The following is a 114444-nucleotide window of genomic DNA, read 5'->3' on the forward strand; positions in this document are numbered from 1 at the left end:
AGCGTTGCCTCGATCGATGCTCCTGCCATCCATGACCTCCAAATCATGGAAACCTATGGATTCAGAAATCGTAAAAATACGCAACTGTAATGCTAGGCGGTAGCAGCAGCACCGCTCACTGCTGCAAGGACGAGATGTCGGCGCCGCGCGTGACCAGGCGCACCAGATCGGCCTGTCCGGTGGCGCCCGTCTTGCCATAGACATTCTTGAGCTGGGTGCGGATCGTTTCGCGCGAGACGCCGGCTGCAGCGGCGATCTCATCGATCGAGCGCCCGAGCACGATGCCGGTCATGGCGCGCATTTCGGCTGCCGTCAGGTTGAATGCGTGCGCCAGATGCTCGAAATCGACCGCCCGGCTGCCGGCATGGGGCGGTTCCATCAATACGATCACGGTCGGCCCCTCGAAATAGGCCGATATGCGGTCCTTGCGGACGCGCACGAAGGTCAGCTTGAAGGAGTCGAGGAACAGGCTCTGTACCCTCACGCCCTTGAAGCCGCGCTCCAGCATGGATTGCAGCAATGCGGTGGCTGCGGGCAATGCCAGTGTGAGCTTGCCGAGCGGAGACGTGCGCACCACGCCTCCTTCCGACAGCAGGCGCTGGCCCGTGGTCGATGCGACCTTTATCGTCATGTCCTCGCCGATGATGAGCAGGCCGACATCTATCGCGTCGAACAGCGAGCCGCCGAGTTCCGCGACCGGCTTGAGGTACGGGCTCGCGCGATAGTGCCGGAAGGCGCGCTGCAGATGCGGCGCGAGCTTCGTGAGGCAGTCGGCGGCCTCGCGGTTGCGCTCCGGGTCGGCCCGGTTCGTCAAGGTGCTGAGGAGGAAGGAACATCCTTTCTCGCGATGGATGGTTATGCCCACGGCGCTTTCCAGTCCGAGAGGATGCAGGAAGTCGTTGTAGAATTCGGTTTGCAGCAGACTTTCGCGGGTCAGCATCTGCTCGGCCACCACCCCGACGCCGACCGGCCGTATGGCGGCTTTCTTCATCCATGGGTTGCGAGCGGCGAAATGGTCCGCATAAGCGTCCGTGATGTTCTCCTTCAGGCCCGACGCGAGCGACCAGCTGCCTGTGTTGCTGATCGCATCATGGAAGAACAGGGTGGATGCACCGCCCGGCAGCATCAGGCTCAAACGATCGAGAAACTGCTGCCAGGTGGCTTCACCCAGCAGGGCAGCGTAGATCAGATCGACCAGTTCGTCCTGGCTGTTACCGGTCAGGCCCATGGGGTGCACCGGATTGGAAATCCGATTCGCTCAGGCAGGATGCATGTTGACCAGCATCGCACGGGGCAGTCTCCCTCAACCCACTGAATGATACCCGATACAATGTCAGGTTGACAACGGTGGAGAACGCGCCACGCACGTTTGAATTGCAGAAATTCGTGATATGCATCACCCGGGCGGGTGATTTTCTGGATGGCGTCTGGGGCATATTGGACCAGATGATTTTCCAGTGCGAGCGGGATGGGTCCTGCTCGTGAAAGGGTTTGGGGGCAGGTCATGCCACAGTCGGCTTCGAGTCTTCGAAGCTCCTTCAGCGATATTCCCGACGCAGGCGCGGCCTCGGGGCAGGGAAGCGTGGTTTCCAGTGCCGGAAGGGCACTGTGCCTGCTCGGTGCCGCGGGGGAATTGTTGGCGGCGACGCCCGAATTCGAGGCGCTGTTCAACAACACCATTTTCGTCTTCAACGGCCGCATGCGTGCCGCCCGGCCTGAGGAAAACGCAGCCCTGCAGGCATTGATTTCGTCCCTCCTTGCGCCTTCTGCGCAGCAGTCCAGCCGGAACAAGGTTGTCCGGCTGACCCGTCCCGACGACACCGTTGTCAGTGCGCACGGCATCTGCGTGAGCGGCGGGCTGTTGCCGGAGGGCGCGCCGGTAGCGATCCTCATGGTGGACATGCCGTCTCCCGCCGCGGCGGCCGAGACTTTGCTGTGCGAGGCTTATGGCCTGACGGTTGCTGAGGCGCGTCTGGCCAGCAGGCTTGCCGCCGGCGCGCCGCTGAAGGAAGCGGCGGCGGCCGAGAACATCACCTACGAGACCGCGAGAAGCCGGCTGAAGACCATCTTCCGCAAGACCGATACGAGGCGTCAGGCAGAACTGGTGCTTCTGCTTTCAAGGTCTCGCTGACGCATGATCCCGAGGCTTTCGGGGCAGGATCATGTTTCAGGAACAAAAGCTTGAGCGAGACGCCGTTTCGCCCCGAAGAATGCGGCCGAAACGACAAGCTTCAGGTCCGTTCCGGCTTGAAGAAAGCCGAAGCGAAGACCAGCAGCCAGCCGATGATCAGCAGGCTTCCGCCAATCGGGGCGGCGTAGGCAAACAGCCGGTCGCCGAGAAAATCGCGCGCCAGCATGTCGCCGACGAACAGGATCAGGCCGGCCAGCAGCACGAAGCCGGAAAAGCGCAGCAGCCGGGTCGTCGCCAGCAGTCCGATGGCCACAAGTGCGCTCGCGTGCATCAACAGGAAGGACGACGCGGTTTGCATATGTTCGCCGCCGGCATGCGCGGCCATGGCCGCCAGTGCAACGCCGGCAGCGCCCGCAAGCCCGCCGGCGCCGAGAAGAAAACGATCCTTGTGCATGGTCGGCCTCGTTGCATCCGGTTTTCACGATTTTCCTGCGGCTGACTATAACCGGTCGCGGGCTGGCGGACATCGGGCTGTCATCATCCAAAATGTCGCGGAAGCTGTGGACCGCTTTCCTGTGGACCCTGATTTCGCCGCCATTTTCGGTGATTGGCATGGTGGCGCGATCGGACCTAAGGTCGCCGCCTTATCGACACTGGAAACGACATGGCCGCAGACATTCAACGCATTGCCGCGCTCATCGCGCCCGACATCAACGCCAGAGCGGATCAGGCCGCAGCCGCGATCGGGCTTTTGGATGAAGGCGCGACCGTCCCTTTCATCGCCCGTTATCGCAAGGAAGTGACCGGCGGTCTCGACGATACGCAACTGCGCACGCTGGCCGAGCGGCTGATCTATGTGCGCGAGATGGATGCGCGCCGGTCCACCATTCTCGAATCGATCCGCGGCCAGGGCAAGCTGACCGACGAACTGGAAGCGGCGATTGCCGCCGTCACCACCAAGGCCGAGCTGGAAGACCTGTACCTGCCCTACAAGCCCAAGCGCCGCACGCGCGCCGAGATCGCCCGCGAGCGCGGGTTGGGGGCGCTGGCCGAGGCGATCCTTGCCGACCGCGCGGCGGTGCCGGCCGAACTGGCTCAAGCCTACATCACCGGTGACGTGCCGGACGTGAAGACGGCGCTGGATGGCGCCCGCGACATCATTTCGGAGCAGTTTGCCGAAAACGCCGACCTCGTCGGCCGCTTGCGCAACTACATGAAGGAGCGCGCCTTCCTGCGTTCCAGGGTGGTCGATGGCAAGCAGGAGGCCGGAGCGAAGTTCTCCGATTATTTCGACCATGTCGAGCGATGGGCCAATGTGCCGAGCCACCGCGCACTCGCCATGCTGCGCGGCCGCAACGAGGAAGTGCTGTCGCTCGATATCGAGGTGGATGCCGACGACACGTCGCCGGTGAAGCCGGTGGAGCGCATGATCGCCGAAGCCAATACCATCGGCCGGCAGGGCGCTGGCGACCAGTGGCTGGCCGATGTCGCCGGCTGGACCTGGCGCGTAAAGCTCTCGCTGTCGCTTTCGCTCGACCTCATGCGCGAGCTGCGCGAAAAATCCGAGGAAGAGGCGATCCGCGTCTTCGCGCGCAACCTCAAGGACCTGCTTCTGGCAGCACCTGCCGGCTCGCGCGCCACGATGGGCCTCGATCCGGGCATCCGCACCGGCGTCAAGGTCGCGGTGGTCGACCAGACAGGCAAGCTGCTCGACACCGCCACCGTCTATCCCTTCCCACCGAAGAACGACGTGCGTGGCACGCAGGCCGAGCTGGCGCGGCTGGCGGTGAAGCACAAGGTGGAGTTGATCGCCATCGGCAACGGCACCGCAAGCCGCGAGACCGAAAAGCTGGTCGCCGACTTGCTGTCGCCGATGCCTTCGCCCAAGCCGCTCAAGGTGATCGTCAGCGAGGCCGGCGCCTCGGTCTATTCGGCCTCGGAGACGGCGGCGGCGGAATTCCCCGGCCTCGACGTGTCGCTGCGCGGCGCGGTGTCGATCGCCCGGCGCCTGCAGGACCCGCTGGCCGAGCTGGTCAAGATCGAGCCGAAGTCGATCGGCGTCGGCCAGTACCAGCACGATGTCGACCAGTATCGTCTCGCCCGTTCGCTCGACGCGGTGGTGGAAGATGCGGTGAACGCGGTCGGTGTCGATCTCAATACCGCATCCGCAGCGTTGTTGGCGCGGGTGTCGGGTCTTGGCGCATCGCTTGCCGAGGCCGTGGTGGCGCATCGCGATGCCAATGGCCCGTTTGCCAGCCGCAAGGAACTCCTGAAGGTCAACCGCCTCGGCCAGCGCACCTTCGAGCAATGCGCGGGTTTCCTGCGCATTCCCAACGGCGCCGAGCCGCTGGATGCTTCCGCGGTGCATCCGGAAGCCTATGGCGTGGCCAAGAAGATCGTCGCCGCCTGCGGCCGCGACCTGCGCGCGCTGATGGGTGACAGCGCGGCACTCAAGGCGGTCGATCCGCGCGCCTTCGTGGATGAGCGCTTCGGCCTGCCGACCGTGCGCGACATCATCGCTGAGCTGGAAAAGCCCGGCCGCGATCCGCGCCCTGAATTCAGGACCGCGACCTTTGCCGACGGTATCGACGACATCAAGGACCTGAAGCCGGGCATGACGCTGGAGGGCACGGTGACCAACGTCGCCGCCTTCGGCGCCTTCGTCGACATCGGCGTGCATCAGGACGGGCTCGTCCACCTGTCGCAATTGGCCGACCGTTTCGTGAAGGACGCGCATGAGGTGGTGAAGGCAGGCGACGTGGTGAAGGTGCGCGTGCTGGAGGTTGATATCAAGCGCAAGCGCATCAGCCTCACCATGCGCAACCACGACGATGGCGCGGGCGCGCGTCCGGGGTCCGCCTCGCGCGACGACCGCGTGCAGCGTGGCGGGGGTGGCGGCAAATCGTTCAAGCCGGCCCCGCAGCAGAAGGGCGGCGGCGCATCGCAAGGTGCGTTTGGCGCTGCCCTTGCCGAGGCGATGAAGCGCAAGTAACCCCCTTCGGGCATGCGAAAGCAGACCTTATCTGCACCGGCCGGAGAAACCCGGCCGGTGACTTTGCGTTTGGACGGCCTGTTTTCGAACTGACGTAAGATTCTGTCCTGCGTCATGTCGGCAATTGCGTTACTCATTCGTCTTCGAGCAAGACGGAGGAGATGAATGCTCTACGCGATCCTTTGCTACAATTCCGAAGATGTTGTCGGCTCCTGGAGCAAGCAGGAGGACGACGAGGTGATGGCGCGGCTGGGCGCCGTGCAGGAAAAGGTGGCCGCGGCCGGCAAGCTCGGCCCGGTCGTGCGGCTTTTGCCCACCACCGCCGCCGCCACGCTGCGCAAGGGCCGCGACGGTCCGCTGGTGATCGACGGGCCATTTGCCGAAACCAAGGAGCAGTTTCTGGGTTTCTATGTCGTGGATTGTGAAACGCTCGATGAGGCTCTGGAGATCGCGAAGGAGTTGCAGGCCGCCAATCGCGGCCCCGGCGCTTATGAAGTCCGGCCCATCGGCATCTTCCGGCCCGGAGGCCTGACCGCATGACCGCAGACCCTTCCTGGATAGACGATGCGCTGACGGCGGCCCGGCCGCAGGTGGTCGGCGCATTGCTCCGTTATTTCCGCGATCTCGACGCGGCGGAGGAAGCCTTCCAGGAGGCGTGCCTGCGGGCGCTGAAGAACTGGCCGCAGAACGGCCCTCCGCGCGATCCGGTTGCCTGGCTGATCTTTGTTGGGCGCAACACCGGCATCGACGCCATCCGCCGCACCTCCCGGCAAGCGCCGATGCCGGAGGAGGACAGGGTGTCGGATCTCGACGATGTCGAGACGCCGATGGTCGAGCGGCTGGATGGGGCCGATTATCGCGACGACATATTGCGGCTGATGTTCATCTGCTGCCATCCCGAACTGCCCGCTACCCAGCAAGTGGCGCTGGCGTTGCGTATCGTCTCCGGGCTCAGCGTGAAGCAGATCGCGCGCGCCTTTCTCGTCAGCGAGGTGGCGATGGAGCAGCGCATCACGCGGGCCAAGGCGCGCATCACCCGTGCCGACGTGCCTTTCGAGGCGCCCGGCGCGGTGGAGCGGTCGGAGCGCCTCGCGGCAGTCGCGGCGATGATCTACCTGATCTTCAACGAAGGTTATTCGGCCGGCTTCGGTGAGGCGGGCGACCGCGCGCCACTATGCGACGAGGCGATCCGACTGGCTCGCCTGCTGCTCAGGCTGTTCCCCGCCGAGCCGGAGATCATGGGCCTCACCGCGCTGCTCCTGCTTCAGCATGCGCGCGCTGCCGCGCGTTTCGACGCCGATGGTGGGGCGATATTGCTGGAGGATCAGGACCGCGGCCTGTGGAACCGCGCCATGATCGCCGAGGGGCTGGCGCTGATCGACAAGGCCATGCGTCATCGCCAGCCGGGGCCTTATCTGTTGCAGGCGGCGATAGCCGCGCTCCACGCCCGCGCGGCGAAGCCGGAAGACACCGACTGGGCCGAGATCGAGCTGCTTTACGCCATGCTGGAGCGGCAGGAGCCGTCGCCGGTGGTGACGCTCAACCGGGCCGTCGCGGTCGCCAAGCTGCGTGGGCCTGAAGCCGCACTTGCCATGGTCGAGCCACTGGAAGAACGGCTGTCAGGCTATTTCTACCTGTTCGGGCTCAAGGGCTATCTGCTGATGCAGCTTGGCCGCCGGGCAGAGGCGCGCATGGCCTTCGATCGCGCCATCGCGCTGGCCAACACGCCGGCGGAAGCGGCGCATATCCGCATGCATCTGGACCGGCTGATGAAAGAAAGCGGCGCACCGGCGCGCACCGGATGAGGTGCCTTCCCAGCTGGCCGCCGTTTCCCCGGTTTTTGGAAAAGATCATGCTCAAGCAAACAGACCGGGCCTGACGACGCTTCGAGAGAACGTCGTCAGGCCCGGTCGATCTCATCCTTCGCCACGTCGTGGCGACCTCCCCCGTGTGGGGGAGGCAAGCTTCCTCAGGCTGTTCAGCTCATGAAGAAGTTCTGCGTGCCGTGCGCCTCGATGGCTTCGGCAAGCCGGCTCAGCGCATGCACGTAAGCCGCGGTGCGCATCGTGATGCCCTTGTCACGCGAGAGCTCCCAGATCGCCTGTCCCTCGCGCTCCATGATGGTGCGCAGGCGCACATGGATTTCCTCGACGGTCCAGTAATAGCCCTGACGGTTCTGGACCCATTCGAAGTAGGAGACCGTGACGCCGCCGGCATTGGCCAGGATGTCGGGCAGCACGATCACGCCGTTCTTCGCCAGGATCGCATCACCCTCGGGCGTCACCGGGCCATTGGCGAGTTCCAGCACCAGCTTGGCTTTCACCGAGCCGGCGTTGTCTTCGTCGATCATGTTCTCGAGCGCGGCCGGCACCAGCAGTTCGCACTCCACGCCGACGAGGTCGTCGGCCGCAAGCGCCGTGTGACCGTGCTGGCCGGCGGTCGTTGCAACCGAGCGACCGTCGTTCTTGGCCGCAAACAGGGCATCGAGATTGAGTCCGTCGGTCGCAAAAACCGCGCCTTCGGAGTCGGAAACAGCGACGATCTTGTGGCCGTCCTCCGCAAGCAGGCGGGCGATATGCTGGCCGGCATTGCCGAAGCCCTGCACGGCGACGCGCAGGCTGGGAGCAAGGTTGAGGTCCTTGGCCAGATGCCGGACGAGATAATAGCCGCCGCGCGCCGTGGCATCGCTGCGCCCGAGCGAGCCGCCCAGCGCGATCGGCTTGCCGGTGATGACGGCAGGCTCCGCCTGGCCGACGATCTGCGCATATTCATCGGCCATCCAGCCCATGATCATGGAGTTTGTGTAGACGTCCGGCGCGGGAATATCGCGGTCGGGGCCGATGATGCGCGAAAACGCCTGGATGTAGGCGCGCGACAGGCGCTCGACCTCGGCTTTGGAAAGCTTGCGCGGATCGACCTGCACCGCGCCCTTGCCGCCGCCATAGGGCAGGTTCATGACCGCGCATTTGAAGGTCATCCAGAACGCCAGCGTCTCGACCTCGTCGATGGTCGCTTCGGGATGGAAACGGATGCCGCCCTTGGTGGGCCCGCGCGTGTCGTCATATCGGCATCGCCACGCCAGGAACGATTTTCGCGATCCGTCATCCATGCGGATCATCAATCGGACTTTGGTGGTTTCTCGCGGGAATTTCAGTTTCTCGATGACATCGGCGTCGATGTTCAGGTGTGCTGCGGCCTCGTCAAGGCGGCTGAGTGCGTCATCGAAAAGACTGTCGTCGGACATCATAGTTCCTTCTTCGAGATAAAACTTTTGCGTTTGTGACGAAACGCGCCCCGCTTCTGCCACAAACTGTCGTGCCAAGCCAACTGGTCAAAAGTGCTGTTTTTGGAGCCGGGTGGCTTTCCCCCGGAAATTGCCGCGAAAAATGGTCCGAAAACGAGCAATGATTGCAATTGGAAGAGCGATTTCACCGCATAAAGTAACATCCTTGCAACATGGCCGCCATGCGACGACATGCACCAGAGCCTCGTGTCGCAAATCGGGCAAACTGCCCTGTGCGCGGTGAACAATCCCCGCGCGAACCATGTGCGTGACGCTGTACTGTACCAGGAGCGGGGCTTTTTGCCTTGCCTGGGCCTAATCGAATCACTCTTTCCCGGCTAACGAGTATGCCCGCGTGAAAACCCTGCCGCGCGTGGTGGGGCAGGGTATGACAAGGGAAAAGCCATGATCGTTTCGCAGGTGGGGATTTCGGTTGCGGGTCGAAGGCAACCGGGTGGTCGTCCGCAAAACCCTTGCCGTTGCGGATAGGTCATGTCCGGATTCGCGCTGGTCATCGTGCTGACCGCCGCCTTGCTGCATGCAAGCTGGAACGCGCTGGTCAAGGCGGCCAGCGACCGCGCGGTGGTGCTTGCCGCCGTCTCGTCCATGCATGCGCTGCTCGGACTGGCGCTGGTGCTGTTCGCTCCGCTGCCCGCGCGTGAAAGCTGGCCCTATATCGCCGTTTCGACGGTCGTCCACTACGGCTACTACGTGTTCCTTTTCCATTCCTACCGGCTGGGCGATCTCAGTCAGGTCTATCCGATCTCGCGTGGTCTTGCACCGGTTCTCGTTGCGATAGGTGCCTATCTGCTGATCGGTGAAACCCTGCCGCCGGCCGGTTGGGCCGGGCTTGTCGCGATTTCCGCCGGCATCGGCTTCCTGGCACTTCAGCGTGGTGCCGTTCATGCCGATCCGCGCGCGGTGACGACGGCTGCCACCACGGGAATCCTGATCGCCTCCTATTCGGTGATCGACGGCATTGGCGTGCGGGTCTCGCAGGCCCCCTTCGGCTATATGGGATGGTTGTTCCTGCTCGAATTGCCCGTGACCCTTTTCGTGCTGTGGGGACGTCGCGCCGACCCTCACAATTTCGACTGGCGCACCTTCCGCATCGGCATGATCGGCGGTGCCTTTGCGGTGACTGCCTATGGGCTGGTCATCTATGCCAAGACGATCGCGCCGCTCGGGGCGGTGTCGGCGGTTCGCGAATCCAGCGTCATCATCGCCGCACTGATCGGGCTGCTGCTGTTCGGCGAGCGGCCGTGGTTGGGCCGTCTGGTCTCGGCGGCGATTGTGGCCGGAGGGGTCGTAACGCTGGCCTTCGCCGCATAAGCGGGGTTGGGGGGCGTTGTTGCCCGCTCGGGATTGGTCATGACGGCTGGGACCTGTATATGGTCCGGGTATCTTCCATTTCCTTGAAGGTAACGGGAAAACGTCATGCAGCAGCGCCGCTTCGGCCGTACGGATCGCGCCGTGTCCGTCATCGGACAGGGAACATGGTATATCGATGAAGGCGACCGTCGTGCCGCGGTCGAGGCTTTGCGCCGGGGCATCGACCTGGGCATGGGCCATATCGACACGGCCGAAATGTATGGCGATGCCGAACTGGTTGTCGCCGAAGCGATCGTCGGCCGCCGGGACGAGGTTTTCGTCGTGTCCAAGGTGCTGCCGAGCAACGCTTCATATGCCGGCACGCTGGCTGCCTGCGAGCGCTCGCTGAAGCAGCTCGGAACCGACCGGCTCGACTGCTACCTGCTTCATTGGCGCGGCCGCTATCCGCTCGAAGAAACCTTCCGCGCTTTCGAGGACTTGCGCGAGGCCGGCAAGATCCTCTCCTGGGGCGTCAGCAATTTCGACGTGGACGATCTCGACGAGGCGCTGGCCGTGGCGGGCGACGGCAGGATCGCCTGCAACCAGGTTCTTTACCATTTGCGGGAGCGTGCCATCGAGCATGGCGTGCTGCCCTGGTGTGCGGAGCGCGGCGTTGCGGTGGTGGCCTACAGCCCTTTCGGGCATGACGGGTTTCCTTCCGTCGCATCGGCGGGCGGGCGCGTGCTGGCCGAGATCGGCAAGGCGCATGGCGCCACGGCGCGTCAGGTGGCGCTGGCGTTTCTCACGCGCGATCCGGCGGTGTTTGCCATTCCCAAGGCGTCGCGCGCTGCGCACACCGCCGACAATGCCATGGCCGGGGATATTCGCCTGAGCGAGGTGGAAATCGAACGCATCGAACAGGCGTTCCCGCGTGGCCGATGGCCCGGCAGCCTGCCTATGATCTGAGCGCGAAGCTCCCGCGAATTGTCCCTTGCATAACAGCCTCTGGCAGCGATCAAATGCGCGCTACCGGAGGCTTTTCATCCCAAAGGCCTGCCCTAACTCCGATCTCGTACCCTGGCTGCACAATCGCGATCCCGGCCCGATGAGCCGGCGGCCGGACACGCCTGCAGCCGGTGCTGGCCGGCTTTCCTCCAGATGAAAGGAGTTTTAGCCATGGCGCGTCGTTCGCTCATGCCCTTCAGCGGCAACAATATGATGAGCAGTGATTCGTTCCTGTCCCTGCAGCAGGGCATGAACAGGCTGTTCGACGAGGTGTTCCACGGTTCGAGGCTGCCCCTGATGGAGCGCGACGAAGGCATGATCGTTCCGCAGATCAATGTCTCCGAGACCGAAAACGAGGTGCATATTACGGCCGAACTGCCCGGTGTGGCCGAAAAGGATGTCGAGGTCATGCTGGATGGCGATGTCCTGACGATCCGCGGCGAGAAGAAGATGGAAAAGAAGGAGGACAGGGAGAATTATCACTTTGTCGAACGCTCCTTCGGACAGTTCCAGCGTTCGATCCGCGTGCCGCATTCCATCAATCCCGAGCAGGTCCATGCGCATGTGGTCGATGGCGTGTTGTCGATCACGCTGCCGAAGAATGCTGCGAAGGAAAAGACCCGGCACATCAAGGTCGGCTCGGGAAGCTCGACCAGTCACTGAGACCCGGTAGAGGCCGTGGCCGCGAAAGTGCACAATGCCGCTTCCACGGCGATGAGGCGGTCCATGCAGGTGCGCCAGCTTTGCGGAAGGGTATCCAGCGGCAAGGCTGGCGCAGGCGCAAGGTTCTCGGGCGTTGTGCCCGAGGCCAGCGCCGCGCAAAGTCGCGCCGCATCCCGCACGCGCCCTTCCAGCCCTGATGGAATCGGCGCCTCATTCTTGCGCAGGGCGTTCGCCAGCGCCTCCCCGAACAGCAGCGCGTTCGCGTAAAGCCTGATCGAGCGGCGGTCATAGCGTGCCGCAAGCTCGTTTATCTCTCCGGCCGAGATGCGTCCACGCAACGACCAGCGCGCCGCATGGCGTGCCCAGCCTATGCTTGAGGCGAGCACGTTGAGGCTCTCATGCGCGGTGGAGAACTTGTCCATCGCCGCCTGCGCGGCTGACGTGTCGGCTCGCGCCAATGCGTCGGCGCTGGAGGAAAAGCCAGTCCCGAGATCGCGCAGCAGCTTCCGTGCAGCCTGCTTGATCAGGTTGACCGGATCGGGCGTCACCAGAAGCTGGCTGAACAGCAATGCCACGACGATGCCTATGCAGGAATCCAGCAGCCGCACATAGCCCGCCGTTTGCGGCCCCATCACCAGCACCAATATGGTCGAGACGCCGGCCTGGATCGGAACCACCGGCCCGAGCCCGAAGGAGGAGGCAAGCATCATGGCCACGAAGGTGGCCACCGAACCGCGCAACAGCAGCATGCTGCTGCCGACGGCCAGCGCCAGTTCGCCGATGAGGATGCCCAGCCCGACGCCGACCAGCATGCCCACTGCCTGCCGCGCGTGGCTGGGCAGGCCCGGAGCCAGGGAGACAAGCGCCACGATGGCGGCGAAGACGGGGTAGGGGTGGCCGAGCAGTTTCTGCGAGAGCAACCAGGCGACCGCTCCCGCAATCGAGGAAAACAGCACGTCGCGCCAGGCGTTCGACCAGCGTGCGACGATGATGCCGGCGAAACCCCTCATGACGCCTTTTCCGTCGCTCCGCTTGCTCGGACAGATGACCGAGCAGATCATTTTCTTCCAGCGGGCGCAAGGCGCTACCTGGCGCGTATGGCGGTCAGCGTCCCGGCATTGCCCCTTTTTCGCCATCGCCGAGACATTCGCCCGTCATCGAACGCAGGCAGTTTCCGCAGCGTGTTCGGCGGCGCGATTCGGAGGCGAAAATGCAGGTGCCATATGAGACGACGCTGGAGGAGATCCTCAACGAGCCCATCATCCAGCAGGTGATGGCGCGCGACGGCGTCAGGAGCGACGATATTGTGCGGCTGCTGCGGCAGGCGCGCATGCGCTCGGTCCGTCGCATGCGCGGGCGCATGTCCTATCCGATCGACTGAGCGGTTTGGGTGCTACTCGTCGTCCGATTGCGCTTTCGCCCGTCCCGGCACTTCGGGATTGCGCTCGGCGCGATCGCGATAGAGCGCGGCGCGCGCCAGCAGCATCAGCGTGACCGGCGTCGTCACGGTCACGAATACCGCAATCAGCGCCTCGTGCAGCACGGGGCGCGACTGCAGCACGGAAAAGAAGATGATGGAACCGATCAGCACCCCGGCGGCACCCCAGGTGCTGCCCAGCGTGGGCGCATGCATGCGCTCGTAGAAGGTTTTCAGCCGCAGCAGGCCGAGCGCGCCGATCACGGTGAAGCCCGCGCCGACCAGCACGAAGAAAGCTGTCAGCACCGCTGCCCAGACCGGAATATCGGCGGCGTGGCTCATTCGATCACCTCGCCGCGCATGAGGAATTTCGCCAACGCCACGGTGGACACGAAACCCAGCAGCGAGATCACCAGCGCCGCCTCGAAATAGAGCGTGCTGCCGGTCCTGATGCCGAACACCAGCAGCAGCAGCATGGCGCTTACATAGAGCGCATCGAGGCTGAGAATGCGATCCTGCGCGCGCGGCCCGCGCACCATGCGGAAGGTCGCTATTGCCATGGCGACGGCGAGAAGAATCTGTGCGACCAATAGCGACCAGAACAGGATGACGGCGCTCATTCGAATATCTCCATCAGCAGGCGCTCGTAGCGGTTCTTGATGAGATCGATCCACTCCCCTTCATCGACAAGGTCGAAGACATGCAGCAGCAGCGTGCTGCGCGCGGAATCATATTCCACCCACGCCGTGCCCGGCGTGCTGGTGACGATGCAGGCCAGCACCGACAGGCCGGTATGGTCGCGCAGGTCGAGCGGTATGGTGACGAAGCCGGATACCCGCCGCACATGCTTCTGCCGCAGGATCAGCCGCGCCACCGCGATGTTGGAACGCAATATGTCGGCCGCCACGATGGCGATGAGCTGGGGAATGGACAACCAGCGTCTTATCCTTGGCTTCTGCGGCTGCAGCCGTGCCATGACGTTGGAGGCCGATATGGCGATCACGGCGCCCAGCAGTACATGGCCGGACGTCAGGTCGTTGAGCAACACCCACATGACCAGCAGCGAGGCAGTCAGCAGCGGATAGGGCAGCAGGCGCCTCACTGCGCACCTCCTTCCCCCGGCGCGGGAACACGCGGTGCCGACAGCACGTCCTGGATATATTGCGTGGGCGCGCGCAGAGCGTGTGCCGTGTCCTCCATATAGCGCATCACCGGCCCGCCCTGGACGGTGAGTGCCAGCGTCAGCACCAGCAGCAGCACGATCGGCACGACCTCGACGATCAGCACGCGCGGCACGACCGCCTCGATCGGCGCCCAGAAGACGCGGATGCCGACGCGCGACATGGCCAGCAGCGCCGAGAGGCCCGACAGGATGAGCAGGAGGGTGAAGACCCAGGCCGTGGTGGAAACGCCCGTCGCGGTTTCGGCCGGATTGAACAGGGCGACCATCATTGCCAGCTTGGCAATGAAGCCCGAAAGCGGCGGCAGGCCGGCAAGCAGGATGCCGCAGCCGCCGAAGCAAACGCCGAGGATGGCCAGCGTGCCGGGCAGCGCCACGCCGGCCTCGGCTTCCGCCTCGTCCTCGTCTTCGTCGCCGAAGGCTTCGGCGGTCACGGCCAGGATGCCGGCTGCCGGATCCTGGCCGCGCTCGATCAGTTCGATCAGCAGGAAGAAGGCGCTGACGGTCAGGGTAGAGCTGACCAGATAGAACAGCGCGCCGCCCGTCACCCCGGTATCGGAAAAGCCGATGGCCGTCAGCAGCGTGCCGGAGGAGACCAGCACGCTGTAGGCGGCCAGCCGCGCCATCGCCTGCGAGGCAAGCACGCCGATCATGCCGTAGGTCAGGGTGGCCATGCCGCCGATCAGCAGCAGCTTGCTGCCGAAGCCTTCGGAGGTGCCGGCCTCCGCGCCGAAGAACAGCGGCGACAGCCGCAGCAGCACATAGATGCCGACCTTGCTGAGAATGGCGAAGATCGCCGCCACGGGCGCTGCCGCCACCGTATAGGCGTTGAGCAGCGAAAACGACAGCGGCCACATGCCTGCCTTGATCAGGAAGGCGATGCCCAGAACGGCCGCGCCGGCTTCCAGAAGCAGCCGGTCGTTGCCGGTGACGGCCGGGATCCTGACCGCGAGATCGGCCATGTTCAGCGTGCCGGTGACGCCGTAGATCAGCGCCACGCCGATCAGGAACAGGAACGAGGCCGACAGATTGACCGCGATATAATGCAGGCCGGCCCTGACGCGTTGCTGGCCAGAGCCGTGCAGCACGAGTCCATAGGAAGCCGCCAGCATCACCTCGAAGAAGACGAACAGGTTGAACAGGTCGCCCGTCAGAACCGCGCCGTTGACGCCCATCAGAAGCAGCTGGAACAGCGTGTGGAAATAGGCGCCCACCTTGTGCCAGCGGGCGAGCGAGAACATCAGCGAGGCGATGGCCAGCACGCTGGTCAGCACCAGCATCAGCGCCGTCAGGCGGTCAAGCACCAGCACGATGCCGAAGGGCGCCGGCCAGTTGCCGAGCTGGTAGACGCCGGTGGTCGAGCCGTCGGCAAAGCGCAGCAGCGTGACCGCCACGCACAGCATCGCCAGGGTCGAGATGAGGTTGACGACGCCTTTCAGGAATTGCCGGCGTTCGTCATAGAGCAGCAGCAGCGCGCCCGCCACCAGCGGCAGCAGGATCGGCGCGATGATCAGATGGTGCGCCCAGCCGGTCACTGCTGCTCCCTCCCGTCGACATGGTCCGTGCCGGTCAGGCCGCGCGAGGCCAGTAGCACGACGAGGAAGAGGGCGGTGGTGGCAAAACCGATGACGATGGCCGTCAGCACCAGAGCCTGCGGCACCGGATCGGCATAGTCGGCGATGTTGCCGGTCTGTCCGGCGAGCACGGGCGGGGCGTTGGAGCGCAGCCTGCCCATGCTGAAGATGAACAGGTTGACCGAATAGGAAATCAGCGAAAGCCCGATGATGACCTGATAGGTGCGCGGGCGCAGCAACAGCCACACGCCCGAACCCGCCAGCACGCCGATGGCAATGGAAAGGATCAGTTCCATCACGCACCGTCCTGCTGTTGCGTGGAGGCACGCGCCGCACGCAGGCTGCGGACCGACTGATGCGCCAGCGCGATCAGCATCAGCACCGTGGCGCCGACCACCAGCGTGAACACGCCGAGATCGAACAGCAGCGCGCTCGCCGCCGGCACCTTGCCGATATAGGGAAGCTCCAGATACTGCGAATGCGTGGTCAGGAACGGGTAGCCGAACAGCCAGGAGCCCATGCCGGTCGAAACCGCAGTGAGAAGCCCGAGACCGATCCAGCTCACCGGCAGGATGCGCAGCCTGTCCTCCACCAGCTTGGTGCCTGCCGCCATATATTGCAGGATGAAGGCCGCCGCCATCGCGATGCCCGCCACGAAGCCGCCGCCCGGCAGGTCGTGTCCGCGCAGGAACAGATAGAGCGCCAGCACGATGATGACCGGGAACGCCCACTGCATGATGACCGCAGGCACGAACAGATAGTCGCTGACGGTATCGCCCGGCTTGCGATCGGGATCGGCTTCATCCAGCTCGTTCTGGATGCGTTGCTGTTCGGGCGAGTCGACGCTTTCGGGTGCGGGACGGAAACGGCGCAGCAGCGCAAAGACCGACAGCGCCACGATGGCCAGCACGGTGATCTCGCCCAGCGTGTCGAAGCCGCGGAAATCGACCAGGATGACGTTCACGACATTGCGGCCACCGCCCTCGGTATAGGCTCGTTCGAGGAAGAAGGAGGCGATCGTTTCGGACAGCGGCTGGGTCATGACCGTGAAGGACAGCGCGGCGATGCCGATGCCTACAAGGACGGCCACGACGAAGTCGTTCTGACGGCGCAGGCGCATCTTCCAGGTAACGCCGATTTCCGCATCCGTCTCCTCGATGCGCTTGGGCAGCCAGCGCAGGCCCAGAAGCAGAAGAACGGTGGTGACGATCTCGACCAGCAACTGGGTGAGCGCCAGATCGGGCGCCGACAGCCAGACGAAGGTGATGCAGGTGGCCAACCCCGCACCGCCGAGCAGGATCAGCGCGGCGAAGCGATGGTATTTCGCCTGATAGGCGGCAGCGACGGCGCAGCCCGCGCCCACCAGCCACACCAGCGCCAGTATGGGGTCGACCGCGCTCACCTCCACGACACCCAGGCCGAAGCCGCCGATATAGAGCGGCAGCAGTGCTGCAAGGAAGGCTGCCAGCACGATCAGCCTGAGTTGCGGCTGCAGCCGGCGCGTGCTGAGATAGCTTTCCACGAAGCGCGCCCATTTCCACGAGATCGTGACCAGGATGCGCTCGAAGATGCGGCGGCCCTCGATGAGCCGGAACACGGGCGGCCCCTCCGGGCAGGTCTGGAGATATTTGCGCAGCGCCAGATAGAGCAGCGTGCCGGCGACGAGGGCAATCGCGCTCATAGCCAGCGGCAGGTTGAAGCCGTGCCAGACGGAGAGGCTGTATTGCGGCGTTCGCGGTCCCAGCACGGATTCGACGGCAACCCGCAGATAAGGACCGATCGTGCGGCCGGGCACGGTGCCGACGATGAGGCAGGCAACCACCAGGAACAGCATCGGAAAGAGCATCCAGAAGGGCGGCTCATGCGGCTTGCGCGGAAGGTCGGTCGGCTTGGGGCCGAAGAACACCGAATGCACCAGCCGGATCGAATAGGTCACGGCAAAAGCGCTGGCGAGCACGGCGACGTAAGGGGCGGCGGTGTCGAGCACGGAGAGCGCGTGGGTTTCGATGGCCTCGGCGAAGAACATCTCCTTGGACAGGAAGCCGTTCAGCAGCGGCACGCCGGCCATCGCCGCACTCGCCACCATGGCAAGTGTCGCGGTGACGGGCATGTAGCGGAACAGCCCGTCAAGCTTGCGCATGTCGCGCGTGCCCGTTTCGTGGTCGATGATGCCGGCCGCCATGAACAGCGACGCCTTGAAGGTGGCGTGGTTCATCATGTGGAAGATGGCGGCCACCGCGCCAAGCGGGCTGCCGAGGCTGAGCAGCATGGTGATGAGGCCGAGATGACTGATGGTCGAATAGGCGAGCAGCCCCTTCAGGTCGTGCTGGAAGATGGCGAAATACGCCCCCAGCAGAAGCGAGGACATACCCGCGAGGCCGACCAGCCAGAACCATTCGGGCGTGCCCGCCAGAACCGGCCACAGCCGCGCCAGCAGGAAGATGCCGGCCTTCACCATGGTTGCCGAATGCAGATAGGCCGACACCGGCGTGGGCGCGGCCATGGCGTTGGGCAGCCAGAAATGGAAGGGGAATTGTGCGCTCTTGGTCAGCGCCCCGAGCAGGATCAGGATCAGCGCGGGAAGATAGAGTTCGCTGGAGCGGATCTTGTCGCCCGAGGCGAGGACTGCGTCGAGGTCGTAGCTGCCGACGATGTGGCCGATCACCAGGACGCCGACGAGAAGCGCGAGGCCGCCGATGCCGGTGACCGTCAGCGCCATGCGCGCGCCGTCACGGGCGCCGGCGGTGTGATGCCAGTAGCCGATCAGCAGGAAGGAGAAGATGCTGGTCAGTTCCCAGAAAAACACCAGCAGGATGAGATTGCCGGAAATCACCACGCCGAGCATGGCGCCCATGAAGGCGAGGAAGAAGGAGAAGAACCTCGGAACCGGATCTTCCGACGACATGTAGTAGCGCGCATAGAACACGACGAGCAAGCCGATGCCGGAAATCAGCGTGGCGAACATCCACGCGAAACCGTCCATCCTCAGCGTGAAGGAAAGGCCGAGTTGCGGCATCCAGTCGAACTGCGCGCGCAGCGCGCCATGCTCGACGATGGCCGGATAGGCGATGAAAGTCAGGGCCAGGCATGCAAACGCCACGCCGCCGGCCAGCCAGGCCTCGGAATTGCGTGCATTGGGGAGAAAAGTGGCGGCCAGAAGGCTGCCGGCGAACGGAAGAACGATCAGAACGGTCAGCAGTACGTCGTCGTTCATCAGCCTCAGTCGTTGTTGATTCGGAATATGCGGCGGGCGCAGCAAGTCCATTATGGTGGAAGTTCGGCTCACCTAGCAAGAAATCTGTTGTGCGCGAAGCACTTAATGGGCGCCTGCGTCTTCTGGACACACTCTGTCCACATATGTTGGGCGTGTTTGGCGGCAGTTTCCGAAGCTGCCGCTTGCACAGTCAGCCGGTCGCCTCGCTCTCGTCCACCGCTTCCCTGCCGGTCAGGCTCTCGATGCGGATGCGGTAATAAAGATAGCCGGCTTGGTCGCCATTGGTCCGCTGGACAGGGTATAACACGCCCGGCTCCCACCAGTTGGCCTGGCGCTGCAGCAATTGCCATGCTTTCTTTCGTTCCAGATGCCACCGCGCGTCGTCTGGCAGTTCCTCGTAGCAGCCATAGGCAACGACGCTGCGCCATTCGCGACCGTCATGCATCGTGTCCACCTGCAGGCAGACCTGCGGGTTCTGCCGCATCCATGCGACTTTCCTGCCTTCCATGGAGAAGCTGTAAAGGTGATGGTCGGCAAAGGCGAAATAGATCGGCACGACATAGGGCCGGTCGTCATGCACGCAGCCCAACCTCCCCACCCGCGCCGCCGACAATACCGCCGTGCATTCGGCCGGCGTCAATTCCCGCAAGAACATGCCGCTTCCTTCCGCTCCTGTGCGAACTGAACCGATAGCTATGGCGCCTTTGCCCGAAGGGCAGAGGCGTGGAAGCGAAATCGCCCGCCATGAGCGATGTGGACGTGACGCCGCCCGTATCCGCCCTATCTGTCCATAGCGATCATGCGCCGTTTTAAGGAGGGTGACGCATGAAGGAGGTCTGGCCCGACATTCCCTACACCGCCTGGAACGAAACCTGCTCGGCGCTGCATCTTTATTGCCAGGTCATCGGCAAATATCGCCTGGCCCGCACGCCCTGGGTCAATCATTCCTGGCACGCGACGTTCTATGTCGATGCGCGAGGGCTCACCACGTCGCTTATCCCCGATGGCCCGGCCTGCGGAATGGAGGTGCAACTCGATCTGCTTGGCCATGAGGTCGTGGTCATCTCCAGCGATGGCCGTATCGGTCGCCTGCCGCTGCTGGCCGGATCGGTCGCGAGCTTCAACAGGCGCTTCAAGACGCTGCTCGCCGACATGGGCGCAAACCCGGAATGCAGTTGCGTTCCCAATGAAATACCCGATGGCGTGCCTTTCACAAAGGACGATGTGCTTCGTCCTTACGATGCCGAAGCCGTTGCACGCTTCTTCCATGCGCTGGTGCAAATCGACCGGGTGTTCAAGCAGTTTCGCACCGGCTTTCTCGGCAAGGCCAGTCCGGTGCACCTGTTCTGGGGCAGCTTCGATCTGGCGGTGACGCGCTTTTCCGGCCGCAAGGCGCCGCTTCATCCCGGTGGCATTCCTGCACTGCCGGACAAGATCACCTGCGAGGCTTACAGTCATCAGGTCTCGTCTGCGGGGTTTTGGCCCGGTGGAGGCGGCGTCGACTTTCCAGCCTTCTATTCCTATGCCTACCCCGCCCCGGATGGTTTTTCGCAAGCCGGCGTGCGGCCGGACGCCGCCTGTTTCGACGCCAATCTCGGCGAATTCATATTGCCATATGACGCAGTGCGGACGTCGCCCGATCCCGATGGTATGCTGATGGAGTTTCTGGAGAGCTCCTATCGCGCGGCCGCCGATCTGGGAGGCTGGGACAGGCATACCCTGGAATGCGCGACGGGCAGGCCGCTGCATCCACGCCCGGTGCCGTGACAGGCGCTTCGCCTGCGCCGCATGATGGGATTGTCTCGACCTTATTCGGCTGCGGCGTTGTGCCGGCCTGTGTCGGCTGACTGCAGGAAGTCCTCCAGCACAGTAACCTGGTCCGGTGTCATATGCAGGCCGCGCTTGGTGCGCCGCCACAATATATCTTCGGCGGTCTCGGCCCATTCGTGCTGCATGAGGTAGCGGATTTCGGTTTCATGCAACTCGGCGCCGAAATCGCGGCCCAGGTCCTCCAGTCTCGCGGCATTGCCGAGCAGCGCGCGGGCGCGCGTGCCGTAAAGGCGGATAAGGCGGCGGGAAAGGGCTGAACTGAGAAACGGATAGTCCCGCTGCAATTTCGCCGCTTCGGCCGCGAAACCGGTCGCAAAGAAATCGCCACCCGGCAGAGGCGCATCGGCGGTCCACGGCTTTCCGCGCTTGCCCAGATGCGTCTCGATCTTTTCGAGCATGGATTCAGATAGCCGCCGATAGGTGGTGATCTTGCCGCCGAAGGCATTGATCAGGGGCGCGCCTGCATCCGCATCGGCCTTCAGCACATAGTCGCGGGTGGCTTCCTGTGCCTTTGAGGCGCCGTCATCATAGAGCGGCCGCACCGCCGAATAGGTCCAGACGATGTCATCATGCCGTACCGGTTCGGCGAAATATTCGCTTGCGGCGGCACACAGATACTCCGTTTCGGCCTCGCTGATCCTCACATCGTGCGGATCGCCGTCGAAATCGCGGTCGGTGGTCCCGATGAGCGTGAAGTCTTCCTCATAGGGGATGGCGAAGATGATGCGGCCATCCTTGTTCTGGAAAAAATAGGCGTGCGGATCGGCGAACTTCTTGCGCACGACGATGTGGCTGCCCTGCACCAGCCGGACATTGTGGACGCCGGGCTTGCCCACCACGTCGGACAGTACGTGATCGACCCACGGCCCGGTGGCATTGATCAGCAGGCGCGTATGCATCTCCTCGACCTTGCCGGTACGCTGGTCCTCCAGCAGCAGCGCCCAAAGGCCGTTCTCGCGCCGCGCGGCGATCACCCTGGTGCGGGTGCGAATGTCGGCGCCGCGGTCGGCGGCGTCGCGGGCGTTCAGCACCACGAGGCGGGCATCGTTGACCCAGCCGTCCGAATATTCGAACGCCTTGGCGAACAGGGGCTTCAGCGGCTTGCCGGCGGGGTCGCGGCGCATGTCCAGCGTGCGCGTGGCAGGCAGCAGCTTGCGCCCGCCGATGTGGTCGTAGAGGAACAGGCCAAGCCTGATCAGCCAGGCTGGCCGCAAGCCTTTTGCATATGGCAGCACGAAACGCATCGGCCAGATGATATGCGGCGCATTGCGCCACAGCACCTCGCGCTCCATCAGCGCCTCGCGCACCAGCCGGAACTCGTAATGTTCGAGATAGCGCAATCCGCCATGGATGAGCTTGGTCGAACCCGACGATGTGCCGCTTCCCAGGTCGTTCATTTCGGCAAGGCCGACCGAAAAGCCGCGGCCGGCCGCGTCGCGCGCGATGCCGCAGCCGTTTATGCCGCCGCCGATGATGAATATGTCGTAGGTTTGCGGTGCGCCCACGTGCTTGGCGCCTTTCGTCTGATACGGATCGAGGATAATCGAAGCTGCAAGCTGATTATTTCGAAAATAGAACGAATGTCAAACGAAAATAAGGCGCGTGTCGATGCGTCTTGATCGCAATGGGTTCGTTGACGACGTGGCTTGCAACCGCGACGGCCCCGCAAGTGGATGACGGATGCAATGTTGACGGAGAGCTTCTGAAGGAACGGCTTGGTTGGCAGTGTGCCGAACGCCGCGATCATATCGCGGATGGATGGGTGCGCTTTGGGTATCCCATGTCGCAGGGCTGGGTGCGCGAGCACGGGGCGTCGCAACTGTTGCGACGGGTCCGGCAACCCGGGTGGGTTTGGGGGAGGTTGCCGGACCCTGACCCGAGTCGGGCAACTCAGGCTGCGCTGGTCATAGCACTGCCGGCGGCCGCGTCTGCCGGAAGTTGCGCTTTTACCCACGACAGCAGGTTGGGAGCCTTAATGCTTTGTTAATGGAGCAGGAAAACTTCGAAGCGATGCCGGGGGCGCCATTCGGCGTACGCTCTATCGCGACCTGTGAGAGCGCGGGCCGCCAACTATCAACGCGGCATTGAAACACCCACTTCGAATAGACATCCTTGGCGTTTTTGGATAGCGGTCGAAAAACGTACCGGGGGGATTCATTTATGAACGGCTTTCGATCTGCGAAAACCTGCGCCAGTCACATCGGATTTCTGGCGTCCACCACATTGCTGGCAGCGTCGCTTTCCGCGACGGCTACCCGTGCCGACAGCTTGGACAGGCGCTGGGGGCCCCGGGTGGAGATGGGCGGTCACTTCGGCGACGGCCGCTCGATCGGTGAGACCAATCTTTTTGCGCCGGTCTGGCAGAATCCGGACTCGCTGCTTTTTGTCGACCTGCGTGGCAGCTTCGACAATCGCTCGGCTGTCGAGGGCAATTTCGGTCTCGGCTATCGCCACATGCTCGACAATGGCTGGAACCTTGGCGCCTATGGCTATCTTGATGTAAGGCGCACGTCGCTCGACACCACCTTCCATCAGGCAACGTTCGGCGTCGAGGCACTGAGCGAGTATCTGGACCTGCGCGCCAACGCCTACCTGCCGCTGGGCAACCGCGAGAAGCGGATGGAGATCGGGTCTTGGTCCGCCACCTCCACCACCGGACCCCGGGCCGTGCTGACCGGCACCTCTCTCGCTATTCAGACGCAGACCTTCACGGCGATTGGCACGAACTATCTGGTGGAGCGGGCGATGGCCGGCTTCGACGCCGAGGTCGGTGTGCGGCTTCCCGTGTTTCCTGACGAGATGAAGCTAGACTTCCGCGCCTTCGCCGGAGGGTATCATTTTGAAGCCAGCGGAATGGAAAGCATCTCGGGTCCGCGTGCGCGCCTGGAGCTGGCGGCGCGCGATTTTGCCGGCCTACCCGGTGTGAAGCTGACCGGCGGCCTGACCTGGCAGCACGACAAGCCACGCGGCGACCAGTTGATCGCGTCGGTCGGCCTGCGCCTGCCGTTCAGTGCCCCGGCCTCACGTGAAAAGCCACTCACCTATATGGAAGAGCGCATGATGGATGCGGTGGTGCGCGATGTCGATATCGTCACCAATCACCGCGGGGAAAGCCAGGCAAGCACGACCGTTTTGACCACCACTGAAGACGCCATCAACACCTGGAACGATGAGTTGGTGACGTCGGTGACACAGATAGATGGCGCAGCGGGCCAGTCCGCGCTTCAGGCTGAGTTGGATGCCCAGGGCGCGGGTGCCGTCGTGATCGCAAATGGCGCCTTCACTGGCGCAGTCGCAACCACCACGGTAAATGACGGCCAGACCCTGCTCGGAGGCGGCGCCATCCTGCGCGTGCGCGGCGCCGTCTCTGGAGACGAAGTCAATTTCACTGCACCTGGAGCGGCGGGAAGCATCTCGGGTTCACTGGCTGGCAATGTACCTATCGTACGGATGAGTGACGACAGCGCGCTCATTGGAATGAATATTACACACAGCAACGGTGCGACATTCGGCTCTAATCCGTTTGGAATATATGCTCTGGGGATTAGTAACGCTTATATTATTGATAATAGCGTTTCGGCGTACTCTAATGTAGGAACGGCATTTGGAATTCGTTTGGAAAACTCTAGCAATATAACGGTGGTCAATAATAAGATTTTTGCAGAACATTCCACGGCTAATGCGGTTGCTCTTCAGTATGTGAGTGCGAGTGGAATGGCCTCTGGAAACACGCTCACCGCACACGGTGGCACCCATTCGTATGCCGTATTTTTGGTTGACACATTTGGAAGAGCGCCGGAAGTCTTGCCGGGCTCAGTCGATAATGTGCTGGTAAGCGGGAGCTGTCTTCTCAACGGACCTCCCGGATCTGCTATTGGATCACTCCATTTTGTAGACGGTTCGTCTTGCCCATAGCGTGAGATGAAACTCGCCTTCCGCGCCGCCGTAGAGGCGAAACAGGACCGGGACGTGGCGTCGTCGGGTGGCCGAGGTAAGACAAAACCCGGAAGCCGGCCATTCTCAGTTGCAATACGAATGCGCCATAAATTGCTGAAGCCGGAGCGACTTCTCTTCGTAACGCTTTGATTTTCTTGAAAGATCGATGGCGCGCCCGAAAGGATTCGAACCTCTGACCCCCAGATTCGTAGTCTGGTGCTCTATCCAGCTGAGCTACGGGCGCAACCGACCTGCCGTCTGGCAGTCGACGCGAACCGGACTGCTCCGGCCGCGATGTGATGTGCTACCTAACGGCTGAAACGACGAATTGCAAGCGCCTCCGGCAAAACTTTTTGTGCATCCGCAATCATTTGCAAAACCCGTTGATTTCGTTGGGGAAGGCAATCCCATCTGGCGGAAGCGTGTCGACGGATACGGGCGAAGCCGGGGTGGGGAAGGGCCGGCCGGCCGAATCTGTTGGCATCAGCCGGCCTGCATGGAGCGCTGCCACATAACGGGGCGGTTCGTGCGCGCCGATACTGGCAAAACCCGCGCCCGTGGCCTGTCCGCTGGACGCTCGGCGCTGGCGCCGCTGTTGCTATGCGGGCCTGCGCAGGCTGCTGCGGGCCTCGTCGAGCCGCACCGGCTGGTCGGGAATGGTGATTGCAAAGACGGTGCGGCCGCCGATGCTTTCCACCAGTTCCAGCGTGCCGCCATGCGCGCGCACGAGTTCATGGGCAATGGCGAGGCCAAGGCCGGTGCCGCCGCTGCGGGCCGAGCCGCGAAATGCCGAAAACAGGTTTTCGCGTGCCTTTTGCGGCAGGCCGGGGCCGGTGTCGATGACCAGGATGCGGCTGACGCTGCCGTTGCGCTCGGCCGAGATGGTCAGGCGCTTGACGATGGCGCTTTCGGTGTCCGATGCCATCGCCTGCAGCGAATTGCGGCACAGATTGGTGAGGACGCGCACGAGCTGTTCCGAATCGGCGTCGATCTCGAAATTGGCGTCCACCACATTTTCGAATTCGACGCTGCCGTCGGGCTCGATGCCCAGCATCCCCTGGACGTCTTCCACGGTCTGGCGCAGCCGCAGGTGCCGGCGCGAGGGCGGCGCCTCCTGCGTGCGGCCATAATTGATCACGCCCTCCGAATAGGAGACGGCGCGGTTCAGCGCGCGCACAAGCCTTGGCACCAGCGATTGCGCGGTGGGGTCCTTCACCTCGCCGAGCCGGTCCGACATGAGTTGCGCGGACGCCAGGATGTTGCGCATGTCGTGGTTGATCTTCGACACGGCCAGTCCGAGATCGGCGAGGTGTTTCTGTTCGCCCAGCGTTCGTTGCAGGCGCTGCTGCATGCCGGCCAGTTCGCGCTCGGCCACGCCGATTTCGTCCACGCGCGCGCCGGTGGTGATGATGCGGGCGGGGTCGTCGGGCGCCTGCGAGAAGTCGAGCATGGAGCGCGTCATGGCACGGATCGGGCGGATCATCATCCGGTCGATGGTGTAAAACACCAATATGGCGGTGGAGAGCGCGATCAGCATCGCCAGAATGCCCACATTGCGCGAATAGGCCAGCATCGCCTTGTGCAGCCTCTGATCGGGAATGATGAGTTCGAATTCCTTGTCGCTTTCGCCGACATGGCCGAAGACGCGCAGCGTGCGATCGCCACCGAAGATCAGCGTATCCAGCGCATCGCCCATGGCCGTCAGCGGCCGGGTATTGGCAAGGTCGATATGCTCGTCCACATGCGGCGGCATTTCGGAAACGACCAGCAACCGCGAGACGCCGCCGTCACGCACGGCGACGGCCTTGGCGCCGATCGACATCAGCACCTCGTTCTGCACTTCGCGCGGCAGATGCGCGGCGTCGTCCTGAACCAGCAGCACCGATACGGCCGCCGCCGTGCCCAGCCGTTCTTCCAGCCAGCGCAGGCGGAAATTCGAGATGGAGGGAAGGAAGATCAGGATTTCGGCGAGCAGCACGAAAATCGCGGTCAGCACCAGCAGCTTGGCTGAAAGCCCGCGGCCGCGCGGCACGGCATGAAGACTGTCCGCACCGGCGTCGATGGTCGCCTTGTCCGCCATCCGGTTATCCATCACCTGCATTCTCATCTCAGCCGAATTTGCGCAGGATGCCGATCAATCTGCGCGCAAACGGCATGCGTGCTGCCGCAATAAGGTAGGTTATGGCGGCGTGTTTGCCAATTTCACCCAAGGAGGGATATGGGGCGATATAGGAAGCCATGTCGCGCAGCGTAAGTCCTTTCGCAAGGGCAAGCGACCAGATGTGGATCATTTCACCGGCCATGGGGCCAGCGATCGAGGCGCCGAGAATGCGCCCGCCCGAGTCCGCAACCACCTTGATGTGGCCGTGCGTGCTGCGCTCGATATGGGCGCGGTCGCTTTCGGCATAGGGCCAGCGCAGTACACGAAGCCGCCGGTGTTTTGCCGCCGCTTCCGTCTCGGTCAGGCCGACATGGGCAAGCTCCGGATCGGTGAAGATAATGCGCGGAACCATGGAAGGCCGAACGCGCAGCGGAAGGCGAAACAGGATCGCGCGCACCACGAGTTCGCCATGGGTGCGCGCGGCGGCCGTCGATTCGCCGGCTCCGGCGGCGTCGCCGATCGCATAGACGCGGTGATTGGTGGTGCGCAGCCGGGTATCCAGTTTCAGACCCCATTCGCCATGCACGATGCCGGCGCGCCCGAGGTCGAGGCCGTCGAGATCGGGCGCGCGGCCGGTGGCGAGCAGCAGATGACTGCCTTCCAGCGCGCGATGGCCGGTGGTGAAGCTGACGCGCACGCCGTGCCGCCCCAACCGCGTCAGATGGGTGATGCGCGTGTGCTCGCGTATGTCGATGCCTTCCTCGCGCAGTTGCCGCAGTATCACCGCGGTCATTTCCGGGTCTTCTGCGCCGAGCGCGTTTGCATCGTCGATCACGCTCACCTGGGAGCCGAGCCGGCGAAACGCCTGGGCGAATTCGAGCCCGCGCGCTCCGGCGCCGATAATGATGAGATGTTCGGGCAGGCGTGGAAGGTCGAAGATCGTTTCGTCGGTGAGGCAGCCGGATTTGTCGAAACCCGGAATGGGGGGCGGTACCGGCACCGAGCCTGTGGCAATGACGAAGCGGCGGGCGCGCACCGTTGCATCTCCGGCCAGCAGGGTCTGGCCGTCCGCGAACCGGCCTTCTGCCTTGATGACCTCGACGCCGAAGGCGGTGAAATGTTCGGCGGAATTGTTGGGGGCGAGCGTGGCGATGGTGTCCCGGATATGCTGCCGCACGGCGGCGAAGTCGACGTCCGGTTGCGTCGCACCGATGCCGAAGGGCGGGCCGGACTGCGGGGCGTGAGCATGACGGGACGCCGCGATCAGCGCCTTCGAGGGTATGCAGCCATGGTGCAGATGGTTGCCGCCCATCCTGCTTTTTTCAACCAGCACCACGCTTGCTCCGTAAGTAACTGCCGCGGCCGCTGCCGAGAGCCCTGCCGCCCCTGCGCCGATGATGCAAATATCCGGTGTCAGGGTCCTGGCCATAAATTTGTCCCCTCGCTGCCTATTGGATTTAGCGCGCTTGCGGTGGAAGTCAGATGCGTCGTGCAAGCATTGCTGCCACCGTGGTGGCCATAGAGGGGATGCGAGGCGCGCCGAATGCTGCGGGCAATGATGCCGATGCGGCGATTGACTCGATCCACCCTTCTTTTTATAAGCCCCGTCACGCTCGGGCCGTCCGCCCGGCGCGATTTTTATTGCGCTGGAGCAGGCCGGGCATAGCTCCTGTTACACAGTGACAGAATCAAGAAGGGCCGCACGCCGCGGTATTAAAACAAATGAAGCGTACCTATCAGCCATCCAAACTCGTCCGTAAGCGTCGCCACGGTTTCCGTGCGCGCATGGCCACCAAGGGCGGTCGCGCCGTTGTTGCGGCTCGTCGCAACCGTGGTCGCAAGCGTCTTTCCGCTTAAAGCGAGAGACGAGACGTTGCCGGCTACCGGCAAAACTGAATTTCCGTCTCCGCTGCGTCTTCGCAAGCGAGCTGAGTTTCTGGCCGTCCGGCGTGGTGAAAAACGTCGCGGGCGGCTTTTCCTCATGGAAGTTCTGGACCGGGGAGGCGACGATGCACCGCGCGTCGGCTTCACGGTCACCAAGAAAGTCGGCAATGCGGTTGTCCGAAACCGCATTCGCCGCCGCCTGAAAGAGGCGGTTCGCACCCATGCCGCAGGTGACATGCTACCCGGCAGGGACTATGTGATCGTCGGGCGGGAAGATGTGCTGACGGTGCCGTTCGATCAGCTCTCCGCCGAGCTTTCACGACGAATTCGCGGAACGCGTTAAAGGTTTTCGATGGGAAACAACCGGAATTTTTTGATCACGATCGCGCTTTCGGTGCTGATTCTCACGCTGTGGCAGGTGTTCTACATGGGCCCGCGCATCGAGCGTGAGCGCGAGGTTGCGCAAATCGAGGCCCAGCGCACGGAGGCGCAGAAGCAGCAAGGCGCTTCGGGCGAGATTCCGGCTGCACCGCAGGGTGCCGTTCCCGGCAGCAACACGTCGCCCACCGCCGTCGTGGAAAGCCGCGAGCAGGCGGTCGCCGCCTCGCAGCGCGTCAAGATCGAAACCCCCAGCATTGCCGGCTCGATCAACCTCACCGGCGCACGCATCGATGACGTGCTGCTGAAGGATTATCGCGTCACCGTCGACAAGAATTCCCCCAATATCGACCTGCTGAACCCGTCCGCCCTGCCCAATGGCTACTATGCGGAGATCGGTTTCGTCGGCAATGCCGACACCGGCGCCGTGCCGGGTCCGGACACCGTCTGGACGGCCGAGCCCAACGCCGTGCTGACACCCACCACCCCTGTGACGCTGACCTATACCAATGAGAAGGGCCTGACCTTCAAGCGCGTCATCGGCGTCGACAGCAATTACATGTTCACCGTCACCGACACGGTGACGAACAGCGGTTCGGCTCCCGTCTCGCTGTCCAATTACGGCCGCGTCATCCGCTTCGACAAGCCGCTCGTCGCCAGCACCTATGTGCTGTTCGAGGGCCTGATCGGCGTTACCGGCACCGAAGGCCTGCATGAGGTCAAATACGCCACCATCGAGAAGGATCGACAGGTCCTTCCCGGCAAGTCCGACGACGGCTGGCTCGGCATCACAGACAAATACTGGGCGGTGGCCATGGTGCCTTCGTCCAAGCAGTCCTTCCAGCCGCGCTTCAGCTATTTCGACGATGGCCGCTCGCGTTACCAATCGGATTACATGACCGATCCGCTCACCGTTGCGCCCGGCCAGTCGAGCACGGTGGAGACGCTGGTGTTCGCCGGCGCCAAGGAAGTGGCCAAGATCAATGCGTATGAAAAGGACCTCAATATCCGCCAGTTCGACCTGCTGATCGACTGGGGCTGGTTCTATTTCATTACCAAGCCGATGTTCTGGCTGATCGACAATCTCTACAAGCTGCTCGGCAATTTCGGCCTGGCGATCCTCGCCACCACGGTTCTGGTCAAGGCCATCTTCTTCCCGCTCGCCAACAAGTCCTACAAGTCGATGGCGAAGATGAAGATGGTGCAGCCGAAGATGCTGGAAATCCGCGAGAAATATGCGGATGACAAGATGAAGCAGCAGCAGGCGATGATGGAGCTCTACAAGACGGAGAAGATCAATCCGTTGGCGGGCTGCTGGCCGGTGCTGATCCAGATTCCCGTGTTCTTTGCGCTCTACAAGGTGCTCTACATCACCATCGAGATGCGCCATGCGCCGTTCTTCGGCTGGATCCAGGACCTTGCGGCACCCGATCCGACGTCGCTGCTCAACCTGTTCGGCCTCCTGCCCTTCGCGTCGCCCGACTTCCTGCATATCGGCGTGTGGCCGATCATCATGGGCATCACAATGTTCCTGCAGATGCGCATGAACCCGACGCCGCCGGACCCGACGCAGGCGATGATCTTCAACTGGATGCCGGTGGTCTTCACCTTCATGCTGGGCTCGTTCCCCGCCGGTCTGGTCATCTACTGGGCGTGGAACAACACGCTCTCGATCATCCAGCAGGGCGTGATCATGAAGCGCCAGGGCGCCAAGATCGAGCTTTGGGACAACCTCATAGGCATGTTCAAGAAGAAGCCCAAACCCGCCGAATAGCGGGCATCCGAACCCCAAAAAAGCCCCGGAGCGATCCGGGGCTTTTGCTTTCCCGGTCTGGACGATCACGAAGGCTGCCGGTAAACAGGAGCCGCACCTGAAGTGGTTTCGATGGTCCGCCAGACCACGATGCCGAAAAGTGTGAAGCGGTTTTCGGACGACATCATGGTCGATCCAGGTGACTTGCCGCAGTATGCGACATCAAGTGATTCCACTTGGTTGCAAACATGCTCCAAGCAGTATCCGTTTCGTCAGGTGTCGGCACGCCGGCGCGGATCGCATTCTTGAATCCCGCCTTTTCGCGAACATCCCGTGACGGAGCTTGCCCATGCATGGACCCAATCCCGACACCCGACATCCGATGCCGCTCCACCCGCGCGTCGGCTTCCTGAAACCCCTGGTGCAGGCCGAGAACATCGAGATCGGCGACTTCACCTATTATGACGACCCGGCCGGGCCGGAGAACTTCGTCGAAAAATGCGTGCTCTATCACTATCCCTTCATCGGCGACCGGCTGCGGATCGGGCGTTTTTGCGCGATCGCCGAGGGCGTCAAATTCATCATGAACGGTGCCAACCACGCCATGTCCGGCTTTTCGACCTATCCGTTCAATATCTTCGGCCATGGATGGGAGAAAGGCTTCGACTCCGCCACATGGTCGAAGGAGTTGCGCGGCGACACGGTGGTCGGCAATGACGTCTGGATCGGCATGGAGGCGCTGATCATGCCGGGCGTCAGCATCGGCCACGGGGTGATCATCGCCACCCGCGCCGTCGTCACCCGCGATGTGCCGCCTTATGCGATTGTCGCCGGCAACCCCGCCAGAGAGGTCAAGCTGCGCTTCGGTCCCGATACGGTCGAACGCCTTCTTGACGTCGCATGGTGGGACTGGCCTGTTGACAAGGTGACCCGCAACCTTGATGCCATCCGTGGCGCCGACATTTCCCGGCTGGAGCAAGCAGCGTGACCCAACAGACCGAGACGAAAACCGTAGTGCCGCTGGCAGGCAGCCTTTTCACCACGCCGTGGATTTTCATCCGCGGCGTGCCGGCCATGAAATTCCTGCCGCCGGAGGGGCCGCCGGAGATCGCCTTTGCCGGCCGTTCCAATGTCGGCAAGTCGTCGCTCATCAATGCGCTTGTAGGCCATAAGGGGCTTGCGCGCACGTCCAACACGCCGGGCCGTACGCAGGAGCTCAACTATTTCGTGCCGGATGGCTACTCCGGCAAGGACGGCGACCTGCCGCCCATGGCGATGGTGGACATGCCCGGCTACGGCTATGCGAAGGCGCCGAAGGATCAGGTGGATGCATGGACGAAGCTGGTCTTCGACTATCTGCGCGGGCGCGTCACGCTGAAGCGCGTCTATGTGCTGATCGACTCGCGCCACGGCATCAAGAAGAACGACGAGGAAGTGCTGAGCCTGCTCGACAAGGCGGCCGTCTCCTACCAGATCGTGCTCACCAAGACCGATAAGATCAAGGCTGCCGGCGTCCCGAAGCTGATTGCCGAGACGCTGGAAAAAATCCGCAAGCGCCCGGCTGCTTTTCCGTCCGTCATCGCCACCTCCTCGGAAAAGGGACACGGCATGGACGAACTGCGCGAAGCCATCGCCCTTGCCGCGCGTGGCGGCTGAGCGTTTCGGCCAAACACGCGGCATGGTCATCAATCCGAGTTGATTTGGCATCCATGCCCGTCCGGGCCTAGTCTCTCTCCTGCTGGAGGAGACGCCATGCATCGACGCACTGTCCTGTTTGGCGGCGTCGCCGTCGCCGCCATGTTCGCGGGCGGTTTTCTCTCGCGCGCCGGCAAGCCCGGCGAAGCGCGGGCCGAAAGTTTCGAGATCAAGAAGTCCGACGACGAATGGCGCAAGCTGCTGAGCCCCGAGCAGTTCAACATATTGCGCCGTGAAGGCACCGAGCGTGCCGGCTCCAGCCCGCTGGATCATGAAAAGAGGAAAGGCATCTATCACTGCGCCGGCTGCGATCTGGCGGCCTATTCATCCGATGCCAAATATGATTCCGGCACGGGCTGGCCGAGCTTCTGGGAATCGCTGCCGGGTACCGTGCGCACCAGACGGGACACCTCGCTGTTCATGCTGCGCACCGAGGTGCACTGCCGGCGCTGCGGCGGCCATTTCGGCCACATATTCGATGACGGCCCGCCGCCCACCGGCAAGCGTCACTGCCTCAACGGCCTCGCCCTGAGTTTCAAACCCGCAACAGCATGAGACTTCCTGCCAATCGGCCGCCCTTGGCGATTGCCCCTTGCTTCCTTTGCCGCTAAGTAACCGCCGGCTTTCATCCGAAGGGGAACCTCTCATGATATCGACGGACAGCGCGGCAACCGCCGCAGAGCAGGCAAATCTCCTTTCGGCCGCACTGCCGTTTATGCAGCGCTACGAGAACAAGACCGTCGTGGTGAAATATGGCGGCCATGCCATGGGCGACAACGCGCTCGGCAAGGCCTTTGCCCGCGACATCGCGCTGCTCAAGCAGTCTGGCGTCAACCCCATTGTCGTTCATGGCGGCGGCCCGCAGATCGGCGCCATGCTCACCAAGATGGGCATCGAATCCAAATTCGAGGGCGGCTTGCGCGTCACAGACCAGAAGACCGTCGAGATCGTCGAGATGGTGCTGGCCGGTTCCATCAACAAGGAGATCGTCGCGCTCATCAATGCCGAGGGCGAATGGGCGATCGGCCTGTGCGGCAAGGACGGCAACATGGTCTTCGCCGAAAAGGCGCACAAGACCATCAAGGACCCCGATTCCAACATCGAGCGCGTGCTCGATCTCGGCTTTGTCGGCGAACCGGTCGAAGTGGATCGCACGCTGCTCGATCTTCTGGCCCGCTCGGAGGTCATCCCGGTCATTGCGCCGGTGGCGCCCGGCCGCGACGGCCACACCTACAACATCAACGCCGACACCTTCGCCGGCGCCATCGCCGGGGCGCTGAATGCCTCGCGCCTTCTGTTCCTCACCGACGTGCCGGGCGTGCTCGACAAGGACAAGAACCTCATCGATGAACTGACGGTGGCGCAGGCGCGCGCGCTGATCGCTGACGGCACCATCTCCGGCGGCATGATCCCCAAGGTCGAAACCTGCATCGAGGCCATCGAGCGCGGCGTGGAAGGTGTGGTCATCCTCAACGGCAAGACGCCGCATTCGGTGCTGCTCGAACTCTTCACCGAGCACGGCGCCGGAACGCTGATCGTTCCGTAAGGACGAGACGAGGACGCTCGATCCTACTTTTTCAGATGGCCCAAGGGCACATGGCCCGGGCCTTTGATGTTCTGCAGCACGAGCTGGGTGTGCACGTCGCGCACGCCCGGCAGACGCATCAACCGATGCATGACGAAGTCGTTGAGGTCGTCCACCGTCGGCACCATCACATGCAGCAGGAAGTCGTGGTCGCCGGTCATCGTCCAGCAGGCTGAGACCTCGTCCATGCGCTGCACGGCGGCGATGAAACGCTCGGGCGACTCGTCGCTGTGGCTCACCAGCCGCACCTGAATGAACACCTCCACCATCAGGCCCACGGCGCGGCGGCTGATGACAGCGCCGAACCCCTTGATCACGCCGGCCTGCTGAAGCGCGTCGAAGCGGCGGGCGCAGGGCGTCGTGGACAGGCCGATTTCCTGTGCCAGTTCCGATACCGGCTTGCGGCCGTCGCGCTGCAGGATGTCGAGCATCCTGATCTCGAACTGGTCGAATTGAGGCATATCCGCTCCAAAAAGCCGTTTCGAAGATGAAACATACCTCAATTGTCGTCAGCAAGCGACGGCTCAAGAAAAAATATCTCGCCTGGCGGCGCTAGAATTCCTGCACGTGGAGGAATTCGTGATGAACATCAGTGTGGAAAGCTACGCCCGCGAATGCGCGGCTCAAGGGTTGCGCGGCAACTATATGGTCTGCCGTGATGACTTCACGGTTCGGCAGGACTATGACTACAGCGCCAGCGAACAGGAAGTCTGGCGCATCCTGTGCGACCGCCAGACCAGGCTGACCAGGCGGCTTGCCCATCGCTCCTATCTCGATGGCGTCACGGCGCTCGGCCTGCTCGATCGCATCCCGGATTTCGATGATGTCAGCGGCAAGCTCAGGAAGCTCACCGGCTGGGAACTCGTCGCCGTGCCGGGGCTGATCCCGGCCGAGCCCTTCTTCGTGCACCTGACCAACCGGCGCTTCCCGGTGACAAACTGGCTGCGCACCAGGGAAGAACTCGATTACATCGTGGAGCCGGACATGTTCCACGATTTCTTCGGCCATGTGCCGGCGCTGACCCAGCCGGCTTTCGCCGATTTCATGCAGCAGTACGGCGAAAGGGCCAGTGGCGCGATTGAACTGGGCGGCCACGACATGATCTCGCGGCTCTACTGGTACACGGCCGAATACAGCCTCATCCAGGAGCCCGGCCAGCCGCTGAAGGCGTTCGGCGCGGGGCTGATGTCGTCCTACAGCGAGTTGCAGTTCTCCGTCGAAAGCTCCGACGCCCATCACGCGCCTTTCGACATCGAGACGGTGATGCGCACCGGCTACGAGATCGACAAGTTCCAGCGCGTCTATTTCGTGCTGCCGTCCTTCGACGCGCTGCGCGATGCCTTCCTGCATGCGGATCTTGCAACGCTGATCGCCCGCCACAAGGACGAGCCTCCGCTTGATCCGGCAACGGTGTGAGTTGGTTAAGGCGTCGCCGCCGTTCCGACGCCGATTTGCAACCTGCTGGCCCTATCCCGAAGCGCCTGAGTTTTTCTATAACTGGCGTTGAAGCTTCCTTTTGGAGGTGTGCAACTATGGGGGAAGGGGACGAAATGGCTTTCGATCTGATCGTCAGGGGCGGCCATCTGCCCGATGGCAACGCGGCCGACATCGGCATCAGCGGCGACAGGATCGCTGCCATCGCACCAAAGCTCGAGGCTGAAGCAGGTCGCGTGATCGATGCCACCGGCAATCTCGTTTCGCAGCCCTTCGTCGATCCGCACTTCCACATGGATGCAACGCTGTCCTACGGCATCCCGCGCATCAATGCCTCCGGCACATTGCTGGAAGGCATCGCACTGTGGGGCGAGCTGAAGCCGCTGCTGACGCATGAGGCGGTGAAGGAGAGGGCTCTTGCTTATTGCGACTGGGCCGTCTCGATGGGCCTGCTTGCCATCCGTAGCCATGTCGATACCTGCGACGACCGCCTGCTTGCCGTCGAGGCGCTGCTGGAGGTGAAGAAGGAGGTCGCGCCTTACATCGACCTGCAGCTCGTCGCCTTCCCGCAGGACGGCTTCTACCGTTCGCCGACCGCGCGCGAAAACACCATCCGCGCGCTCGACATGGGCGTGGAGATCGTCGGCGGCATTCCGCATTTCGAGCGCACCATGGCCGACGGTACCCGCTCGGTGACGGAACTGTGCGAGATCGCCGCCGCGCGCGGCCTGATGGTGGACATGCATTGCGACGAGACCGACGATCCGAACTCGCGCCATATCGAGCAACTGGCCTATGAGACGCAGCGGCTGGGCCTGCGGGGCAGGGTGAACGGCTCGCACCTCACCTCCATGCATTCCATGGACAATTACTATGTCTCCAAGCTGTTGCCGCTGATTGCCGAGGCGGGCGTTTCGGCCTGCCCCAACCCGCTCATCAACATTGTCATCCAGGGCCGCCACGATACCTATCCCAGGCGCCGCGGCATGACGCGCGTGCCTGAGATGCTGAAGGCCGGCATCAGGGTCGGCTTCGGTCAGGATTGCGTGCTCGACCCGTGGTATCCGCTCGGCACCGCCGACATGCTCGATGTCGCCTTCATGGGCCTGCATGTGGCGCAGATGACGAGCCCCGTCGATATGCGCCAGTGTTTCGACATGGTGACGAGGACCAACGCCGAAATCATGGGTCTGAACGACTATGGCCTCGAAGTCGGCAAGATTGCCAGTCTCGTGGTGCTCGACGCCGGCAATCCGGTCGAGGCGTTGCGGCTGCGCGCCGAGCGGCTGTGCGTTATCGCGAAGGGCAAGGTGGTGGCCACGCGCCGGAAGCAGGAGACGCAGCTCGCGCTCGCCGGCCGCCCGGCCAGCGTCAACCGGCGTCACAGAACCGCGTGACCTGTGAGGCCGGTCCGGGCCGCTACGTTGACATGGATTGTCGGTTCGCTATAATTAACCGTAAAGTTAAATAACTGAACGGTTTAGTTGCGATGTCCACCGACAGGCTTAGCGTCACCTTTGCGGCCCTTGCCGATCCCACGCGGCGCGCCATTTTGGCGAGACTGACGCGCGGAGAGGCATCGGTGTCGGAACTGGCCGGGCCTTTCGAGATGAGCCTGCCTGCCGTCTCCAAGCATCTCAAGGTGCTAGAAAATGCCGGCCTGATCACGCGCGGGCGCGAAGCGCAGTGGCGCCCCTGCAAGCTGGAGGCAGCACCGCTACGCGACATAGCCGGCTGGGTCGAGACCTATCGGCGTTTCTGGGAGGCCAGTTTCGATCGGCTGGACGACTATCTGAAGGAAATCCAAGAGGGAGAAGGAAATGGCCCAAGCAGCTAGTGCGCGGGGCGAGGAGACGTTCGAACTCCTCATTACCCGGGTTTTCGACGCCCCACGCAGTCTGGTTTTCCGGGTCTGGACAAGCCCCGACCATCTCTACCGCTGGTGGGGGCCGAAGGATTTCACCACGCCTTCGGTGAAGATGGATTTTCGTCCCGGTGGCGCCTATCGCACGGTCATCCGCTCGCCGAAGGGCGCTGACCACATCATGGTCGGCACTTATCGGGAAATCGTCGAGCCGGAACGCATTGCCTTCACCTTCTCATGGGAAGGCGAGGATGGTGAGCGTGGTCTGGAAACCCTGATCACCGTGACTTTCGCCGACGAAGGCGGCAAGACCCGGTTGAGCTTCCATCAGGCGCCGTTCCAGACGGTCGAAAACCGCGATTCGCACGGCCAAGGCTGGGGCGAGGTTCTGGATCGATTGGCGGGCTATCTGGCTGTCGGCGATCACGCCGGGCTGGAGTAGAAGCCCGACGTCTTTCCGGGGAGCCTTCGACGCGGCCCGTCGAACGCTTCAGGATGCCTCAGGCCACGATGTTGCGCGTGAACTGTCCGGCGGTGCGGTAGCGCCACAGGTAGCTCGGCAGGATCGTGCCGGTGGATTGCGGCGTGATGCCGAGGCTGGCGAAGGTGCGCCCCTCGTGCGCGGCTTCAGCCGACACGACATTGTCCGACTTCAGCAGCGTCACCTGGTCGCTTGTCAGCAGCTTGCCCGGCAGCATGCCCAGCACCGAACCCTGCAGGCCGGCCAGCCACCAGGGCACTGGCACCAGCAGGCGGCGGCGGCCGATCACCTCAAGCATTTCCTCCATGCACTGGCGGAAAGTCATCACGTTGGGGCCGCCCAGCTCATAGGTCTTGCCGTGCTCGATGCTGCCTTCGACCGCGCGGGCGACCGCCTCTGCGACGTCGTCGACATAGACCGGCTGGAACTTCGTGTTGCCCCCGCCGATCAGCGGCAGCGCCGGCGAGAAGCGGGCCATGTTGGCAAAGCGGTTGAAGAACTGGTCCTCCGGGCCGAACACGATCGACGGACGCAAGATGGTCGCGTCGGCAAGCGTCTCGCGCACGGCGCGCTCACCGGCCGCCTTGGTGCGGGCATAGGAAGAGGGGGAATGTTCGTCGGCGCCCAGCGCCGAGACATGGGTGAAGCCTGCACCGATCGCGCGGGCGGCTTCGGCAACGGCGCGCGCGCCGAAATCATGTACGACCGGGAATTTCTGGCGGCCGCCTTCGTCCAGAATGCCGACGAGATTGACGACATGATCGGCACCTTCGACCGCGCGATCCACCGACCAGCGCACGCGCACATTGGCCTGCACGGGCTGGATCTGCCCGGCATTGCCGAGCGGCTGCAGATGGCCGGCAAGATCGGGCCGGCGGCAGCCGACGCGAATGCGATAGCCGCGCATGGCCAGCGCACGCACCACATGCCGTCCGATGAACCCGGATCCACCGAAAACGGTGATGAGCTTGGGGATCTGGAGGATTTCGGTCATGTCTGGCTCCGCTCGTACCCTTCTGGCTTGGCTAGGCCCGTTCATAATGATTTTCGCAGGAAAGGCAAAGGGCGCGCGCCGTTGCCTCGCAGGCCAGGCGCATTTTCCCGTCACACGGACACGCCTGGCGCCGCACATCCGGTTAAAACAGCGAGATAAAGCGGAACAAGAATATTCGTCCGGATGATCGCGCGCTCTGTTGCGCAAAGGAAAACACCCGCCGGCAGGGCGCGGCGGGTGTATGGCAGGGCGTGGAGTTTCCGGCGTGTCCGCCAGGGCGTCAGAATTCCTTGCCGATCCTGGCGTCCACCGAATGGCGGTTGCCGCCGCGAATGGCGAAGAAGAGGAAGATCGCTGCCCACAGGATCGACTTCTCCGCGCCCGAATAGCCCTGGCCCACAGTGATCCAGTGGAACCAGACGGTGACCAGCAGCACGATCATTGCGGCAAACGAGGCCGGGCGGGTCAGCAGCCCGATGGCGATGAGGATGCCGCCAAAGAATTCGGTTGCCGAAAGCAGGGGCGACCAGAACGCGCCGGGATAAAAGCCCAGCCCCTCGACCATCTCCACCGCGCCGAAAGGGTTGACGATCTTGGAGGCGCCGTGCGTCACCAGCGCCAGGCCGGCGACCACGCGCAAGATGGTTTCGGCAAGATCATGCAGCCCCGAATAAAGGCCGCCCAAGGCGGGAATGATCAGGCGGCGGCTGGAAGGGGTAGGGACGTCGGTCAAGATTCTCTCCTGTTGTTGCACCGCACAGGGCAAAGCGGGCCACACACGGTCAAGTCAACAATCTTTGATAAAAAGTTGAAGTTACTATTCATGTTTTTGTCGGGGAACCATCTCCGCAAGCAGCCGTTGACCGTGCGGATGGCGCATGGCGCTGCCGTGAACCTCAATGAAATCAAGGAGATTCGGATGAACTGGAATCAGGTTGAGGGTAACTGGGAAAAGTTCAAGGGCCAGGTCCAGCAGAAGTGGGGCAAGCTCACCAATGACGATCTGGACGTCATCCAGGGCAAACGCAGGGAACTCGCCGGTCGCCTTCAGGCCCGTTATGGCAAGGCGTCCGAGGATGTCGAACGCGACATCGACGACTGGCTTTCCCGCCATTGAGCCGGCCTGACATCGGGTCGACCGCAGACCGGAAGCCCCGCCGCGTGCGGGGCTTTTTGTGCCGGCTGTTACCGTGCCGGCCAGTTGGCGATGCGCTCGTAGACGTTGCGGGCAATGATGAGGCCCTGCTTTTGCGATTGCTCGCGCGCCGTACCCTTGGCGATGCCGGGTATGTGGATGCCGTAGTCACCCGCCAGCCGCTTCACCTGCCCGGCCATGCGTTCCGAGAAATCCGGATCGAACAATTTGGGTTCGATTGCCAGAACGAACAGGCCGCTGCCGGGGTTTTGCGCGCCGCTGGTGAAGGAGGGCGCGTCGAGCGACCAGTTGGCGTTGCCAAGTCCGGCCGCCAGCACTTCCACCATCAGTGCAATGTTTGCGCCGCGCGCGCCGCCGAAGGCAAGCAGGGCACCTTTCACCGCGGCCTTTGCATCGGTGGTCGGGTGGCCATCGGCATCGAGCGCCCATCCCTCGGGAATGGCGCGCCCTTCGGCGGCTGCTTTGCGGATATTGACGAAGGCGGTGGCGCTCGAAGCCTGGTCGATGACCAGCGGCGCGCTGCCCGCAATCGGTGCGGCAAACGCCAGCGGATTGGTGCAGAACACCGGGCGCGTCGAGCCGGAGCCGGCAAGCAGCGCCGGCCCGTTGGTGGCGGCCAGCGCAACCAGCCCCGCTTCGGCGAGCCGCCCGGCGAAGTAGCCCAGCGCGCCGCAGGTATAGGCGTTCTTCTGGGCGAAGGCGGCGAGGCCGAATTGCTGCGCGGTCTGTGCGAGATCGTCGAAGGCGCGGTCGAAGCCGAGATGCGCCGATCCGCCCATGGCGTCGGAAAGGATGATGGCCCCTGCCGGCCGCGACAGTTCGGGCTCAGCCGCGCCCTTGATGCGGCCTGCTTTGAGCGCCTCCAGATAGTCGAGAAAATGTGCCATGCCGACGCTGGGCTGGCCGTCACGCTCGGCGGCGACGGAGGCATTCGCCAACGCCCGAGCGGTTGCGGCGCTTGCCCCGGCACGCATCGCCGCGGCTCGGCACAGGGCGGCCGCGTCGGAGAGAGCGAGTGTGACGGTTTCCGTCATGGTCAGCCGAGCCGCGTGGGTATGCGCGCTTCCAGCCTGCGGAAGAGGAAGACGATGATGCCGGTGATGCACAGATAGACCAATGCGAGCAGAAGCAGCGGCTCGTAGACAATATAGGTGTCCTGCCGCACGCGCGATGCGACCGCATAGATGTCGACGACGGTGATGGTGGCCACCAGCGGCGTTGCCTTGAGCTGCAGCACGGTTTCGCCCGCCAGCGTCGGCAGCGCGCGGCTCACCGCCTGCGGCAGCCAGATGCGCCGGAATATCTTCCAGCGGCGCATGCCGAAGGCGCGTGCCGCCTCGATCTGGCCGCGCGGCACGCCGGCAAAGGCGCCGCGCATCACCTCGCCTTCATAGGCGGCAAAGGAGAGCGTCAATGCCAGTACGCCGTAAGGCCATGCCTGACGCAGATATGGCCACAGCTCGGACTGCCTGATCCACGGAAATTGCGGAAACAGCGAGCCGAGGCCGAAATAAAGCAGCCACAGTTGCAGCAGCAGCGGTGTGCCGCGGATCACCGTGCAGAAGGCTTTGGCAGGCCATGCCAGCCAGATCGGCCCGGCGGCCTGCGCGAGGCCGAGCGGTACCGCGAACATGAAGCCGATGGCGCATGTCAGCACCAATATCCAGATGGTGCGCCAGAGCCCGGCCGCGATCAGCCCATAATAATTGGGCAGCCAGTCCCAGCGCATGAAGATGGCCGCAGACAGCACCAGCGCCAGCCCCACGGCCATCAGGCCGATACGGTGCGGTTGCAGCCAGCCCCGAGGGCGGCGCTGCGGCTTTGCAGGGTCGGCGAGGCTGATGGTCATGCCGCGCCCTCCGTGACCGATGGCAGGCCGCGCCGCGCCCAGCGTTCGATGCGCCCGATGATGGTGTTGGAAAACAGTGTCAGCAGCAGATAGAGCATGCCGGCGGCGACGAAGAAGGTGAAATAGGCCTTCGTCGCGCCTGCCGCCTGCCGCGTCACCAGCGTCAGCTCGTTGAAGCCGACGACGGCCAGCAGGGCAGTGTCCTTGGTGGCGATCAGCCAGAGATTGGCCAGCCCCGGAATGGCATAGGGCAGCATCGCCGGCAGCGTGATGCGCCGCAGCATCTTGCCCGGCGACATGCCATAGGCGCGCGCGGCCTCGATCTGGCCTTGCGGCACGGCGAGGATCGCGCCGCGCAGAACCTCCGTCGCATAGGCGCCCTGCACGAAGCCGAGCACGACGATGCCGGCGACCAGCCCGTTGATGTCGATGCGCGCATAGCCCATGGCTTCCAACGCGCGGTTCACGAGGTCGGTGCCCGCATAATAAAGCAGCAGGATCAGCACCAGTTCGGGCACCGCGCGCACGACCGTGGTGTAGATTTCCGCCAGATCGCGCAGGATGGGCCCGCCATACAGCTTGGCATAGGCGCCGGCCGTGCCGATGGCGAGGCCAAGCCCGAAGGCGCCGATGGCGATCTGGACGGAGTTGGCGAGGCCGCGCAACAGATTGCCGCCCCAGCCCGGCGGCGTCGGCGAAAGAAGTTCAAGCGTGCCGCTTTGCAGCAGAGGCGTGAGGAATGTCGAAATCGGTGCGGCCCTCGATCTGGCGCCGTCCGCCAGCCTGCACGGAAAAGACAGGCGGATCGGCATGATGGCAGCTTCGCCGCGCCTGGGGCGGCAGGTCAAAAAGCCTGCGACGGCTTTCGATCAGACCCGGTGCCCGGTCAGCGGATAGGCGCAGCGCAGCAACCCGTTTGAGCCCGCGCCTGGCAGTGACAGGCGCGGGGGGAGCGGAACTTGCGTCAGCCGCCGAAGATGTCGAAGTCGAAATATTCCTTCGAAATCTCGTCATACTTGCCGCTGGCGCGGATGCCCTTGATGGCGGCGTTGATCTTGTCCTTCAGCTCGGAGTCTTCCTTGCGCAGGCCCACGCCGACGCCGGGGCCGAGCACTTCCAGGTCTTCCGCGACGTCGCCCTTCATGTCGCAGCATTCCTTGCCCTGATCGGTGGCGAGGAAATCGTTGAGCGCGATGGCGTCGGCCTGCACCGCATCGATGCGGCCGGCGGCGAGATCGGCATTGGCCTCGTCCTGGGTCTGGTAGATCTTGATCTCGGACGCGCTGTCACCGAAATGTTTCTTGGCGTAGACCTCATGCACGGTCGAAACCTGCACGCCGAGGATCTTGCCTTTCAGCCCTTCGGGGGTGGCGTCGAAGGTCTCGCTCTTCGGCCCGATGATGCCGGTCGGCGTGTTGTAGTATTTGTCGGAGAAGGCAATGGTCTTCTGGCGCTCGGCCGTGATCGACATGGAAGCGACGATCATGTCGATCTTCTTGGTCGTCAACGCCGGAATGATGCCGTCCCACGAGATCGGCGTGATCTCGCATTCGAGCTTGGCCTCACCGCACAGCGCATTTGCGATCCGGACTTCCCAGCCGTCCCACTTGCCCGAAGCGTCGGGCGAGGCGAAGGGCGGGTAGGGCTCGGCGGCGATGCCCACCTTCAGCGTGTCGGCCTGTGCGGTCGCCATGCCGGCAACGCCCAGCAGCAGCGCCGCCGCGGCGATCTTCAAACCTTTCAACATATGCAAGTCTCCCGTTTTATCGTTGAGTGTTCCCGTTGTTTCGTCCGCTTGCATCAGCCGATGTTGCGGATGAATTGTTTGAGGCGCTCCGATTTCGGCGCGCCGAATATCTGTTCGGGCGGTCCCTCTTCCTCGACCTGCCCGTTGTAGAGATAGATGACGTGGCTCGCGACCTCGCGCGCGAACTTCATTTCGTGGGTGACGAGGATCATGGTGCGGCCCTCGCGCGCCAGATCGCCGATCACCTTCAAGACTTCACCCACCAGTTCCGGGTCGAGCGCCGAAGTCGGCTCGTCGAACAGCATGACGCGCGGCTGTATGGCGAGCGCGCGCGCAATCGCCGCTCGCTGCTGCTGGCCGCCCGACAGGAAGGCCGGGTAGACGTCGCGTTTTTCGGCAAGCCCCACGCGCGCCAGAAGCTTTTCGGCGGTAGCGATCGCTTCGTCGCGCCTGATGCCCAGCACGTGCACCGGAACCTCGATGACGTTTTCCAAGAGCGTCATGTGGCTCCACAGGTTGAAGCTCTGGAACACCATGCCGAGCCGCGAGCGGATGCGCTCGATCTGGCGGCGGTCGGCGGGCACGCTGTGGCCGTGCCCATCCTGCTTCAGCCGGATTTCCTCGCCATTGACGCGGATGAGGCCGCTGGTCGGATTCTCAAGGCAGTTGATGCAGCGCAGAAGGGTGGACTTGCCCGAACCGCTGCCGCCGATGATGGCGACCACGTCGCCGTCGCGCGCCGACAGCGACACGCCCTTCAGAACGTGCAGTTCGCCGAATTTCTTGTGCAGGTTTTCGATGTGGATGGCTTCGGCCGCGCCGTTCGGCGCTAGGCCCCGTGCGATGCTCGCGGCACCCTCGACGCTCATCGGCGACGCTCCGCGTGGCGCCTGGCGATCCATCGGATGCTTGTGCTGCTACTCATCATACGTCACGAAACCCTGCCCTGATGCCAGCATGGACCTACTGGCGCAAGCCCGTCAATCCCCGTTCATTACGGCACTTGCGGCGTTGTTATGCAAGTGTATAAGTAGCGGCATGTGAAATTTTGATCGCTTTTTTCAGCGAAGGAGGCGCCCGTGAATGCATTCGGCTCCCAGTCCATGGCCGCCCCGCTGCGGCGGGTCCTGATGCGTTCCGCAACGAACTCCATGCGCGACGCCGACAGGGCCGCGTGGCACTATGGCCCCGGTTTCGACCCCTCGCGCGCGGCCATGCAGCATGCTGCCTTCGCCGATCTTGTCGCGGCTTCGGGTGCGACGGTCGAATGGGTTGGAGACCGCGAGGATGGCCTTTCGGATTCGGTGTTCACGCACGACCCGTCGCTGATGACCGATCACGGCGCGCTGATCCTGTCGATGGGCAAGGATCTGCGCAAGGCCGAGCCCGCGCTGCATGAGGCCACCTATCGGCGGCTCGGCATTCCCATTCTCGGACGTGTCGAGGCGCCTGGGCAAGTGGAGGGCGGGGACTGCGTCTGGGTAGACAAGCACACGCTGGCCGTCGGGCGCGGCGTGCGCACCAATCAGGAAGGCATTCAGCAGCTTGCCAACATCCTCGGGCCTCATGGCGTGCTGGTCTATGGCTTCGATCTGCCGCTGTGGCAGGGCGAGGAAGCCTGCCTGCATCTGATGTCGGTGATCAGTCCGCTGGCGGACGATCTGGCGCTGGTCCATGCGCCGTTGCTGCCTGCGGCCTTCTACCAGATGCTGTGCGGCCGGGGAATCACGCTGGTTCATGGAGATGCCGACGAGTTTCATGCCTCCAACGGCCTCAGTCTCAACGTGCTGCCGACCGCCCCGCGCGAAGTGATCGCGGTGGCCGGCTTCCCGAAGACCCAGGCCGCGATGGAAGCGGCCGGCTGCGTGGTCAGGACCTTCGAGGCCGATGCGCTGTGCATCGCCTGCGAGGGTGGCCCCACCTGCCTGACCCGGCCGATTCTGCGGCAATGACCGTATCTTCCCGCCGCAAGTTTCGCCGTGAGGGCGAGGGGCGGCGGCGCCAGGACCTGATCGAGGCGACGCTGGATTGCGTTGCCGAGAAGGGTTTGCAGGGCGCCACCGTGCGTGCCATTGCGCTGCGCGCCGGCGTGACCGGCGGGCTTATCCGGCACTATTTCCCCGGCAAGGAAGAGCTGTTGCAGGCGGCCTATGCCACCATCGTCGGGCGCATGACCGAGCAGGCCAAGGCCGCCCTTGCCATGGAGGGCGCGGGGCCGCGCCGCCGGCTTGCCGCCTTCGTGGCCGCCAATCTCGGGCCGCCGGTGGTGGACACGCGCGTGTTTTCGCTCTGGGCGGGCTTCATCGGCCGGGCGCATTCCGATCCGGCCCTGTCGGTCGCGCATCGCGAAGGCTATCTCGGCTTTCGCAACGAGGTCGAGGCGCTGGTGGCCGAGGTGCTCGAAGCCGAGGGCCGTGTGGCCGGCAAGGCCGAGCTGCGCCGCCATGCCATCGCCATCAACGGCATCATTGATGGGCTGTGGATCGAGGGTTGCCTGGCCAGCGACATTTTCGAGCCGGGAGAACTTGCCGATATCGGCATCGCCACGGTCGAGGCGCAGCTCGGCCTGAATTTACGTGAGGAGGAAAAGACATGACCACCGTGGGGGAGGCGCTGATCTCGTTGCTCGAGGCGCATGGGGTCGATACCGTTTTCGGCATTCCGGGCGTTCATACCGTTGAGCTTTATCGCGGGCTGGCGGGATCGAATATCCGCCATGTAACGCCCCGCCACGAACAGGGCGCGGGCTTCATGGCCGACGGCTATGCGCGGGTGACGGGAAAGCCGGGCGTCGCTTTCGTCATCACCGGGCCGGGGCTCACCAACACGCTGACGGCGATGGGGCAGGCAAGGGCCGATTCCATCCCCATGCTGGTGATTTCCGGCGTCAACGCCATGCCGACGCTGGGCAAGGGGCTGGGCTTCCTGCACGAACTGCCCGACCAGCGCGGTATGATGGAAAAGGTTGCGCTGTTCTCGCAGCGCATCGAGCATGGCCACGAACTGCCCGAAGTACTGGCGCGCGCCTTTGCGCTGTTCGCCTCGGTTCGTCCGGGGCCGGTGCATATCGAGATTCCGACCGACATCATGGGCAAGGCCGTCGAAGGGCTTGCGCCGCATCCGGTCGAGGCCACGGCACCGCAGGCCGATCCTGCCACTTTGGCCGAAGCGGCACGCATGGCCGGCGCGGCCCGGCGTCCGCTCATCCTTGCCGGTGGCGGTGCCAAGATGGCGGAAGCGCCGTTGCGCAGGCTCGCCGAGCTCATCGATGCGCCTGTGGTTGAAACCGCCAATGCGCGCGGACTTCTGCATAAGCACCCGCTTGGCGTGCCGGCAAGCCCCAGCCTGAAGGCGGTAAGGGCGCTGATGGCCGAGGCCGATCTGGTGATCGCCGCCGGTACCGAATTCGGCCCGACCGACTACGATATGTACGGCGACGGCGGTTTCGTGAAGCCGGATAACCTCATCCGCATCGACATCGACGGCAAGCAGATCGGCCGGCATCCGGCCACGCTGGGCGTCCGCGCCGATTGCGGTTCGACGCTGGCGGGAATGGCGGACCTGCTTGCCGCCGCGCGCCGCAACGCCTCCGAGGAAGGTTGGGGTGCGGCACGGGCCGGGAAGGCACGCGACGAGGCGCTAGAGGAAATCGGCCCAGTCCTGCGCGGTCAGGTCGAGGCGGTGGAGATGATCCGCGACGCGCTGCCGGGCGCGATCATCGTGGGCGATTCCACGCAGCCCATCTATGCGGCCAATCTCTATTACGATCACGACCGCCCGTCGGGCTGGTTCAACGCCGCCACCGGTTTCGGCGCGCTGGGTTTCGGCCCGCCCGCGGCCATCGGTGCCGCGCTTGCCGTGCCGGATGCGCCGGTCGTCTGCCTGTCGGGCGATGGCGGCTTCCAGTTCACCCTGCCGGAACTGGGCGCGGCCCTCGATGCCGATGCCCCGGTCATCTTCGTGGTGTGGAACAATCGCGGCTACCGCGAAATCGAAACCTCGATGCGCGATGTCGGCGTCGAACCGGTCGGCGTGTCGCCCGCTCCGCCGGATTTCTGCAAGCTCGCCGAGGCCTACGGCATGACGGCCGAAAAGCTGGAGGCGCTCTCCGATCTTCCCGAAACGCTGAAGCGGGCGCGGGAAACGGGCAGAGCGTGTCTGATAGAGATTACGGTGGAGTAGGGGGCGGCGAATACGCCCGATCGGGTACCCCCACTCCTGACCCCTCCCCACAAAGCGGAGGGGTACCTTGCTGCGCGCCCGCCAACGCCAACCCCAACTCGTGGGTGCGAATGGCGATGAAGTCATATCCTCCCCTCGTGGCGAGGGGCGGGGGTATGGCCGGTCAACCTGTTCCAAAGCCTTGCCGTCGAAGCTGGCTTGAGCCCCTCAATGATGCAGGTCGATGATCGGCTTGGGCTGCACCAGTTCCACCGACCAGTCGGTCGGCCGCTCGATCATGCGGTGTACGCGCGGCGGCTCGGTGCCGCTGTGCAGCTTGCGGATGCGCTCGCTGATGAAGGCGTCGGCATGGGTCATGCGCTGGTTGTGGCGTATATATTCCACCCAGGTCGGCGTGTGGTAGGTTTCCATCCACAATTCCGGGTTCTCCATGTCGCGTGACAATGTCCATTGCCGCGCGCCGTCGCGGCGGCGGATGCGCCGGCGCTCCGCCATCACGTCGAGGAATGCCGAAACGTCTTCCTCGCGGATGGTGTATTCGATCATGATGGTGATCGGGCCGCTGCGCGGTTTCACGTCCAGCGCCAGATGGGGTTCCTTCCAGCGGTTGAGCGGGTCGAGATTGAGCGCGGTCTGCTCCGGCAGGGTGAACCATTTGAGCCCGAGTGCCGCGCCTGCGATCATCAGGGCCGCCGAGATCAAAAGCGCCTGTCCCGGGCCATATTCCTCGGCCACGAGGCCCCATATCCAGCTTCCCAGCGCCATGCCGCCGAAGGTCGCCGTCTGGTAAATGGAAAGCGCGCGGCCCACCACCCAGCGCGGAGTGGACATCTGCACGGTGACGTTGAACAGCGACAGCGAAATCACCCAGCTTGCGCCGCCGATCAGCAGCGCCGTGCAGGTCAGCCATGACATGGTGCTGACGCCGGCAATGGCCGCGCAGGCCGCGAAGCCGACGAAGCCCAGCCGCACGATCCATTCGGTGGTCAGCACCTGCCGCAGCCGTGCGCTGATCAATGCCCCGCCGACCGCGCCGATGCCGAAGGCGCCGAACAGCACACCGTAGAGCAGCGGGCCGCCCTGCACGATGTCGCGCGCCACCAGCGGCAGCATCGCCATCATCGAAATGGCGGTGAAGCCGAACACGAAGCTGCGTAAAAGCACCTTTTCGATGTTGGGCGACATGGCCACGTAGCGCAGCCCCGCCGTCATGGCGATGCCGATGGTCTCGCGCGGCAGGGTGTTCTGCGTTTCCGGCGTTTTCCAGCGCAAAAGCACGAAGATCAGCGCGAAATAGCTGACCGTGTTGACAGCGAAGGCCGCCGCCGCCCCCGCTGCCGCCACGATGACGCCGCCGATAGCCGGACCGACCGAGCGGGTCAGGTTGAAGCCCATGCTGTTGAGCGCCACCGCCGCCGGCAGGTCCGAACGCGGCACCATGTCGCCCACCGAGGCCTGCCATGAAGGGCTGTTCAGCGCGCTGCCGCAGCCGATCAGGAAGGTGAAGGTCAAAAGCAGCCAGGGCGTCATGACGCCGAGATAGGAGGTGAATGTCAGCACCACCGAAACCGCCAGCATGAAGCACTGCGCCGTAAGCATCACCTTGCGCCGGTTGAAGCTGTCGGCGATGGCGCCCGAGGCGAGTGAAAACAGCATGATGGGCAGGGCGGTGGAAGCCTGCACCAGCGCCACCATGTCCACAGAGTTGGAAATGGCAGTCATCATCCAGGCCGCGGCGACGCTCTGGATCAGGCCGCCGAAATTCGATGCCAGGCTCGCGGTCCATACGGAGCGGAAGATGCGGTGCTTGAAAGGGGCCAGTGGTGAAGTGCGCTCGATCGCGGCGTGATTTTTCATTTTGTCCGGCGGGCCACCCTGTCAGATCGCGGCGATTGTCGATCACGTGAGTCGGTCGGTTTTATGTCAGCCTAGAGCAATGTTTGCCGGGATGGAATTTCGTTCCGTGCTTTCCGCTTCTGGCCCAAACAAAAACCCCGCCGGATCGCTCCGGCGGGGTCGCTGTGTGCTTGCAGTGCAAGACAGACGATCAGTCTTCCTTGCTCTGCTTCTTGAGGGCCGCGCCCAGGATGTCGCCGAGCGAAGCGCCGGAGTCGGTCGAGCCGTACTGTGCGACTGCTTCCTTCTCTTCGGCAATTTCCAGCGCCTTGATGGAGACCTGCAGCTTGCGGGTCTTCTTGTCGAAGGCGATGACGCGGGCGTCCACCTTCTGGCCGACGGTGAAGCGCTCGGGGCGCTGCTCGTCGCGGTCGCGCGACAGGTCGGAACGCTTGATGAAGGTCTCGATGTCGTGGTCCACCAGACGCACGTCGATGCCGCCATCCTTGATGCCGGTCACTTCGCAGGTCACGACGGCGTTCTTGCGCAGTTCGCCCGAAGAGGCGGCCTCGCCGACGGCGTCACGCGAAAGCTGCTTGATGCCGAGCGAGATGCGCTCCTTGTCGATGTCCACGTCGAGAACCTGAGCCTTGACCACGTCGCCGCGGTTGTACTCTTCGATGACCTGCTCGCCCGGACGGTTCCAGTCGAGGTCGGACAGGTGCACCATGCCGTCCACGTCGCCTTCCAGGCCGATGAACAGGCCGAACTCGGTCTTGTTCTTGACCTCGCCCTCGACGGTCGAGCCGGTCGGGTGGTTGCGGGCGAAGGCTTCCCACGGGTTTTCCAGCGTCTGCTTGAGACCCAGCGAGATGCGGCGCTTGGCCGGATCGACTTCCAGCACGACCACATCGACTTCCTGCGAGGTCGAGAGGATCTTGCCGGGGTGCACGTTCTTCTTCGTCCACGACATTTCCGAAACGTGGATCAGGCCCTCGATGCCCGGCTCCAGCTCGACGAACGCGCCGTAGTCGGTGATGTTGGTGACCGTGCCGGTGATCTTCTTGCCGAGCGGGAACTTGGTGCCGATGTCGGACCACGGATCGCTCTCGAGCTGCTTCATGCCCAGCGAGATGCGGTGCGTCTCCTGGTTGATGCGGATGATCTGCACCTTGACCGTCTGACCGATGTTGAGGATTTCGGTCGGATGGTTGACACGGCGCCAGGCCATGTCGGTGACATGCAGCAGGCCGTCGATGCCGCCGAGGTCAACGAAGGCACCGTAGTCGGTGATGTTCTTGACCACGCCCTCGACCACCTGGCCTTCCTCGAGGTTCTGCACGATTTCCGAACGCTGTTCGGCGCGCGACTCTTCCAGAACCGTGCGGCGCGAGACGACGATGTTGCCGCGGCGCTTGTCCATCTTGAGGATTTCGAAGGGCTGCGGGTTGTGCATGAGCGGGGTGACGTCGCGGATCGGACGGATGTCGACCTGCGAACGCGGCAGGAAGGCAACGGCGCCGTCCAGATCGACGGTGAAGCCGCCCTTGACCTGATTGAAGATGACGCCTTCGACGCGCTCACCCTTGCTGAACTTCTCTTCGAGCTTGACCCAGCTCTCCTCGCGGCGGGCCTTGTCGCGCGACAGCATGGCTTCGCCCAGCGCGTTTTCGATGCGCTCGACATAGACCTCGACGGTGTCGCCGACCTTCAGCGTGCCGTCCTTGGCCTTGGCGCCGAATTCCTTCAGCGGGACGCGGCCTTCGACCTTCAGGCCGACGTCGATGATGGCCATGTCCTTCTCGATCGCGGTGATGAAGCCGCGAACGACCTGGCCTTCGCCCGAATGACCATCCGCGAAGGATTCTTCGAGCATGCTCGCGAAATCGTCGCGAGTGGGAGTTGCTTCTGACATATGATCTCCTGGAGTGTCCCGCTGTGCAGGGACTGGCGCCGTGGGTTCGTGTTGCGTTGGCCTCCCTGCGTTCCGGGCTTTTGAGCCCTGTTGCCGCCTGTGGCGGTCTATCGGCGCATGGAATGCTGGCAGGCCGGTTCTTGTCCGATATGGAGGTTTTCGCGGCTTCCGCAAGGGAAGGATCGTGAAATTCCGGCTCAGACTTTGCTTCTCTTGGCCAAAACGTCGTCAACGACTGCTTTTGCCGCCAGAAACGCGGCTTCTATATCCATTTCGGACGTGTCGAGCAAGTGCGCATCGGCAGCGGGCCTGAGCGGAGAATCGGCGCGCCCCATGTCGCGCTCGTCGCGACGCTGGATGTCGGCCAGGATTTCGGAAAACTCGGCATGGCCGCCCTTTTCCTCGATCTCGTTGAGACGCCGGCGCGCGCGCACCTGCGCACTTGCGGTCACATAGAGTTTCACGTCGGCATCGGGACAGACCACCGTGCCGATATCGCGCCCGTCGAGCACTGCCCCCTCGGGCTTGCGGGAAAATGCGCGCTGCTTCCCGACAAGGATGCGCCGAACCTCCGGGATGACGGCGACCTTGGATGCAGCCTCGCCCACCGCATGCGCTGACAGCACCGTGCGGTCGAGATGGCCGAGGTCCACGAGACGCGCGGCTTCGATGGCGTGGCCGGCGTCGTCCAGCGGCCAGCCCTTTTCGATAAGCTTGTGCGCGACCGCGCGGTAGCTCAGCCCTGTGTCGAGTTGGGCCAGATGGTAATAGTCGGCAAGCCGCCGCGCCAGCGTGCCCTTGCCCGCGCCGGCAGGGCCGTCGATGGCGATGAGGAGGGGCCGCGCTTGCGTCATGGTCTGGGCTCCTGGCTTGTTATGCCGCCGCGTCCATGGTTTCGATCTTCGCGCCCATGCCGGTCATCAGCCCCATGAATTCGGGGAAGCTGGTGGCGATCATGTTGGCGTCATCCACGGTGACGGGTTTTTCCGCGGCCAGCCCCATGATGAGGAAGCTCATGGCGATGCGGTGGTCGAGATGGGTTTTTACGATACCGCCGCCGAGCCCCTTGCCGCCGGGCCTGCCGCGCACGGCAAGCGTTGCCTCGCCTTCCGCGCAGTCGACGCCGTTGGCTTCCAGTCCACTCGCGACGGCGGCCAGGCGGTCGCTCTCCTTCACGCGCAGCTCTTCAAGGCCTGTCATCAGCGTCTCGCCTTCCGCGAAGCAGGCCGCGACCGCCAGCACCGGATATTCGTCGATCATCGAGGGCGCGCGCTCGGCCGGCACGGTGACGCCCTTGAGCTCGGAAGAGCGTACGTGCAGGTCGGCGACATCCTCGCCACCGGCATTGCGCTGGTTGAGCAGCTCGATGTTGGCGCCCATTTCCTGAAGCGTGGTGATCAGGCCGGTGCGGGTCGGGTTCATCAGCACGTTTTCGATCACGATGTCCGAGCCCGGCACGATCAGCGCCGCCACCAGCGGGAAGCCGGCGGAGGAGGGGTCGCCCGGCACCGCGATCGTCTGGCCGGAGAGCTTGCCCTGGCCTTCGATGCGGATATGGCGCACGCCGTCCTTGTCGGTTTCCACCTCCAGATTGGCGCCGAAGCCCTGCAGCATCTTTTCGGTGTGGTCGCGCGTCATCACAGGCTCGATCACGGTGGTGATGCCCGGCGCGTTGAGACCGGCCAGCAGCACGGCGGATTTCACCTGCGCGGACGCCATCGGCACACGGTAGCTGATCGGGGCGGCGACCCTGGGACCGCGCAGCGTCAGCGGCATGCGGTCGCCTGGCGACGACTTCAGCACCTGCACGCCCATCTCGCGCAGCGGGTCGAGCACGCGCGCCATCGGCCGCCCGGACAGCGAGGCGTCGCCGACGAAGGTGGTTTCCATGTCATAGGTGCCCACCAGCCCCATGGTGAGGCGCGAGCCTGTGCCGGCATTGCCGAAATCGAGCGGCGCCCGCGGCTCCAGCAGGCAGCCATTGCCGGTGCCCTGGATGATCCATTCGCCGCCGCGCTTTTCGATCTGCGCACCCATCGCCTTCATCGCATCGCCGGTGCGCAGCACGTCCTCGCCTTCCAGCAGGCCGGTGATGCGGGTCTCGCCCGAGGCCAGCCCGCCGAACATGAAGGAACGGTGCGAAATCGACTTGTCGCCCGGCATGCGGACGGTGCCGGAAAGCGCCGGCGACTTGGCCGCGACGGCCGGGAGGGGAAGGGTGTGCTGCGACATGAACGATAACCTCTTGGCAAATCCGGAAAGCGAGGCTTTCCTGTTGCTGGCGCGGTCTCCTATCATGGTCGTTCGCGCTGGTCATCCCCTTGCGGGAAGGCCGGTTGAAAGGGCTGCTGCAGCGCGGAAAAATCGCGACTTTTTGGCTTTGACAGCGTCCGAAACTGTGGTTAAGGGGACCGAAACTTGAAAACGAGGATCCACGGTGGCTAAACCAGAACTTGGCACGAAGCGCATTGATCCTGAAACGGGCCGTAAATTCTACGACCTCAATAAGGATCCGATCGTTTCTCCCTACACGGGAAAGACCTATCCGAGGTCCTTCTTCGAGACGACGACAAGCATCAAGTCTGCCGAAGAGGACGAGGAAGAGGTCGAGGAGCGCAGCGTCGATACGGAAGAAGAGGGCGCGGAAGTCGTGTCGCTCGAGGATGCCGACGACGAAATCAAGGGCAACGACGATCTCATCTCCATCGATGACGAAGAAGATGTCGATCTCGGCGATGATGACGACGATACCTTCCTCGAGGACGAAGAGGACGAGGACAACGACGTTTCCGGAATCGTCGGCGTCGGGGACGACGACGAAAGCTGATGTTTTGCTGATGCGCCGCATGGTCGGCGCATCAGATTGCCGGCGTCCGTTCGGATGCACCAGGGACGATCCGGCACCTCGAACGAGCATCGGAATATTCCGAAAACCGGTTTCCATTTTTCGGTCCGATGCCCGGCTGTGAGAAAAAGCTCGAAAGAGGCTTGATCTTCTCAAAAGGCGGCGCTAGAAGCCGCCTCACGGTCGGTGCGGGCGAAACGCCTGAACGACCTTCCCGCCGGAAACGGCACCCGGTTTCGCCGGTTTGTGGGGCCATAGCTCAGCTGGGAGAGCGCCTGCATGGCATGCAGGAGGTCAGCGGTTCGATCCCGCTTGGCTCCACCAAATTTCACAACTCCCCGATCTGGTGGTTTTTGAACGCTCGAAAGAGCGGTTCCATTCATATTTCCGTCTGTCGCGCTTTCGCGTGTCGGGGTCGACGCGTGGAAACCGCCGCATCGGCGCGCTTTTTCGCCGATGCGAGGCTGTTTTCCGCCCCGGCGGATTGCGGCGTCAAACCCCTGTCGTCGGCCTCGGCTTGGTGCCGTCGATGAAGCGCTCGTAGCGGAACGGTTTCGGATCGACGATCGGCGAATCACCCGTGGCGAGATTCGCCGCCAGCCGCCCCGCGGCGGGGCCGATGCCGAAGCCGTGGCCGGAAAAGCCGGTGGCGATCACCAGGCCGGGCAGCGATTGCACAGGCGAGATGACCGGAACCGCATCGGGCGTGGTGTCGATGAAGCCTGCCCAGCGCTGCAGCACAGGCGCCCCTTTCAACAAGGGGAAAACCTCCTCCATCTTCCGGTGCACCTCATCGAGACGCGCCGTCGCAGGCATGGGGTCGAGCGTGCGATGCTGTTCATAGACCGTCTGGTCGGGGTCGGTAGACGGCTTCAGGCCGAACGGGCCTGTGAAGAAATCCATCCCGGCGCGCAGGCGCACCATGCGCCAGTCCTGCATCAGCATCGGCAGGAAATCGGACAAATAGCGGAAGCTGCCGGGCACGATGTGGTGATAGTTGAGCATTCCGTCGGCAATCGTGTAGCCGCCGTCCAGTCTCTTGCGGTAGGCGAGGTTCCTGCCCCATGCCGCATTGTCGGGCCCGCCTTCCACCGGCCCGGTGCGCATGACGGACGCCCGCACCACCAGTTGCGGCAGCCTGATTCCGAGCGAGCCGCACAGATGGCTCGACCATGCGCCGCCAGCGATGATCACCGTGCCGGTACGAATCGCGCCCTTCTCCGTCACCACGCCGCTGATGCGCCCGCCCGTGGTTTCGATTTCCCGCACCGCGCAATTGGCAAGGATATGCGCGCCCGCGCGACGGGCGGCCCGTGCGATGGCGGGAGCGGCCTTCTGCGGTTCGGCGCGCCCGTCGCTCGGGGTGTAAAGTGCCGCGCGATAGCTGCGCGTTGCGCCCGGCATCAGGGCCGATAACGCCGCGCCATCGATGATATGGGTGTCGAGCGCATGGTCGCCGGCTATTTTCAGCCAGTTTTCCTGATGCGCGATGTCCGCATCGTTCTCGCACAGATAGAGGATGCCGGAGCGCCGGAAGCCGACATCCGTGCCGGTCAGTTCCTCCATCTGCGGCCAGAGCTTCAGCGCCTCGACGATCAGCGGCAGTTCGCGCGGATCGCGGCCCATGCGCCGGCACCAGCCCCAGTTGCGGCTTGATTGTTCGCCGGCGATATAGCCTTTCTCGCACAGCGCGACCGAAACACCGCTCTTCGCCAGGAACAGCGCCGCGCTGACGCCGATGATGCCGCCGCCGATGATGACGACGTCGGCGCTGTCGGGGCGGCTATCGTCCTCAGGAACCGGATCGACTTGCGGACCCATGCTTTTCTTCTCCCAAATGGCCGGATGATGCGGCACCGTCGCGGATGCTCTTTTGAAGCGTATTCGCTCCGGCGGCGCATTGTGCCTGCCGGGGCTATGCATAGGGCCTGAGCACCCGGCAATTTCGATGACGATGCGGCGGCTTTGCCACGCTTCAAAAACCGGGGTAACCGCCGCAAGCCCCACATTGCAAGCGAAATTGCCTCGTCTATAAGGCACGTGAGGAAACCGGACGACATGGCATCATGGCACAACAGATCGAACAGCTAATCTTGGCCCTTCAGGGCAAACTGGACAGCGCGGCCATCCTTGTTGGAGACGCGGTCGATCCGCGCTACAGCGACGATCTTTCCCACGAGGTTTCGCATCGCCCGGAAATCGTCCTGCGCCCGCGCAACACCGGCGAGGTCGCCGAGATTCTCAAGGCCTGCAACGCTGTCGGCCAGAAGCTGGTGACGCAGGGCGGGCGCACGGGTCTTGCAGGGGCTGCCCGCGTGCAGGCCGGCGAGGCGGTGTTGACGCTTGAGCGCATGACCGCGCTTTCGCCGGTCGAGCCGGCCACCGCTACGGTGATTGCCGAAGCGGGCGTGCCGCTGCAGATCGTGCAGGAGCATGCCGATGCCGCCGGCTTCATGTTCGCGGTCGATATCGGCGCGCGTGGCACCGCCACCATCGGCGGCAACATCTCCACCAACGCAGGCGGCATCCGTGTGCTGCGCTATGGCAATTTCCGCGCGCAGGTGCTGGGCGTGGAAGCCGTTCTGGCCGATGGCAGCGTGGTTTCCTCGCTCAAGGGCCTCGCCAAGGACAATAGCGGCTATGATCTGAGCCAGCTTTTCATCGGCAGCGAAGGCACGCTCGGCGTGGTCACCCGTGCTTGCCTGCGGCTGCATCCCAGGCCGGTAACGCAGTCGGTTGCCTTTTGTGCGCTGCCGTCGCTGGACGCGGCGATGGAACTGCTGAAATTCCTGCGCGCGCGTCTCGGCACGTTGCTGTCGGGCTTCGAGGTTATCTTCGATCCACTGATGAGCGAGATGGCCGGTGCGCTCGGCCTGCAGCCGCCGGTTGAACTCAACGCGCCGGTCTATGTGCTGACCGACATTCAGGGCATGTCGCCCGAAACCGACGAGACCGTCTTTGCCGAGGCGCTCGGACAGGCGATCGAGGACGGACTGGTGGCCGATGCGGTGCTGTCGCAGTCGGAGCGTGAATTCCAGACGCTGTGGGCGCTGCGCGACGACTGCAACACCTATCTCTTCGGGCTGGAGCCGATGCTGAGCCTCGATGTCAGTCTGCCGCTGCCGCGCATGGGCGAATTTCTGGCTCTGGCCAGGGAAGCGCAGAGAAAGGCCGATCCGTCGGGACGGGACTATATCTTCGGCCATCTCGGCGATGGCAATCTGCACTATTGCGTCAAGACCGACGCGCCGGACGCCGTGGCCAGGGCCGTGCTCGATTGTGTCGCCCGGACGGGCGGTTCGATTTCCGCCGAGCATGGTATCGGGCTGGACAAGAAGTCCTATCTGCATCTGTCGCGCAGCGCGGTCGAAGTCGCGGCCATGCGCCGGGTGAAGGCCGCGCTCGACCCCAACAATATCCTCAATCCGAGCCGCATATTCGACATGACGGCCTGACGGTCGCTTACGCGACCTCACATCGAATAGCGTACGCGACCGGCTTGCGAGGTGTCGTAGCCGGTCAGTTCGGCTGCGCGGCGGGTAGGGTTGTCACCGGCGAGGAAAGCCGCCAGGGCCTGGAACGGTGGCTGGAAATAGCTGCGCTGGCGCAGCAGCAGGTCGAAATTCTCCCATACCAGCGGCACGAAATCGAGCCCGGCGCCGCGCGCCGCCGCGCGCGTGGCAAGGCCACAATCGGCCGCGCCGGTGCGGATGGCGACCGCAAGGTCAGGGCCGGTCAGGCAGGGCGGCTCCAGCCGGTTGACGTCCGCGGGGGTGGCGCCAAGCCGTGCCAGCAGGGCCTCCAGCAGCATCTGCGCGCCGGCTCCTTTCTGGCGCATGGCGATCCTTGCGCCGGCAGCCAGTGCATCGGCCAGCGAGGCCAGCCCCAGCGGATTGCCGGGCGGCACCAGCAATCCTTGTTCGCGCCGGGCAAAAGCGATCAGTACGGCGTCATGCAGCCGCGGCATCGCCGCGACCGTCGCCACATTGGCGTCCTCGTCTTCGCTTGCCCCATGATAGTGGATTGCGGCGGCCAGCGCCTCGCCGCGCAGCAGGCGCTCGACGCCATTGGCCGACCCCTCGGCCAGCGTCGCGAGACCCGAGCCGGATTGCCGCAGGCACCATTCCAAAAGGTCGTCCTGGCTGCCCGCGACGATGGGCGGCGGCTCTCCCGCAATCATGCCGGCGGGGCGCATCAGGCCCGAAAGCACCCAGCGGTCGAGCTCACCGCGCGGAAACAGCCATTTGCCCGCAACCTTGCTGCAGGGAACCGCGCCCTCGGCGATCAGCTCGTAGAGCTTGCGCTCGCCAATGCGCAGATAGTCCGCAGCCTCGCTCGTGGTCAGGAAATCCATTCTGCATTCTTATGCATATTTCTGCGTATGTTCAAGAATTTGACAGATATGGAAACCTTGCCGTCAAATGATGAAAAGGGAGGGCGAAAATGCCGGAAGGCCTGGATGCCTGGCAGCTTATTGTCAGCGGCGATGCGACATTGTTCGCCATCGTGCGCCTGTCGCTGGCCGTCAGTCTTTCAGCGGTGCTGATCGCCACGATCACTGGCCTGCCGCTCGGCGCGGCGCTGGCGCTCACCCGCTTTCCCGGCCGCACCGGGCTTATCGTTATCCTCAACGGTTTCATGGGCCTGCCGCCGGTGGTGGTGGGCCTTGCCGTCTATCTGCTTTTGTCGCGTTCCGGCCCGCTCGGCTTCCTCGGCATTCTGTTCACGCCGCTTGCCATGGTGGTGGCGCAAGCGCTGCTGGTGCTGCCCATAATCGCCGCCCTCGCGCGCCAGACCATCGAGGACCTGTGGCGCGAATATCGCGACGAGCTCGCGGCCATGGATGTCGGCGCGGCGGGGCGCGTGGCCACGCTGCTGTGGGACAGCCGCATCAGCCTGTTGACCGTGCTGCTGGCGGGCTTCGGCCGCGCGGCGGCGGAGGTCGGCACCGTGATGATCGTGGGCGGCAATATAGACGGCTTCACCCGCACGATGACGACAGCGATCGCACTGGAGACATCCAAGGGCGACCTGCCGCTCGCCATGGGCCTCGGCATCGTCCTCATAGCCCTGATATTGCTGATCAATGCGGGGGTATGGGGCCTGCGCGTGTGGTCCGAGCGCCGGGTGGGTGCATAATGCGCGCGCCCCACAGCGATTTGCCACTGGCGCTCGACGAGGTTTCGTTGCGCGCCGGCGAGACGGGCATTCTCGACCGGATCAGTCTGACGATCCGACCCGGTGCGCCAACCCTCATCGTTGGTCCCAACGGTGCGGGAAAGTCGTCGCTGCTGCGCGTCTGCATGGGATTGCTGGCGCCCACTGCCGGGGGCGTGTCGTGGGGCGGGCGCAGGGATGCGCGGCCGTTGCGGCGCGCATTCGTGTTCCAGCGCCCGGTCATGCTGCGTCGCTCGGTTGCGGCCAATGTCGCCTATGCTCTTGCGCAGGCGGGCTGCCCGCGCCGGCTGCGTGCCCTGCGGGTCGAGGAATTGCTGGACAGCGTCAGCCTTTCCGGCCTGGCCGCCCGCCCGGCGCGTTCGCTGTCGGGTGGCGAGCAGCAGAAGCTGGCGCTTGCCCGCGCCCTGGCGCGCGATCCCGAACTCTTGTTTCTCGATGAGCCCACCGCCAATCTCGATCCCGCCGCCACCCGCGGCGTCGAGGAGATCGTGCGTGCGGCCGCTGGCGCGGGCATCAAGATCGTCATGGCTTCGCATGATCTCGGCCAGGTGCGGCGGCTGGCCGGCGAGGTGCTGTTCATGGTGCGCGGATGTCTGCGCGAGCAGAGCGAGGCCGATGCCTTTCTCGACCGCCCTTCAACACCTGAAGCCGCTGCCTTCCTGCGCGGCGACATTGTCCTTTAGACGCTGAAACGGAGTTTCCCCGATGTTACGCAGACACTTTCTTTTCTGCCTTTCCGCGCTGCTTGCGCTGGCTGCAGGAACGGCCGCGACTTTCGCCGAGGACCGCTCCATCGTGGTCGCCTCGACCACCTCGACGCAGGATTCGGGCCTGTTCGGCCACATCCTGCCGATCTTCAAGGACAAGACCGGCATTGAGGTGAAGGTGGTGGCGCTGGGCACCGGGCAGGCGCTGGACCTTGCCCGCCGCGGCGATGCCGATGTCGTCTTCGTCCACGCCAAGGCGCAGGAGGAAAAATTCCTTGAGGAAGGCCATGGCGTGAAGCGCTTCGACGTCATGTATAACGACTTCGTGCTGATCGGCCCCAAGAGCGACCCGGCAGGCGTGGCCGGCACCAGCGACATCGTCGCCGCGCTCAAGGCGATCCAGGAAAAGCAGGCGCCCTTCGTCTCGCGCGGCGACAGGTCCGGCACGCATGTGGCCGAGCTGAAGCTGTGGAAGGATGCCGGCATCGACATCGATGCGGCCAAGGGTCCCTGGTATCGCGATATCGGTCAGGGCATGGGTGCGGCGCTCAACACCGCCGGTGCCATGAACGCCTATGTGCTGTCCGATCGCGGCACATGGCTGTCGTTCAAGAACCGTGGCGACCTTGAGGTCGTGGTCGAAGGCGACAAGCGCCTGTTCAACCAGTACGGCGTCATGCTGGTCAGTCCCGACAAGCATCCGAACGTCAAGGTGGACCTCGGGCAGGCTTTCATCGACTGGCTGATCTCGCCCGAAGGGCAGCAGACGATCGCAAATTACAAGGTTGACGGCCAGCAGCTCTTCTTCCCCAACGCATCGCAGGGAAGCTGAGCCCGCGACCATTGCCAAGCCGCGTTCACATGGCCCATCATGGGCCATGATGTTTGCCCGTCCCAATGGTTTTGCGCTGACCGGTGTCGAGGCGGCGCTGGCGCTGCTGCTCGACGGCCTGGAGCCGGTCGCGCCGGTCGAAGTGCCGCTGATCGAAGTTGCCGGCTGCGTGGCGGCCGGGCAGCCGCCGTTGGCGCAGGCGCTGCCCACCGCCGACGAGGCCGTGATCGATGGCTGGGCCTTTGCGGCCGCCGACCTTGCCGGCGCATCCGCCTATTCGCCTTTCGTGCCGGTCTCGCCGCCTTCCTGGGTGGAGGTCGGTCAGCCCATGCCGGTCGGCTGCGACTGCGTGCTGGAGCCGGGACTGGTGGAGGAAATCGGGCCGCTGGTTCAGGTGCTGGCCGAAGCGGTTCCAGGACAGGGCGTGCGCCGTGCCGGAACCGACCTGCCTGCCGGCCATCCGCCGGTTGCTGCCGGGCGCCCGGTTTCACCGGCCGACCTGTTGCCCGCCCGTCGCGCCGGCGTGATCCGCTTGCAGGTGCGCCGGCCTTCCTTGCGCATCATCGATATCGCCGCGAGCGACGGCGCCAGTTCCGCATCCGAAACGGTTGCGGAACTGGCGCGGGCGGCGGGTGCGTCTATCCCGGCAGGCATCGAAACGACCGGCCGTGCCGTAGCGGATATCGTCGCGGCGCTGGATGCCGGATCGGCCGACCTTGTCGTGCTGGTGGGCGGCACGGGTGCCGGCCGTTCCGATGAGGTGGCTGCGGCTCTGGCCGCACATGGCGCGCTTGGTGCCCACGGCATTGCGATGGCGCCGGGCCGCACCACGGCCATCGGCCGGCTGCGCGGCATACCGGCGATTGCCTTGCCGGGAGCGCCGGATCAGGCGCTTGCCGGCTTTCTCGTGCTTGTTCTGCCGGTGATCGACCGCCTGACCGCACGATGCCCCCGGCAGGCCGAAACCTTGCCGCTGGCGCGCAAGATCGCGTCGTCCATCGGCGTCACGGAACTTGTCCTTCTGCGGCGCGGGGACAGGTCATGGATGCCGCTTGCCGCCGGGACGCTGCCGTTGCAATGCGTCGCGGCTGCCGATGCCTGGCTGACTGTCGGGGCCAACAGCGAAGGATTTGCGGCCGGCGCGGAAGTTTCCGCGTTTGCGCTGCGCAATGGGTGAATGAATGAACAATGCTTCTCCCCGCCCGGATGCCGCGACGGTCGCGGGCATCGAGCAGGAACAGTTTCTGGCGATCCTGTCGCGAGAGGAGGCACTGGCGCGCTTCGAGGCGGCGCTGTTTCCGCGCCCCATCGCTCTTGATGAACGGTTGCTGGGCGAAGCGCTCGGATCGGCGCTCGGCGCGGATGTGGTCGCACCTATCGACGTGCCGCCCTTCGACCGCGCCAATGTCGACGGTTTTGCCGTTCGCTCGGCCGATCTTGCCCAGGCCGGCGAGGCGCACGCCGCCCTCCTCGCCCTCAATGACGAACGCATCGCCTGCGGCACGCTGCCCGGCCTTGCCGTGTCGCCGGGCACCGCCACGCCGATCTCCACCGGCGGCCCGATCCCGCGCGGCGCCGACGCGGTGATCATGGTCGAGCACACCGAGCCGGCGGGCGAGGGCATCGAGGTTCGCCGCGCCGCGGGGCCCGGCCAGTTCATTTCCTATGCCGGTTCCGACATGGCGCGCGGCGAAACCCTGCTGCGGGCCGGAACCGTCATTGGCGCGCGTGAGGTGGGCATGCTCGCCGCTTGCGGCATTGCCGTCGTGACGGTGGCGCGCAAGCCGAGGGTGGCGGTGCTGTCCACCGGCGACGAACTGGTTCAGCCCGGCGCGCCGCTGCCGCCGGCCGGCATCTACGACACCAACGGCGCCATCGTTTCGGCGGCCATTGCTGAAAATGGCGGCGAGCCTGTCTTTCTGGGCGCCTTCCCGGACGACGAAGCGAAGCTGGAAGCGGCGATGCGCGCCGCCCTTGCGCAACACGACATGCTGATCCTGTCGGGCGGCACCTCGAAGGGGGCGGGCGACGTTACCCACCGCATCATCGCGCGGCTGGGCAAGCCCGGCATCGTGGCGCATGGCGTGGCGCTGAAACCCGGCAAGCCGCTGTGTCTGGCGGTCTGCGACGGCAAGCCGGTGGTCATCCTGCCGGGGTTCCCCACCTCGGCAATGTTCACCTTCCACGACATGATCGTGCCGGTGCTGCGCCGCATGGCGGGTTTGCCGCCGCGCACCGATGCCCATGTCGCGGCAACCGTGCCGTTGCGTGTGCCCTCCGAGCTTGGCCGCACGGAATTCGTCATGGTCTCGCTGGTCGAGGGGCGGGAAGGGCTGGTCGCCTATCCCACGGGGAAAGGCTCCGGCGCGATAACGTCCTTCACGCAGGCCGACGGTTTCGTCCGCATCGAGGCGCTGGCCGACCACCTGCCGGCGGGCACGCAAGTCGAGGTCACGCTGTTTACCCCGCAGGTTCATGTGCCCGACCTCGTCATCATCGGCAGCCATTGCACCGGGCTAGACCGTGTGCTGGCGCCATTGGCGCGTCAGGGTCTCTCGCTGCGTTCGCTGTCTGTCGGCAGCCTTGGCGGTCTGGCGGCCGCGCGGCGCGGCGAATGCGACCTCGCGCCCATCCACCTGTTTGACGACAAGACGCGGAGCTACAACGAGCCTTTCCTGTCGCCGGACCTCGAACTGGTGCCGGGCTGGCGACGCATGCAGGGTTTTGTCTATCGCAAGGGCGACGCGCGCTTCGAGGGTCTGTCGGCGCAGGCCGCCGTTGAGGCAGCACTTGCCGATCCCGCCTGCCTGATGGTCAACCGCAATCAGGGTGCGGGCACGCGCATTCTCATCGATGCGCTGCTCGCCGGCGCACGGCCAGACGGCTACTGGAACCAGCCGAAATCGCACAACGCCGTGGCGGCCGCCGTGTCGCAGGGCCGGGCGGATTGGGGCGTCACCATCGCGCCTGTGGCAGATGCGGCTGGGCTGGGCTTCATCGCGCTCACCGAGGAGCACTACGACTTCGCGCTTGTGTCGGCGCGGCGCGAGCGTCCGGCCGTGGAAGCTTTCTTGTCGGCGCTTCGCTCGCCGGAGGTGCGGCAGGCGCTGGAGGAAGCGGGTTTTCGGCCGGCATAGTTGTCGCAAGCCAGTTCAGTATTGCGTTCTTTCACGCCCCTCAGCCGGCCGCAACCCTGACACTTTCCTTGCAACGCGGAGATTGGCGAAAGCCGCAGTGACATCCAATCTCTCCCGTCCCAATGGGGGGAGATGCCCGGAAGGGCAGAGGGGGCAACGGAGGGCGATCATCCTGCCAGATTCGCCAACTACCCCGCCAGCGTGGCCAGCTTCTCCGCCTCGGCCAGATCTTCCACCGTATTGGCGTTGAAGAACGGATCCACCGGTTCGGCCGGCCACGACACGGTGGCGAGCGGATAGCGCGCGGTCCAGCGGTCAATCTTGCGGATGTCTTCCTTGACCAGTGCGTGGCGCAGTTCCTCGCGCAACGCCACGCTCCACAGGCCGATCACCGGATGCGACTGGCCGCCGGAGGCCGCCACCGCCAGCTTGGCGCCTTGCGCTGCGCGTGCTTCATGCAGGCGCGCCAGCAGATCGCGGGGCAGGAAGGGACAGTCGCCTGCAACGCTTGCCACCCATCGCACGCCGGGCCGGTTGTGCGCCGTCCAGTCGAGCGCCGCCAGCACGCCGGCCAGCGGTCCGGGAAAATCGGCCACGCTGTCGGCCACCACCGGCAGGCCGAAGGCGGAAAAGCGCGCGGGGTCGCCATTGGCATTCAGGATCACGCCATCGCATTGCGGCGCAAAACGCGCGATGACATGGTCGAGAATGGGTCGCCCGCCGATGGCGCGCATCGGCTTGTCGCCACCGCCCATGCGCCGCGCCAGCCCGCCGGCAAGGATCACGCCTATCGTCGTCGTGGCGTGCGTTTCGTCAGTCATCGTCGGCGCCTTTGCGTCTGTGGCGTGCTGCTTCCTCCTCGACGGAAGCGGGGTCCTGGTCGAACACGATGCGCTCCTCGCCCGAAAGCGCGACGAAGCGCTTGCCGCGTGCGCGGCCTACCAGCGTCAGCCCCGCCTGCCGGGCAAGCGAGACGCCCCAGGCGGTGAAGCCGGAGCGCGAGACGAGGATGGGTATGCCCATGCGAACGGTCTTGATCGTCATTTCCGAGGTCAGCCGTCCGGTCGTGTAGAGGACTTTATCGGCCGGGTCGATCCTGTTGCGGTACATCCAGCCGGCCAGCTTGTCGACGGCGTTGTGACGGCCGACATCTTCCATGTAGCAGATCGGCCGGCCCTCCTGGCACAGCACGCAGCCGTGGATCGCGCCGGCTTCGAGGTAGAGCGAGGGCATGGTGTTGATGCTCTTCGTCATTGCGTAGAGCCAGGAGGTGCGCAGCTCCGCATTGGGCAGGTCGATCTCCTCCAGCGCTTCCATCAGGTCGCCGAAGGCCGTGCCCTGGGCGCAGCCGGAAGTCAGCGTCCGCTTCTTCAGCTTGTGCTCGTAATTGGTGTGCCGCTCGGTGCGCACCACGGCCACCTGCAGGTCGTCGTCGTAATCGACGCCCGTCACCACATCGTCGGGCTTCAGCATGTTCTGGTTGAGCAGATAGCCGATGGCCAGATATTCCGGATAATCGTTGATCGTCATCATGGTGACGATCTCCTGCGCGTTGAGATAGAGCGTCAGGGCGCGTTCCACCGGCACGCGGATTTCCACCACGGCGCCGGTATGGTCGACGCCGGTGACGCGTTCTGTCAGGCGTGGATCATGCGGCTCTGGCATGATGATGGCCGGATCTTGCTTTGCGCGGATGTCTTGCATGGAACCTCGCGGGAGGTGGAACTGTCGCTTGACCCCCAGTCTATAGCCTGTTCAGATTTAGGCCAGACTCCAGATCGCGTGGAGAGTCACGAACTTCACGCGACTGACATGCCGGCATTCCCGCCCGGCGCTGCCCGGAGGGAGGATCATGGCGCAGCTTTCCGACGATTGTTTCGCCTTTGGCGGGCCGCTGATGACGGTGGACGAGGCCGCCGGCCTGATCGCGTCGCGGCTGGTGCCTGTCGATGAATTCGAGACGGTGCCGCTCGACGAGGCGGACGGGCGCGTGCTGGCGCGGGATGTCAGCGCGCCCCTGCCGTTGCCGCCCTTCACCAATTCGGCCGTGGACGGCTATGCCGTGCGCGGCGCGGATGTGCCGGTCGAGGCCGAAAAGGTGCTGCCTGTCGCGGGGCGCGTGCAGGCCGGCGCGCAGGCGCAGGCAAAGGTGCTGGCGGGGCAGGCAGTGCGCGTCTTCACCGGTGCGCCGATGCCTGAGGACGTGGATACCGTCTTCATGCAGGAGGATGTGCGCCTCGACGACAGCGGCCGGGTGGTCCTGCCGGCCGGGCTGAAGCCCGGCGCCAATGTGCGGCCGGCGGGCGAGGACATCGCCGCCGGCGCCGTGGCGCTGAAGGCGGGGCAGATCCTGAGGCCGCAGGATGTGGCGCTGATCGCGGCGTTCGGGCTGGCCGAGGTCACGGTGCGAAGGCGCATCAGGGTCGCGGTGTTTTCCACCGGCAACGAGATCGTTGCGCCGGGGGCCGCGCGCGGCTCGGCTCAGCTTTTCGATTCCAACCGCTTCATGCTCAAGGCCATGCTGGCGCGGCTGGGCTGCGTCGTCACCGATCTCGGCATCCTGCCCGACGACAGCGAACGCATGGCGCCGATGCTGGCCGATACGGCCGCCTCGCACGATCTGATCCTCACCTCGGGCGGCGTTTCGACGGGTGAGGCCGATTATGTGCGCGCAAGCGTCGAGCGCGTCGGCACGCTGGTGCTCTGGCGGGTCGGCATCAAGCCCGGCCGGCCGGTCGCCATGGGCGTGATTCGCGGCGCGGCCTTCATGGGCCTGCCCGGCAACCCGGTCGCGAGCTTCGTGACCTTTGCCCGCATCGTGCGCCCGGCCGTGCGCCTGCTGGCCGGCGCGCAGCCGGAAGCGCTACCGGGCATTCCCATGCGCGCCGCCTTTGCCTACCGCAAGAAAGAGGGCCGCCGCGAATATGTGCGCGCCAGCCTGCGCAAGGGCGCCGACGGGGTCTGGGAGGCGACGAAATTCCCGCGCGAGGGGGCGGGGCTGTTGTCGTCGCTGGTCGATACGGACGGATTGGTGGAACTGGAAGAGGACATAACCGGCGTGCAGCCGGGAGACACGGTTCGCTTCCTGCCCTATTCGACCCTGCTGTGAGGCACGACAGTCACCCCTGCTGACGCGCTTTGACGGTCGTTGGAAATCTCCAGCCCAGATTGACGCCCACGCCGGCGAGCAGGATGAGCGCAAGACCCGCCGCCTGCAACAGCGTTATGGCGCGGCCGAAGACGACGAAGTCGCTCAGCAGGGCCGTTGCCGGGTTGAGGAAGGCAAGCACGGCAATCGCGGTTGTCGGCAGGCGCGGATAGGAGGCATAGAACAGCACATAGACGATGCCTGTATGAATAACGCCGATGCCGGCAAGCCACAGCCATGCAGGTTCGCTGGTGTCCGGGACGGCTGCGGTCTGCACAAAGGGCAGGAACAGCACCGCGCCGATGAGGCAGTGCAGGACGCTCAGCGCTTCCGGCCGCGTGGTGCCCAGCATGCGCACGGTGAGCGTCGATGCGGCGTAAAGCATGGAGGCAAGCAGGGCATAGATCATGCCGAGGGTGAAATCGTGATCGGCGCTCAATGCGCCCACTTTCGGTCCCACCACCAGCAACAGCCCGGCAAAAGCCGTCGCGATCCAGAGATATTTGGACCGCGTGATGACTTCTCCCAGCAGGAAACCTCCCGCCAGAACGATCCAGAACGGCTGGAGATGGTAGATGATGGTGGCGAAGCCGATCGAGGTCAGGCGGAACGCCTCGAAGATGGCAAGCCAGTTGAGGACGAGGAACACGCCGCTGAGGGTGCCCAGCAGCAACCCCCGCCTGTCGAATGCGATGAGCTCGCGCCCGCGCCCGATGAACATGCACCAGGCGACGAGCGAGGTGGCCCCGAGGACGCAGCGGAAGAAAACGATATTGGCCGTCGGCTGCCCGGATTGAAGCGCAAAGACGCCCACCGTGCCGGAGATCGCCATGCCGATGGCAAGTTCAATGGCAGGCCTGAGGTCGTCGCCGGCGCGGGGGGAAGACATGGGGGCAATCTCCGGATTGATCGCCGCCTGTCTGGCAGGTCCGCGCAGGCGCGTAAATGCCACAGGCCCGCTGGCATGGCCTATTTGTCATTTGGCTCAAGAGCCGCCCTGCCAGTGGAGGCTACTTGATCACCAGAACCGGCACCTTGCTGTGTGTCACCACTTCCAGTGTCTGGCTGCCGAGAAGCATGCGGTTCAGGCCGCGCCTTCCGTGCGAGGCCATGACGATGAGGTCACAGCCCTTGGCCTCGGCGGTGGCGAGGATGGCTTCGGCCGGCGTGCTGTCGTCGGCATGGAGCGTCTGGGTCTGCACGCCAAGTCTGGCGGCGGCTTCACTTGCCGCAGCCAGCACCTTTTCGGCGAATTCCTTGCTGGCCTCGTTGTAGCTGTCGATATCGGCCGGGCTGCCCACCCACGCGAAATTGCCGGCCATGCCATAGACCGGGAACGGCTCGGTCACGGTCAGCACGGACACCTTGGCGTCCAGCGCCTTGGCCAGCGAAAGCCCGTGGTCGAGGCCCTTCTGCGCCAGTTCGGAACCATCGGTGGCGATGAGGATATGCTGGTACATTCCCGTATCCTTTCGTTGTCGCGTTTATGATCGCACGGCCGGTGCGCCAGTCCTTGATATGGATCAAACACCCGAAGCGGCACGCTGCCCAGCGCGAAATGTTGTGCCAGGGCGATGCGCCATCCATACGGGCAATTGGAGTTTCCGGTGCTTAACGGCTGGATCGGGGTTGCGTCCGGGGCGGTGAGATCGGATATGAAGAACAGGGTTAACGGAACACGAATCCGGGAAAGCCGCCCGGAAGGACCGGCGGGGACAGCAGCAAGACGGCATGGCGTTTCGGTTTCTTCACACGGCCGACTGGCAGATCGGCAAGCCCTTCGGCAACGTACCGGGCGATGCCGGCGCGGAGCTGCGCAGCCGTCGCATCGCCACCGTCGGCGAAATCGCCCGCCTGGCCGCCGAGCGCAATGTCGATGCCGTTGTGGTGGCGGGTGACGCCTTCGACAGCAATGAGGTGCAGGACCGAACCATCCTGCGCACGCTGGATGCGCTGAAATCTTTTTCCGGCCGCTGGATTTTCCTGCCCGGCAATCACGATGCCGCGCTTGCCCACAGCGTGTGGAGCCGACTGCGCCAGATGGGGCCGGAGGACAACATCGTCATTGCCGACCGTCCGCAGCCGATCGAAGGCTGGGAGGGCCGCGCCGTCATCCTGCCCGCACCGCTGACGCGCCGTCGCGAATCGCTCGACCAGACCGAATGGTTCGACATGGCCGCGACGCCGCAGGGCGCGATCCGCATCGGCCTGGCGCATGGCAGCGTGGCAAACCGCCTGCCCGGTGCGGCCGAGGCCAGCAACGAGATTCCCGACGACCGCGCCCGCACCGCCGGGCTCGCCTATCTGGCGCTGGGCGACTGGCACGGCTCGCTGCAGATCGCGCAGCGCACATGGTATTCCGGCACGCCGGAAACCGACCGCCACCGCGCCAATCGGTCCGGCTTCGTGCATATCGTTGAGATCGACGGGCCGGATGCGCCGGAGCGCGTCGAGGTCGTTCCCACCAGCCACTACCAATGGCGCCAGCTCGAGGCCGAGATGCTCGACGGCACATGCAATGCCGGGCTCGACGCGCTGGCCGAGCTGGAGGCCGAGGCGGCCCGCCGCGTCGTTTCGCTGACGCTCAGGGGCGGCATCAGCCTTGCCGAACGCTACCAGCTCGGGATCGAGCTGGAGAAATGGCGCAACCGCTTCCACCACCTCGACGTCGAGGATGCCGGCCTGTTCGAGGAGCCGACCGACGACGACCTCGATGCGCTGGATTCGTCGGGCTTCGTGCGGCTGGCGGTCGAGCGGCTGAAGGTGCAGGCAGCTAGCGATGCCGACCCGCAGGCGGCCGCCGCGCGCGTGGCGCTGCGCATGATGTATGTCGACCACATGAATGGCGGACCGAGATGAAGCTGCGCCGCATCGAGGTCAAGGATTTCCGCAAGCTCGGCCATGTCGTCATCGACGATCTCGGCGACGGGCTGAACGTCATCGTCGGTGACAATGAGGCGGGCAAGTCCACCCTGCTTGCCGCGCTGCGTGCCGCCCTGTTCGAGCGCCATCGCGTCGGTGGTGCGGCGGCTGCCGCCATGCAGCCCTACAATCAGTCGGTGCGGCCCGAGGTGGTTCTGGAATTCGAGCGCGGCGGTGTAGGCTGGACCCTGCGCAAGGCATTCTGCCAACGGCAGGAGGCGGAGCTTTCCGGCAATGGCGAGCGCTACACGGGCGATGCGGTGGAGGACAAGCTCGCCGAGATGTTCGGCTTCACGCCGCCGAGTTCGGGCGGAACCAAGCCGCAGGAGCATCACGGCGTGTTCGGGCTGTTATGGGTCGAGCAGGGCACCTCGCATCGCGCGCTCGGCATCGGCGCGGGTCGCAATCATCTGGCTTCCGCGCTGGAGCGCGAGATCGGGCAGGTGACCGGCGGCGAGCGCGGCCGCGCGCTTCTGACGGCGGCGGAGGCGCGGCGCGACCAGTTCTGGGACAAGCGCGGCAATGCGCGCGGCGAGTTCAAGGCGCTGGCCGGTCAGGTCGAAACCGATCGTCAGCATTTGGCCGATCTGGAGCGGCAGCTGGTCGAGCATGACGAGCGCGTCAATCGTCTCGCCGGCATCCAGAACATCCTTGCGCGCCATCAGCGCGACGACACGCTGGAGGCCGCCCGTATGCGCGCCGCTGCCGCGCGAGAGGCTTTTGCCGCTGTTTCCGGTCTTGCGGAAGCACTGCGTGCCGCCGAGGGCGCTGTCGAACGCGCGAAGCTGAAGCGGGATGCGGCCGAGGCGCGTGCCGCCACTCGCCTCAAGCTGATTGCCGACCTTGCCGGCGACAAGACCAGCCTCGATGCGGCGAATGCCGCGCGGGGTGAGGCAGCGGCAGCCTACGCACGTCTGGAAGGGCTGGCAGCCGAAGCTTCCGCCCGGCGCGAGGCCGCCGGGCATGCCGAGCAGCAGGCGGTTGCCGCGCTGCATCGCCTGGAACGAGCCGCGGCGCGCCGGCAGGCTGCCGAGGCCGCCGGGCGTCTTGGCGGACAACTGAAGCTCGCCGAAGAAGCGGACGAAGCGCGTCGCAAGGCGCTGGCGCTCGTGCAGGCTTCGGCGCTCGCGGCCGAAGACATCGAAGCGCTGGAGAAGCTGGAGCGTGCGCTCGATCAGGCGCGCATGCGGCTTGAGGCGGCAAGCGTGCGCATTGCGCTTCACCCCGAGGGCGCTCAGGCTGCGCAACTGGACGGCAAGCCGGTGGCGGACGGCGAGGCGCTGCTGCTGTCCCGCGACGCGCGGCTGGTGCTGGAAGGCTATGGCGCGGTCGAGATTCGTCCCGGCGGCGGCACGGAAGCCCTGGTGCGGGCCGCTGAAGAGGCGGGGCAGGAGCTTGCGGCGGCGCTGCGCCGGCTCGGGCAAGCCGACCTGTCTGCCGCGCGCGCGGCGCTGCGCCGGCAGGATGCCGCCCGCGCAGAGGTCAAGACGCATGGCGCCACCATCGCGGCCCTTGCGCCCGACGGCATCGACGCGCTGCGGCAGGAAATTGCGCGCAATGCGCTGCTGATGGAAGCCGGTGAGGCGGATACGGATGCTTGCGAGCCTGCCGATATCGAGGCCGCCCAGCAGCGCCGTACCGAGGCGGCTGGTGTGCTTCGCGCGGCCGAGGCCGAGACGAAGGATCGCAATGCGGCTGCCGAGGCGGCGCGGCGCGAGCTTGCCGTGCTGGACGAGCGGGTGTCCGTCGCCCAGGCCCGCCATGCCCGCCGCATGGAAGAGCTTGCCGCCGCGCGCGCCGTCGCGGAGGACGCCGCTCTGGATACGGAGGCATCCCGCGAGCGGCAGGCATTCGTGGCGGCCGTCACAGGTTGCGATTGCGCACAGGCAGCACTTGCCGGCGCCGATCCGGAAGCCAAGCAGATCGCCTTGAAACAGGCCGAGCAGGCGGAGCGCGAGATCGATGCCGATATCCGCAGGCTCGACATCGAGAAGCGCGAGATAGAGGCTGCGCTGCGCGCGCTCGGCAAGGATGGGCTGGGCGAGCAGCTTGCCCTGCTGGAAGGCCAGATCGCGGCCACCGAGGCCCGGCTGAAAAGCATGACGCTGGAAGCGCAAGCCGCCAGGCTCCTGCACACGACGCTGGCCGATGCCCAGCGTGAAACCAAGGACCGCTGGCTGGCGCCCGTGCGCGAGCGCTCGGCGCCCTATCTGCGGCTGATCCAGGCCGACAGCGATATCGTGCTGCACGACGAGACCTTCGAGATCGAGCAGCTTGTGCGCAATGGGGTGGCCGAGCCGTTCGGCTCCCTCAGCGTCGGCGCGCGTGAGCAGATCGCCGTCATCACCCGCATCGCGCTGGCCGACATCCTGCGCGAAGCCGGACAGGAAGCCTGCATCGTTCTGGACGACGCGCTGGTCAATACCGACGAGGCGCGGCTGGAGCGCATGCATCTGGTGCTCGGCAAGGCGGCGCAGAACCAGCAGGTGCTGATCCTCACCTGCCGCGAGCGCGATTTCCTGCAGCTCGGCGCGCCGATCCGGCGCATGTGAGCGTGGCTCAGGCCCGCATGACGCTGTGGGCCGAGGCGGGACCGGCATTGCTGCCGGGTGCGGCGTCGCGGGCCAGCGCGTAGCCGTTGCGGCCATTGCGCTTGGCTTCGTAGAGGGCGAGATCGGCCGTCTCCAGCACTTCTTCGACGGTCTTGCCATCCGCAGGCGACCATTGCGCGACGCCGACGCTTATGGTCACGGCGATGGAGCGGTCTCTCCATTGCGGCACGCTGGACGCCATCAGCTTCACCAGCTCATCGGCTATCCTTGCCGCCTGTTGTAGCGTGGTGTCGGGCAGGAGGATGCAGAATTCGTCGCCGCCGGTGCGGGCCAGCATATCCTGTCCGCGCAATCTCTCTTTGGCGAGTTTCGCGAAATGCTGGACACAATGGTCGCCGGCCGCGTGGCCGTGGCTGTCGTTGATCGCCTTGAAGTTGTCGAGGTCGAGCAGCAGGACCGAAAAGCCGCGTCCGCTGCGGCGGGCCCGCGCCGTCTCCGTGGCAAGCTTTTCCATGAAGCTGCGCCGGTTGGGCAGGCCGGTCAGCTCGTCGCTGGCGGCAAGCTGGGCGAGTTCCGCCTGCAGCCGGTCGATCGCCATCAGCAAAAAGCCGAAATTCCACACCACCGCGCCGAAAATGATGGTGAGGAGGCAGAATGCGGCCACCCGGTAGTAGCCTTCGGTGGAAAGCTCTCCGAGCAGCCGCAGCGAATTCAGCGCCGCTTCCGCGCCTTGTCCCAGAATGCCCACTGCCATCGCAACCACGGCGACCATGGCGCCAAGGCTGCGCCGCTTCGGGTGGGCGAGATAGACGGTGGCCATGGCGAGCGGCACGATCTGCGCGGTCGCATAAACCACATTGCGTGCAACCAGGCTGTCGCGCACGGCAAACATCGCGCTGACCGCGAGCGCGGTGAGCGCGACGCTGAACGCCCAGCCGCCTCGATCCTCATGGAAGCGCAACGCGCCGATCCGCACCACGCAGAAGCCGAAGATCACCAGCGCATTGCCGCAGAACGCGAAGAAGAGGTCCAGCGCGCCGCCCTGGAACATCAGCAGCCCGCCGCCGACCGTTGTCAGCACACAGGCGGCAAGCCAGTGGCGGGCGGCTTCGAAGCTGCGGTAGACAGCCGAAATCGCGGCCCATATGACGGTAAGGGTGAGCGAGTTCAGCAGGATGACCAGGTAGAGGGTCAGGAAATCCAGTTTCATGGCGATCCGGGCGTGAGGGGGGCTTGGGCATTGTCCGCAAGCTGCGCGCAGCGATCATGGTCGAGCATATACGGTAAAGCTCTGCGCGGAATGAACGGCAAAGCTAAAGATTTAGGTAACACGAAGGGGTCCTGTTGTCTTGCCCCTTCGCTGCCGGCCATGTCTGCCCGTACAGGGGCTGGCCACCGGTTACGGAAATGTCTATATCGGCTGCGTGCGGGACGACCCGCATTTTCAAGATCAACGGGGACGGCCCCATTGTTTCGGAGATCCGAAGTGATGGTGCGATTGTCTTCTTCCCCATCCTCCCTGCACATCATCGCGCGACACGCAAGACCGCACTGGCATCGCTGCCGGGCAGATTGCCCGGGCCTGTCTGCGCTTGCGTCCGCACCGGTGATGCGGCTGCTTGCCGGCACACCCGTGATCGAATAGCGCGAACGTCGAAAATCTCAGAAAGCTGCGCCCGTTGCCATCCGGTGCGGCTGTAGAAGGAAATGTCCCCATGGCCTGGATTTATCTTTTCTTCGCCGGTGTCTTCGAGGTCGTCTGGTCATCGACCATGAAGCAATCGGAAGGTTTCACCAAGCTCACACCCTCGATCATAACGGCGATCACGATGCTGATCAGCCTGTGGCTGCTGGCGCTTGCCATGCGCACGCTGCCGCTCGGCACCGCCTATGCCATCTGGACCGGCATCGGCGCCGTCGGCGCTTTCATCGTCGGTATCGTCGCTTTCGGCGAGGCGGCGACCCTGTTCCGCATCGTGAGCGTATGCCTCATCGTGGCGGGGCTCATCGGCCTGAAGCTCAGTTCCGGTCACTGATCCGGGCCACGGGCGGCCGGGTGTTCCGGCCGCCGTTTGGAAAGCTGCAACCTTTGGCGTCTATTTTTGGTCACATGTCGACCGAAAATTGCATCGGATTGAAAGCTCCCGCGGCTCGGAGGCTTTTTTCCGGCATCGCCATCCCCTACACTTCGGCTCTTCTCTCGAGGGGGCGGAGAGCTTTTCGAGGCGCGCGACAGGTGCGTTTGGCCGTTATTGACCGCGTGTGACGCGTCCAGGAGCTTGAGTGAGAGTACCTACTACCAGCACTGCGCTCTGCCTGCTCGTCGGCCTGGGGCTCGTGGCCGGCCCCGTTGCGCCGGCGGCGGCGTTCGAACTCTTCGGCATCCATCTTTTCGGCAAGAAAAAGGATGATTCGGCCGAGGACGTGATCGGCGAGCCGCAACGCTACACCGTCGATTTTTCCGTCTCGGGCGACAATGACGATGTCGAATCCCGCCTGAAGGGCGCGTCTACCCTTTGGGCCGATCGCGAAAAAGCGGCATCGGGCGCGGCCGGGTTGCTGGCCAAGGCGCGGGGCGATTATCGCCGCCTGCTCGGGGCGCTCTACACCGAGGGCCGCTATGGCGGCTCGATCAGCATCCTGGTGGGCGGGCGCGAGGCGGCCGACCTTCCTCCCGATACCGAGTTGGCCGACCCCGTCGCCGTGCAGGTGGTGGTCAATCCCGGCCCGATCTTCCTGTTCGGCGAAACCAGCATCGTCCACCGCGCACCGCCGCCGGCGGACAAGACCGACAAGGTCAAGCTGCCGGAAGACGAGGGCTTCCTGCCGGGCGAGGTGGCGCGTTCGGGCGTGGTACTGGCGGCCGAAAGGCTGTCGGTGGAAGCCTGGCGCCAGCAGGGTTATGCCAAGGCTCAGGTCGCCAGCCGCGATGTGGTGGCCGAGCACGACACCAACCGGCTCAACGCCACGCTGACCATGGACCCTGGCCGCAAGGCCTATTTCGCACCGGTGGACGTGCAGGGCACCGAGCGCATCGACCCGAAATTCCTCGCCTGGATGACCGGGATACAACCCGGCCAGGAATATGACCCCGACGATCTCGCCCGCGCCAGCAAGCGGCTCGCGCGGCTGGATGTGTTCCGCGCCATGCGTTTCCAGGAGGGCGACGAGATCGGGCAGGACGGCTCGCTGCCGATCAGCCTCATCGTGCAGGAACGCCTGCCGCGCCGCTTCGGCATCGGCGGCAGCTATTCCACCATCGACGGCGCGGGGCTGGAAGCCTACTGGATGCACCGTAACCTGTTCGGCCGCGCCGAGCGGCTGCGGCTGGAAGCCAAGGTGTCGGGCCTCGTCAATTCCTTCAAGCCGGACGAACTCACCTATCGTCTGGGCGCGACCTTCATCAAGCCGGGCGTCTACACGCCCGACACCAATTTCGTTTCCTCGGTGATCGGCGAGCGTGAGGTGCTGGACGCCTATACACGCACCGGCGTCATCGCGGATGCCGGCTTCACTCATATCTTCAGCGACGAGCTTTCGGGCCGTGTGTCGCTCACCGGCGGAGCCGCGCGCTTCGACGACGACGTCTTCGGCAAGCGCAATTTCGTCAATGTCGGTCTGCTCGGCGGCATCATCTACGACAGCCGCGACAACAAGACCGACGCCACCGAAGGCTACTATGCCGAGGCGACGCTGGAGCCCTTCTACGAGTTCAACTACGGCAACGCCGCCGGCCGCGCCACGGTGGAGGGCCGCGCCTATTACGGCTTCGGCGAGGAAAAGCGTGTGGTCGCCGCCGGTCGCCTCAAGGTCGGCACGCTGGTTGGCCCGTCGATTGCCGAGATCGCACCCGACAAGCTGTTCTTCGCAGGCGGCGGCGGCTCGGTGCGCGGCTACGGCTATCGCAATATCGGCGTGCCGGTGGGCGATGGCCGCATCGTCGGCGGCCGCTCGCTCATCGAGGGCTCGGCGGAATTGCGCACGCGCGTCACCGACAGCATCGGCCTCGTCGGCTTCGTGGATGCGGGCTATGTCGGCATCGATTCGGTGCCGAAGTTCAGGGAGGATCTGCGCGTCGGCGTCGGCGGGGGCCTGCGCTACATCACCGGTCTCGGGCCCATCCGGCTCGATGCCGCCGTGCCGCTTAATCGCCACAGCGGCGATCCGAGCATCGGCTTCTATGTGGGAATAGGACAAGCGTTTTGACCCGGATAGTTCTGGCCATCGCCCTTTTCGTCTGCACGCTGCCCCTGCTGGCGGTGTCCGCGCTTGCGCAGGAAACTGCGGACGAGGAGCGCTCCTATTTCGTCGGCTTCGTCGAGAACCAGCTTTCGACGCCGGATCGGCAGATCCGTATCAACAATATCCAGGGCGTGCTGTCGTCCAACGCCACGATCGGCGAAATCACCGTCGCCGACCGGCAGGGCGTGTGGCTGCGCATCACCAATGCGCGCATCGTCTGGACGCGCTCGGCGCTCCTTCTGGGCCGGCTTTCCATCGATACGCTGGCGGCCGACCGCATCGACGTGATGCGCAGGCCGTTGCCGTCCGAGGCCGCGCCGTCGCCTGAATCGAGCAGTTTCCAGCTTCCCGAACTGCCTCTTTCGATCAGGCTCGGCGCGCTGGAGGTGCCCCATGTCGTGCTGGGCGAGGACCTGTTCGGTCTTGCAGCCGAGATCGGCATGACCGGCAATCTGCAACTCGCCAGCGGCACGCTCGACACCACGCTGAACATCAACCGGCTCGACGGGCCAGGCGGGCAACTGGCGCTGAAGGCGGCCTATGCCAATTCCACGCAGGTGCTGGACCTCGACCTGAAGCTCGACGAGCCGGCCGACGGCATCGTCGCCAATCTGCTCAACATCGAAGGCCGGCCGCCGGTGGCGCTGGCCCTGCAGGGGAAGGGGCCTCTTTCCGATCTCGACCTGGACCTGACGCTCGATGCCGATGGCTTGCGCGCCCTGACCGGTAAGCTCGCGCTGCGCCGCCAGGATCGCGGGCTCGGCTTCAATGCCGATCTGCATGGGCCGATCGCGCAGCTCGTCTCGCCGCGCTTCCGCGACTTCTTCGGCTCCGAAACCACACTGCAAACCTCCGGTCTTGTGCGCGACGGGGGCGGCGTAACCCTCGATAATCTCGACCTGCAAAGTGCCGCCTTGCAGCTCAAGGCCCAGGCCGGCACGACTTCGGATGGTTTCCTTGAGCGCCTGACTCTCAATGCCGAGATCGCTGACCCGGCCGGCAAGCCGGTGCTTCTGCCCGCGCCGGGCCAGAACACGGTGCAGCATGCCAGCTTCACGCTGAATTTCGGCGACAAGCCGGGCGACGAATGGTCGGGTGCATTGAAGATCGATGATCTTGCCACCGAGACCTTCTCATCGAAGTCGGTGGAGGTGCTGCTGTCCGGCCTTGCGCAGAACGTTTCGGATTCCGCCCGGCGCCATCTTACTTTCAAGGCCACAGGCGGTGCGTCCGGCATCGTCGCCAAGCGCGCCGATGTCGGCGAGGCGCTGGGCGACCGCGTAACTCTCGATGTGGGCGGCGAATGGACGGCCGGCGCGCCGGTGAAGCTCGCCAGGGCCGAGCTGATGGCCAATGGTTTCAGCCTGTCTCTGGCCGGTGATATCGCCGAATTCGCCTTCAGGGGCGATGTCGGCCTCAAGGCGCGCTCGCTCGTGCCTTTCTCGTCACTGGCCGGGCGCCAGTTGACCGGCGGGGCAGATCTGGTCGCCAAGGGCGAGATCAGGCCGATCACCGGCGCCTTCGACCTGACGCTCGATGGCACGGCCGGGGAGCTGGGCATCGGCACGCCCGCCGCCGACAATCTGCTCAAGGGTACCACGCGCATCACCGGCGGCGTCGCCCGCGGCGAGAACGGTCTGGTGGCGCGGCAATTGCGCATCGTCAACGATCAGGTCGAGGCCAGGGCCGATGGCCGCTTTGCCACAGGTGCCGCCGATTTCGGCTTCGATCTTTCGGTGGCCGATATCGCGCTGCTGTCGCCGCAGGCTTCGGGACGGCTTACGGCCAAGGGCCGCGCCGCCGGCACCGATGGGTTGATCGGCCTCACCTTCGGTGCGGACGTGCCGGCGGGAACGCTGGTCGGCAAGACGCTGCGCGATGCCGTGTTTGCCTTCGAGGGCACGCTGCAGAAGGGCGATCTCAACGGCAACGTCACCGGCAATGCCTTCCTGGATGGCAATCGCGTGGACCTCGCTTCGGCCATTGCCGTCAACGACGCTGAAAAGCGTCTGGGCGACCTGAAATTCACCGCAGGCGGCGCGCGCCTCACCGGCGACGTGACCCAGAACAAGGACGGCCTGCTGGACGGCAAGCTGTCGCTCGCCGCGCCCGATGTTTCGACCGCCGCAGCGCTGCTGCTCAGGCAGGCCGCGGGCGCGGTCAATGCCGACATCGCGCTTGAGCCTCGGGAGGGCAGGCAGAACGCCTCGGTTCGCGCCAATATCGACCAGCTGGTGGTGGACAGTGTCCGCGTCGGCAAGGCCGATCTCGACGCCACCATAGCCGATCTGTTCGGCGTGCCGATGGCCGATGGCTCCTTCAACGCCAGCAAGATGGTCGTCGGCGGTATCGACATCTCGACCGTGCAGGCCACGGCGCAGCAGCAGGGCGAGGCGACGAATTTCAACGCCAATGCGAAACTCGACAATGGCGCGACTGCCGCCGTCGCCGGCAGCCTGACGCCCATCGAGGGCGGCTTCCGGCTGGCGTTGCAGCAGGCCGATCTCGCGCAAGGCAAGCTGACGGCGAAGCTTGTCGAGCCGGCGGCCCTGCAGATGCGCGGGCAGGCGATTTCCATCGACAATCTGGCGCTCGATGTCGGCGGCGGCCGCATCACCGCGCGCGGCGAGGTGAACGACAAGCTCGACGTTGCCGTGAACATTGCCGACCTGCCGCTGGCGATCGCCAACGCCATACGCTCGGATCTCGGCCTGGCGGGCACTATCAACGGCACCGCCAATATCGGCGGCACGCGGCAAAGCCCGGACGTGCGCTTCTCGCTCAGGGGCAATTCGATTGCGGCGGCGGCCTTGCGGCAGGCAGGGCTTTCCACGATCAATCTCGATGCCGAGGGCAATTCCACGGCAAACCGGCTCGATGTGAAGGCCTCCGTCACCAGCCCCGAAGGGCTGCGCGCAAGCGTCAACGGCGCGGTGCCGCTGGACAAGGGCGCGCTGGCGCTCGACATCGGGCTGGAATCCTTCCCGCTCGCCGTGCTCAACGCTGCCGTGCCCAACCAGCGGCTGGGCGGCAATGTTTCCGGCACGGCGCGCGTCACCGGCCAGCTCGACAATCCGGCCGCGACATTCAACCTGCGCGGAGCGGGCCTGCGCGCGGCCGCTCTCGAAGAAGCAGGGGCCGCACCGCTGGAACTCACCATCGCCGGGAACTTCGCCGACAAGGTGCTGACGCTCTCGTCGGCAACGGCCAGCGGGCCGCAAGGCCTGTCGCTGACCGCCAGCGGCCGTGTGCCGGTCTCGGGCAACGGACTCGATCTTTCCGTGCGCGGCGAGGCGCCGCTGTCGCTGGCCAATCGCTTCCTGGCCGAACGCGGCGCACAGGCGAGCGGCACGTTGACGGCAAATGCCACCATTTCCGGCAATCTGCGCCAGCCCTCGATCCGCGGCATGTTCTCAACGCAGGGCGCGCAGTTCGTCGACCCCGAAAGCAATGTGCGCGTGCAATCCATCGCCGTCATGGGCACGATCGACGGCGACCGCGTGACGATCCGCAACGCTTCTGCAAATCTCGGCGCGGGCGGCTCGGTGAGTGCTACCGGCACGGTGTCCCTCGATGCGGCCGCCGCGTTCCCGGCGGATATCCGCATCATGCTCAACAACGCCCGTTATTCGGATGGCAATCTGGTCGTGGCGACCGTCAACGGCACGCTCGCCATCACCGGCCCGCTGACGCGCGATCCGCTGCTGTCGGGCCGGATCGACGTCGATCGCGCAGAGATCACCGTGCCCGACACATTCGGCGGCGGCGCGGCCGCTCTGGACGTCAGGCACGTCAATCCGCCCAAGGCGGTGGCGCAGACGCTGAAGCGCGCCCGCGCCAATGACGGCACGCCGACACCCACGGCGCGGCCGAGCGTCATGCGCCTCGACGTCAGCGTGAACGCGCCCAACCGCATCTTCGTGCGCGGGCGCGGGCTGGACGCCGAACTCGGCGGCCAGGTCAAGCTCACCGGTCCGGTCTCCGACATCCAGCCCGTGGGCGGCTTCCAGCTCATTCGCGGCCGGCTCAGCATCCTCACCCAGCGCATCACCTTCGATGAAGGCACGGTGACGCTGGTGGGCGACATGGACCCGTTCCTCAACTTTGTTGCGCGTTCGGAAGGCACCGACATCACCGTCTTCATCACGGTTTCGGGCCGGGCGTCCGACATCAGCGTCACCTTCTCCTCGCAGCCGGAACTGCCGCAGGACGAAGTGCTGGCTCGCCTGATCTTCAACCGTGGCCTCGATGAATTGTCGGCCTTCCAGATCGCGCAGCTCGCTGCGGCAGCGGCCGAGCTGGCAGGCGGCGGCAACAACTCGCTGCTCGGCAATCTGCGCAGCGCCACCGGCCTGGACGATCTGGACGTCATCACCGACAGCAAGGGCAACGCCGCCGTGCGCGCCGGCCGCTATATCCAGGACAACATCTATCTGGGTGTGGAGGCGGGCGCGGGCGGTGCCACGCGCGGCACGGTCAATCTCGACATCACCAGGAACCTGAAGGCGAAGGGCGCGGTCGGGTCCGATGGTGATTCCAGCCTCGGCGTGTTCTACGAAAAGGATTATTGAGGCGGGCGCGGCCGGGCCGGTTGATCGAGATCAACGACGCGGGCAGGGCAGCTTGTAATGCTGGCCGGGTACGGACAAGTCCGGAGCCCGACCGATGCACACAGACCTCATCCGCAAGCACGCCGCGCCTGTGCCGCGCTACACCAGCTATCCCACCGCGCCGCATTTCCATGGCGGCGTGAATGCCGCGACCTATCGTGAATGGCTGGGCAAGATCGCGCCGGGAACGTCGCTGTCGCTCTACATTCACATCCCCTATTGCGACCGCCTATGCTGGTTCTGTGCCTGCAACACCAGGCAGACGCGTCGCTACGAGCCGATCGCGCAATATCTGCACTATCTCTATCGCGAGATAGCCACGGTGGCGCGGCTGGTTGCGGACGGTGTCGAAGTCGGGGCGCTGCATTTCGGCGGCGGTTCGCCCACCATGCTGTCGCCCGACGACATGCGCACGCTGAATGACGTGTTGCGCGGGGCATTCGCCTTCCGCCCGGACGCCGAAATCAGCGTCGAGATCGATCCCAACGACATGGACGAGGCGCGCTTCGACGCGCTGGCCGAAATCGGCATGACCCGCGTCAGCCTCGGCGTGCAGGATTTCGATCCCAGGGTGCAGGCTGCCATCAATCGCGAACAGAGTTTCGCGCAGACGAAGGCCGTGGTGGACGCCGCCCGCGCCCGCGGGGCGCAATCGGTCAATCTCGACCTGCTCTACGGCTTGCCCCACCAGACGGTGGACAGTGTCGCGGCAACCGTCGAGCAGGCACTTTCCCTCGACCCCGACCGCATCGCGCTGTTCGGCTACGCGCATGTGCCATGGATGCGCAAGCACCAGACCATGATCGACGAGGCGACGTTGCCCGACATCGTCGGACGCTTCGAGCAGTCGTCGCGTGCGGCGCAAATCATCGCCGGCCACGGCTATCAGGTGATCGGCATCGACCATTTCGCCAAGCCCGGCGACGCGATGGCGGTTGCGCATCGCGAAGGCCGGCTGCGCCGCAATTTCCAGGGCTATACGGTGGATGACCTCGATACGCTGATCGGCTTCGGCGCCTCATCCATCGGCAAGCTGGGGCAGGGCTATGTGCAGAACAGCACGGCCACGGGCGAATATGAGCGGCTTGTCTCGGAAAACGGGCTGGCGGTGACCAAGGGTTTCGCGCTGTCGGAGGAAGACCGCATGCGCGCCTGGGTGATCGAACGGCTGATGTGCGATTTCTCCTTCTCCAAAGCGGAATTCACGGATTGCTTCGGGATCACCGGTGCGCCGCTGGCAGCTTTGGCCGACCGTCTTGTAGCCGAGGACGAAGACGGGCTCGTCATCACCGACGGCGACCGCTTTGTCGTGACGGAACGCGGCCGCCCGGTGGTGCGCGCAGTGGTGGCGGCGTTCGATGCCTATCTGGGCAGCAATGGCGCGCGGCATTCCACGGCGGTGTGAGCGGGCCGCTCGGAGGCGCCGCTGCCGCTACGTCTCGATTGCCAGCTCCACCAGGTCGGCCGAGAAATGCGTCTGCGAAAACTGGATCGGCCGGCCTTCCAGGTCGTCATTGATGGCGATTGTCACCAGCACGATGGCTCCGGGGGATAGCTTCAGATGGTCGAGGTCGTCGGCATCCGCGTGCCGCGCCGACACCAGTGTGGAGCGGCGCACATAATCGTCCACGCCGAAACGGGCAAAACTGGCCGTAACCGATTCCGTCTCGGCGAACACATCGGCAAATGCCGGAAAGCGCGTAGCGTCGAACCAGCTCGTGCCGCATGAAACGCATCGTCCGTCTGCCTCACTGACGGTTTCCAGTCGCAGCACGGGCGCGCCCGGCTCCAGCCGCAGCGCTTCCGCAACGCGTCCGCTGGCGGGTTCGATCGTATGTCGGAGCAGGGCCACCCGCCGCGCCCGCGTCTGGTCCTTCAGGCCGGTCGAGAAACGCGTGCGCGTGGTGATCGGGTAGGAGAGCCGCTTGCGGCTTTCGATGAAGGTGCCACGCCCCTGCTCGGCGCGCAGCACGCCTTCCTGCACCAGCGCCGAGATCGCCGCCCGCACCGTATGGCGGTTGACGCCGAATTGCTGCGACAGCGTGATTTCCGGCGGCAATTTGCTGCCGTCGCCCAGCGTCCCGTTGCTGATGCCCAGCCGGATGCGGTCGGCCACCTGCCGCCAGAGTGCCACGCCGCTGCGGCGTTCCATCAGCTCTTCGCCGGCCTGTTCCATTTTCCGCTCCGTCATCCAGCCGTCATGGACAGCGATTAGAAAGGGAGTATAATTTGTTTAGTTGTCTAGAGCAATAGACAAATATGCGAAGAGATGGAGCGGCCATGAAGACCGACAGGCGGCAGGAACAGGAAGAGGCGCTGGCGCGCAAGGCGGCAATGGCCGCGCTTGCCAATGCGCCGGGCGAAACGTTGAAGGCGCTGTGGGACGAAGCCGGCCTGCCGCGAGATGTGCAGCGGCTGCGCGGGCCCGAAACCGGGCTGGTCACCGTGCGCGGGCGCATCGGCGGCGGCGGTGCGCCGTTCAACTTCGGCGAGGCGACCGTCACCCGCGCCACGGTGCGGGTGGAAGGCGGCGCGGTGGGCCATGCCTATGCGCTCGGCCGCGACAAGGAGAAGGCGCTGCTTTCGGCCATAGCCGACGCGCTGTGGCAGGACGCCTCGCGGCGCGACGACATCGAAACGAAAGTCATCGCGCCGCTGCGTGTGGCGCAGGCAAAAGCCGATGACCGTCGCCGCGCCGAGACGGCGGCGACCAAGGTCGATTTTTTCACCATGGTACGCGGAGAGGACTGATGGACATCGAGGCAATAGACGGCGGCTTCGCCAACCCGGTCTTCGACGCGCAGGCGATGTTCCGCGCCCTCATGGACGCGATGGCGCGTCCCGGCACCATCCAGCCTTGCGGCGAACTCACTGCGCCGCCGTCGCCTTTGGCGCCGGTCGCGGCTGCCGTCGCGCTGTCGCTCTGCGATGCCGATACGCCGCTCTGGCTCGATGCGGCCTTGCAGGCGTCGCCCGCTGCCCGTCACTGGCTCGGCTTCCACACCGGCGCGCCGCTGGCCCACACAGCGGCCGATGCGCATTTCGCCATCGCGTCGAGCCCGGCCGAGCTGATTGCGCTCGAGAATTTCGCGCAAGGGTCGCAGGAATACCCCGACCGCTCCACCACGCTCATCCTTCAGGTGGCGAGCCTTTCGGGCGGCGAAATGCTCCAGCTCGAAGGCCCCGGCATCGAAACATCGGTCGCCTTCGCGCCCGTTTCGCTGCCGCGCCACTTCGTCGAGCAATGGAAGCAGAACCGCGCTCGTTTCCCGCGCGGCGTCGATGTCATCCTGGCCGCGCCCGAAGGGGTGGCCTGCCTGCCGCGCACCACGCGTATCAAGACCATGGAGGGCTGACCCATGTATGTGGCCGTCAAGGGCGGCGATGCCGCCATTTCCAACGCGCACAGGCTGCTTGCCGACCGCCGTCGCGGCGACCGTTCGGTGCCGGCGCTGCACATCGACCAGATCGTGGAACAGCTCGCGCTCGGCGTCGATCGCGTCATGGCCGAAGGCTCGCTCTACGATCGCGAACTGGCCGCGCTCGCTATCGCCCAGTCGCGCGGCGACCTGATCGAGGCGGTCTTCCTGGTGCGTGCCTATCGCACCACGCTGCCGCGCTTCGGCTACACCAACCCCATCGACACCGGCGCCATGCTGGTCGAGCGGCGTGTTTCCGCGACTTACAAGGACCTGCCCGGCGGGCAGTTGCTTGGACCTACCTTCGACTACACGCACCGTCTGCTCGACCCCGGGATCGCCGCGGGTTCGCCAGTCGATGAACCCGAGCAGCGCGAGGCCGAGGAAGGCCGCATGCCGCGCGTTTCGGAAATCCTTGCGCATGAAGGTCTGATTGAAGGCGACGGCGACATGCCGCAGGATCACGTCACCGGCGACCTGACGCGCGAGCCGCTGGACTTCCCCATCGAACGCGACCTGCGCCTGCAGGCGCTGGCGCGCGGCGACGAAGGCTTCCTGCTTGCGCTCGGCTACTCCACCCAGCGCGGCTATGGCCGCAACCATCCCTTCGTCGGCGAGGTCCGCATCGGCGAGGTCGAGCTGGAACTGGACGTGCCGGAGCTGCCCTTCGCCGTGCCGCTCGGCCGCATCCGCGTCACCGAGTGCCAGATGGTCACCCAGTTCAAGGGCTCGGCCAAGGTGCCGCCGCAGTTCACGCGCGGCTACGGGCTCGTCTTCGGCCAGTCCGAGCGCAAGGCCATGTCCATGTCGCTGTGCGACCGCGCGCTGCGCGCCCGCGAATTCGGCGAGGATGTCGTCGCCCCCGCGCAGGACGAGGAATTCGTCATCTCGCATTCCGACAATGTCCAGGCCACGGGCTTCGTCGAACACCTGAAGCTGCCGCATTACGTCGACTTCCAGGCCGAGCTCGACCTCATACGCCGCATGCGCGCCGAGCACGATGCGCGCGAAAACCGGTTCGAACGGCAGGAGGCGGCGGAATGACCATGCAGTCCACTGACATCGCAAGCTACAACTTCGCCTATCTGGATGAGCAGACCAAGCGGATGATCCGCCGCGCCATCCTGAAGGGCATCGCCATTCCCGGCTACCAGGTGCCGTTCGCCAGCCGCGAAATGCCCATGCCCTATGGCTGGGGCACCGGCGGCGTGCAGGTCACGGCCTCGATCATCGGCCCGGACGACGTGCTGAAGGTCATCGACCAGGGCGCCGACGACACCACCAATGCCGTCTCCATCCGCGCCTTTTTCAGGAAGGTCGCCAATGTCGCAGTCACCACCGAGACGGCCAGTGCCACCATCATCCAGACCCGCCACCGCATACCGGAATATCCGCTGCAGGCGGGGCAGACGCTGGTCTACCAGGTGCCGATCCCCGAGCCGCTGCGCTTCCTCGAGCCGCGCGAGACCGAGACGCGCAAGATGCATGCGCTGGAAGAATACGGCCTCATGCATGTGAAGCTCTACGAGGACATCGCCAGGCACGGCCGCATCGCCACCACCTATGCCTATCCGGTCAAGGTCGAGGGGCGTTACGTGATGGACCCGTCGCCGACGCCGAAGTTCGACAATCCCAAGATGCACATGTCGCCGGCCTTGCAGCTGTTCGGCGCGGGCCGCGAAAAGCGCATCTACGCCATTCCGCCCTTCACCGAAGTGGTCAGCCTGGACTTCGAGGACCATCCTTTCGAGGTGCAGACCTTCGACCAGCCCTGCGCGCTGTGCGGCGCTGAAAACGTCTACCTCGACGAAGTCATCCTCGATGACAAGGGCGGATACATGTTCGTCTGCTCCGACACCGACCATTGCGAAAAGCGCCAGGCGGACGGCCATCGCGGTTATCTCGCCCCTGAAGCCATGGAGCCTGCCGAATGACCGACGAACCGCTTCTGCGCGTCAACGCGCTGTCCAAATATTACGGCGCGCGGCTGGGCTGCGAGGATGTCTCCTTCGACCTCTGGCCGGGCGAGGTTCTGGCCGTGGTCGGCGAATCCGGCTCGGGCAAGACCACGCTGCTCAACTGCCTGTCGACACGGTTGACGCCGAGTTCCGGCGGCGTCAGCTATCGCATGCGCGATGGCAGCTGGCGCGACCTTTACCGCATGAGCGAGGCCGAGCGACGCTTCCTCATGCGCACCGACTGGGGTTTTGTGCATCAGAACCCGGCCGACGGCCTGCGCATGACCGTCTCGGCCGGCGCCAATGTCGGCGAGCGGCTGATGGCCGTCGGCGATCGCCACTACGGCAATATCCGCTCCACCGCGATCGACTGGCTCTCCCGTGTCGAGATCGGCGAGGACCGCATCGACGACGAGCCGCGCTCCTTCTCCGGCGGTATGCGCCAGCGCCTGCAGATCGCCCGCAACCTTGTCACGGGCCCGCGCCTCGTCTTCATGGACGAGCCCACCGGTGGCCTCGACGTGTCGGTGCAGGCGCGTCTGCTTGACCTGCTGCGCGGGCTCGTCACCGACCTTGGCCTCGCGGCCATCGTCGTCACGCACGACCTCGCCGTCGCGCGCCTGCTCTCGCAGCGCATGATGGTGATGAAGGATGGCCACGTCGTCGAAGCCGGTCTTACCGACCGCGTGCTCGACGATCCGCGCGCGCCCTACACCCAGCTTCTCGTGTCCTCCATTTTGCAGGTGTGACGTGATGAAGATCGTTTCTTTGCAAGGTGTTTGCGCTTTCGCGCCCCCCTCTGTCTTGCCGGACAGAGGGGGCAACGAAGAGAGCCTCCCGTCGCCGTCGAACTTTCTCATATCCCACCACCGATGATCGCCAGCAGGGAGTTTCTCTGATGCCCACGCTTCTCGTCGTTTCCGAAGTCGCCAAAAGCTTCACCATGCATCTGCGCGACGGTATCAGGCTGCCCGTGGTGGCCGATGTCTCGTTTTCGCTGACCGCCGGCGAATGCGCCGTGCTGGGCGGGCCGTCTGGCGCGGGCAAAAGCTCGATCCTGAAAATGCTCTACGGCAACTATGCCGTGGACGAGGGCCAGATCATCGTCAGCCATGGCGGCCAGCTGGTCGATCTCGCCTCGGCAAGCCCGCGCACCGTGCTTGCCATCCGCCGCGACACCATCGGCTATGTCAGCCAGTTCCTGCGCACCGTGCCGCGCGTCTCGGCGCTCGACGTGGTGGCAGAGCCGCTGGTGGCGCTGGGCGAGGGCAGGGAACTGGCGCGTGACAAGGCGCGCGAACTGCTCGCCCGCCTCAACCTGCCCGAACGGCTCTGGCTGCTGCCGCCGGCCACCTTCTCCGGCGGCGAGCAGCAGCGCGTCAACATCGCGCGCGGCTTCATCACCAGCCATCCGGTCCTGCTGCTCGACGAGCCGACCGCCTCGCTCGACGCGGTCAACCGCGAGGTGGTCGTCGGCATGATCGCGCAGAAGAAGCGCGAGGGTGTAGCGCTGCTTGGCATCTTCCACGATCAGGACGTGCGCGAGGCCGTGGCCGACAGCGTCATCGACGTGACGCAATTCGCACCGGAAAGGATCGCCGCCTGATGACGAAACTGTCGCAACAGCCGCTGGTCCATCCGACCGCCGAGGTCAGCGGCTCGACGCTCGGCCGCTACACCGAGATCGCTGACCGCAGCCGCGTGCAGGAAAGCACGCTTGGCGACTATTCCTACGTCATGCAGGATTGCGGCGTCTGGTGCGCCGAGATCGGCAAGTTCTCCAACATCGCGGCGGCGGTGCGCATCAACGCCACCAACCACCCGACGTGGCGGCCGACGCTGCACCACTTCACCTACCGCGCCTCGGACTACTGGGAGGACGCCGGCCACGAGGAAGAGTTCTTCGCGTGGCGGCGGTCCAATGCCGTGCGCATCGGCCACGACACCTGGCTCGGCCATGGCGTGACGGTGCTGCCCGGCGTCACCATCGGCGATGGAGCCGTGGTCGGTTCGGGCGCGGTGGTGACGAAAGATGTCGCGCCCTACACCATCGTCGCCGGAGTGCCCGCCAGGCCGATCCGCGAGCGCTTCGACCGCCGCACCGCCGAGCGCTATCAGGCGCTGGCCTGGTGGGACTGGGACCACGCGCGCCTGCGCGCCGCGCTCGACGATTTCCGGGAGCTTTCGGCGGAAGAGTTTCTGGAAAAGCACGGCGGGTAGGCAATCCGCTAAGGCCTTAACCCGGATAGCCGAAGCGAGGCTATCCGGGTTTTATTTTGCGTGCCTGCATCGGCATGCCCATTCTAAGCGGTGGTCTTCTTTTGGGGGCAGCGGTTTCAACTGGCTGGCGCCAACGAGCTCCGAAATTCATACTCCGAGCCGACGTCGCTCTCCAAGGCGAGCTTGCCCCCTCTCCGATTTGCTTCGCAAACCACCTTTCCTCCATTTCATGCGAGCGAGGAACCCACGTTCTGCGAGGCTGCGACCGTGGGAGCGCCGGTTCCTCGCCCCACTTGCGGAGAGAGGTGTCGGGCGTGGCGAGACGGAGGTCATGCGCATAGCCGAACATCAAGACAGATGCGGCGCCGCGCGAAAAACTACCGCCCCGCGCCGCCCTCCATCAGCCGGCGACGCAGTGCGTTCGAAATATTGTCGAAGATGAAAACCACGATCAGGATCAGCAGCACCATATAGGCCACATTGGCCCAGTTCGAATTGGTGCGCATGGCCTCCCAGAGCTTCAGGCCGATGCCGCCCGCGCCGACCGCGCCGATGATGGTGGCCGAACGGGTGTTGGATTCCCAGAAATAGAGCGCCTGGCTGACGAATACCGGCATCACCTGTGGCGCCACGCCATAGCGTTGCACCACCACCGGCGCGGCGCCCACCGCGCGCACGCCCTCGCGCTGCTTGTCGTCGATGTTTTCCAGCGTTTCGGAATACACTTTTCCGAGAGTTCCGGTGTCGGTGAAGAAGATCGCGGAAATGCCGGCCAGCGGTCCCGGTCCGAAGGCGCGGGTGAAGAACAGCGCCCAGATCAGCATGTCCACCGAGCGCAGGAAGTCGAAGAAGCGCTTCGTCACCTGGTTGGCAAAAAAACTCGGCGTGATGTTGCGCGCCGCGATGAAGGCCAGCGGCAGCGCCACGAAGGAGGCGAACAGCGTGCCCACGAAAGCCATCACGATGGTCTGCAACAGCTTCGTCCAGACGTCGCCATGCTGCCATTGCGAGTTGTTCCAGATATTGTCGAAGGCAAGTGCCGCATTCGACATCTCCGGCTTGATGCGTTCGCCCGAGACGATCAGGCCGGCCACGTCCCCCAGCGGCTTGCCCCAGAAGGGCGAACGCGGATCGAAGAGGAAGTTCGGCCAGCCCAGGAAGCGGCGGCTGAGGGTCACGCGCTCGGGCAGGATGCGGACTTCGCCGGCAAAGCCGAAGTTCGCCTTCACCTCGTCCTCGCGCAGCGTCGCCCAGGCGGGCAGTTCGCCCTGCGGTCTGGCGCCGGTGGGTTCGAGCAGCACCGTCAGCGTCTCGCCGCGATGCTCGACCTCAACCTGTCCGGCATCGGCCACCACGCGCCCGGCGGAGCCGAAATCCACGGCGATTCGGTTGCCGTTCTGGCTCACCCAATCGGGATCGGGATTGTCGCCCAGCGGCGAAAAGCGCGGCCAGGTGATTTTCGCATCCGCGCCCGAGAACCGGATCGTGGGCCGCAGGTCATAGGAGTACCACTGCCGCGCATAGATTTCGGCGCGCTCCCACTGGCCGCCGGAAATCACCGTGCCGATGGAAAAGAACCACCAGCAATAGGCGACATAGGCGAGCGTGCCGAGCGCGATCAGAAAAGGCAGCGCGCGCTTGAGCAGCGGACGGTGAAACACGTCGAAATGGCGGGATTCGATTTCGGCCAGTTGCGCGGCGGAAAGATGCGTCATGGTCAGCGTCCAAATTCGAAGGATTGCGCCCCCACCAGCTTGCGGCGCAGCCAGGCGGAGAACTGGTCGACGGCGATGATGGTGACGAACAGAAGAAGGATGATGGCGAGTGTCTTGGCCTCATGGCCGCGTCCGATCGAAAGGCGCAGTTCCTCGCCGATGCCGCCGCCGCCCACCGCGCCGATGATGGTGGAGGCACGCACATTGATTTCGAAGCGCAGCAGCGCATAGGACATGAAGTTGGGCATCACCTGCGGCACGATGGCAAAGCCCACGCGCTCGAACCAGTTGGCGCCCACCGCGCGCAGCCCTTCCTCGGCCTTCATGTCGGCGTTCTCGACCACCTCGTAGAACAGCTTCCCCAGCGCGCCGATGGTGTGGATGCCGACGGCGAAGATCGCCGGGATCGCGCCCAGCGACAGCACGGCGGCGAAGAAGCCGGCGATAACGATCTCGGGGAAGGCGCGCAGGATTTCCATGTAGCGCCGCACCACGAAGCGCAGCGCGCGGCTGGCAACGAGGTTCTTGGCGGCGAGGAAGCAGAGCAGGAAGCCGAAGACGAAGCCGATCAGCGTCGAGAGCGCCGCGATATTGAGCGTCTCCAGCATCTTGTAGAAATATTCGGGAACGTAGAGGCCCGAGCCGAACAGATGGACGCGGCCTTCGGGGTAGTCGTATTTCAGGCTGCCGTCAAAATAAGGCGAGGGCAGGTCGAACAGCGCCCGCCACACTTCGAGGCCGTCGCGGGGCAGCATGTCGCCGACGAAGTCGAAGAAATGCGGCAGCCGGTCGAAGAACTTGCCGGCGTTGGAATCATTGGCGAACCAGAGCGAAGCGCCAAGTGCGGCCGCCAGCGCGCCGACGATGAGGATGGTGTAGAGACGGCGCCGCGCCGCCAGTTCGTGCCAATGCCGCTCGATGGCCATGCCTTCGGCGGACAGGGTGTGGGCAGTCTGGCTCATGCCGTCTCCACTTTGAAAACTCAGTTATGGAAATGGCCGGGCGCTGCTCGCGCCCGGCCATCGTCCTGGGAGGACAATCAGCCGCCGATCTGCGCCTTACGGGCGTCGATGATCGGCTGGTAGAATTCCGGCGTCACTTCGGTGTAGCCGGTGAAGTCACCGCCCTGGATGGCGGAGAAGCAGGCCGGATCGCTCTTGGGCAGATCCACCATGAACTGCTTGAACCTGGCCTTGAGGTCGGCGTCGAGCGCGGTGCGGATGACGGTCGGACCGTTCGGGATCAGCGGCGACTTCCACAGTTCGACGAAATCCTTCATGTCGATGAGGCCCTTGTCGACCATCTTGCGCAGGTTGCCCGACGTATAGCCCTCGTCGAAATCGCCCACGCCCGAGCCCCAGGTGGTGCCGGCGTCGAACTTGCCGTCCTTGACGGCCAGCACGAGATTTTCGTGGCCACCGCCAAAGCCGGTCTCGCCGAAATAGTCCTTCACGGCAACATTGCCGATATCCTTCGGCAGCGAGGTGGCCGGGATCAGGTAGCCCGAGGTGGAGTCCGGATCGGCGAAGCCGAGCTTCTTGCCCTTCATGTCGGCCAGCGTCTTGAACCCCGAGTCCTTGCGGGCGATCATGATCGAGTAATAGCCCTTGGAACCGTCGGTCTGCACCGTGGTCAGGATCGGCTCGACCGCGTCGGGATTGGCCAGATAGATCTTGGCATAGCCCGAAGCGCCAAGCTCGGCATAGTCCAGCGTGCCGCCCAGCAGGCCCTGGATGACGCCGTCATAGTCGGTGGCCGGAAACAGCTTTACCTCCTTCACGCCGATTGCCGCCGGCAGCTTGTCGGCGACGCACTGGTAGTTGCGCAGGCTGTCGGCCTCGTTCTCGCCGCCGAGGATGCCGACGCGGAAGATTTCCGGGCTTTCGGCACGCGCGGCGGTGGCGCCGGCGAGGGTGGCAATGGCGACAGCGCCCAGAAGGGCTTTCTTGAGCGACATGGATATTCTCCTGTTGGGTCCGGATGTCTGCGGTTTCGATGCGCCCTTCACGCGGGCGAGACGATCACGGTCGTTCAGTGCCCGGCATAGGCGGGCACCAGGCTTCCGGCGGATTGAACCACGCGCGGCCGCTCCGGGCGGATCGAGGTGGAGGTGATGGCTTCCGAGATTTCCTCGCCATTGGCGTCGGCGCCGTAGACGAGGCGCACGGCCTCGCGCGTCAGTTCTTCGGGCGCGCCGTCGAACACCACCTTGCCGCCGGCCATGCCGATGATGCGGTTGCAATAGCTGCGGGCGGTGTCGAGCGTGTGCAGGTTGGTGATGACGGTGATGCCTTCGCGCAGGTTGATGTCGCGCAGAGAATCCATCACCACCTTGGCGTTGAGCGGGTCGAGCGAGGCGATCGGCTCGTCGGCGAGGATCAGCCGCGGCCGCTGCATCAGCGCGCGGGCGATCGCCACGCGCTGCTGCTGGCCGCCAGAAAGCGTGCCGGCGCGCTGCAGCGCGGTCTGGGCGATGTCCAGCCGCTCAAGGGCGGCAAGCGCCATGGCGCGCTCCTCGCGCGAGAAGATGCCGAGCATGTTGAGCGCGGTGGAGCGGTGGTTCAGCCGTCCCAGCAGGACGTTGGTCAGCACGTCGAGGCGCGGCACGAGGTTGAACTGCTGGAACACCATGGCGCAGTCGCGCTGCCAGCGGCGCAGCCTGGCGCCGCGCAGGTCCGACACCTCCTTGCCGTCAAAGAAAATCGCCCCGTCGGAAGGATCGATGAGGCGATTGATCATGCGCAGAAGGGTCGATTTGCCGGCGCCGGAACGACCGATGATGCCGACCATCTGGCCCGGTTCGATTTCGAGCGCGACGCTGTCTACGGCGGTCTTCTTGCCGAAGCGGCGCGAGACATTGTGGATTTCGAGCATGGCGGCTTCCCTGTTTGGCTGACCCAGCCTCTTGGGAAGACTCCGCTACCGGACCAACATGAAACCGCGGTGTCAGTTGGATGTCAGTTTTGTTACGTTGCACAGGCCCGAGCCGCCACGGCCATGATGCGGCGGCCCGGCTGGACGATGCCCGGAACTACTGCTCGAGCGCGCCGGAACGGGCGTCGGCGCTGCGCGCCACACCGGCCAGCTTGACCAGATCGTCGCCCGCGCGGGTGGCGCGCGTGGCGCGGCGCGTCAGGATGAAGCCGTCCTGCGGGGCGAGCACTTCCACGCGCCCGCCTTCCTCGCCGGGGGCGGCCACGATGGTTGCCAGCCGCTGGCCGGCTTTCACCCGGTCGCCGGGCTTCACGTCATAGAGGATCGCGCCCGCCGCGGGCGCGGGCATCATGTCGATATGGTCGATCGGCACGACCTCGCCCTTGAATTCCGTAGGCGTTTCCACCGCCTTGTCCTCGATCACGCCGCGCGCCACCAGCAGCCGGTAGATGCCTTCGGCATCGGCTTCGGCAAAGTGCTGCTCCACGTCGAGTATGCCGCGATATTCCACGGTGGTGACCACGCGGCGGGCAAGCTGCGCTTCTGCCGCCGGCAGCTTCAGATAGGGGCACAGCGCCGCCTCATCGAAGGATGCGCCGGATTCGCCGCTCCACAGCACCACCGCCTCGACCCCCATCGAGGCCGCGCAGTCGGCCATCGCCGGCCACAGGTCGCTCTGTATGTAGAGGTAAGGGAGTCCCTCGTCGTCGCAGTGCAGGTCGAGCACGATCTCGTGGCCGAGCGAGAGCTTCAGCAGCCGCGCCTTCAGCCGGTCGTCGGCATTGAGCGGCTTGTCGTCGCCCGGCAGCAGGCCGGCATCGGGCCGGTTGATCAGCGGGAAGTCGCGGTTGAAATTGGTGCGCGAGCCGAGATGGTAGCGCCCCTGCGCCGCGCCGAAGAACTGCTGCGCCCGGCCCACCGGATTGGCGCGCGGCACGATGGTGAGGCTGCCGCGCACGCGGCCTTCGGTCTCTGCCTTGCGCAGCTTCGGCATCAGCGCGTCGATGGCCACCACGCCCGGCAGTTCGTCGCTGTGAAGCGCTGCCTGGATATAGGCCTTCGGCGCGTCGGGCGCGGAGCCGGCGATGCGCAAAACGGGAAACTCATAGGTCACGCCATCGCCATTGCCGCGAATGATCTCGGTGGTCTTTTCCATTATGCATCCCCTGGCGTTTGACCGTTTCCCGGAAAGGTGGAAACGGCTGGCAAAAATCGTGGCCGAATGAAAGTATGGCGCCGAACCGGCGCGGGGCTCTTTTTAGCCGTCCGCGCCGCATGGAAGCAAGTTGGGGGAAGCATGCAGTCCAGCCGCGATCGTCTTGAAGCCATCCTTGCGCGTCTCGAGGCGCGCGCAGCCGGAGAAAAGGTCTTCACCAGAATATATGCGGCGGCCGCGCGCGCGGCCGCCGACGCGGCCGACGCACGGCGCGCGGCCGGCGTTTCGCTCGGCGCGCTCGACGGGCGCATCGTCTCCATCAAGGACCTGTTCGATGTGGAGGGCGAGCCGACCGTCGCCGGCTCCCCGATCCGCCGCGATGCAGAACCTGCCATGCAAGATGCCGTGGTCGTGCGCCGGCTGCGGCAGGCAGGCGCGGTCATCGTCGGCAAGACGGCGATGACCGAATTCGCCTTCACCGCTGTCGGCAGCAATCCCGGTTTCGGCACGCCGGGCAATGCCGTCGATCCGGCCCGCGTGCCCGGCGGCTCGTCCTCGGGGGCGGGCGTATCCGCCGCCGAGGGGACCAGCGAAATCGCCATCGGTTCAGACACGGGCGGTTCCGTTCGCATTCCAGCCGCGCTCAACGGCGTGGTCGGCTTCAAGCCCACGGCCGGCCGTATTCCGCTCGGCGGGGTGTTTCCGCTGTCCTTCACGCTGGATTCTGTCGGTCCGCTGGCGAAAACGGTGGCCGATTGCGTGCTTGCCGATGCCGTCATGGCCGGCGGGACATATGCAGCGCCGCGTCCGATGCCGCTGACCGGGTTGCGCATCGGCATTCCGCACGGCCGCTTGCTGCGGGACATGGAGCCGGAAATCGAAGCCGGTTTCGAGCGTAGCCTCCGGCTGCTTGAGGCCGCCGGCGCGCGCATCGTCGATCATCGCATCGACGATCTGATCGAGAAGATGCTCGACGCGGCCAGCAACGGCTCCATCGCCAGCATCGAGGCGGCAGCGCTGCATTCCGACTGGTTGGGCGATGAGACCCTTGCCGCACAGGTCGATCCGCGCGTTGCCCGCACGCTCGCCCGCCGTGCCGGCGTGCCTGCATCCGCCTATATCAAGCTGATCCAGCGCCGCAACGAACTCGCCCGCGCCATGGACGAGCGGCTGGCCCCCTTCGACGTGCTGGCCCTGCCCACCACGCCGGTTGTCGCACCGCTGATCGAGGTTGCGGAAGAAAGCATCAACTCCCTCAACCGCACCGACGACATCTTGCTGCGCAACCCGCAGGTGGCCAACCAGTTCGACCTCACCGCGATTTCCCTGCCCATGCCGGAAATGGAGCTGCCGGGCGGGCTGATGCTGTTTGCCCGCAACGGGCACGACGATCGTCTGTTTTCGATTGCCGCAGCGGTGGAAGCGGAGCTGGCCAGGGCGGAGCGTTGAACGCAACGGATGCGCGCCAGTGGATGAAAAGCGCATCGGATTCCAGATAAATATTTGATTTTATTCATTTCGGGAAAATAGTTCATCCCCGTCTTTTTCGCTTCCCGCATAATGTGTGCATCGGCCTCACCGGGAACACGGGTCATGAACCGGATGAACGTGGAGGGCGACGATGTCCGGACTGGTGGCGTGACGGTAGCGCTGCTGGGCGATGAGCCCTCAGGTCCGGGCCCCAGGGAGCGGCTGGCCACGCGAATGTGGAGGCGTACGAACCGGGCAAGAGCATCGAACGGGCGGTCTGGGAGCCGCAATTATATAACTTCAGATGAGCGCGTTCTCCGACCGCCCGTCTTCCCACGACCTCGACAATGGCCAGACGGTGAAAACCGGGCGTGGCGACGGACAGTCGTGGCCCGCCACCAATCGCTGATTGTTGAAACATGAACCGATCCGCGCGAAGGTGACGGCGGTTTGATATAGGCTGCGGCGGATTCGGCTGGAGGAGAGGATATGGCAAGCACGCTCAAGGGGCCCGGCATTTTCCTGGCGCAGTTCGTCGGGGATGCGGCGCCGTTCAACTCGCTGAAGAGCATTGCCGAATGGGCAGCCGGCCTTGGCTACAAGGGCGTCCAGATACCGACATGGGACGGGCGGCTGTTCGATCTCAAGAAGGCGGCTTCGTCCAAGGCCTATTGCGACGAGATCAAGGGCGTCTGCGCCGAGGCCGGCGTGGAGATAACCGAGCTTTCCACCCACCTCCAGGGTCAGCTCGTGGCCGTGCACCCCGCCTACGATCTCCAGTTCGACGGCTTTGCCCCGGCGCAGGTTCACAACAATCCCAAGGCCCGTCAGGAATGGGCGGTCGAGCAGATGCTGTTCGGCGCCAAAGCCTCGCGGCATCTCGGCCTGAAAGCCTCCGTCAGCTTTTCCGGTTCGCTCGCTTTCCCCTACCTCTATCCCTGGCCGCAGCGTCCGGCCGGGCTGATCGAGGAGGCGTTCGGCGAACTGGCCAGGCGCTGGAAGCCGATCCTCGATGCCTATGAGGATGCGGGCGTCGATCTCTGCTATGAAATCCACCCCGGCGAAGACGTTTTCGACGGCGCGACCTTCGAGATGTTTCTGGACGCGGTCGGCGGCCACAGGCGCTGCAACATCAATTACGACCCGTCGCACTTCCTGCTGCAGCAGCTCGACTATCTCGCTTTCATCGACATCTACCACGAGCGCATCAAGGCGTTTCACGTCAAGGATGCCGAGTTCAATCCGGACGGCCGTCAGGGCGTCTATTCCGGTTATCAGGGCTGGGTGAGCCGCGCAGGCCGCTTCCGCTCGCTGGGCGACGGGCAGGTGGATTTCTCCGGCATTTTTTCAAAGCTCGCGGCCTGTGGCTATGACAGTTGGGCGGTGCTGGAATGGGAATGCTGCCTGAAGGCGCCTGAGGTTGGAGCCGCCGAGGGCGCGCCTTTCATCGACGCGCACATCATCCGCGTCACCGACAAGGCCTTCGACGATTTTGCCGGCGGCACCACGGATCGCGCCGCATTGCGCAGGATGATGGGCATTTGACGAAAGCTCGGGGAGGAGGGAGAGCCATGGCAATCGAGGGACGCAGCGAGCGCAGGGAAGGCCCGATCCGCTACGGCATGGTCGGCGGCGGACAGGGTGCTTTCATCGGCGGCGTGCATCGCATCGCCGCGCGCATCGACGGCGAGTTCGCGCTGGTGGCGGGGGCGCTGTCCTCCAACCCGGAGCGGGCACGGGCTTCGGGCGCGGAACTCGGACTCGACCCGGAGCGCACATATGCGTCTTTCCAGGAAATGGCCAAGGCTGAAGCAAAGCGCCCCGATGGCATCGAGGCCGTGTCGATCGTCACGCCCAATAACATGCACTACCCAGCTGCCAAGGCGTTTCTGGAGGCAGGCATCCATGTCATTTGCGACAAGCCGCTGACCTCGACCCTTGCCGATGCAAAAAAACTCGCGGCGCTGGTGGAAAAGACCGGCAAGGTGTTCGTCCTCACCCACAACTACACCGGCTATCCGATGATCCGGCAGGCGCGCGAGATGGTGCAGAAGGGCCAGCTCGGCGAAATCCGCGTCGTGCAGGCGGAATACCCGCAGGACTGGCTGACCGAGAAGGTCGAGGACGCGGGCTCCAGGCAGGCTGCCTGGCGCACCGATCCGAAGCAGTCCGGCGTCGGCGGCTCCACCGGCGACATCGGCACCCATGCCTATAATCTCGCCCGCTTCGTCACGGGACTGGAGCTGGACAGCCTTTCGGCCGATCTCGATTCCTTCGTCGCAGGCCGCGCCGTGGACGACAACGCCCATGTCATGCTGCGCTTCAAAAGCGGCGCCAAGGGTATGTTGTGGGCAAGTCAGGTTGCGCCCGGCAATGAGAATGCCCTGAAGCTGCGCGTCTATGGCACGAAGGGCGGCATCGAGTGGTCGCAGGCCGACCCGAACTATCTCTGGTACACGCCTTTCGGCGAGCCCAGGCGGTTGATTACGCGCGGCGGTGCGGGTTCCGGCCCGGCGGCGGGCCGCGTGACGCGCGTGCCGCCGGGCCACCCGGAAGGCTATCTGGAAGGGTTCGCCAACATCTATGCGGAAGCCGCAAGGGCGATCCGCGCCGCACGTCGCAGGAACGGCAAGCCGGGCAGGGACGTGCTGTTTCCGACCGTGCATGATGGCGTCGAGGGTGTGGCGTTTATCGAGGCTTGCGTGAAGTCGTCGAGAAAGAACGCAGCCTGGACGAAGCTGTAGGGAAATATTCTTTTTTGCCAGCAAGCCGGTGTCCCCAGCCAAAAGCCTTCGACGGTGGCAATTTGTTCCGCCAATCGCTATTTGAGGACGGAGATGACAATTCCGCCGTTTCGCGCAAAGCGCGCCGGCGGGACAGAAGGTCGAGATAATCATCATGGCGGCAAGGGATACGCTGACGAAAAACCAGCTTCGCGTGCTGGAGAAGCTCGAGGCCTCGAAAGGCCCGCTCAGCGCCTACATGCTGCTCGACCAGTTGCGCGACCAGGGTTTTCGCGCGCCGCTGCAGGTCTATCGCGCCCTCGACAGGTTGATGAATGCGGGCTTCGTCCATCGGCTGGAAAGCATGAACGCTTTCGTCGCCTGCTCCGAACCGCATGACCACAACCATCGCATGATCGCCTTCGCTATCTGCGACAAATGCGGAGAGGTCTGCGAGTTTTCCGATGAGGTGATCGGCAAGCAGCTCGACGCCTGGGTCGGCTCCACCGGCTTTGCCGCCAAGAAGGCGATTATCGAGTTTCGCGGCACTTGTGCCAAATGCGCCGCGCTGGCGGCGTAGCGGTTGACGCACGCCCGGTGTGTGGATACCACTGGATTCGGAATCGGTTCCGCCTTGCGGCGGATGAAAAGGGAACACGGTAAGGCCATCGGCCGAAGCCGGGACTGCCCCCGCAACTGTAGCCGGCGAGCTTTCCTTCAAACAGGCCACTAAGAGCGCGAAGCGCGATTGGGAAGGCGAAGGACAAACGACGACCCGGAAGTCAGGAGACCTGCCTTTTCCGGTCACCCATGCTTGAACACGGGGTGTGTTCAGGCGCGGTCGTCCGTGGCGGTGACATTTGAAAAAGTGTTGCCGCAGCCGGGCACGGCCGAGGGGTGAACTGCATCCGCTTTTCGCCATTCGATCTTTCCCCTGCGGTTTGGAGACAAACCTGCGGGCGCCGTTGCGCCTGCAAGCCTTGGGGGCAGACGTGCAGAAATGGACAATTTGCGCCGGCGCATTCGCGCTGGCATTTTCGGGACATGCGAACGCGCAGGACGTGGAAAGCGGCGCAGGCGAGACGATCGAGCTTGGCCGCATCGTCGTCACCACCCCGCTCAGGCGCGCAAGCTCGCTGGAGCGGTCGACCTCGTCCGTAGTGGTGATCGGTGAAAGCGAAATCGCGCAATCGGCTGCGCTCGATCTGCCGTCGCTTCTCAAGACCATCCCCGGCGTCACGGCAACGTCCAATGGCGGCCTGGGTGCGGATTCCAGCGTTTCCCTGCGCGGCACCACGCCCAGCCAGACGCTGGTGCTGGTGAATGGCGTGCGGGCCGCCTCGGCGACCACGGGAACGGTGAACCTGTCGGGCATCCCCCTGGCGTCCATCGAGCGCATCGAGATCGCCAAGGGCGGGCACTCGGCCCAATATGGTTCCGACGCCATCGGCGGCATCATCAACATCGTCACCAGGCAGGGCGGTCTCTGCGCGGACGGTCGCGACGCCTGCGGCTCCGTCACTGCCGGCGTCACCTACCCCTGGGGCGGGTATGTGTCGACCGGCGTGCAGGGCCAAAGCGAAAGCGGCCTGAACTACGCCCTCGGCGGCCAGTTCTTCGGCACGCGCGGCTACGATTTCACGCTGCCCAGCGCCTGGGGCCATGAACCCGGCCCGAACGGCTTCCTGCGCGGCTCGGCCAATTTCGCTCTGTCGAAGGACCTCGACTGGGGCCGGGTCTATGCGGACGGGCTCTATGCGCGCGGCCGCATTCACTACGACAGCACCCCGCCCGCAGCCAACGAAGCCGACACGGACAATTTCTCCGGCAAGCTTGGCACCCGCATCGATCATTCCGAGAACTGGTCTTCCACGCTCGAACTTTCGACCGCGCTCGACAACGCCTCCAATTTCCGCGGCAGCATCAAGGGCGACGATTTCGGTACCCGCCGCTACGGCGTGCTGGCCTCCACCCAGAAGAGCTTCGAGACGGACGTGGCCCGGCACATATTGCTGGGGGGCGTGGAAGCCTATCGGGAATCAGTCTCCGGCAGCTCCATTTCCGAAGTTGCCTACGACAGGACGAGCCGCGACCTGACTGCCGTCTTCGGGCAATATTCCGTCGAATACGGACCGCTCAACATCGATTCCGGCCTGCGCTATGACCATGACGGCCAGTTTGGCGGGGCGACGACCTACAATATCGGCGCCAGCTACGAACTGATCGACGGACTGGTGGCACGCGCGTCCTACGGGACCGGCTTTCGCGCGCCCACCTTCAACGACCTCTACTATCCCGACCCCTTCACGCCGGGCAATCCGGACCTGAAGCCGGAGAAATCGCGCTCCTACGAAATCGGGCTGACGTGGCAGGCGACCGAACGCACCAGCCTCGACGTGGCGCTCTACCGCAACGATATCAGCAACCAGATCGCCTGGGCTCCGGTCGATCCGGGCGACTTCTTCGGGCCCTGGCACCCGGACAATATCCAGAAGGTGCGGATCACCGGCTTGGAGGCGGCACTTTCACACCGCTTCAGCGAGGAGTGGAGCGCGAAAGCAGCCGTGGATGTGCGCGAGCCGCTCAACCGCAGCGAAGGACTGCATGGCCGCTATGTAATCTATGCGGACCGCTTCAAGGCAACGGCCGAACTGACCTACAGCCCGACCGAACAGCTTCAGCTCATAGGCCGGGTGCTCTACGGTGCGGCCCGCTACACCGATGAGCTCAACACGGCCAGGTTGCCGGATTACGTGACGGCCGATTTCACCGCCCTTTATGCGCTCGACAGCCGGTCGCAGTTCAAATTCTCGGTGGAGAACATCTTCAACGAGCAATATGAAACCAAGGCAGGTTATCGGGCGCCGGGACGCACGCTGGATTTCAGTTTTACGCGAGCTTTCTGATCCGGACGCTCCCCGCAAACGCTCCGGCGTGGAGAAGAGGCATGAGCCAGACATGTATGAGCATTTTGCAGCCAGTCGGAAACCGGCTGCAAAATGCGACGAAAGCAGACGAGTAGATTGGTGGTTCCGATGAAACGGGTGAGACCGCCGTTCCCGATGCCCAATGTTTGCGCCGTTGTAACCATGGCGATGCTTTGCGCCGGCCTCGTCGGCATCGCCGTACCGTCGCAGGCCGGCTCGCCGCCACGGCGCGTGGTGTCGATGAATGTCTGTACCGACCAGCTCGCCATGTTGCTGGCGGGCGGGGGGCAGCTTTATTCGGTGTCTGCTCTGGCCGGGGACACCGAAAGTTCCGTGCTGGCTGATGAGGCCGGGCGCTATGTGATCAATCATGGTCTGGCGGAGGAGGTCTTCCTGATGTCGCCCGATCTGGTGATTGCCGGTACCTACACCACCCGCACCACCGTTGACCTGTTGCGCCGGCTGGGCTTTCGCGTCGAGGAATTCGCGCCGGCCAACTCCTTCGCGGACATCGGTGAACACATCACCCGCATGGGCGAGCTTCTGGGCAGGCAGGAAAAGGCCGCCGCATTGATCGCGCAGATGGAGGCGCGGCTTGCCGCGCTGCGCGCGCAACCGGCGTCCGGCAAGACGGTGGCGCTTTACTACGCCAACAGCTACACCTCAGGCGCCGGCACTCTGGTAGACGAGACGGTGAAGGCTGCCGGGCTGGTCAATATCGCCGACACGCTGGGCATGCAGGGCACGAGCCAGTTGCCGCTGGAAATGCTGGTGCTGGAAAATCCCGACCTCGTCGTCACCAGCCACGGCGAATATGCCAGGCCCGCGCTTGCCGAGGAAGGGTATGTCCATCCCGCCTTCAAGGCATTGATCGCGGGTCGCAAGGTGGTCGATGTACCGGCCAGATACACGATCTGCGGAGCGCCCTTCACGCTCGAAGCCGCGCGCATCATGCATGATGCGGCAGCATCCGCTGGGGAAAACAGATGAGCGAGATCGCGCGCTACCGCCTGCTGTTGGCGCTGCTTGCCGCTGCGACGCTGGCTCTGTTCGTGCTGTCGCTCACGGTCGGCCCCGCCGCGATCGCGTTCGCGGACAGCATGGCCGCCCTGTTCGGGGGGGAGGATGCCGGCCCGCTGGCGCTCATCATGCAGGAAATTCGCCTGCCGCGCGCAATCCTCGGCCTGATGGTCGGCGCCACGCTTGGACTTTCGGGCGCGGTGCTCCAGGGTTATCTGCGCAATCCGCTGGCCGAGCCGGCACTGCTCGGTGTCAGCGCCACTGCCTCGCTCGGCGCGGTCATTGCCATTTACACCGGCTTTGCCGCCGTCTTCCCGCTTGGCCTGCCGCTGGCGGCGCTTGCCGGGGGAGCGATTGCGGTCGTTGTCGTGCAGGCCATGGCCGGTGCGCGCGGCGGTGCGCTCACCATCATCCTGGCAGGCGTGGCCGTGTCGAGCTTCGCTGCGGCCATGACTTCGCTGGCGCTCAACCTGTCGCCCAATCCGTTTGCCGCGCTGGAAATCATGTTCTGGATGCTGGGCTCGCTTGCCGACCGCTCGATGACGCATGTGTGGCTGGCCGCACCCTTCATGGTGGTGGGCTGGGCCATGCTGGCAAGCATCGGCCGCTCGCTGGACACCCTCACTCTGGGCCGCGATGCTGCCGCCAGCATGGGTGTGGACCTGCGCCGGGTGCAGTCGCTGGCTGTGTTCGGCACCGCAGCCTCGGTGGGGGCGGCGACCGCGGTTGCCGGCGCTATCGGCTTTGTCGGCCTCGTCGTGCCGCATCTGTTGCGGCCGCTGGTCGGCGCGCGTCCGTCGCGGCTCCTGCCCGCCAGCGCGCTCGGCGGGGCCTGCGTGCTGCTGGCCGCCGATATCCTCGTGCGGCTGATTGCGCCGGGCAGGGATTTGAAACTTGGCGTGCTGACCGCGATCGTTGGCGCACCTTTCTTCCTGTGGCTCGTCTATCGCACGCGGAGGAACCTGCTGTGACCCTGCTGACCGCGAACGGGCTGCATGTTTCGCTGGGCGGACGCCCGGTGTTGAACGATCCTTCCTTCCATGTGGGCGAAGGCGAATTCGTCGGGTTGATCGGCCCGAACGGCGCGGGCAAGTCCACCCTGCTGCGGGCGGTACTCGGCCTCATCGAAGCGTGCGGCGACATCGCCATTTCCGGACAGGATGCCACTTCCATGAGTGCGCGCGAGCGCGCCCGACGCATTGCCTATCTGCCGCAGGAACGCGAGATCGGCTGGCCGGTTTCGGTGGAGATGGTGGTGTCGCTCGGCCGGGCGCCGCACCGCCCGGCCTTTGCCGGCCTCGATGCAGCCGACCGGGTGCGGATCGAAGAAGCGATGCGGCGCATGGAATTGCAGGAATTTCGCCATCGCGTCTCGACCGAACTTTCGGGCGGCGAGAAGGCGCGTGTGCTGATCGCCCGGGCGCTGGCGCAGGATGCGCCGTTGCTTCTTGCCGATGAGCCGACCGCCGGCCTCGATCCGTCGCACCAGATTTCGCTGATGCGGCTGTTCGCGGAACTGGCGGGCGAAGGACGCGGGGTGGTCGCGTCGCTGCACGACCTCAGCCTTGCCGCGCGCTGGTGCACGCGGCTGATCCTGCTCGACAAGGGGGCGATCGTCGCCGACGGCCCGCCGGCGGACGTGCTGACGCGTGAGCGCATGCGCTCGGTCTATGGCGTCGAGGCCTATCTGGGCGAGGCCGAAGGCGGCCTGCTCGTGGTGCCGCTGGACACGGCTGCCGCAACGGCTGTCTCCGAAGGTGAATAGAAAATCCGGCGCGTCGTATCGCGCTGGAAAGATCTAGTGCGCCTCGTCCCAATTGTCGGCGGCACGGGCTTCCACCTGGAGCGGCACCTTCAGCGCCACCGCCGGCATGGCGGCCCCTTCCATAACCGAACGGATCACGGGAATGGTGGCTTCCACCTCCTCGTCCGGCACTTCGAAGATCAGTTCGTCATGCACCTGCAGCAGCATGCGGGCATCGAGCCCGGCTTCCGGCAATGCCTTCTCCATGCGCACCATGGCGCGGCGGATGATATCGGCGGCCGAACCCTGGATCGGCGCGTTGATGGCCGCGCGCTCGTTGAAGGCGCGCATCTGCGGATTGGCGGAGCGGATTTCAGGATAATGCGCGCGCCGCCCGAAGATCGTTTCCACATAGCCGTTGGCGCGGGCGAACGTCTTGGTGCTGTCCATATAGTCGCGGATGCCGGGGAAGCGCTCGAAATAGCGCTTGATGTAGTCGCTGGCCTCCTCGCGGGGAATGGAAAGCTGGTTCGCCAGCCCGAAGGCCGAAATGCCGTAGATGATGCCGAAATTGATCGCCTTGGCGCGACGACGCACCTCCGAGGGCATGCCCTCGACCGGCACGCCGAACATCTCCGATGCCGTCATCGCATGAATGTCGATGCCGTCCTCGAAGGCCTGGCGAAGCTGTGGAATCTCGGCCACATGGGCCAGCACCCGCAGTTCGATCTGGCTGTAGTCGGCCGACACCAGCTTGTAGCCCTTGTCGGCGATGAAGGCGGTGCGGATCCGACGCCCTTCCGAGGTGCGGATCGGAATGTTCTGCAGGTTGGGCTCGGATGACGACAGCCGCCCCGTCGAGGTCGCGGCCAGCGCATAGGACGTGTGGACGCGGTTGGTGCGGGGGTTGATGTAACCCGGCAACGCATCCGTATAGGTTGACTTGAGCTTGGTGAGCTGGCGCCAGTCCACGATCTTGCGCGGCAGCGGGTGCCCCTCGGCGGCGAGGTCTTCCAGCACCTGCGCGGAGGTGGACCATTGGCCGGTCTTGGTCTTGGAGCCGCCGGGCAGGCCCATCTTGCCGAACAATATGTCGCCGAGCTGCTTGGGCGAGCCGATGGTGAATTTTTCGCCGGCAAGCTGGTAGATTTCTTCTTCCAGCCCGGCCGCGCCCTGTGCGAGTTCTCCCGACAAACGGCTCAATATCTGCCGGTCCACGGAAATGCCGCGCTGTTCCATCTGCGCCAGCACCGGCACCAGCGGCCGCTCCAGCCGTTCGTAGACGGAGACCAGCTTCTTCGCCACCAACCGGGGCTTCAGGATGTGCCACAGCCGCAGCGTCACATCGGCATCCTCGCCCGCGTAACGGGTGGCCTTGTCGATGTCGACCATGTCGAAGGTGATCATCGTCTTGCCGCTGCCGGCCACTTCCTTGTAGGAAATGGTCTTGTGGCCAATCCAGCGCTCGGAAAGCGAATCCATGCCGTGGCCGCCGTTCAGGCCCGCGTCGAGCACATAGGAAATCAGCATCGTGTCGTCATAGGACGCAATGTCGATGCCGTAGCGGTTCATCATCACGAGGTCGTATTTCAGGTTCTGCCCGACCTTGAGCACCGCCGGGTTCTCGAGCAGGTTGCGCAGCAGCGTCAGCGCATCGCGGATCGGTATCTGGTTCTCGACCAGCCCGCCGCCCAGCAGGTCGCCCTGACCGCTCTTGTGGTTGAGCGGTACATAGGCCGCGCGGCCGGGGCGGGTAGCGATCGAAAAGCCGCACAGCTCGGCCTGCATCGGATCGAGCGAGTTGGTTTCCGTGTCGAAGCCCACTACGCCGGCTGCGCTCGCCTCCGCCATCCAGTCGGCCAGCGTTTGAAGGTCGCGGATGCAGACATAGGCTTCATGGTCGAATTTGTGAGCCACGGCTGCCTGAGCGAGCGCCTCGGCGAGGGCGCTCGGGGTGTTCTGGTCCTGTTGCGCAGGCTCGGCGCCAGCCGGCGACGCGGGCGCGGTCTCGCTCGTCGAAGCAGAGGAGGGAACCCTGGCGCCCACATCCGGGCCATGCGCCTCTTCCTTGCTCTGGATGACGACTTCGGCGGGCTCGATCTCGGCGGCTTCCGTGCCGGTCGCTTCCGCCACGCGGCGGGTAAGCGAGGTGAATTCCATCGCCTTGAGGAAGGAGATCAGCTTCGGGCCGTCGGGTGATTCCAGCACGAATTCGTCCAGCGCCTCGCTGACGGGCACATCCGTCCTGAGCGTCACCAGTTCGCGCGAGACGCGGGCATTGTCGGTATTGTCGATGATCGACTGGCGACGCTTCTCCTGCTTGATCTCGCCGGCGCGGGCAAGCAACGTGTCGAGGTCGCCGAACTGCTCCAGAAGCTGCGCCGCCGTCTTCGGCCCGATGCCCGGAACGCCCGGAACGTTGTCGACGGAATCGCCGGTCAGCGCCTGCAGGTCGATCATCTTTTCGGGCGGCACGCCCCATTTCTCGATCACCTCGGGAATGCCGATCTGGCGGTCCTTCATCGGGTCGTACATCGTGACCGAAGGCCCGACGAGCTGCATCAGGTCCTTGTCGGAGGACACGATGGTCGTGTCGCCGCCCGCCTCGCAGGCAAGCCGGGCATAGGTGGCGATGAGGTCGTCGGCCTCGAAGCCCTCCATTTCCAGGCAGGGCAGGTTGAAGGCGCGGGTCGCCTGGCGGATCAGCCCGAACTGCGGCACGAGATCTTCCGGCGGGGCCGAGCGGTTGGCCTTGTAGTCGGAGTAGAGATCGTGGCGGAAGGTCTTCGACGAATAGTCGAAAATCACCGCAAAATGCGTGGGCACGATCCCGACATCGGTGTTGCGGGCGTCCCTCAGCAGCTTCCACAGCATGTTGCAGAAGCCGGAGACTGCGCCCACCGGCAGATTGTCGGATTTGCGCGTCAGCGGTGGCAGCGCATGATAGGCGCGGAAGATGTAGCCAGAGCCGTCGACGAGGAAGAGATGATCGCCTTTTTTCATGCGCGTAGCCCTAACGTGCGGGCAGGAATCTGTCCATTGGAAAGCTTGACGGAGACCTGTGCGCGGCAAAGGCAACTGACACTTTCGGTCGATCACGCGTATGTTACAAAACTGTAATGTGCGTGCCCTTGAATTGCCACCTTCGCCGCACCAGATAGCAGCCATCGGCAATCATTAGCCGAGTCCGGAATAAGGCCCGTCCCCCGCCTGGACCGGACGTTGCGGCAGCCTAATCCCCCCTCTCCGGGCTGCCGCACCCCTTTTTAGTACCGCCGCCGTGGTTTCCCTCCACCACGGCGGCATTTTTTTGCGCTTTGCGCATGGCAATGCCGGTTGGCTCAACAGAGCCGGTCTTTCCGTTTTGGTCCTGCCGCTCTAGGTTGGCTTCGCAGAATCGAAAGGCCAGGAAAAAATGCTCGCCATCGCACCCGTTCTCGATCACCTCGACGCCAATCTCGACAAGAGCGTCGAGAGGCTGTTCTCGCTGCTTCGCATCAAGTCGATCTCGACCGACCCCGCCTTCGCCGCCGATTGCCGCAAGGCCGCCGAATGGCTGGTCGAGGACCTGAAGTCGATCGGCTTCGAGGCGAGCGTGCGCGACACGCCCGGCCATCCGATGGTCGTGGCCCACCATGAAGGCCCGTCAGCGGACGCCCCGCATGTGCTGTTCTACGGCCATTACGACGTCCAGCCTGTCGATCCGCTCGACCTGTGGCATGACGATCCGTTCGATCCCAAGGTCAAGGAACTCGGCCCGGACCGCAAGGTCATCACCGGTCGCGGCTCCTCCGACGACAAGGGCCAGCTCATGCTTTTCGTCGAAGCCTGCCGCGCCTACAAGGCCGTGCATGGCAAGCTGCCCTGCCGCGTGACCATCCTGTTCGAGGGGGAGGAGGAGTCCGGTTCGCCGTCTTTGAAGCCTTTCCTCGACGCCAATGCCGAAGAGCTGAAGGCCGATTTCGCCATGGTTTGCGACACCGGCATGTGGAACCGCGATACGCCGGCTATCTGCGTGGGGCTGCGTGGCCTTGTGGGCGAGGAAGTGATCGTCCATGCCGCCGACCGCGATCTGCATTCGGGCGAGTTCGGCGGTGCCGCCGCCAACCCGATCCGCATCCTGGCCAAGGCGCTTGCCGACATGCATGACGACACCGGCCGCGTCACCATTCCCGGCTTCTACGAGGGCGTGGAGGAAACGCCCTCGCAGGTGCTGAAGTCGTGGGAATCGCTTGGCGAGACCACCGAAAGTTTTCTCGGCGAGGTAGGGCTGTCGGTCCCTTCGGGCGAAAAGGGCCGTTCCGTGCTGGAACTGACCTGGGCGCGCCCGACGGCCGAGTTCAACGGCATCACCGGCGGCTATACCGGCAAGGGCTTCAAGACGGTCATTCCCGCGCAGGCTTCCGCCAAGGTGTCGTTCCGGCTCGTGCACAAGCAGGATCCGGCCAAGCTCCGCGCCGCGTTCCGCGATTTCGTCCGCGCGCGCATTCCGGCCGACTGCTCCGTCGAGTTCCACGAGCATGGCGGATCGCCGGCCATTCAGCTCTCCTACGACTCGCCCTTCCTGATCAATGCGCAGCAGGCGCTGTCCGACGAATGGCCCAAGCCGGCGGTGATGATCGCCATGGGCGGTTCGATCCCCATTGTCGGCGATTTCCAGACTTTCCTCGGCATGGAATCGCTGCTGGTCGGCTTTGCCCTGGTCGATGATCGTATCCATTCACCGAACGAGAAATACGACATGTCCTCCTTCCATGGCGGGCAGCGCTCCTGGGCGCGCATACTCGACGCGCTGACGAAGAAGTAAGAGACACCGGCATGACCATTCGCTTTCACAAGAACGATCTTCCCGACCTTTCCAACTATCAGGTCGATGCCGTTGCCATCGACACCGAGACGCTGGGGTTGAACCCGCATCGCGATCGGCTCTGCGTCGTCCAGATATCGCCGGGCGATGGCACCGCCGATGTCATCCAGATCGACCAGGGACAGAAGACGGCGCCCAATCTCGTGCGCTTGCTGGGCGACAGCACCGTCACCAAGCTGTTCCATTTCGGGCGATTTGACATTGCCGTGCTCTACAATGCCTTCGGTGTGATGCCGGAGCCGGTGTTCTGCACCAAGATCGCCTCGCGGCTGACCAGAACCTATACCGATCGCCACGGCTTGAAGGATATCTGCAACGAGCTGCTGGGGGTGAGCCTGTCGAAGGCGCAGCAGTCGTCCGACTGGGCGGCCGAGACGCTGACGCCCGAGCAGCTCGAATATGCCGCCTCGGACGTGCTTTACCTGCACCGCCTGCGCGATGTTCTGGAAAAGCGACTGGCACGCGAGAATCGCACCGCAGTTGCCGATGACTGCTTCCGCTTCCTGCCGACGCGTGCACGGCTCGACCTGATGGGCTGGCCGGAAGACGATATCTTCGCCCATAGCTGATCGGTAAAGCGTTTCAGGATAGTCCCGGAACGCATTTTCCTGCGCAACCTCACTCTTCTGAGCGATCCCTTCCGACCGCGCGCGCCTCGGTGCGCGCGGCCGGAAGGGAACGATTCGCGTTTGACGAAGTTATTGCCAAAACCATTGCCTCAGTTCCCTTTAATTCGAGAAAAGATTTGTTTTGTGTAAATCTTGCGGTCTTTCTCGAATTGAGTGATAATAATTAAAGAGGGAGCTTGGGAGGTAGAACAATGTTTTTCCTTGCGCTCTGGGTCATTAGTGCCGGAGTAACAGTGTTAATTGCATCTTCAAATGATTCCGATGCTATGATCTGGTTGCTGATCGGGGTTGCCTTGGGGCCATTGGGTGTTCTTTTGGCTCTATTATTTGAACATCCAAGGAAATCTCATAAGGCTTGATATCCGGGATGTTGGGTCGCGTGGCACGCGGCCCATGACAAACTGTCCACTTGCGCCTTGCGATTCCACCGCTTAGCCACGGCTGCGCGGAATCGGGGGCCATGTGATGACCAATACCAGCCAGCAGATCGGTTTGTCGTTCTGGGCAAAGACAGACCTTGCCACGCGCGCAGAAGCCAGAAGGCTTTTGTCCGCGGTGGTGGAGGAGGGTGCCGACGACTTCGTCGGTTTGTTCTACAACGCTTTCCTGGCCGATGATGAAGCCTCGACCTTTCTGAGCCACAGCGTGGTTCATGAACGGCTTGGCAAGTCGTTGCGAGGCTGGCTGATCGAGTTGCTGTGCGCTGATCCTGATGCGGGCTTCGAGGCGTTCGACGAGCGGCAGAAGCAGATCGGCGAAATCCATGCGCGCATCAAGATTCCGATCCATCTGGTGATGGCGGGTTCAAGCCTGCTCAAGAGCGAGGTGTCGGCGCGTCTTCTGGAGAAGGATGCGGACCGCAATACGGTCATCGTCGCGCTGATGCTGATGTCCGAACTGGTCGATTATGCGATTCGCCAGATGAGCCAGGCCTATGTGGTCGGCACCACCCGGCGCGCGCAGGTGGACGAGGCCTATCGCCTCGTCTCGCTGGGGCAGGATGTCAGCCTGGAGCGCGAAAGCCAGCGCGCGGCCCTCATGGAGTGGGGACAATCGGTTCTGTTCGGCCTTTTCGGCAATGCCGGCAGCGCCCCGCCTGAGCCGATCTCGCAATCCGCCTTCGGCCTCTGGCTGCGGCACCGGGCCGGAATGATGTTCCAGGGCGCTTCCTCGCTGGAGGGTATCGAGGACGCGGTGCAGCAGGTCGATCGCGTGCTGCTCCCCAAGATCGATGAAGCGAGGGCGGAAGGAGGAGATCGCCTGCAGGACGTGCTGCGCCGGTTGCAGGCCAGCATCGAAGAGATCAAATATCTCCTCAACGATCTCTTCCAGAGCGTCGCCGGCATGGAGAATGCGCGCGATCCCATGACCAAGGCGCTCAACCGGCGCTTCCTGCCGTCCATCCTCAGCCGCGAAGTGGCGCTCGCCAATTCCTCTGGTTCGTCGCTCACGCTGCTGATGATCGACGTCGATCATTTCAAGCAGATCAACGACAAATGGGGCCATCTGGCAGGCGACACGGTGCTGCGCCAGATCGCCGAGGTGATCATGGACAATGTGCGCCCGTGCGACTTCGTGTTCCGCTATGGCGGCGAGGAATTTCTCGTGGCGCTGGTCGAGACGCCGGAGGGCGCCGGCGTCGACATCGCCGAGCGCGTGCGGCGGCAATTCATGGAGCACAAGCTTCAATTGCCGGATGGCGATGCCATCACCGCCACCGTCTCCATCGGCGTTGCGGGTCATCGCGGCCATCCCGACTATGCCTATCTGATCGACCTTGCCGACAAGGCGCTCTATCGGGCCAAGACGCTGGGCCGCAACCGGGTCGAGATCGACTCCGCGGTGGCGGCCGAGTAGGCCCTGACCTCGATCAGACGGTTTCTTTCGGGATCGCCGTGTAAACGCGCGTGATGAACGTGGCGAATTGCTCCATATAGGTGCGCAGGAATTCTTCCGTTGTCTTGTCGGATACTTCGCCGTCTTCGGTAATAAGGCCCGGCTTGAACTGAATATAGGCTTCCGGCGCATTCATCTGGGGTGAATTGCAGAAGCTCAGCACGCTGCGCAGGCTTTGCTGGGCCACGGCCGTGCCAATGGCGCCGGGCGAGGTGCCGATCACGGCGGATGGCTTGCGCGTGAAGGAATTGGTTCCATAAGGCCGGCTCGCCCAGTCGATGGCGTTCTTGAGCCCGCCGGGGATGGAGCGATTGTATTCGGGGGTCACGAACAGCACCGCGTCTACCTCCGCCAGCGCCTTCTTGAAAGCCTTGGCGGGCGGCGGAAAGTCGGCGTCATAGTCGTAACTGTAGAGCGGCAGGTCCCTGAAAGGGATTTCCGCCATCTTCAGGCTTTCGGGGGCAAGCTGCACGAGAGCCTTTGCCAGTTTGCGGTTGATGGATTCTTTCGCAAGGCTACCGATCAGATAGCCCACCTTGTGCACCGTCATGGCCGAACTCCGTTGCGCCGAACGATTCTGTCGTGATTGGAACCCCGCAGAAGGGGTCAGATAGAGCCCGGCGAACGGCCGTCAATTCGCCATGTGAAACTGCCGGATTGCATCGCCGCCCATACCTGCGGCAGGTGGCGCTGACGGAACGGGGTCCCGGATCGCCCTTGTGGCTGTAACATTCTGAAATCCTGTGACTTTTCTTAAAACTGATTTAATCGCCCGTTAAATCGCCGCATTTACTGTCCACTCGACCCCTTCAAGGATGGGACGGACAGCGCAGTCGTATGGCGAAAAGAGACACCCGCATCGAACCGACTTTTGACAGACCGGGCGACCGTGAGGACGCGTCGGGCCTGTCGGTCAGCGAGGACGATCGCGTCATTCCCACGCGGCGCAGCCGCGCGCCCGAGCCGCGCCGCAAGGCCGAAAAGGTACAAAGGGCCGAGCGGGCGGAGCCGAAGCAGCGCCGGGGCAAGCCCAGGAAACGCCGCGGCTTTTTCGGCGGCATCGGCCGGCTTGTCTATTGGGCCTTCGTGCTGGCCATCTGGGCCGGCATCGCGGCAGCCGGCATCGTCGTCTATTATGGCGCGCAGATGCCCAGTTCCACCACCTGGGCCATTCCCGACCGTCCACCGAATGTGAAGATCGTCTCGGTCGACGGCCAACTCCTGGCCAATCGCGGCATGACCGGCGGCGAAGCCGTCGGCCTGCATGAAATGTCGTCCTATATCCCGCAGGCCGTCATGGCCATCGAGGACCGCCGCTTCTATTCGCATTTCGGCGTCGATCCGTTCGGCCTTGCGCGTGCCCTGGTGGGCAATCTCAGCCGCGGACGCGTCTCGCAGGGCGGCTCGACGCTGACCCAGCAGCTTGCCAAGAACCTGTTCCTCAAACCGGACCGCACCATCGAGCGCAAGGTGCAGGAGGTGTTGCTGGCGCTGTGGCTGGAGCAGAAGCACACCAAGGACCAGATCCTCGAAATGTACCTGAACCGGGTCTATTTCGGCTCGGGCGCCTATGGCGTGGAGGCGGCTTCGCGCCGCTATTTCGGCAAGAGCGCGCGCGATGTGACGCTCGCCGAAGCGGCTCTGCTGGCCGGGTTGCTGAAGGCGCCGTCGCGGCTTTCGCCGGCGCGCGATCCCAAGGCGGCCGAAGCGCGCGCGCAGCTTGTGCTTGGCGCCATGCGCGAAGAAAACATGATCTCCGACAAGGAACTGGCGACCGCGATGAGCACGCCGGCCTCGCGCGCCGCCTCCTACTGGACCGGCTCGGAGCACTATGTGGCCGACCGCATCATGGAGGAACTGCCCGGCCTGATCGGCGAAGTGCGCTCCGACATCATCGTCGACAGCACCATCGACCTGAACCTGCAGAATCTTGCGGAAAAGTCGATCCGCCGCCTGATCGACGACAAAGGCAAGAAGCTCGATGTCAGCCAGGGCGCACTGGTGTCCATCGACAACACCGGCGCCGTGCGCGCCATGGTCGGCGGCTATGATTACGCCAACAGCCAGTTCGACCGCGCCGCCGAAGCACGCCGCCAGCCCGGCTCCACCTTCAAACCCTTCGTCTATCTGGCGGCGCTGGAGCAGGGTCGCACGCCCGACAGCATCCGCAACGACGCGCCGATCAAGATCGGCAACTGGACGC

The 114444-nt window shown here is 64.6% G+C and carries 100 protein-coding genes, 2 tRNA genes and 1 riboswitch (1 of these 103 only partly in view); of the genes, 60 read left to right on the forward strand and 42 right to left on the reverse strand.

Going from position 1 to position 114444, the window contains the following annotated elements; translation table 11 throughout:
• Positions 1-115: 115 nt before the first annotated feature.
• Positions 116-1228, reverse strand: coding sequence for a helix-turn-helix transcriptional regulator (locus tag C7441_RS09765; protein WP_109612721.1), 1113 nt, complete (start codon positions 1226-1228; stop codon positions 116-118).
• 276 nt (positions 1229-1504) lie between these two features.
• Here C7441_RS09765 and C7441_RS09770 point away from each other — a divergent pair, with 276 nt between their 5' ends.
• Positions 1505-2131 (forward strand): helix-turn-helix transcriptional regulator, encoded by a 627-nt coding sequence (locus C7441_RS09770; RefSeq protein ID WP_146201448.1) that lies wholly within the window; start codon positions 1505-1507, stop codon positions 2129-2131.
• A 100-nt stretch (positions 2132-2231) separates the two neighbouring features.
• Here the strand turns inward: C7441_RS09770 and C7441_RS09775 are convergent, their stop codons facing one another.
• Entirely contained in the window at positions 2232-2585 is a 354-nt protein-coding gene (locus C7441_RS09775) for a DUF423 domain-containing protein (RefSeq protein ID WP_109612723.1), read from the reverse strand.
• 210 nt (positions 2586-2795) lie between these two features.
• Here C7441_RS09775 and C7441_RS09780 point away from each other — a divergent pair, with 210 nt between their 5' ends.
• The 3 genes from C7441_RS09780 (at position 2796) to C7441_RS09790 (ending at position 6928) form a co-directional block, all read left to right on the forward strand.
• Positions 2796-5123: a Tex family protein gene (locus tag C7441_RS09780; RefSeq protein ID WP_109612724.1), complete on the forward strand. Its 2328-nt coding sequence runs from the start codon at positions 2796-2798 to the stop codon at positions 5121-5123.
• 165 nt (positions 5124-5288) lie between these two features.
• Complete coding sequence (locus tag C7441_RS09785) at positions 5289-5663, forward strand: YciI family protein (protein WP_109612725.1); 375 nt, start codon at positions 5289-5291, stop codon at positions 5661-5663.
• Entirely contained in the window at positions 5660-6928 is a 1269-nt protein-coding gene (locus C7441_RS09790) for an RNA polymerase sigma factor (protein WP_109612726.1), read from the forward strand. The genes C7441_RS09785 and C7441_RS09790 overlap by 4 nt, the downstream gene beginning before the upstream one ends.
• Before the next feature lie 173 nt (positions 6929-7101).
• Here the strand turns inward: C7441_RS09790 and C7441_RS09795 are convergent, their stop codons facing one another.
• Entirely contained in the window at positions 7102-8367 is a 1266-nt protein-coding gene (locus tag C7441_RS09795; RefSeq protein ID WP_109612898.1) for a Glu/Leu/Phe/Val family dehydrogenase, read from the reverse strand.
• Between the two features lie 531 nt (positions 8368-8898).
• Here C7441_RS09795 and C7441_RS09800 point away from each other — a divergent pair.
• From C7441_RS09800 to C7441_RS09810, 3 genes are all read left to right on the forward strand, one after another.
• A complete protein-coding gene (locus C7441_RS09800; protein WP_244916109.1) occupies positions 8899-9738 on the forward strand; it encodes a DMT family transporter in 840 nt (279 codons plus the stop codon).
• A 105-nt stretch (positions 9739-9843) separates the two neighbouring features.
• Positions 9844-10683 (forward strand): aldo/keto reductase, encoded by an 840-nt coding sequence (locus C7441_RS09805; protein ID WP_109612727.1) that lies wholly within the window; start codon positions 9844-9846, stop codon positions 10681-10683.
• A gap of 210 nt (positions 10684-10893) precedes the next feature.
• A complete protein-coding gene (locus tag C7441_RS09810) occupies positions 10894-11385 on the forward strand; it encodes an Hsp20/alpha crystallin family protein (RefSeq protein WP_109612728.1) in 492 nt (163 codons plus the stop codon).
• Here C7441_RS09810 and C7441_RS09815 read toward each other — a convergent pair.
• Positions 11379-12395: an FUSC family protein gene (locus C7441_RS09815; protein ID WP_109612900.1), complete on the reverse strand. Its 1017-nt coding sequence runs from the start codon at positions 12393-12395 to the stop codon at positions 11379-11381. The two genes, C7441_RS09810 and C7441_RS09815, sit on opposite strands and share 7 nt — an antisense overlap.
• A gap of 200 nt (positions 12396-12595) precedes the next feature.
• Between C7441_RS09815 and C7441_RS24035 the strand changes: the two genes are divergently transcribed.
• Positions 12596-12766, forward strand: a complete 171-nt coding sequence (locus C7441_RS24035) for a hypothetical protein (protein ID WP_019172695.1) — start codon at positions 12596-12598, stop codon at positions 12764-12766.
• Positions 12767-12778: 12 nt separating this feature from the next.
• Here C7441_RS24035 and mnhG read toward each other — a convergent pair whose 3' ends face one another.
• The 7 genes from mnhG to C7441_RS09850 form a co-directional block, all read right to left on the reverse strand.
• Complete coding sequence (mnhG, locus tag C7441_RS09820) at positions 12779-13144, reverse strand: monovalent cation/H(+) antiporter subunit G (RefSeq protein ID WP_109612729.1); 366 nt, start codon at positions 13142-13144, stop codon at positions 12779-12781.
• On the reverse strand, positions 13141-13422 hold the full coding sequence (locus tag C7441_RS09825) for a K+/H+ antiporter subunit F (protein ID WP_109612730.1): 282 nt from the start codon (positions 13420-13422) through the stop codon (positions 13141-13143). The genes mnhG and C7441_RS09825 overlap by 4 nt, the downstream gene beginning before the upstream one ends.
• Positions 13419-13904: a Na+/H+ antiporter subunit E gene (locus tag C7441_RS09830; RefSeq protein ID WP_109612731.1), complete on the reverse strand. Its 486-nt coding sequence runs from the start codon at positions 13902-13904 to the stop codon at positions 13419-13421. The genes C7441_RS09825 and C7441_RS09830 overlap by 4 nt, the downstream gene beginning before the upstream one ends.
• A complete protein-coding gene (locus C7441_RS09835) occupies positions 13901-15517 on the reverse strand; it encodes a monovalent cation/H+ antiporter subunit D (RefSeq protein ID WP_109612732.1) in 1617 nt (538 codons plus the stop codon). Before C7441_RS09835 ends, C7441_RS09830 begins: the two co-directional genes overlap by 4 nt.
• Positions 15514-15852, reverse strand: coding sequence for a Na+/H+ antiporter subunit C (locus C7441_RS09840; protein WP_109612733.1), 339 nt, complete (start codon positions 15850-15852; stop codon positions 15514-15516). The genes C7441_RS09835 and C7441_RS09840 overlap by 4 nt, the downstream gene beginning before the upstream one ends.
• Positions 15852-18773 carry a monovalent cation/H+ antiporter subunit A gene (locus C7441_RS09845; protein WP_425326576.1) on the reverse strand — a complete coding sequence of 974 codons (2922 nt, stop codon included), beginning with the start codon at positions 18771-18773 and terminating at the stop codon, positions 15852-15854. Before C7441_RS09845 ends, C7441_RS09840 begins: the two co-directional genes overlap by 1 nt.
• A 187-nt stretch (positions 18774-18960) precedes the next feature.
• Entirely contained in the window at positions 18961-19425 is a 465-nt protein-coding gene (locus tag C7441_RS09850) for a pyridoxamine 5'-phosphate oxidase family protein (protein WP_019172701.1), read from the reverse strand.
• Positions 19426-19595: 170 nt separating this feature from the next.
• Between C7441_RS09850 and C7441_RS09855 the strand changes: the two genes are divergently transcribed.
• The gene (locus C7441_RS09855) at positions 19596-20537 is read left to right on the forward strand and encodes a DUF5996 family protein (RefSeq protein ID WP_109612734.1); all 942 of its coding nucleotides are present in this window, start codon (positions 19596-19598) and stop codon (positions 20535-20537) included.
• Positions 20538-20578: 41 nt separating this feature from the next.
• Here C7441_RS09855 and glpD read toward each other — a convergent pair whose 3' ends face one another.
• The gene (gene glpD, locus C7441_RS09860) at positions 20579-22105 is read right to left on the reverse strand and encodes a glycerol-3-phosphate dehydrogenase (protein WP_109612735.1); all 1527 of its coding nucleotides are present in this window, start codon (positions 22103-22105) and stop codon (positions 20579-20581) included.
• A gap of 655 nt (positions 22106-22760) precedes the next feature.
• Between glpD and C7441_RS09865 the strand changes: the two genes are divergently transcribed.
• A complete protein-coding gene (locus tag C7441_RS09865) occupies positions 22761-24515 on the forward strand; it encodes an inverse autotransporter beta domain-containing protein (RefSeq protein ID WP_109612736.1) in 1755 nt (584 codons plus the stop codon).
• Positions 24516-24703: 188 nt separating this feature from the next.
• On the opposite strand, the gene C7441_RS09870 is transcribed toward C7441_RS09865, so the two are convergent.
• The 3 genes from C7441_RS09870 to C7441_RS09880 all read right to left on the reverse strand — a co-directional run bounded on the left by C7441_RS09870 (position 24704) and on the right by C7441_RS09880 (position 28066).
• Positions 24704-24780: transfer RNA gene (locus tag C7441_RS09870), tRNA-Arg, on the reverse strand.
• A gap of 354 nt (positions 24781-25134) precedes the next feature.
• Positions 25135-26628 (reverse strand): sensor histidine kinase, encoded by a 1494-nt coding sequence (locus C7441_RS09875; protein WP_425326577.1) that lies wholly within the window; start codon positions 26626-26628, stop codon positions 25135-25137.
• Positions 26629-26644: 16 nt separating this feature from the next.
• Positions 26645-28066 (reverse strand): dihydrolipoyl dehydrogenase family protein, encoded by a 1422-nt coding sequence (locus tag C7441_RS09880; RefSeq protein WP_109612738.1) that lies wholly within the window; start codon positions 28064-28066, stop codon positions 26645-26647.
• Positions 28067-28359: 293 nt separating this feature from the next.
• On the opposite strand from C7441_RS09880, the gene rpmH reads away from it, so the two are divergent.
• The 7 genes from rpmH (at position 28360) to argB (ending at position 33893) form a co-directional block, all read left to right on the forward strand.
• Positions 28360-28494 carry a 50S ribosomal protein L34 gene (gene rpmH / locus C7441_RS09885; protein WP_083867726.1) on the forward strand — a complete coding sequence of 45 codons (135 nt, stop codon included), beginning with the start codon at positions 28360-28362 and terminating at the stop codon, positions 28492-28494.
• A gap of 16 nt (positions 28495-28510) precedes the next feature.
• The gene (rnpA, locus tag C7441_RS09890; RefSeq protein ID WP_026060495.1) at positions 28511-28864 is read left to right on the forward strand and encodes a ribonuclease P protein component; all 354 of its coding nucleotides are present in this window, start codon (positions 28511-28513) and stop codon (positions 28862-28864) included.
• Between the two features lie 9 nt (positions 28865-28873).
• Positions 28874-30673: a membrane protein insertase YidC gene (gene yidC / locus C7441_RS09895; protein ID WP_109612739.1), complete on the forward strand. Its 1800-nt coding sequence runs from the start codon at positions 28874-28876 to the stop codon at positions 30671-30673.
• Positions 30674-31001: 328 nt separating this feature from the next.
• Complete coding sequence (locus C7441_RS09900) at positions 31002-31640, forward strand: CatB-related O-acetyltransferase (protein ID WP_109612740.1); 639 nt, start codon at positions 31002-31004, stop codon at positions 31638-31640.
• The gene (gene yihA / locus C7441_RS09905; RefSeq protein WP_244916111.1) at positions 31637-32308 is read left to right on the forward strand and encodes a ribosome biogenesis GTP-binding protein YihA/YsxC; all 672 of its coding nucleotides are present in this window, start codon (positions 31637-31639) and stop codon (positions 32306-32308) included. The genes C7441_RS09900 and yihA overlap by 4 nt, the downstream gene beginning before the upstream one ends.
• A 96-nt stretch (positions 32309-32404) precedes the next feature.
• The gene (gene msrB, locus C7441_RS09910) at positions 32405-32902 is read left to right on the forward strand and encodes a peptide-methionine (R)-S-oxide reductase MsrB (protein WP_109612741.1); all 498 of its coding nucleotides are present in this window, start codon (positions 32405-32407) and stop codon (positions 32900-32902) included.
• A gap of 91 nt (positions 32903-32993) precedes the next feature.
• On the forward strand, positions 32994-33893 hold the full coding sequence (gene argB, locus C7441_RS09915) for an acetylglutamate kinase (RefSeq protein WP_019172714.1): 900 nt from the start codon (positions 32994-32996) through the stop codon (positions 33891-33893).
• Positions 33894-33916: 23 nt separating this feature from the next.
• Here argB and C7441_RS09920 read toward each other — a convergent pair whose 3' ends face one another.
• Positions 33917-34393, reverse strand: a complete 477-nt coding sequence (locus C7441_RS09920) for an Lrp/AsnC family transcriptional regulator (protein ID WP_019172715.1) — start codon at positions 34391-34393, stop codon at positions 33917-33919.
• Positions 34394-34514: 121 nt separating this feature from the next.
• Here C7441_RS09920 and phhA point away from each other — a divergent pair, with 121 nt between their 5' ends.
• The 4 genes from phhA to C7441_RS09940 all read left to right on the forward strand — a co-directional run bounded on the left by phhA (position 34515) and on the right by C7441_RS09940 (position 37672).
• Positions 34515-35348, forward strand: a complete 834-nt coding sequence (gene phhA / locus C7441_RS09925) for a phenylalanine 4-monooxygenase (protein WP_210205628.1) — start codon at positions 34515-34517, stop codon at positions 35346-35348.
• A gap of 134 nt (positions 35349-35482) precedes the next feature.
• Positions 35483-36763 (forward strand): amidohydrolase family protein, encoded by a 1281-nt coding sequence (locus C7441_RS09930; protein WP_109612742.1) that lies wholly within the window; start codon positions 35483-35485, stop codon positions 36761-36763.
• A 92-nt stretch (positions 36764-36855) separates the two neighbouring features.
• Positions 36856-37203 carry an ArsR/SmtB family transcription factor gene (locus C7441_RS09935; protein WP_019172718.1) on the forward strand — a complete coding sequence of 116 codons (348 nt, stop codon included), beginning with the start codon at positions 36856-36858 and terminating at the stop codon, positions 37201-37203.
• Complete coding sequence (locus tag C7441_RS09940; protein WP_019172719.1) at positions 37187-37672, forward strand: SRPBCC domain-containing protein; 486 nt, start codon at positions 37187-37189, stop codon at positions 37670-37672. The genes C7441_RS09935 and C7441_RS09940 overlap by 17 nt, the downstream gene beginning before the upstream one ends.
• A 58-nt stretch (positions 37673-37730) precedes the next feature.
• On the opposite strand, the gene C7441_RS09945 is transcribed toward C7441_RS09940, so the two are convergent.
• A complete protein-coding gene (locus tag C7441_RS09945; RefSeq protein WP_109612743.1) occupies positions 37731-38705 on the reverse strand; it encodes a complex I NDUFA9 subunit family protein in 975 nt (324 codons plus the stop codon).
• A gap of 280 nt (positions 38706-38985) precedes the next feature.
• Positions 38986-39438, reverse strand: a complete 453-nt coding sequence (locus tag C7441_RS09950; RefSeq protein WP_109612744.1) for a DoxX family protein — start codon at positions 39436-39438, stop codon at positions 38986-38988.
• A 186-nt stretch (positions 39439-39624) separates the two neighbouring features.
• Here C7441_RS09950 and C7441_RS09955 point away from each other — a divergent pair, with 186 nt between their 5' ends.
• Positions 39625-39822 carry a CsbD family protein gene (locus C7441_RS09955; RefSeq protein ID WP_026060497.1) on the forward strand — a complete coding sequence of 66 codons (198 nt, stop codon included), beginning with the start codon at positions 39625-39627 and terminating at the stop codon, positions 39820-39822.
• 68 nt (positions 39823-39890) lie between these two features.
• Here the strand turns inward: C7441_RS09955 and C7441_RS09960 are convergent, their stop codons facing one another.
• From C7441_RS09960 to C7441_RS09980, 5 genes are all read right to left on the reverse strand, one after another.
• A complete protein-coding gene (locus tag C7441_RS09960) occupies positions 39891-40895 on the reverse strand; it encodes an Ldh family oxidoreductase (RefSeq protein WP_109612745.1) in 1005 nt (334 codons plus the stop codon).
• A gap of 2 nt (positions 40896-40897) precedes the next feature.
• Positions 40898-41710 carry an ABC transporter permease gene (locus tag C7441_RS09965; RefSeq protein WP_109612746.1) on the reverse strand — a complete coding sequence of 271 codons (813 nt, stop codon included), beginning with the start codon at positions 41708-41710 and terminating at the stop codon, positions 40898-40900.
• Positions 41707-42522 (reverse strand): ABC transporter permease, encoded by an 816-nt coding sequence (locus C7441_RS09970; RefSeq protein WP_244916112.1) that lies wholly within the window; start codon positions 42520-42522, stop codon positions 41707-41709. Before C7441_RS09970 ends, C7441_RS09965 begins: the two co-directional genes overlap by 4 nt.
• Positions 42523-42674: 152 nt before the next feature.
• Positions 42675-43457, reverse strand: a complete 783-nt coding sequence (locus C7441_RS09975) for a transporter substrate-binding domain-containing protein (RefSeq protein WP_019172726.1) — start codon at positions 43455-43457, stop codon at positions 42675-42677.
• Between the two features lie 53 nt (positions 43458-43510).
• Complete coding sequence (locus C7441_RS09980; protein ID WP_109612904.1) at positions 43511-44326, reverse strand: ABC transporter ATP-binding protein; 816 nt, start codon at positions 44324-44326, stop codon at positions 43511-43513.
• Between the two features lie 210 nt (positions 44327-44536).
• Between C7441_RS09980 and C7441_RS09985 the strand changes: the two genes are divergently transcribed.
• From C7441_RS09985 to C7441_RS09995, 3 genes are read left to right on the forward strand one after another with little or no spacing between them, the layout of a single operon-like run.
• The gene (locus C7441_RS09985) at positions 44537-45409 is read left to right on the forward strand and encodes a dimethylarginine dimethylaminohydrolase family protein (protein WP_109612747.1); all 873 of its coding nucleotides are present in this window, start codon (positions 44537-44539) and stop codon (positions 45407-45409) included.
• Positions 45406-46053 carry a TetR family transcriptional regulator C-terminal domain-containing protein gene (locus C7441_RS09990; protein ID WP_170125079.1) on the forward strand — a complete coding sequence of 216 codons (648 nt, stop codon included), beginning with the start codon at positions 45406-45408 and terminating at the stop codon, positions 46051-46053. Before C7441_RS09985 ends, C7441_RS09990 begins: the two co-directional genes overlap by 4 nt.
• A complete protein-coding gene (locus tag C7441_RS09995; protein WP_109612748.1) occupies positions 46050-47639 on the forward strand; it encodes a 5-guanidino-2-oxopentanoate decarboxylase in 1590 nt (529 codons plus the stop codon). Before C7441_RS09990 ends, C7441_RS09995 begins: the two co-directional genes overlap by 4 nt.
• 207 nt (positions 47640-47846) lie before the next feature.
• On the opposite strand, the gene C7441_RS10000 is transcribed toward C7441_RS09995, so the two are convergent.
• The 4 genes from C7441_RS10000 to aroA all read right to left on the reverse strand — a co-directional run bounded on the left by C7441_RS10000 (position 47847) and on the right by aroA (position 53622).
• The gene (locus C7441_RS10000; RefSeq protein ID WP_109612749.1) at positions 47847-49496 is read right to left on the reverse strand and encodes an MFS transporter; all 1650 of its coding nucleotides are present in this window, start codon (positions 49494-49496) and stop codon (positions 47847-47849) included.
• A 190-nt stretch (positions 49497-49686) separates the two neighbouring features.
• A complete protein-coding gene (gene rpsA, locus C7441_RS10005; RefSeq protein ID WP_109612750.1) occupies positions 49687-51390 on the reverse strand; it encodes a 30S ribosomal protein S1 in 1704 nt (567 codons plus the stop codon).
• A gap of 197 nt (positions 51391-51587) precedes the next feature.
• Entirely contained in the window at positions 51588-52244 is a 657-nt protein-coding gene (gene cmk, locus C7441_RS10010; protein WP_019172733.1) for a (d)CMP kinase, read from the reverse strand.
• A 19-nt stretch (positions 52245-52263) separates the two neighbouring features.
• Entirely contained in the window at positions 52264-53622 is a 1359-nt protein-coding gene (aroA, locus tag C7441_RS10015; protein WP_109612751.1) for a 3-phosphoshikimate 1-carboxyvinyltransferase, read from the reverse strand.
• Positions 53623-53827: 205 nt separating this feature from the next.
• Between aroA and C7441_RS10020 the strand changes: the two genes are divergently transcribed.
• Both C7441_RS10020 and C7441_RS10025 read left to right on the forward strand, forming a co-directional pair.
• On the forward strand, positions 53828-54217 hold the full coding sequence (locus C7441_RS10020; protein WP_019172735.1) for a TIGR02300 family protein: 390 nt from the start codon (positions 53828-53830) through the stop codon (positions 54215-54217).
• A 266-nt stretch (positions 54218-54483) separates the two neighbouring features.
• Positions 54484-54559: transfer RNA gene (locus tag C7441_RS10025), tRNA-Ala, on the forward strand.
• A 168-nt stretch (positions 54560-54727) separates the two neighbouring features.
• Here C7441_RS10025 and C7441_RS10030 read toward each other — a convergent pair.
• The gene (locus C7441_RS10030; protein WP_109612906.1) at positions 54728-56056 is read right to left on the reverse strand and encodes an NAD(P)/FAD-dependent oxidoreductase; all 1329 of its coding nucleotides are present in this window, start codon (positions 56054-56056) and stop codon (positions 54728-54730) included.
• Between the two features lie 245 nt (positions 56057-56301).
• Here C7441_RS10030 and C7441_RS10035 point away from each other — a divergent pair, with 245 nt between their 5' ends.
• The gene (locus C7441_RS10035) at positions 56302-57690 is read left to right on the forward strand and encodes an FAD-binding oxidoreductase (protein WP_109612752.1); all 1389 of its coding nucleotides are present in this window, start codon (positions 56302-56304) and stop codon (positions 57688-57690) included.
• A gap of 17 nt (positions 57691-57707) precedes the next feature.
• On the opposite strand, the gene C7441_RS10040 is transcribed toward C7441_RS10035, so the two are convergent.
• Positions 57708-58589 carry a helix-turn-helix transcriptional regulator gene (locus C7441_RS10040; RefSeq protein WP_109612753.1) on the reverse strand — a complete coding sequence of 294 codons (882 nt, stop codon included), beginning with the start codon at positions 58587-58589 and terminating at the stop codon, positions 57708-57710.
• Positions 58590-58678: 89 nt separating this feature from the next.
• On the opposite strand from C7441_RS10040, the gene C7441_RS10045 reads away from it, so the two are divergent.
• Genes C7441_RS10045 through C7441_RS10065 form a run of 5 tightly spaced genes read left to right on the forward strand, consistent with a single transcriptional unit; the run spans position 58679 to position 64089 of the window.
• Positions 58679-59374, forward strand: a complete 696-nt coding sequence (locus C7441_RS10045) for an ABC transporter permease (protein WP_109612754.1) — start codon at positions 58679-58681, stop codon at positions 59372-59374.
• The gene (locus C7441_RS10050; protein WP_109612755.1) at positions 59374-60096 is read left to right on the forward strand and encodes an ATP-binding cassette domain-containing protein; all 723 of its coding nucleotides are present in this window, start codon (positions 59374-59376) and stop codon (positions 60094-60096) included. Before C7441_RS10045 ends, C7441_RS10050 begins: the two co-directional genes overlap by 1 nt.
• 22 nt (positions 60097-60118) lie before the next feature.
• Positions 60119-60952, forward strand: coding sequence for an ABC transporter substrate-binding protein (locus tag C7441_RS10055; protein WP_109612756.1), 834 nt, complete (start codon positions 60119-60121; stop codon positions 60950-60952).
• Positions 60953-60998: 46 nt separating this feature from the next.
• Positions 60999-62129: a molybdopterin-binding protein gene (locus tag C7441_RS10060; protein WP_109612757.1), complete on the forward strand. Its 1131-nt coding sequence runs from the start codon at positions 60999-61001 to the stop codon at positions 62127-62129.
• 4 nt (positions 62130-62133) lie between these two features.
• Positions 62134-64089: a molybdopterin biosynthesis protein gene (locus tag C7441_RS10065; RefSeq protein WP_109612758.1), complete on the forward strand. Its 1956-nt coding sequence runs from the start codon at positions 62134-62136 to the stop codon at positions 64087-64089.
• Between the two features lie 188 nt (positions 64090-64277).
• Here C7441_RS10065 and mobA read toward each other — a convergent pair whose 3' ends face one another.
• Both mobA and C7441_RS10075 read right to left on the reverse strand, forming a co-directional pair.
• A complete protein-coding gene (mobA, locus tag C7441_RS10070; protein WP_109612759.1) occupies positions 64278-64910 on the reverse strand; it encodes a molybdenum cofactor guanylyltransferase MobA in 633 nt (210 codons plus the stop codon).
• A complete protein-coding gene (locus C7441_RS10075) occupies positions 64903-65793 on the reverse strand; it encodes a formate dehydrogenase accessory sulfurtransferase FdhD (RefSeq protein ID WP_109612760.1) in 891 nt (296 codons plus the stop codon). Before C7441_RS10075 ends, mobA begins: the two co-directional genes overlap by 8 nt.
• A gap of 148 nt (positions 65794-65941) precedes the next feature.
• Here C7441_RS10075 and C7441_RS10080 point away from each other — a divergent pair, with 148 nt between their 5' ends.
• On the forward strand, positions 65942-67198 hold the full coding sequence (locus C7441_RS10080) for a molybdopterin molybdotransferase MoeA (protein ID WP_109612761.1): 1257 nt from the start codon (positions 65942-65944) through the stop codon (positions 67196-67198).
• 10 nt (positions 67199-67208) lie between these two features.
• Here C7441_RS10080 and C7441_RS10085 read toward each other — a convergent pair whose 3' ends face one another.
• Positions 67209-68126, reverse strand: a complete 918-nt coding sequence (locus C7441_RS10085) for a DMT family transporter (RefSeq protein ID WP_109612762.1) — start codon at positions 68124-68126, stop codon at positions 67209-67211.
• Between the two features lie 121 nt (positions 68127-68247).
• Complete coding sequence (locus tag C7441_RS10090) at positions 68248-68697, reverse strand: universal stress protein (RefSeq protein ID WP_019172750.1); 450 nt, start codon at positions 68695-68697, stop codon at positions 68248-68250.
• 271 nt (positions 68698-68968) lie between these two features.
• On the opposite strand from C7441_RS10090, the gene C7441_RS10095 reads away from it, so the two are divergent.
• Entirely contained in the window at positions 68969-70096 is a 1128-nt protein-coding gene (locus tag C7441_RS10095; protein ID WP_109612763.1) for a metallophosphoesterase family protein, read from the forward strand.
• Entirely contained in the window at positions 70093-72711 is a 2619-nt protein-coding gene (locus tag C7441_RS10100) for an AAA family ATPase (protein ID WP_109612764.1), read from the forward strand. The genes C7441_RS10095 and C7441_RS10100 overlap by 4 nt, the downstream gene beginning before the upstream one ends.
• 7 nt (positions 72712-72718) lie before the next feature.
• Here C7441_RS10100 and C7441_RS10105 read toward each other — a convergent pair whose 3' ends face one another.
• The gene (locus tag C7441_RS10105; protein ID WP_109612765.1) at positions 72719-73921 is read right to left on the reverse strand and encodes a GGDEF domain-containing protein; all 1203 of its coding nucleotides are present in this window, start codon (positions 73919-73921) and stop codon (positions 72719-72721) included.
• Positions 73922-74426: 505 nt separating this feature from the next.
• Here C7441_RS10105 and sugE point away from each other — a divergent pair.
• The 4 genes from sugE (at position 74427) to hemN (ending at position 82968) form a co-directional block, all read left to right on the forward strand.
• Positions 74427-74747, forward strand: a complete 321-nt coding sequence (gene sugE / locus C7441_RS10110; protein WP_109612766.1) for a quaternary ammonium compound efflux SMR transporter SugE — start codon at positions 74427-74429, stop codon at positions 74745-74747.
• Positions 74748-74994: 247 nt separating this feature from the next.
• Positions 74995-76917, forward strand: a complete 1923-nt coding sequence (locus C7441_RS10115) for an autotransporter assembly complex protein TamA (RefSeq protein ID WP_425326573.1) — start codon at positions 74995-74997, stop codon at positions 76915-76917.
• On the forward strand, positions 76914-81524 hold the full coding sequence (locus C7441_RS10120; protein WP_109612768.1) for a translocation/assembly module TamB domain-containing protein: 4611 nt from the start codon (positions 76914-76916) through the stop codon (positions 81522-81524). The genes C7441_RS10115 and C7441_RS10120 overlap by 4 nt, the downstream gene beginning before the upstream one ends.
• 94 nt (positions 81525-81618) lie before the next feature.
• Positions 81619-82968 (forward strand): oxygen-independent coproporphyrinogen III oxidase, encoded by a 1350-nt coding sequence (gene hemN, locus C7441_RS10125; protein ID WP_109612769.1) that lies wholly within the window; start codon positions 81619-81621, stop codon positions 82966-82968.
• A 27-nt stretch (positions 82969-82995) separates the two neighbouring features.
• On the opposite strand, the gene phnF is transcribed toward hemN, so the two are convergent.
• Positions 82996-83739, reverse strand: a complete 744-nt coding sequence (gene phnF, locus C7441_RS10130) for a phosphonate metabolism transcriptional regulator PhnF (RefSeq protein WP_019172756.1) — start codon at positions 83737-83739, stop codon at positions 82996-82998.
• Between the two features lie 104 nt (positions 83740-83843).
• On the opposite strand from phnF, the gene phnG reads away from it, so the two are divergent.
• The 7 genes from phnG (at position 83844) to C7441_RS10165 (ending at position 89160) form a co-directional block, all read left to right on the forward strand.
• Positions 83844-84314: a phosphonate C-P lyase system protein PhnG gene (gene phnG, locus C7441_RS10135; protein WP_109612770.1), complete on the forward strand. Its 471-nt coding sequence runs from the start codon at positions 83844-83846 to the stop codon at positions 84312-84314.
• On the forward strand, positions 84314-84919 hold the full coding sequence (gene phnH, locus C7441_RS10140; protein WP_109612771.1) for a phosphonate C-P lyase system protein PhnH: 606 nt from the start codon (positions 84314-84316) through the stop codon (positions 84917-84919). Before phnG ends, phnH begins: the two co-directional genes overlap by 1 nt.
• Positions 84920-84922: 3 nt before the next feature.
• Positions 84923-86026, forward strand: coding sequence for a carbon-phosphorus lyase complex subunit (locus tag C7441_RS10145; protein WP_109612772.1), 1104 nt, complete (start codon positions 84923-84925; stop codon positions 86024-86026).
• Complete coding sequence (locus C7441_RS10150; RefSeq protein ID WP_109612773.1) at positions 86023-86916, forward strand: alpha-D-ribose 1-methylphosphonate 5-phosphate C-P-lyase PhnJ; 894 nt, start codon at positions 86023-86025, stop codon at positions 86914-86916. Before C7441_RS10145 ends, C7441_RS10150 begins: the two co-directional genes overlap by 4 nt.
• Positions 86913-87689 (forward strand): phosphonate C-P lyase system protein PhnK, encoded by a 777-nt coding sequence (gene phnK, locus C7441_RS10155; protein ID WP_109612774.1) that lies wholly within the window; start codon positions 86913-86915, stop codon positions 87687-87689. The genes C7441_RS10150 and phnK overlap by 4 nt, the downstream gene beginning before the upstream one ends.
• A gap of 149 nt (positions 87690-87838) precedes the next feature.
• Positions 87839-88546 (forward strand): phosphonate C-P lyase system protein PhnL, encoded by a 708-nt coding sequence (gene phnL / locus C7441_RS10160; RefSeq protein WP_109612775.1) that lies wholly within the window; start codon positions 87839-87841, stop codon positions 88544-88546.
• Positions 88543-89160 carry a DapH/DapD/GlmU-related protein gene (locus C7441_RS10165; RefSeq protein WP_109612776.1) on the forward strand — a complete coding sequence of 206 codons (618 nt, stop codon included), beginning with the start codon at positions 88543-88545 and terminating at the stop codon, positions 89158-89160. The genes phnL and C7441_RS10165 overlap by 4 nt, the downstream gene beginning before the upstream one ends.
• Positions 89161-89537: 377 nt before the next feature.
• Here the strand turns inward: C7441_RS10165 and phnE (C7441_RS10170) are convergent, their stop codons facing one another.
• The 5 genes from phnE (C7441_RS10170) to C7441_RS10190 form a co-directional block, all read right to left on the reverse strand.
• The gene (phnE, locus tag C7441_RS10170) at positions 89538-90875 is read right to left on the reverse strand and encodes a phosphonate ABC transporter, permease protein PhnE (RefSeq protein ID WP_109612777.1); all 1338 of its coding nucleotides are present in this window, start codon (positions 90873-90875) and stop codon (positions 89538-89540) included.
• 2 nt (positions 90876-90877) lie between these two features.
• Positions 90878-91837, reverse strand: coding sequence for a phosphonate ABC transporter, permease protein PhnE (gene phnE / locus C7441_RS10175; protein WP_019172766.1), 960 nt, complete (start codon positions 91835-91837; stop codon positions 90878-90880).
• Positions 91838-91914: 77 nt separating this feature from the next.
• A complete protein-coding gene (phnD, locus tag C7441_RS10180; protein ID WP_109612778.1) occupies positions 91915-92832 on the reverse strand; it encodes a phosphonate ABC transporter substrate-binding protein in 918 nt (305 codons plus the stop codon).
• A 74-nt stretch (positions 92833-92906) separates the two neighbouring features.
• On the reverse strand, positions 92907-93749 hold the full coding sequence (gene phnC / locus C7441_RS10185) for a phosphonate ABC transporter ATP-binding protein (protein WP_019172768.1): 843 nt from the start codon (positions 93747-93749) through the stop codon (positions 92907-92909).
• Positions 93750-93906: 157 nt separating this feature from the next.
• A complete protein-coding gene (locus C7441_RS10190; RefSeq protein WP_109612779.1) occupies positions 93907-94965 on the reverse strand; it encodes a succinylglutamate desuccinylase/aspartoacylase domain-containing protein in 1059 nt (352 codons plus the stop codon).
• Positions 94966-95106: 141 nt separating this feature from the next.
• Between C7441_RS10190 and C7441_RS10195 the strand changes: the two genes are divergently transcribed.
• The 8 genes from C7441_RS10195 to C7441_RS10230 all read left to right on the forward strand — a co-directional run bounded on the left by C7441_RS10195 (position 95107) and on the right by C7441_RS10230 (position 104870).
• On the forward strand, positions 95107-96414 hold the full coding sequence (locus C7441_RS10195) for an amidase (RefSeq protein WP_109612780.1): 1308 nt from the start codon (positions 95107-95109) through the stop codon (positions 96412-96414).
• Positions 96415-96924: 510 nt separating this feature from the next.
• On the forward strand, positions 96925-97980 hold the full coding sequence (locus tag C7441_RS10200) for a sugar phosphate isomerase/epimerase family protein (protein ID WP_109612781.1): 1056 nt from the start codon (positions 96925-96927) through the stop codon (positions 97978-97980).
• A 26-nt stretch (positions 97981-98006) separates the two neighbouring features.
• Entirely contained in the window at positions 98007-99179 is a 1173-nt protein-coding gene (locus C7441_RS10205) for a Gfo/Idh/MocA family protein (protein WP_109612782.1), read from the forward strand.
• A gap of 154 nt (positions 99180-99333) precedes the next feature.
• Positions 99334-99738, forward strand: a complete 405-nt coding sequence (locus tag C7441_RS10210) for a Fur family transcriptional regulator (protein WP_109612783.1) — start codon at positions 99334-99336, stop codon at positions 99736-99738.
• 27 nt (positions 99739-99765) lie between these two features.
• Positions 99766-99971, forward strand: a riboswitch (cobalamin riboswitch).
• A 179-nt stretch (positions 99972-100150) separates the two neighbouring features.
• A complete protein-coding gene (locus C7441_RS10215; RefSeq protein ID WP_425326574.1) occupies positions 100151-102064 on the forward strand; it encodes a TonB-dependent receptor plug domain-containing protein in 1914 nt (637 codons plus the stop codon).
• A gap of 156 nt (positions 102065-102220) precedes the next feature.
• Complete coding sequence (locus tag C7441_RS10220; RefSeq protein WP_109612784.1) at positions 102221-103075, forward strand: ABC transporter substrate-binding protein; 855 nt, start codon at positions 102221-102223, stop codon at positions 103073-103075.
• The gene (locus tag C7441_RS10225; protein WP_109612785.1) at positions 103072-104076 is read left to right on the forward strand and encodes a FecCD family ABC transporter permease; all 1005 of its coding nucleotides are present in this window, start codon (positions 103072-103074) and stop codon (positions 104074-104076) included. The genes C7441_RS10220 and C7441_RS10225 overlap by 4 nt, the downstream gene beginning before the upstream one ends.
• Positions 104073-104870 (forward strand): ABC transporter ATP-binding protein, encoded by a 798-nt coding sequence (locus tag C7441_RS10230; protein ID WP_109612786.1) that lies wholly within the window; start codon positions 104073-104075, stop codon positions 104868-104870. Before C7441_RS10225 ends, C7441_RS10230 begins: the two co-directional genes overlap by 4 nt.
• A gap of 33 nt (positions 104871-104903) precedes the next feature.
• Here C7441_RS10230 and polA read toward each other — a convergent pair whose 3' ends face one another.
• Positions 104904-107852 carry a DNA polymerase I gene (gene polA / locus C7441_RS10235; protein WP_109612787.1) on the reverse strand — a complete coding sequence of 983 codons (2949 nt, stop codon included), beginning with the start codon at positions 107850-107852 and terminating at the stop codon, positions 104904-104906.
• A gap of 412 nt (positions 107853-108264) precedes the next feature.
• Here polA and C7441_RS10240 point away from each other — a divergent pair, with 412 nt between their 5' ends.
• The 4 genes from C7441_RS10240 to C7441_RS10250 all read left to right on the forward strand — a co-directional run bounded on the left by C7441_RS10240 (position 108265) and on the right by C7441_RS10250 (position 112202).
• Entirely contained in the window at positions 108265-109656 is a 1392-nt protein-coding gene (locus tag C7441_RS10240) for a M20/M25/M40 family metallo-hydrolase (protein ID WP_109612788.1), read from the forward strand.
• 11 nt (positions 109657-109667) lie between these two features.
• Positions 109668-110285 carry a ribonuclease D gene (locus C7441_RS10245; protein WP_109612789.1) on the forward strand — a complete coding sequence of 206 codons (618 nt, stop codon included), beginning with the start codon at positions 109668-109670 and terminating at the stop codon, positions 110283-110285.
• A 251-nt stretch (positions 110286-110536) separates the two neighbouring features.
• Positions 110537-110704: a hypothetical protein gene (locus C7441_RS24245; protein ID WP_210205629.1), complete on the forward strand. Its 168-nt coding sequence runs from the start codon at positions 110537-110539 to the stop codon at positions 110702-110704.
• A 106-nt stretch (positions 110705-110810) separates the two neighbouring features.
• On the forward strand, positions 110811-112202 hold the full coding sequence (locus C7441_RS10250) for a GGDEF domain-containing protein (RefSeq protein ID WP_109612790.1): 1392 nt from the start codon (positions 110811-110813) through the stop codon (positions 112200-112202).
• A 13-nt stretch (positions 112203-112215) separates the two neighbouring features.
• On the opposite strand, the gene C7441_RS10255 is transcribed toward C7441_RS10250, so the two are convergent.
• Entirely contained in the window at positions 112216-112791 is a 576-nt protein-coding gene (locus tag C7441_RS10255; RefSeq protein ID WP_109612791.1) for an NADPH-dependent FMN reductase, read from the reverse strand.
• Positions 112792-113078: 287 nt separating this feature from the next.
• Between C7441_RS10255 and C7441_RS10260 the strand changes: the two genes are divergently transcribed.
• On the forward strand, positions 113079-114444 hold the 5' portion of the coding sequence (locus C7441_RS10260) for a transglycosylase domain-containing protein (protein WP_109612792.1). Its footprint extends 899 nt past the window's final position; the window shows 1366 of its 2265 coding nt (coding positions 1-1366); it begins with the start codon at positions 113079-113081; its stop codon lies beyond the right edge, outside the window.

The sequence above is a fragment of the Pseudaminobacter salicylatoxidans genome (assembly GCF_003148475.1).
In the GTDB taxonomy this organism is placed as follows: domain Bacteria; phylum Pseudomonadota; class Alphaproteobacteria; order Rhizobiales; family Rhizobiaceae; genus Pseudaminobacter; species Pseudaminobacter salicylatoxidans.

Bases quoted from the DNA above. Each gene is read 5' to 3' on its own strand.
- C7441_RS09765 (WP_109612721.1), bottom strand. From the start codon at position 1,228: ATGGGCCTGACCGGTAACAGCCAGGACGAACTGGTCGATCTGATCTAC.
- C7441_RS09770 (WP_146201448.1), top strand. From the start codon at position 1,505: ATGCCACAGTCGGCTTCGAGTCTTCGAAGCTCCTTCAGCGATATTCCC.
- C7441_RS09775 (WP_109612723.1), bottom strand. From the start codon at position 2,585: ATGCACAAGGATCGTTTTCTTCTCGGCGCCGGCGGGCTTGCGGGCGCT.
- C7441_RS09780 (WP_109612724.1), top strand. From the start codon at position 2,796: ATGGCCGCAGACATTCAACGCATTGCCGCGCTCATCGCGCCCGACATC.
- C7441_RS09785 (WP_109612725.1), top strand. From the start codon at position 5,289: ATGCTCTACGCGATCCTTTGCTACAATTCCGAAGATGTTGTCGGCTCC.
- C7441_RS09790 (WP_109612726.1), top strand. From the start codon at position 5,660: ATGACCGCAGACCCTTCCTGGATAGACGATGCGCTGACGGCGGCCCGG.
- C7441_RS09795 (WP_109612898.1), bottom strand. From the start codon at position 8,367: ATGTCCGACGACAGTCTTTTCGATGACGCACTCAGCCGCCTTGACGAG.
- C7441_RS09800 (WP_244916109.1), top strand. From the start codon at position 8,899: ATGTCCGGATTCGCGCTGGTCATCGTGCTGACCGCCGCCTTGCTGCAT.
- C7441_RS09805 (WP_109612727.1), top strand. From the start codon at position 9,844: ATGCAGCAGCGCCGCTTCGGCCGTACGGATCGCGCCGTGTCCGTCATC.
- C7441_RS09810 (WP_109612728.1), top strand. From the start codon at position 10,894: ATGGCGCGTCGTTCGCTCATGCCCTTCAGCGGCAACAATATGATGAGC.
- C7441_RS09815 (WP_109612900.1), bottom strand. From the start codon at position 12,395: ATGAGGGGTTTCGCCGGCATCATCGTCGCACGCTGGTCGAACGCCTGG.
- C7441_RS24035 (WP_019172695.1), top strand. From the start codon at position 12,596: ATGCAGGTGCCATATGAGACGACGCTGGAGGAGATCCTCAACGAGCCC.
- mnhG (WP_109612729.1), bottom strand. From the start codon at position 13,144: ATGAGCCACGCCGCCGATATTCCGGTCTGGGCAGCGGTGCTGACAGCT.
- C7441_RS09825 (WP_109612730.1), bottom strand. From the start codon at position 13,422: ATGAGCGCCGTCATCCTGTTCTGGTCGCTATTGGTCGCACAGATTCTT.
- C7441_RS09840 (WP_109612733.1), bottom strand. From the start codon at position 15,852: ATGGAACTGATCCTTTCCATTGCCATCGGCGTGCTGGCGGGTTCGGGC.
- C7441_RS09850 (WP_019172701.1), bottom strand. From the start codon at position 19,425: ATGTTCTTGCGGGAATTGACGCCGGCCGAATGCACGGCGGTATTGTCG.
- C7441_RS09855 (WP_109612734.1), top strand. From the start codon at position 19,596: ATGAAGGAGGTCTGGCCCGACATTCCCTACACCGCCTGGAACGAAACC.
- C7441_RS09865 (WP_109612736.1), top strand. From the start codon at position 22,761: ATGAACGGCTTTCGATCTGCGAAAACCTGCGCCAGTCACATCGGATTT.
- C7441_RS09875 (WP_425326577.1), bottom strand. From the start codon at position 26,628: ATGGATAACCGGATGGCGGACAAGGCGACCATCGACGCCGGTGCGGAC.
- C7441_RS09880 (WP_109612738.1), bottom strand. From the start codon at position 28,066: ATGGCCAGGACCCTGACACCGGATATTTGCATCATCGGCGCAGGGGCG.
- rpmH (WP_083867726.1), top strand. From the start codon at position 28,360: ATGAAGCGTACCTATCAGCCATCCAAACTCGTCCGTAAGCGTCGCCAC.
- yidC (WP_109612739.1), top strand. From the start codon at position 28,874: ATGGGAAACAACCGGAATTTTTTGATCACGATCGCGCTTTCGGTGCTG.
- C7441_RS09900 (WP_109612740.1), top strand. From the start codon at position 31,002: ATGCATGGACCCAATCCCGACACCCGACATCCGATGCCGCTCCACCCG.
- msrB (WP_109612741.1), top strand. From the start codon at position 32,405: ATGCATCGACGCACTGTCCTGTTTGGCGGCGTCGCCGTCGCCGCCATG.
- argB (WP_019172714.1), top strand. From the start codon at position 32,994: ATGATATCGACGGACAGCGCGGCAACCGCCGCAGAGCAGGCAAATCTC.
- C7441_RS09920 (WP_019172715.1), bottom strand. From the start codon at position 34,393: ATGCCTCAATTCGACCAGTTCGAGATCAGGATGCTCGACATCCTGCAG.
- phhA (WP_210205628.1), top strand. From the start codon at position 34,515: ATGAACATCAGTGTGGAAAGCTACGCCCGCGAATGCGCGGCTCAAGGG.
- C7441_RS09930 (WP_109612742.1), top strand. From the start codon at position 35,483: ATGGCTTTCGATCTGATCGTCAGGGGCGGCCATCTGCCCGATGGCAAC.
- C7441_RS09935 (WP_019172718.1), top strand. From the start codon at position 36,856: ATGTCCACCGACAGGCTTAGCGTCACCTTTGCGGCCCTTGCCGATCCC.
- C7441_RS09940 (WP_019172719.1), top strand. From the start codon at position 37,187: ATGGCCCAAGCAGCTAGTGCGCGGGGCGAGGAGACGTTCGAACTCCTC.
- C7441_RS09945 (WP_109612743.1), bottom strand. From the start codon at position 38,705: ATGACCGAAATCCTCCAGATCCCCAAGCTCATCACCGTTTTCGGTGGA.
- C7441_RS09955 (WP_026060497.1), top strand. From the start codon at position 39,625: ATGAACTGGAATCAGGTTGAGGGTAACTGGGAAAAGTTCAAGGGCCAG.
- C7441_RS09960 (WP_109612745.1), bottom strand. From the start codon at position 40,895: ATGACGGAAACCGTCACACTCGCTCTCTCCGACGCGGCCGCCCTGTGC.
- C7441_RS09965 (WP_109612746.1), bottom strand. From the start codon at position 41,710: ATGACCATCAGCCTCGCCGACCCTGCAAAGCCGCAGCGCCGCCCTCGG.
- C7441_RS09970 (WP_244916112.1), bottom strand. From the start codon at position 42,522: ATGCCGATCCGCCTGTCTTTTCCGTGCAGGCTGGCGGACGGCGCCAGA.
- C7441_RS09975 (WP_019172726.1), bottom strand. From the start codon at position 43,457: ATGTTGAAAGGTTTGAAGATCGCCGCGGCGGCGCTGCTGCTGGGCGTT.
- C7441_RS09980 (WP_109612904.1), bottom strand. From the start codon at position 44,326: ATGAGCGTCGAGGGTGCCGCGAGCATCGCACGGGGCCTAGCGCCGAAC.
- C7441_RS09990 (WP_170125079.1), top strand. From the start codon at position 45,406: ATGACCGTATCTTCCCGCCGCAAGTTTCGCCGTGAGGGCGAGGGGCGG.
- C7441_RS09995 (WP_109612748.1), top strand. From the start codon at position 46,050: ATGACCACCGTGGGGGAGGCGCTGATCTCGTTGCTCGAGGCGCATGGG.
- C7441_RS10000 (WP_109612749.1), bottom strand. From the start codon at position 49,496: ATGAAAAATCACGCCGCGATCGAGCGCACTTCACCACTGGCCCCTTTC.
- rpsA (WP_109612750.1), bottom strand. From the start codon at position 51,390: ATGTCAGAAGCAACTCCCACTCGCGACGATTTCGCGAGCATGCTCGAA.
- cmk (WP_019172733.1), bottom strand. From the start codon at position 52,244: ATGACGCAAGCGCGGCCCCTCCTCATCGCCATCGACGGCCCTGCCGGC.
- aroA (WP_109612751.1), bottom strand. From the start codon at position 53,622: ATGTCGCAGCACACCCTTCCCCTCCCGGCCGTCGCGGCCAAGTCGCCG.
- C7441_RS10030 (WP_109612906.1), bottom strand. From the start codon at position 56,056: ATGGGTCCGCAAGTCGATCCGGTTCCTGAGGACGATAGCCGCCCCGAC.
- C7441_RS10035 (WP_109612752.1), top strand. From the start codon at position 56,302: ATGGCACAACAGATCGAACAGCTAATCTTGGCCCTTCAGGGCAAACTG.
- C7441_RS10040 (WP_109612753.1), bottom strand. From the start codon at position 58,589: ATGGATTTCCTGACCACGAGCGAGGCTGCGGACTATCTGCGCATTGGC.
- C7441_RS10045 (WP_109612754.1), top strand. From the start codon at position 58,679: ATGCCGGAAGGCCTGGATGCCTGGCAGCTTATTGTCAGCGGCGATGCG.
- C7441_RS10050 (WP_109612755.1), top strand. From the start codon at position 59,374: ATGCGCGCGCCCCACAGCGATTTGCCACTGGCGCTCGACGAGGTTTCG.
- C7441_RS10055 (WP_109612756.1), top strand. From the start codon at position 60,119: ATGTTACGCAGACACTTTCTTTTCTGCCTTTCCGCGCTGCTTGCGCTG.
- C7441_RS10060 (WP_109612757.1), top strand. From the start codon at position 60,999: ATGATGTTTGCCCGTCCCAATGGTTTTGCGCTGACCGGTGTCGAGGCG.
- C7441_RS10065 (WP_109612758.1), top strand. From the start codon at position 62,134: ATGAACAATGCTTCTCCCCGCCCGGATGCCGCGACGGTCGCGGGCATC.
- mobA (WP_109612759.1), bottom strand. From the start codon at position 64,910: ATGACTGACGAAACGCACGCCACGACGACGATAGGCGTGATCCTTGCC.
- C7441_RS10075 (WP_109612760.1), bottom strand. From the start codon at position 65,793: ATGCAAGACATCCGCGCAAAGCAAGATCCGGCCATCATCATGCCAGAG.
- C7441_RS10080 (WP_109612761.1), top strand. From the start codon at position 65,942: ATGGCGCAGCTTTCCGACGATTGTTTCGCCTTTGGCGGGCCGCTGATG.
- C7441_RS10085 (WP_109612762.1), bottom strand. From the start codon at position 68,126: ATGTCTTCCCCCCGCGCCGGCGACGACCTCAGGCCTGCCATTGAACTT.
- C7441_RS10090 (WP_019172750.1), bottom strand. From the start codon at position 68,697: ATGTACCAGCATATCCTCATCGCCACCGATGGTTCCGAACTGGCGCAG.
- C7441_RS10095 (WP_109612763.1), top strand. From the start codon at position 68,969: ATGGCGTTTCGGTTTCTTCACACGGCCGACTGGCAGATCGGCAAGCCC.
- C7441_RS10100 (WP_109612764.1), top strand. From the start codon at position 70,093: ATGAAGCTGCGCCGCATCGAGGTCAAGGATTTCCGCAAGCTCGGCCAT.
- C7441_RS10105 (WP_109612765.1), bottom strand. From the start codon at position 73,921: ATGAAACTGGATTTCCTGACCCTCTACCTGGTCATCCTGCTGAACTCG.
- sugE (WP_109612766.1), top strand. From the start codon at position 74,427: ATGGCCTGGATTTATCTTTTCTTCGCCGGTGTCTTCGAGGTCGTCTGG.
- hemN (WP_109612769.1), top strand. From the start codon at position 81,619: ATGCACACAGACCTCATCCGCAAGCACGCCGCGCCTGTGCCGCGCTAC.
- phnF (WP_019172756.1), bottom strand. From the start codon at position 83,739: ATGGAACAGGCCGGCGAAGAGCTGATGGAACGCCGCAGCGGCGTGGCA.
- phnG (WP_109612770.1), top strand. From the start codon at position 83,844: ATGAAGACCGACAGGCGGCAGGAACAGGAAGAGGCGCTGGCGCGCAAG.
- phnH (WP_109612771.1), top strand. From the start codon at position 84,314: ATGGACATCGAGGCAATAGACGGCGGCTTCGCCAACCCGGTCTTCGAC.
- C7441_RS10145 (WP_109612772.1), top strand. From the start codon at position 84,923: ATGTATGTGGCCGTCAAGGGCGGCGATGCCGCCATTTCCAACGCGCAC.
- C7441_RS10150 (WP_109612773.1), top strand. From the start codon at position 86,023: ATGACCATGCAGTCCACTGACATCGCAAGCTACAACTTCGCCTATCTG.
- phnK (WP_109612774.1), top strand. From the start codon at position 86,913: ATGACCGACGAACCGCTTCTGCGCGTCAACGCGCTGTCCAAATATTAC.
- phnL (WP_109612775.1), top strand. From the start codon at position 87,839: ATGCCCACGCTTCTCGTCGTTTCCGAAGTCGCCAAAAGCTTCACCATG.
- phnE (WP_109612777.1), bottom strand. From the start codon at position 90,875: ATGACGCATCTTTCCGCCGCGCAACTGGCCGAAATCGAATCCCGCCAT.
- phnE (WP_019172766.1), bottom strand. From the start codon at position 91,837: ATGAGCCAGACTGCCCACACCCTGTCCGCCGAAGGCATGGCCATCGAG.
- phnD (WP_109612778.1), bottom strand. From the start codon at position 92,832: ATGTCGCTCAAGAAAGCCCTTCTGGGCGCTGTCGCCATTGCCACCCTC.
- phnC (WP_019172768.1), bottom strand. From the start codon at position 93,749: ATGCTCGAAATCCACAATGTCTCGCGCCGCTTCGGCAAGAAGACCGCC.
- C7441_RS10190 (WP_109612779.1), bottom strand. From the start codon at position 94,965: ATGGAAAAGACCACCGAGATCATTCGCGGCAATGGCGATGGCGTGACC.
- C7441_RS10195 (WP_109612780.1), top strand. From the start codon at position 95,107: ATGCAGTCCAGCCGCGATCGTCTTGAAGCCATCCTTGCGCGTCTCGAG.
- C7441_RS10200 (WP_109612781.1), top strand. From the start codon at position 96,925: ATGGCAAGCACGCTCAAGGGGCCCGGCATTTTCCTGGCGCAGTTCGTC.
- C7441_RS10205 (WP_109612782.1), top strand. From the start codon at position 98,007: ATGGCAATCGAGGGACGCAGCGAGCGCAGGGAAGGCCCGATCCGCTAC.
- C7441_RS10210 (WP_109612783.1), top strand. From the start codon at position 99,334: ATGGCGGCAAGGGATACGCTGACGAAAAACCAGCTTCGCGTGCTGGAG.
- C7441_RS10220 (WP_109612784.1), top strand. From the start codon at position 102,221: ATGCCCAATGTTTGCGCCGTTGTAACCATGGCGATGCTTTGCGCCGGC.
- C7441_RS10225 (WP_109612785.1), top strand. From the start codon at position 103,072: ATGAGCGAGATCGCGCGCTACCGCCTGCTGTTGGCGCTGCTTGCCGCT.
- polA (WP_109612787.1), bottom strand. From the start codon at position 107,852: ATGAAAAAAGGCGATCATCTCTTCCTCGTCGACGGCTCTGGCTACATC.
- C7441_RS10240 (WP_109612788.1), top strand. From the start codon at position 108,265: ATGCTCGCCATCGCACCCGTTCTCGATCACCTCGACGCCAATCTCGAC.
- C7441_RS10245 (WP_109612789.1), top strand. From the start codon at position 109,668: ATGACCATTCGCTTTCACAAGAACGATCTTCCCGACCTTTCCAACTAT.
- C7441_RS24245 (WP_210205629.1), top strand. From the start codon at position 110,537: ATGTTTTTCCTTGCGCTCTGGGTCATTAGTGCCGGAGTAACAGTGTTA.
- C7441_RS10250 (WP_109612790.1), top strand. From the start codon at position 110,811: ATGACCAATACCAGCCAGCAGATCGGTTTGTCGTTCTGGGCAAAGACA.
- C7441_RS10255 (WP_109612791.1), bottom strand. From the start codon at position 112,791: ATGACGGTGCACAAGGTGGGCTATCTGATCGGTAGCCTTGCGAAAGAA.